Genomic DNA, 115,343 nt, shown 5'->3' with positions numbered 1-115,343 from the left:
CCGCAGGTGTTCCGGAAGCTCGAGAGGCGTCTGCTGGGTGTTGAAGCGGGAATCCTCGGGAACCGCCGCTCCTTTCTCGCGGAAGAAGTCCTTGATCGCCGCCTGCCAGCTGATCTTGGACTTGATGATCTGCAGGCCCAGGGCGCGAAGGTTGAGGAACCCGTCCAGCAGGTCCGAAACCATGAGGCCTTCCTGCACCGCCGCGGCGCCGATGATGGAATGCAGAACGAAGACGTCGAAGACCCGCGCATCCTGGCGGCTGATGATGCGCTCCAGGGACGTGATCGGTTCCTCGCCGCGGATGACGTGCCCCATAACGCCGTGATGCCTGACGAGGAGCACCGTCATTTGCTCCACCTGCGGATCGAGCCGGTACTCCTTGAGAATGTCCGTCCGCTCCAGGACCAGGGCGCCCTGCGCGGCGTGCGTCCAAAGAGGTCCGCCCGGAACGCTTGCATACTGGTCGAGTTTTCCGATTTCCTGGAAGAGCAGCGCCATGGTGAGCGCCTGGTAGACGGCGGGTTTTTCCCGGATGCGGTCGATGTAGAATTCGAGGGTTTCCATCTGAGCGTGGGTCGCGCCGATCCCCTCCTCGGCCAGAGGGCCGAATTCCTGTTTGGCCAACTGGTAAAAGGTGTTCCGATCCTGGTACGTGTTCCGATCCTTGATCGCCAGAGCCTGGAACTTCTCGAGGCAACGCATGACGTAAGCGCCCAGAGACCGGGCCGTACGGGTCGGCCATGACTCCACCAGGTTTCCCAGAGCCTGGAATTCGGGCAGGACGAAGCGCAGGATTTCCGGGCAGTGCTGGGCCAGAACGCTGATCGAATCGAAGATCTCCTCCGGGATGAAGATCTGGCTTTGCATGATCCTCTTCAACCGATCCTCGACGGCGACGATCTCCCGGTTCCTTCCCTCGAGGCCCCCGGGCCGCTCATTCACTTCGCACTGCAGGTAGCACCCCTCGCGCTCCAGGTACTGGTGGAAACTCTCCAGCTCCGAAAACCGACGTTCCATTTCTCTCAGATTGCGCAGGGAAACCCCTCGCAGTTTTCGGGATTCGAAATGCGCGAGCAGAGTCTCCAGTTGCTGAATGTTTTCATCCACGTCCACGAAACTGACGTCGACGACCCGCGTGTCCCGGTGGCTCATGATCCGGATGCCGCTGTCAAAAACGAACGCCGGCCGCCCCTCCGCAAGGGCCCCCTTGATTTCGTCGAAAAACCTCGGCTGCAGCCGCTCGATGGGAATGCGCAGCAGGGACTCCCGGATCTTGCGGACCCGGGGCTCGTGCCGGTCCCTCGGAACGCCGGCCAGCATCGGGTTGAAGTTGACCACGCGCCGCTCCGAAGAGTTGACCGCAATCCAGAGCAGGATGAACCCGGCTCGCGTCCCCAGCGTCCTGAAGAGGTGCCCGGTTCCGTGAAATTCCGTTTCGAGGAACTGCCGGAAGAAATACGACTGCCCGAGAATACCGTCCCCCATGAATTCCTGCTTGAACTGTTCCGCGATGCGGGCGAGCTGAAAGGTCTCTTCCATCTTGAACAGTTGATCGGGTTCGTAGTCGCAGATGACTTCCTTCTGAAAAGTTCCCTTGCGCAGGCAATCCTGCCAGTCATCGAGAAAGTCGAAGAGGTTGAATATCTTCATCATTTCCCGGACGGCCTGGTTCTGAACCCCCCCCAGGGCGCTGATGCGCAAATCGTGCAGCCTGTCCCAGTCCAGGCTGCGGTCGGTGGCGACGTTGATGGCGTCGTCATAGAGGCGGTAGAGCTCCTTGGCCTGCTCGCCCGTGAAGGCATCCCCCAGGGCCGCGATGATTTCGGCCATGCTCATCAGGCGGCAGATCCGCAGGAGTTCCAGGCTCTCCTGGTGATTTCCGGCCCGTGCGCGGTCCGTTATGGGTTTCAGAGTTCTCGCGGGATGCTTTCCAAACACGATGCGGCCCATGGAAGTGTATCCCACGACGATCAGCAGCAGTTCTCTCAGTTGCGCGGGTGAGAATCCGTGCAGGGAAAGCTTTGGAATGTTTTCGAGAATCGGCGTCGAGAAGCCTTCGATGCCGTCCGGATTGAGGATGTTGCGGATTCTTTCGAGCCTGGAGACCTGCGAGAGCAGTTTCACCACGGGTGCAAAACGTTCGTTCTGGCCGCGAAAGGGATTGCACAGCCGCGTGCGCTCCAGTTCCGACAGCCGCAGAAACTTGTGATCGCGAATCTGCGCGACGATGTTGAGCACGTCCAGGACATATCGAAAGGTCTTGCGGTATTCGGCGACCAGGGGCAGGCTGCAACCCATCATGCCCGATGCCTTGATTTCTTCTTCCAGCGCGGCGAGCGTGACCGCCGGACGCTTGGGCTTGCCGACGAACACGAAGAGACTCTCGGGCATCTCCGTGTCGATTTCCAGCCGTTCCTGCCAATACCGATGATGACTGCCGGGCGATTTGCGCTGCAGGTATTGCACGGAGAAATAGGGCTCAAAAATCCATTTCCAGTGTTTCTCCGGAGACTTCATGTAGGTCTGGGGCAAGTGGAGATTCAGGTTCGGCAGCCGGTTGATCTCGGCCACGCTCAGTTCCTCGGGCTTGCGGTGATCGAGCAGCTTCTTGAGGTGCGGTTCGAAAAAGGCGAACCGGTTGAGGTAATAATGCAGGTCCGAGACATGAACCGTCATTTCAGTTTCCGCAGATTCCGCCTCGTACCTCGCTCGCGTCTTGAACGTGTGCGCGAAGAGGAGAAACAACTTCAGCTCCTCCTCGGACTTGAACCGCACCTTGCAGTCCCGGTCCTCTTCCGGCGAAGAAGAATGCGCAAGGACGTGGATTTTCCCGTTCTTTTCGAGCAGGTCGAATATTTTTCCCGCAAGGTACATGGCATAATCGCACAGGCGTCTCCGGGTCATGGATTTCTTGGATGCCTTGGGAAACGGCTGCTCGAGCAGGTATTCGAACGGATCCTTGGGGAGGAGGATGATATCGAGCGGCAGGCGCCACGAGCGCAGCCGTTCGAGGGAATCGAAGAGAAATATCCGGTGGCTGGACAGCCGGGCCGTCAGTTCATGGACGATCAGGTCGTGACGCGAGGTGAGAATGCCGATATCCAGGCGATCCGTGCGCGTCTCAAAAATGTGCTGGATGATCAGTTCCTCGATTTCATCCGCCTTGGTCTTGATCTCCTGCAGGGAGTGAGCCACCAGGTTGATGGGAATGAGGAAGTACCGCTTGCCCGTGGCGCTGAACCGAATGAGGAGCCCCAGTTTCCGGTAGATGGCATTGAGACGCCCGGCGTTGTCGCCGAGCACCTGGATGTCCTGCAAATCCAGGCTTTCCAGAAACTCCGTATCCTCATCGTTCAGAACGCTCTGCTCGATGAGCCCCAATCCGTAAGCGTTGCCCCCGAAGCGGCTCGGCAGGAAGCTGGGATGATCCTCCGAAGCGAAGGTCCCCATGGGCACGTCCCGAACATCGATTCCGTGCTTGAAATAATCCTCCGAGTTGATCAGTCGGAAGAACGTGTCTTGACGATCAAAGTGTCCGGACTGCCAGGAAAACCTCTTGTCGGTCATGGCCCTTCCCGTCGAAGGTGCTCGCGCTCTCGCGGACGCAGGTTCGGCCCCCCCGTTCGACACATATTCTTATTCCGCACGGCACCTTACCCATAACACTTTCGCATTCTTTGAGCAACACGGCAAACACGACACACGGCAAACACGCACGGCCGGCATGCGGTCGCCGTGCCCGGAGCCATCTCCTGCGGGAACCGAAGGGTTTTTGGGATCGGACGCTATTTACACGCCCGCAAACCACGTTAATATTTATGTTGTCGATCACGGCGGCGGGCGGCGAAGGAACGAACGCACGACGAGGGACCTCGGAAGCCGCGGAGAAAACCCTTGCAGTGCGAACGACAACTGGTACCATTGCCGGCAAGCTTTTTCGGGCGGGCTGACGAAAGAGTCGGGCGAATCGCCTTCCGTCGTTCCCGTGAACGACCGTGAAGCCGGATTCCGCGGCGATGGGCATTTGCGCGGGAAACGGGAATCCTTGGTCAATTTCCGGAAGCCGGCTTGGACTGGCGTGACGACTGTTTTTTCACGGGAACGACCTTGAGGCCGGGGGCCAGGGCAAAGCCGGAAGGCCGTCATCCCCGGACGGACTCAAAGATTGCGAAATCATGAAATTCTCGGCCAACAAATCGGCAAGATTCCTGCTTCTTGCGGCGGTTTTCTTTTTCGATTTCTTGAATGCGTTTGTCCTCGCATCCGCGTATACCCGCGGTGAGCTCAATACGATGGACGTCTACGAGAGGGTTTCGCCTTCCGTCGTGAACATCACGACTCAAACCTGCGATCCGGAATCCTATTTCTGCGTCGTGCCGCCGTCAACGGGTTCGGGATCGGGGATCATCATCGGGGCGGACGGCACGATCGTCACGAGTTATCACCTGATTTCCCGGGCCCGCGACATCGAGGTGACCCTGGCCGATGGACGCCGCCTTCCGGGAAAGGTGATCGGCTCGGCCCCCGACGACGACCTGGCCGTCCTGCGCATCGAACCGGGAGCGCAACCCTTGACGGAAATCGTATGGGGGGATTCCCGATCCCTGAAAGTCGGTGAAAAGGCGCTGGCCATCGGGAATCCCTTCGGATTGGGACAGACGCTGACCGTTGGCGTGGTGAGCATGGTCGATCGCAGCATCAAAACGGACGCCGCGGTGCTCAGGAACGTGATTCAGGTCAGCGCCTCCATCAATCCCGGCAACAGCGGCGGGGCGCTGGTGAACTCCTCCGGCGAGCTGATCGGCATGAACACGGCCATCCTGAGCCCGACCGGCGGCAGCGTGGGAATAGGGTTCGCCGTTCCCGTGCACCGCATCCGGGAAATGACACCCGGCATGCTTTACAATTACGAAAAATGGCTGAGCTGGGCGGCGCTCGCCGTCCTGCTTTTCCTGGTCGCGCGCAGATTGGCGAATGCCTAGAAGAGGAACTCCGTGCATTCCGTCGGGAAGAATCCGCGCGGCGGCGGCCTATCCCGCGTGCCTTTGTGAACATGCCGTCGGCCCGGGAGATTCGCATGCTTCATGGTGAGCCGTCGGCTCATCGAGATTTGTGAAAAGTGTAGGTTTGACCCCAAAAAAGAAGAGGAGGTGGGGCATGCGCGCCCTTGTCAAGAACCCGGTTCTCATACTCATCGTTACCCTGTCCTGGTTCGCCGTGGGCACCGGCATCTGCCGTGCGATGACCGAGGATGAGGCGAACAACATCCAATTGTACGAACAACTCGCTCCGGGGGTCGTGAACATCACGAGCACCGTTCTCGAACGCGACTTCTTCTTCAATGTGGCGCCTCGGGAAGGCAGCGGGTCGGGCGTCGTGATCGACGGCAAGGGGTACATTCTGACCAACAACCATGTCATCGCGGATGCGGAAAAGCTCGAAGTGACGCTGGCCAACGGCAGGAAGTACACCGCCAGGCTTGTCGGCACCGATCCGGACACGGATGTCGCCGTCGTGAAGATCGAGGCGCCCAAGGAACACCTGGTCGTGGTTCCCATGGGCTCCTCGGACAACCTCAGAGTCGGGCAAAAGGTCCTTGCCATCGGAAATCCGTTCGGTCTGGGACAAACGCTCACCTCGGGCATCATCAGTTCGCTGGGTCGGAGCTTGCGCGCCGGTGACGGCAGTCTCATGGAAGACGTCATTCAGACCGACGCCTCGATCAATCCCGGCAATTCCGGCGGGCCCCTCATCGATTCCTCCGGCAGGATGATCGGGATCAATACGGCCATTTTCAGTCCCACGGGGGCCAGTATCGGGATCGGATTCGCGATTCCCATCGATACGGTCAAGGGCGTTCTCAAGGATCTGATCGAGCGGGGCTATTACGCCTATCCGTTCCTGGGGGCCACCCTGATGACGCTGACCGCGGATTCCGCAAAGGCCTTGAAGCTGCCCGTCGAAGCGGGGGCCATGCTGGTCGACCTGGCGACCGGAGGGCCGGCTCAAAAGGCCGGACTTCGAGGAGGTTCGACACGCGCCCAGATCGGCAACAACATCCTGATCGTCGGCGGCGACATCATCGTGAAGGTGGATGGACAGCCGGTGACCGATGCGAATCAATTCCTCCGGTATATCCGCAAGCTCCGTCCGGGGGATCGCATCAAGCTCGAGGTGGTTCACTGGAAGGGCGGTCGCGACACCGTGACGGTCACGCTCGGGGAGCGTTCGAGCCGGAGCCGGCGCTCCAAAAGCTGATCCGGCCGATGGTCCGGATCGATGCCTCATGGAACCGGGCAGAATGCAGCCCGCGTGGGAACGGGGGCGTTGCCAGTCATCCCGGCGCAGAGCGATCGTGTGCGCCCGGGTCCGGGAATCGAGCACGAGGCGCCCTGCCCCTTCAAGGTTCGCGGGGAAGGGCTGTTCCGTATCGCCGGGTTTGATTCAACACGCAGGGGGAGTATCTCAATGGCGGCAAGTTCAACTCATGGTAAGAGTCACCGTCCGAAACCGCTGGTCTTCGTGGTGATGGACGGCATCGGATATCGCGAAAACCAGCTCGGCAATGCGGTTGCGCAGGCATACACCCCGAATCTGGACTGGCTGCTCCAAAACTGCCCGTATACCCTGCTCAAGGCTCACGGCACCGCCGTGGGACTGCCCTCCGACTCGGACATGGGCAACTCCGAGGTAGGGCACAACGCCATCGGGGCCGGGAGGCTCTTTCCTCAAGGGGCGAAGCTGGTCAATGAAGCCATCGCTTCGGGGCGGATTTTCCAGGGCAAAGGTTGGCGCCGCCTGGTGGATTTCGCCCAAGCGCACCGCGGCACGTTCCATTTCATCGGGCTCTTCTCCGACGGCAACGTGCACAGCCACCTCGACCATCTCAGAGCCATGCTGCTGCACCTGGCATTCGAGGAAAAGATGCCGCGGGTCAGGGTCCACATCCTGCTGGACGGCCGCGATGTCGGGGAGACCTCCGCTCTCGAATACGTCCTTCCGTTCGAGAAGTTCCTGCGGGACATCAACACGCGGGCAAACGCGGATTACCGCATTGCCGGCGGAGGCGGGCGGATGAAGATCACCATGGACCGCTATGAAGCCGACTGGGACATGGTGCTCCTGGGCTGGAAGACACACGTGGCCGGCGAGGGCCGCGCCTTTGCCTCCGCCGAAGAGGCCATCCTGACCTACCGCCGGGAAAATCCCGGGGTCATCGACCAGGATCTGCCTCCTTTCGTCATCGCCGACGAAAGCGGACCGGTCGGGAGAATTCAGGACGGCGATTCCGTTGTTTATTTCAACTTCAGAGGGGACCGCGCCATTGAGATCACGCGGGCCTTCGAGGAGAAGGACTTCAAGGTCTTCGAGCGCGACCCGAACCCGCATGTGTTCTACGCCGGGATGATGGAATACGATACCGAGCTGCACATTCCCAGGAACTACCTGGTGGAACCGCCCCGCATCGAGCACACCATGAACGAATACCTGTGCGCCCGCGGGCTCCGCCTGATGGCGATCAGCGAAACCCAGAAATTCGGCCACGTGACCTATTTCTGGAACGGCAACCGTTCCGGCAAGATCGACGAGCGCCTGGAACAATACGTCGAGATCCGCTCGGATAAAGTCCCGTTCCAGGAACGGCCCTGGATGAAGGCGGCGGAAATCACCGACCGTGTGCTCAGGGGCATCCGGTCGCATCGCTACGACATGATTCGCCTCAATTTCCCAAACGGGGACATGGTGGGGCACACGGGGGTCTTTCAGTCCGCGCGCATCGCGGTCGAGGCCGTGGACTTGAGCCTGGGCCGCATCATGGCCGCCGCCAGAGAGGCCGGAGGCATCCTGGTGGTCACCGCGGATCACGGGAACGCGGAGGAAATGTACGAGACGGACAAGGCCGGAAACGTAAAACGCGGGCCGAACGGGGAACCCCGGGCGAAGACGGCCCACACGCTCAACCCCGTGTGGTTCATCGTCTACGACACGTCCGGGACAAGGACGGTCCGCTTCAACCCCGCAATCGAAAAACCGGGGCTCACCAATATCGCGGCGACTTGTTTCCAACTGTTGAACCTGGCGCCGCCGGAAATGTACGATCCGCCCCTTCTGGAGAACTGAATCCGAGGTGCGTTCAAAATGACGCAGCACCTGCCCATCGGAAGGTGACGCGGGAGGAAAAACCCCGCCCCTTGTATGTTTGCTGCGACGGCAGGGGCAAGGGTATTGGGACCGTGGGCTGCGCTGTCTCAGCGGATGAGGAATCGCGGCTTGAGTTGTCAAGGGACTTGAATGATACTGAATTCAACGGCGATGCGGAGGAGAAGCCGCCCGCCCGCTTACATGAAGTCACTTTCAGGAGGATTGTGAGAAGATGGACCGAGTCGACGTCGTCATCGTGGGCGCAGGCCCCGGGGGGCTTGCCGCCGCCATCAGGGCCGGTGAGCTTGGGTTGAGCTTTGTGGTTCTGGAAAAGGGATCGCGTGTTCTTCAGGGCATCCTCGACACCTACCCTCGAGGCAAGAAAGTCTACCCCACCGTTCCCAAAGGTGAAGAACAACCTTTCGGAATTACGGAGCTCCAGCCTGCGAACGAGCCGGTCGAGGACTACTTCGCACGGGTCGAAACCTGCGTGAAGGAGCGCGGCTTGCAGATCCAATATGGTCACGAGTTCCAAGGTTTTGTTCGTGAGAAGGGTGGATTTGCCGTGGATGCGGGCAAAACCCGGTACAGCGCTTCGGCGGTGATCCTGGCCTTCGGCAGCAACATTCCCATCGATCTCGGCGTTTACGGAGAAGCCAAGATGGTGGCCCGGAACCTGGGAAACCCGGAGGAGCATATCGGCGCGCCGACGCTGGTGCTGGGCGGCGGCAACGCCGCCGCCGACGTCGTTTCCACGCTGTCCAAGACCAAGCGGGATGTCGGTGATTCGACACCCGTCTACTGGGGCCACCGCCGCGAGCATTTCAAGGTGGACAAGGATGTCGCGCGCGATCTCGGTGAAGAGATCCTCCTGGGCGGCAACATCAAGATCCTGCAGGGAACCGTCCCGCGCATCGGCGAGGTGGACGAGGAAGGGGTCGAACGCCTCATCATTCAGACCCAAAGCATTACTCTCCCGCACGGCGTCGAAATGCAGCAGGGCATGAGCTTTCCCATGAAACATGTCATCGCCTGCATCGGCACCCAGGGCCCCTCGATCATTTTCGACCGTCTCGGCTTGCAGCAGATCACCTGCACCGAAGGGGTCTGCAAGATCGGCAGGGAAGGCGCAAAGCTCGTCATGCTCAATTCCTGCTTCCAGACGAGCGTGAAGGGAGTCTACGCCATCGGCGGTGCCATCAGTCCGGCTTATCTCCTCGTCGAGGAGGAGGGCGCTCTGCGTGAGAAAAAGCACTCGAATCTCATCTTCAAGGCGGTTCAGGATGGAGTGCATGCGGCGGAAGACATCGCGGGGCGACTGAGCAGGGCCTAGCCGTGCGGCAGGATCGACGCGGCGTCGGGGATTCCCGTGAGACGGCGTTCCCGGGTCGGCTTGAGCGGGATTGAGGAGCATGCCCTGAAAAACATCCCAACCGCGGACCGCATCCTGTCGGATGCCGGTCCCGCGGCAAACAGGCCGCCGCCGATCCTCGATGCGGCGGACCTTTACGGCGTTCGCCGCCAAGGAGTCGCGAGCTTATGGACGAGCACAAGCCCAGAGTTCTTCTGACCGGCGCGACGGGATTCGTCGGCGGTCGGCTGCTGCCCAACCTTGTTTCCAACGGCTTTCAGGTCCGATGCCTGGTGCGGTCGGCCTCCGGGTTCGCCGGATCGTTGCCGCCGGAAATCAAAGCGGAGCCGGTGGAGGGCGATCTCCTGAAACCCGGGACCTGGGAAGCCTCCCTGGATGGAATGGACGTCGCCTTCTACCTGGTCCACTCCATGGGAGGACGAAACTTCTCGGAGATCAAGTCTTTCGCCGAACGGGATCAAAAGGCGGCGACACATTTTCTGAAGGCCGCGGAAGCCGCCGGGCTCTCCCGCATCATCTACCTCGGAGGTCTCGGCGAACTGGGGGATTCCCTCTCCGAACATCTTGCCAGCAGGCAGGAGGTGGGCCGGATACTCCAGTCGGGTAAAGTCCGCACGACGATTCTTAGGGCGGCGAACATCATCGGCGCCGGAGGCGCTCCGTTTGAGATGCTGCGCTACATGGTGGAGCGCGTTCCGGTGATGATCTGCCCGCGATGGGTCGATACGCCGTGCCAGCCCATCGCCATCTCCAATGTCGTCGATTATCTCGCGGGCTGCCTGCAGCAGGAGGACACCGCCGGGCTGAGTTTCGATATCGGAGGCCCCGACATCATTTCCTACCGCGAGCTGATGCTGATTTACGCGCGCGTGCGGGGGCTTCGCCGGCTTGTCGTGACGGTTCCGGTGCTTACACCGCGCCTTTCGGCATACTGGATCAATCTGATGACGCCCGTTCCGGCCGGGGTGATCATGCCGCTGGTGGAGGGGCTAAGGAATACGGTCGTCTGCAGGGAGAACCGGATCAGGGATCTGGTGCCGGCGCGGCTCGTCTCCATGGAAGAGGCCGTCTGCACGGCGCTGGCCGAAACCGAAAAGGGGCCGGGCAGGCTCCCGTCCACTCAATCGTGTTTCAGGCGGCTGTAGGATTCCATGAACACCCCAAGCACCGTTAAGACGCCTGAGCGGCCTCATGCTTCCGATCGGCTCAACGTCAAAGCAAGCACGGAAAGCAGTGGTTTTCAGTGTTGCGGGGGCATGAAAATTTTTACTGTCAAAGTTGTGAATGCTCATCGAATGAACGGGGTTTGCAGGAGACCGTAATGGGGTCACGCAACTGTTGCAGGATGCTTTTTCTTACACTGTTTTTCGCAGGCATTTTTCTTTCCGGAAGCGTTGCCATGGCCATAGAAGAAGCCATGTACAAGGTTTTGGAAAAAGGCAAGAATTTTGAACTCAGGCAGTATGAGCCTCACGTGGTGGCTGAAACGATCGTCGAAGGGAACTTCTCGGAAGTCGGCAACGAGGGGTTCCGGCGCCTTTTTGGCTACATTTCCGGCAAGAACCGCAGCAGGAGGTCCATTTCGATGACGGCCCCCGTATCTCAGGAGGCCGAGTCCGAAAGAATCCCAATGACGGCTCCGGTGAATCAGGAAGTCGAGGGGAACAAGTGGCGGATCACTTTCCTGATGCCTTCAGGATACGCGCTGGAGACCCTGCCCGCACCCATCGACCCGAGGGTGAGCTTGAGGGAAGTGCCGGGGCGGCTGATGGCGGCGATCAAATATTCGGGTACCTGGAGCAGAGAGCGCTATGAGGCGAAGAAGGCTCTCCTGGAAAAAGCGATTCGGAAGCGCGGGCTCAAACCGGTCGGGGAACCCATCTTTGCGCGATACAACGCTCCGTTCACTCCCTGGCTTTTGCGCCGCAATGAGGTGGTGATACCGGTTGACATGCCCAAATAGACGGAAGCGCTGCACCCGACCGGTCTGAAGGGGCTCTTTCGAGCATGATCGGGAGGGCGGACTGAGGATGTGGAGCGTTGATAACAGTGGCCGCACACCCGACCCGGTGAAATCAACCAACCGCAGTTCAGTTTCTGGCGGACAACCGGTATGGAGCACGAACTAACAACTTCCATCAGCCTAGGTCTGAGCATTGCGGACGCATTCGGATTCTTTGCCGATCCGTCAAACCTGGAGAGGATCACTCCCCCGGAGCTTCATTTTCGCATTGTCACGCCACGGCCCATAACCATGACCGTGGGAACCCTCATCGACTATCGACTCCGCCTGTTCGGGGTCCCCTTCGGATGGCGGACCAGGATCTCCGCCTGGGACCCCCCACGCCGTTTCACCGACGAACAGCTTCGCGGGCCCTACCGGGTCTGGCGGCACGATCATTTGTTCCACGAGGCAAACGGAACGACGACCGTCACCGACGCGGTTCGCTACGCCCTGCCCCTGTGGCCGGTGGGGGAAATCGTCCATCCCCTCGTTCTCGCGCAACTGAGGCGCATCTTCCGGTTCAGGCACGAAGCCGTCGCCCGGTTCCTCACCCACGGGCTCCAATGAGCTCGAAAGGGCTCACCACGCCCCCCGGTTCTCGGGTCGGATGTGACAAGCAATATAATTATAATAATTGAATCGGAACGCTTGCCAATCAAAGTCCAGGTGATTAAAAACTTTCGCACAGAGAAAGTTTTCCTTTCCTGCTTCGCGCGCGAAACTCGGCGTCAATCAACCCCAACCATAAAGAACGACAAAAAGGAGGATAGCCATGGCAGACGTTTCAACCCCCAAGGGAAGAACGCAGTTTGTCTGGGTGAAGGACAAGGCCGGCAATGAGTTCGTGTGTCCCATCGATGCGCTGAAAGATGCCAAAGAGGCCTCGCCGGAAGAGTTGAAAAACTGTGTCGATGATGCCAAGAGCCCTCAGCCTTACGCGGGAGGGTAGCTCCACCGGCAACGACATGGGCGGACTCCGAGAGGAAGCTCGTCCATCGAGAGAATCGAAGAATACCTGGCGTTATTGCTGAGCTTGCAGTGTCCGGCTGACTGCCGGACACTGCAAAGTTCAGCCGACAGGCGAATTCACCCGCTCACTGCAACACCGCAAAGAAACTCCTCTTCCGCCAAGTCACCGCAAGAATACCACTGTGTCCGGTCCTCGGGCCGGCATTTCCGGCATGAAAGCCACTAGTCTTGCTCCAGGCGCTTCCCCGCCTCTTCGGCGAGCTCGACCAGGGTAGCGATTTTTCCTTTCGGCTTGTCGTTGAGGTATTCCTCCCACTGCCGGGGCGAGAGTCTCGCCTTGAGGCAGGCTTCCACGGGAAAATAAGGCTGCCAGCAGATCACGATTCGCCGGCAGGGAAGGTCCCCTCCCTCTTTCAGGCAATAGACCAGGGGCACTTCCCCGCCCAGCCGCGGGCATCTGAGGCGCAGTCTTTCCAGTATTCCGTCTGTTCCCACCGTCGATCTTCTCCTCGCGGCCAATGGGGTTCGGAAGGGAGACGCGGGGCCGGCGGTCGTGGAGGCGGCCGGCCCGGGAGCCCTACGGTTTTGGATATCCTTCGATGGATTTCAGGGCTTCCCGGATCTCCTCGTCGGTCAACGCGTGCTGGGTGAGCTTCCCGGAGAGGAAAGCGTCATAGGCCGGAAGATCGATGATCCCGTGGCCGCTCCAGTTGAAGAGGATGACCTTCTCCTTGCCTTCCTGCCGGGCGAGCTCCGCTTCACGGACCACCGCCGCGATGACGTGGTTGGTTTCGGGAGCGGGAATGAACCCCTCGGACTGGGCCCATTTCAGGCCGGCGGTGAAGGTTTCGATCTGGTCGTAGGCCTGGGCCTGGACGATTCCTTCCTTGACCAGGTGGCTGACGATCGGGGCCATGCCGTGGTACCGGAGCCCGCCGGCGTGGATGGAGGCCGGTATGAAGCCGTGCCCCAGGGTATACATGGGCAGGAGCGGCGTCGTCATGGCGGTGTCGCCGAAATCGTAGGCGAACGGTCCGCGCGTCAGGGTCGGGCAGGACGCGGGCTCCGCGGCGATGATGGAAACCTCCCTGCCATGAATCTTGTCCCGAACGAAGGGCAGGGACAGTCCGGCGAAGTTGCTTCCTCCTCCCGCACAGCCCATCACCACGTCGGGGTATTCGCCGATCTTTTCGAACTGTCGGTGGGCTTCCAGGCCGATGATGGTCTGGTGCAGCAGCACGTGATTCAAAACGCTTCCCAGGGAGTACCGGGCGTTTTCGTCCCCGACGGCGTCCTCGATGGCTTCGCTGATGGCGATGCCCAGGCTCCCCGGCGACTCGGGATCGTCGGACAGGATTCTCCTCCCCGCACGCGTGAAGTCGCTGGGGCTTGGAATGCACTCGGCCCCCCACGTGGACATCATCATGCGCCGGTACGGTTTCTGGTCGTAGCTGATCCTGACCATGAAGACCCTGCATTGCAGGCCGAACATCCGGCACGCCATGCTGAGGGCACTGCCCCACTGCCCGGCCCCGGTCTCGGTGGAAATCCGCCGGATGCCGAACACCTTGTTGTAGTAAGCTTGCGGAATGGCCGTGTTGGGTTTGTGGGAGCCGGGCGCGCTCACCCCTTCGTTCTTGTAGTAGATCTTCACCGGAGCGTCGAGCAGCTTCTCGAAATTGCGGGCACGACAGAGCGGAGTGGGTCGCCACAGGAGATACTTTTCCAGGACCGCTTCGGGAATATCGATCCAACTTTGGGTGGAAACCTCCTGCTCGATCAGGTTCATGGGAAAGACAGCGGCCAGGTCCTGCGGTTCCACCGGTTTTCCCGTTCCCGGATGCAGCGGCGGATGCATCGGAGTCGGCATATCGGGGAGTATGTTGTACCATTGCCTGGGGATTTCGTTGTCGGCCAGAATCACCTTCACCTGTTCCATTTTTCTTTTCCTCCCTGACGAGTCGATGTGCTGCAAACGGTCCGTGATCTTCTGCAGCGCCGGTTTCCCGGCGCATGGGGACGGTCTTGCGGTCCGGACGGGCTTCCACGGAACTCGGACGTTTCCGGGAAGAGAAACACCCCGCCGCTTGCGGTGCGGCCGCTGTCGAGGCGAACGAACGTACGGGAGATGGAGAGCTGGGGAAGAGCACCGGACTTGTCGTCAATCGGCGGCCAACCGCCTCGGGCCGGTATCGCGACTCCCGACCTGTTTCGGCTTATACCCGATCTTTGGGTATTTTGTCCGAATTTTTCGAGGCAGCCGGAATAATCTTTCGGCGCGGTCCACGGTCGTCATGCGGCAATCCTCCTGCCGGTCCCGCTCATTTCACCCGTGTTCCGAGGACATAGACCCGTTCCGCGTGGCGAAGGGAGCCCGGAAGGGCGTCGGGAGGGCCGGGAACGACGAGGAAGGTGGCGGCGCGGCCGGCCTTGACCTCTCCGACGACGGATTCGATACCGAGCAGGCGCGCGCCGTTCAATGCGGCGCACCGAATCGCGTCTTGAATGGAAAAGCCCGCTTCCATGAAGAGCTTCAGTTCCTCGGCAAGGGCTTTCCCATGATGAATCCCCGGGCCTCCGGCATCGGTTCCGGAAGCCACCGGGACGCCCAGTTCGCGGGCGCGGCGCAACTGCTCCAGTTGATGGTCGAGATTTCTCCGGGAGATTTCGGCCTCCCGGCTCCCGGAAAGCGCCTGCTCGGCAAAGGCCTTCATGGTGAATGCCGTCGGCACCCAGAACGTCTGCCGGTCGGCCATCCTTTCCAGGTTCTCGAACCCCATGAAGAATCCGTGCTCGATGGAATCGCAGCCAGCCTCGACGGCCAGCCGCACGGGGATTTTCCCATTGGCATGGACCATCGTCTTCAATCCTCCCCTGCGCGCGGCCGCCACAGCTCCGGCAAGCTCCTCGCGCCCGAACTGAGGAGGGGTCTCCCGGCCGAATTCGTGCAAGCTGTTCAAACCGGAATTGACGAGCTTGACGTGATCCGCCGCCTCGCGCCTCGTCGTAATACACTCCGCGAGGCTGACTCCCTCCCTGGGCGCTCTCCCGATGAGCTTCCCGTAACGGCCCGGGGAGTGCCATGCCGTGCCCGGGCTTTTGAGCGCCACGGGCAAGTCCGGACACGGCAGGTGCTCGATTCTGTAACGAAGGCTGTGCGCCGCCCCGTCTCCGCCATCCCTCACCGCCACAATGCCGCAGGCCAGGTGTGCGAGAAGCCGCTCCCGGATCAGCGGCACGGCCTCGTGGTATGGCAGGCAGAGCTGGCGGTTGCGTATCCGCGCGTCGTCCGTGCCGGACATGGCCAGATGCACATGGCAGTCCACCAGGCCCGGCAGGACGGTGCAGCGTGAGAGATCCGCGCCCGACGGTTCCCGTGGACCGGGCTCGCCGCGGCACGCCGACGTGACGGACACAATCGTCGCGTTTTCCACGCAGACCAGCATGTCCCTTTTCGGGGGGCTTCCGGTGCCGTCGATGAGCCACCCCGCGGTCAGTCGCAGGAGTTTTTCCATGACAAGCCAATCGTTAGGAGGTGAAAGGATCAGCGTCTGTCCAGCACTTTGCGAACGATCCTTGCCAGGTCGTCGATCACCAGAGGTTTCATGACAAACTGCCGGATGCCCGCGGCCTTTGCGACATCCTCGTTCAGCCGTTCACTGAAGCCCGTGCAGATGATGATCGGCATGTCGGGCCTGATGCGCAGGCATTCCCTGGCCAGGTCGATGCCGGTGAGGTTCGGCATGGTGTGGTCGGTGATGATGAGGTCGAACTGGTCCGGCCGCTCGAGAAAGTCCTCGAGAGCATCCGTGCTGCTGGTATGGGAGCTCACCGTGTAGCCGAGGTGGGTGAGCATTTTGTCAGCCACTCTGGCCAACTCCACCTCGTCGTCCACGAAAAGGATTCGCTCCCTGCCGGAAGGGGATTTGCCGGCGGGCCGTTCAGTCACGGACTGGCGGCGCTCGGTCCTGGGAAGGAACACATGGAAAGCGCTGCCCTTTCCGAGCTCGCTCTCCACGGCGATCACTCCCCCCAGGTTCTTGACGATGCCGTGGACCACGGCAAGTCCGAGGCCGGTTCCCTCCCCCTGGTCCTTGGTGGTGAAATAGGGGTCGAAGATGCGTTCCATAATGGATGCGTCCATCCCTTGTCCCGTGTCTCTCACGGTCAATCTCAAATAGGGTCCGGGGGTGACTCCCCCGCACTGGGCAACGGCACTCTCATCGAGCTCGGTGTCCTCCATGGTTACGGAGAGCACGCCTCCTTTTTCCCGCATGGCATGATGTGCGTTGGTGCAAAGATTCATGACAATCTGGTGGATTTGAGACGGATCCGCGATGACCACCCCCGTGTTCGAAATATTGCGACTGATCTCGATGGTGCTGGGCAGGGACGACCGGAGAAGCCGCAGGGCTTCCTTGACAATAAGGCTCGCCTGCACGGGCCTCAGCTCGTATTCGCTGTGACGGCTGAAAGCGAGGATCTGCCTCACCAGCTCCTTTGCGCGATGCCCTGCCTTCAGGACTTCCGCAAGGCTTTTCTCGGCGATGTCGCGGTTGTCGATCTTGAGCATGCCCATTTCCGTGTAGCCCAGGATGATTCCGAGGATGTTGTTGAAGTCGTGGGCGATCCCTCCGGCCAGAGTGCCTATCGCCTCCATTTTTTGGGCCTGCCTCAGTTGCCGCTCCAGGCCGACTTCCTGTGTCACGTCGCGCTGCACGGCGACGTGGTTGGTGATTTTGCCCGAAGCGTCCCGCACCGGGGAAATGGTTGCCTCGACCTCGAAGAGCGAGCCGTTCTTCTTCCTGTTGATAAAGCGCCCGGCCCAGGTCTCACCTCGCGCAAGGGTGTGATCAACCTGTTGGTAGAAATCCTTGCTGTGTTTGCCGCTGGCAAGGATGCGGACGTTCCGGTGGAGCGCTTCCCCCTTTTCATACCCGGTGATTCTCTCGAAAGCCGGGTTGACGTACTGAATCGTCCCCTCATGATCCGTGATGAAGATCACTTCCGCGGCCTGTTCCACCGCGGAAGCCAGGCGAACGCGCTCCTCCTCCGTCTTTTTCCTGCCGGTAATGTCTTCGATAATCCCCATGCCCCCTATGATTCTGCCCGTGTCATCGCGGACCGGCGCCCCCGACAGATTGACATCGATCACCGTTCCGTCCTTCCTCTTACGGCGCGTCTCCAATGCTGTGTAGGCCTGCCCCTGCAACAAGGCGGTGAAGTAAGTGTTGAATTCGGCTTCGATCTCCGGAGTGAGAGTGGGCAGAGGCTTGTCGACGATCTCCTCCCGGCTCCATCCGAATATCCGCTCGGAGGCCGGGTTCCAAAGTTTTACCGTTCCATCCGGAGCGGTGATGTTGATGCCCAGGGGCGATGATTCGATCAGGGCGTTGAGCAACTGATTGGTTCCCCGCAACGTCTTTTCTGTCTGTTCCCGCCTGTTTTCTTCCCGGATGATCGCCCATGCCTTCGCCATGGAATAGGCGTAGATCAGGCTGGCGGCCATCAGTATGACAACCATGAGAAGCCAGCGGTTCCGGAAACCTTTCATGAGGGCCAGAACCTCGTCCTCGGGCGTGGACACCACAATCGACCAGAAGGTGTTCGCCATATGCACCGGAAGGAATACCGCGTGTCTTGTGATGACTTCGGTTCTGCCGTTCTCGACGATCTCGTCGCTGTACGTGGTCACGCCCTCTTCACCCTTGAGCATCTTCTCGACCATGGAAATGACGGAAGGAAAACGGGAGGAAGCCTCGAAAACCGAACTGCCCGTGCGTCCCGCCACCGGCGAATAAAGCTCGGTCCCGTTTCGGCTGATGATCCACGCATGCCCGTTCGCGCCAATCTGGATGGGGGCCAGGTATTCCTTGGTGAGCTTCTCGTACGGGATAAAGATTCCGATACTGCCCCGAAATTCTCCCTTGTGACGGATCGGAACGTGCAGGGCCATCGCCCGGACCCCCTGCACGGCTGTAAACACATCGCTCAACGTCACCTGCCGGGTGAGCATCAGGTCCCTGATATGCACCTGGTCGGAGAGATCCGCACCGATCACGCCTTCCGTGTAAGGCATCGTGTACATTATCCGGCCGTCGGCATCCACGCGGGTGATCGCGGACATGCTCTCGCTGTGCTCATAATAAAGAAGTGCCAGGATTTGTCTGCCCTCTTCATCCAGGTTGATGATGTGCTCTGATTTCGAAAGGAACGCCAGCATATTCAGCTTGCTTTCGAAATAGTCTTCGATCCCTCTTGCCGCCTGTCGGGCATGGGTCATCTGCTGAGCATTCAGCTGATCGATGGTTTTCGTCTCGACTTCGCTATAGGCGGAGTAGAGCACATACCCGGTCAACCCAACCAGAATCACAAACACGATGAAGCGACCGATGATTTTCATGTCACTGTCCAGGACTGTATTCAAGAATGGTTCGTTTCTTGGAATATGCTTGCAACGAATAATTGGAGTAAATCTGAAAACGCATAAATTTTCAAGATGTTTTGAATGCAGAAACAAAGGGGCGAATCAGGTCGCCACTTCGGCGAAAACCTGCGCGGTTGTCGGGCGGAACGACATTACCGTTGTGCCCACCTCGAGTTAGCTGCGCTTCATTCGGTTTGCCGCCCGCAAATCATTTTGGGAAACATGTAACCAGTTAGGGGCGCTGTATAAGTCAGTGACCCGCAAACAATGTTTATATACTTGTTTTTGCTTGATAAACATCATGGTCGAGCCTATCATCGATTTTGACGATAACCGCATGATCAGCGCAGACGCTCTCTCCCGGCTGTTTCGGGAGAGAGTGGGAGCGGAGGCTCAATGACTCAAAAGGACAAGACCAGAGCGGCAACTTTGTCGGTATTGTCGAATACGGCCCTGACGGTGTTGAAGCTGGTTGTGGGGATCATGACGCAATCGGTGGGCGTCATTGCGGAAGCGGTGCATTCGGGTCTCGATCTTCTCGCCGCCGTCATCGCCTGGTTTTCGGTCAGGGCATCCGGGAAGCCGGCGGACGACAGGCATCGTTACGGGCACGGCCAAATCGAGAGCGTTTCGGGCGTGGTCGAGGCTCTGCTGATCTTTGCAGCCGCGGGCTGCATCATCTTTGAAGCCTTGGAGAAACTGTGGAGCGATCATGTGGAAATCGAAACCCCGGGGCTGGGGGCCGCGGTCATGGCCGTTTCGGCCATCGTCAACTATTTCGTGTCCCGACACTTGTACGATGTGGCCGAAGCGACCGACTCCCTGGCTCTGAAGGCCGACGCGCTCCACCTGAGAACGGATGTCTTCACCTCCGTGGGCGTGTTTGCGGGGTTGGTCGCGATCGAAATCACCGGCATGAACATACTGGATCCTTTGGCGGCGCTGCTGGTGGCCGTGCTCATTTTGAAGGCGGCCTATGACCTGGTCGGGAACGCCGTCCTGAACATACTCGAGGTGCGGTTGCCGGATCACGAGGAAGAAATCATAATGGCCGCCCTGGACGAAAACTCCAACAGGTTCGTGGAATTCCACAAGCTCAGAACGCGCAAGTCCGGCAGCACCCGGCACATTGACATGCACCTGGTGGTATCGCGGATGACGTCGGTGGAGGAAGGGCACCGGTTGAGCCACTTGGTCGCCGGGAGCATCCGGGAAAGGCTGCCCAACTGCGAGGTGCTGGTACACATTGAACCGTGTGGGAGCCGGTGTGAAGAGTGTCGGGCAGACTGTCCGACGGCGAGCGTGTCGCCTTGGCGGTGAGCTTGTTTTCCCGGCCGGACCGTTCCGGGAATGGGCTTTCTTGAGAATGCCCCCGCCGACGGAGCGGGATGCTATGCGGAGCCCTGCGCCGTTCTCCGGATATCCCATTCCGTTCCCGTCCCGGCCGCCGATCCGAATCCGCTGTCCCGCAGGGGGTTTCATGCCGTCCGCCGAGGCATTAGGGAGTGGAGCGACAGGTTGGAAGAGAGGGGGTGTGACCGCCTCGGGGAATTCTTGATCGAATAAGCACAAGCAGTTGATTTCTTTATTCGAGTGGTGTAAAAAGAACAACCTGTTCAATCGTCTCTGGCCGGAACTCCCGCTCGGAATATATCTCAGTGAAGGCTTTACCCCGTCCGTTCCATGTCCATTCGGCCTCCGAGAGTATCCTGAACGACAGCACGAGTGCCCTTGCCGGCGTGCCGCAGGGCAGTGGAAGCGAGGTGAATCCAATGACCGGGACCCGCTTGTGGAGTCTGAGGAATCTTCTGATCGTCGGCCTTCTGTGCGGTGCCGTCGGAGTCTTCGTCATGCTGGGTCCCCCCGGTCTGCTGGCCAAGTCCGAAACCCCTTTGTTCTGCGCTTCATGCCATGTGATGGAAACGGAGTTTGAAGCCTGGTTCCGGGAGGGGGCGCATCGGACGATCCGGTGTGTCGACTGTCACCTTCCTCACCAGAACGTTGCCACTCACTACGTCTGGAAATCCATAGACGGGATGAAGGACGTGGTGTTTTTCTATTCCGGCACAGTTCCCGAGATAATCAGCCTTTCGCCCCGCGGCCAAAAGGTCCTGCAGGCCAATTGTGTTCGGTGTCACGAGTCGATTGTCTCGAACATCGACAACGAGCGTCAGTGCTGGAGTTGTCACCGACGATTGTCGCACATCCGGAGCGGCGCCATCGAGACACGGTGATCGCCCCGGGGCGCCGGGAGTGACTTGGATTGCATGGGAGAACCGTCATGTTGCCAAAGAGAAACGGAATCGTCACCGGGCGCGGTCTTCCGACCGTTTTCTTCCTCCTGATTCTTGCGGGCGCCGCCCTTATGCCTCTCGGGTGCCAGCCCACCAAGCCCGAGCCGGTCAAGACCGTCGTCATCCCTGACGGGACCATCGACCCGGAGTTATGGGGCAAGGCCTACCCCGACGAATACCATTTGTGGAAGAAAACCGAGGAGCCGGAGCCGCCGGGCAAGAGCAAATACAAGAGGGGATTCGATGCAGACCGGCCCACCTACGACAAGCTGGCCGAATATCCGTACATGGCGCTCCTTTTCGCCGGGTGGGGTTTCGGGGTGGAGTACAACGAACCCCGGGGGCACGCCATGATGCTCCGGGATCAGCTCGAAGTCGATGCCACGCGCGTCAAGGCCGGCGGTGTGTGCCTGTCCTGCAAGACGCCCTATGCCCCGGGGCTCGAGAAGGAATTGGGGCCGGACTACTACAAGCTTCCCTTCAAGGACGTTCTCGCCAGGATTCCCGAAAAAGACCGGAATCTGGGCGTGGCCTGCATCGATTGCCACGACAACAAGGACATGTCGCTCAAAATCTCCAGGGGTTTCACCCTCGTGCAGGCTTTGAAATCCATGGGGACCGAGCCGGAGAAGCTATCCCGCCAGGAATTGCGGTCGGTGGTGTGCGCCCAGTGCCACGTCACTTACAGCATTCCCAAGGACAAGGACATGAATTCCGTGGGGTTGTTCTTCCCCTGGCAGAACAGCAAATGGGGCAGGATTACGATCGAAGACATCATCAAGAAGCTCCGGAGCGATGACTCCCTGAAAGAGTGGAAGCAGACGGTGACCGGGTTCAAGCTCTCCTTCATCCGGCACCCGGAATTCGAGCTGTTCTCGAACGACAGCGTTCACTGGAAGGCGGCGGCTTCGTGCGCCGACTGTCACATGCCCTACACCCGGTCCGGCGTCTTCAAGATTTCGGATCACCGTGTCATGAGTCCCCTCAAGAACGACCTGCGCGCGTGCGCCCAGTGCCACGCTCAGGGGGCGGAATGGCTCAAGCAGCGCGTCATTGCCATTCAGGACCGGACCGTGTCTCTGATGCTGCGTTCGGGTTACGCCACCGCCACGGCGGCCAAGCTGTTCGAAGCCGTTCATAAGCTCAGGGAACAGGGAAAACCGATCGACCAGGATCTCTACGACAAGGCAAAGGGCTTTTACGAAGAAGCTTTTTACCGAAGCGTGTTTATAGGCGCTGAGAATTCGGTGGGATTTCACAATCCGCCGGAGGCCATGCGCGTCCTCGGCGACTCCATCGCCTTCGCGGTGAAGTCCGAGGGATTCCTCAGGCAGATCCTGACCAAGGCGGGAGCCGAGCCGCCTGCGAAAGTGCCGCTGGAAATGGCAAAATACCTGGATGACCGCGGCACCAAGAAGCTCAAGAGTGATCCGTCCATCGAAATCAAGGATCCGATGAACCTGCAGGATATGTTCTAGCCTCCGCCTGTCCGGCGGGAGGGCGTGCGGCGGCTCCCTGCAGTTTCGTGAAGTTTGTCCCGCGCCGTTTTCAATGCAGTTTCTCATGATGCCCGCCTCACCTTCGGCGCATCGAGAATCGGAGTGTTCAAGGTGACTTGGAACGAGACGCGACGTCATTGTAAAAACATGAAATTTTTCAATGTTCACTTGACCGGAATCCGCCGGATCATGTAAAGTACTGGACATTCCCTGAAACAGAGTTGCGGCGAGATGATCCCGGCCCCTCCAGGGAGGGGGGCAAAGCACGAAATCCGGGGTGGGATCGGGGTTTCGGATGCGGGGGAGGTTTAGAAAATTAGCTCGGGCACAAAGAATCACGTTTGGCTGAAGCTTACGATGCTGCTGCTGATCGTCGGCGGTCTTTCCGTTCTGTTTTGCAGAACCGACCTGTTCAAGTTTTTCGTCAGCAGGCAGAGCATGGCGAGCTTTTTGGATTCGCTGGGTTCCTGGGGCTTCCTCGGGTTCATCTCCCTGCAGGCCCTTCAGGTTGTCGTGGCTCCCATTCCCGGGGAAGTGACGGGACTGCTGGGAGGATATCTGTACGGTCCCCTGGTGGGAATAGTCCTTTCCACCGTGGGGTTGACCGTCGGCTCGTTCACCGCTTTCGCCCTGTCACGAGCCCTGGGCCGGCCCTTTGCGGAAAAGTTCGTGCCCAGGCCCGCAATCAATCGTTTCGATTACCTGCTCAAGCATCGAGGGCTTTTCCTGGTTTTTCTGCTCTTCCTCATCCCGGGAATTCCCAAGGACTACCTGTGCTACATCCTGGGGCTGGGGCAGATCACGACGACGGAGTTCCTCTTCGTGGGTACGATCGGCCGGTTTTTCGGGACGATCCTGCTGTCCCTTGGAGGCAACTTTCTGCGGCTCGAGCAGTATTCGCGTTTTTCAATCCTGGTGGCGGCGGCCCTTTTGGCGATACTTGCCGCGATGCTGTGCAAGGATAAGCTCGAACGCCTGTTTGCGCTTCTGCATGCCAAAGCCATGCACGCCAAAGCCATTCAGGCGAAAGCCATGCAAGCCAAGGCTCCGCAAGTCCACGGCGCCAACAAGTAACCGAACGCGTCGCGCAACGGCCCCGTTCCGTATAACCCGCGGTCCTCACCGATCCATTTCACACGAACCGGTGTTCCAGATTCATGATGTCCCTGTAAGGGATGACTCCCTGGATTCTCTCGTTTTCGTCCACGACGGGGAGAGCCCGGAAGTTGTACCTGGAGAAAAGCTCCGCCGCCTCGTGCAGGGTATCTCCCGGACTGAGGGTGATGACCTCGGTGGTCATGATATCCTCCAGCTTGTCGTCCATGCTCGCCTGGAGCAGTTCCTGTATGTCCATGACTCCGAGCAGGGTATTCTGCTCGTTGACGATGTAGAGGTACATGATCACGTCCTTGTCCATCGAGCTGTGGCGATACTGCCGGATGGCCTGCCCCACGGTAGTGGTGGGCAGAAACTTCAGAAAACGCGAAGTGGCGAGATTCAGGATCGTTTCATAGTGCTTGCTCAAAAGCGACTCGATCTTCGCGGCTTTTTCCGTGTCCATCAGCTTGAGTATCTCGTCCGCATCGGCCGACGGCAGAATGGCCAGCACGTCGGCTCCCTGGGCCGGCGTCATTTCATCGATCAGTTCGGCCACGCGCCCCTTTTCCAGGGAGGAAATCAGAGTCCGCTGCACACGGGGCTCGATTTCCTCCAGGGTGTCCGAAGCCTGTTCCGTGTCGAGTTCCTGGAAAATGGCCAGGCGCCGGCTCTCATCGAGCTCCTCGAGGATGTCGGCGAGGTCGACGGGGTGTATTTCGGGCAGCTTCTCCTGAAGAATGTTGAGCTTGACGTTCCCTTTGAAACTGCCGATGTTTTCCGGCAGCGGCTGCACGTAGGACCAGGAAAGCGTTTCTTTCTTGAATATCTCGGCAAGGCTGTAAATCAGCCTGGCCAGCCATCTGAGGTGCATTCGTTTGAGCAGCCCATACTTGCTGAAGTCCACATCGGTCACGTAGAGTTTCTTGTTCCGCAGGACGAGCTTGACATCGTAAACGACGTCGATCTCCCGGTCGTCCATGTCGATGACTTTCTTGTCCAGGATGTGGTCTCTCAGGAGAACCTGGGATTCATGGGGTTCACCTTCGTAATGCTCGATGCTCTCAAGATCGACCAGGATCTCCCTGGGGGCGAGCTGTACCACGTCCGCCCAGGGGATCAGCAGGGATTTGTGGCCGAACGGCCTGGCCACGACGAAGTGGGTGACCTCGGGGAGCTTTTCATGTTCCCAGATGGCAATGTCCTCGAGCTTCCCGATCTTGTGGCCGTGGCAGACAACCTTCGACTTGATGAGGTCGCTCAGAAAGAAGACCGATTCCGTGGAATCCCGGTTCCTGGCATTGGTGGTGTTCATTGTCGGACCCCGTGTCAAAGGATGGTGATGAATTTGTAGACAAACAGACAGACCAGCACCACGAGGTAGATCCTCAGCGCGAACAAAGCGATCCTGACCGCCCCGGACATTTCGATACTGGGGGTCTCATACTTCCGGTTGATCTCGCGTATGGTTTCGGCCGCGTCCGATAGGTAGTGCTTCAGCATGACTCACCTGCCGTCCCGTTCAGTTGAACGCATCCGGGAAGAGAATGGTCACTCCGTAAAGGGTGGACAAAATGATGATGCCCACGGAGATGGTCGTGCAGATCAGGTTCTGCCAGAGGGTGTTCGTGTATTCCCCCATGGTTTTCTTGTCGTTGAGGAGCAGGATGAGAAAGACGAGCGCCGCGGGCAGCAGCGTGACGGCGACCACCTGCACGAAAAGCGTGATGAGCACCAGGGGCGCTTTGGGGATGAGGACCACCAGTCCCGCGGAAAACAGGGTGATGAAGTAGTTCCCGTAAAACCACGGCGCTTCCTTGATCTTGTAGTTGAGCGAATGGGCCCAGCCGAATACTTCGCCGAAAGCCCAGGAACTGGCCAGTGAAATGCAAATAGCCCCGAGGAGGCCGGCGTCGAACAGGCCGATGGCCATGAAGGCCCCGACGTACTCATTGGTTTTCATGAGCATTACCGAAGCCTGGGCGGCACTCTCGATCTCGACGCCCCGCAGCACGGTGCCGGTGACGATGATGATGAAAACGGCCACCACCACCGTGAGCACCGCGCCGAACAGGGTGTCCGTCCGTCCCCACGGGATGTCCTTTTCTTTCATGCCCTTGTCCACCACGGCGCTCTGCTGGAAGTAGATCATCCAGGGCGCGATGGTCGTGCCGATGTTGGCCATCAGGTAGAAAAACAGCTCGTTGCCGAAGCCGCCGGGCAGGTTCGGGATGATGCCCGTGTGAATGATCTCCGACACCGACGGCTTCACGATGAAAGCACCGGGAATATAGATGAGATTGATGGCGCAGAAGAACAGGGAGATCTTCTCCCAGGTCCAGTAGCGGCCATGAATGACCATGATGGACATGAGCGAGCAAACGGCCAGCACGGTAAGGTAGGGGGGAACGCCGAAAATTTCGAGTGCGGCGGTCATCCCGATGAACTCGGTGACGAGCGTGAGCCAGTTGAGCAGGATCAGGTCGAGCAGCGAAAACCATCCCCAGAAAGACCCGAATCCCATGAATACGGCTTCGGCATGCCCCCGCTTGGTCACCACGCCGAGGCGCATGGTCATCTCCTGGACATAATAAGCGATCGGAACCAGGATAAGGAGAAACCAGATCAATCCATAGCCGTATTTCGCTCCCGTAGCCGCATAAGTGGTGATCCCTCCGGCATCGTTATCGGCCACCATGACCACGATCCCCGGGCCCGATATGATGAGAAACAGGCGCACCGCTTTCCAAATCCGGCGGTACTCGTAATACAGCTTCGAGAGACTCACCATCGTTCACCTCTTCGGCACTCCCGGCCGATCCGCGGGCGCGGGCAGCAATCCCCGACACTCCGACGACGACGGGCCGGCGGGCGCACGGCAAGCCGCGCTTCAATCGGGCACGCAGCCCCGGATTCCGCCGGACCCGGCCTCCGATCCACCCGACCGGTCGTGATCCCGCATCGACCGTTCTCGACGCGGGACGAAACGGCACGCAAATACGATCTTTCGCCGGAGTGGACTGCTGTCAAAGATTCGTGAGGGAAAGTTACGGTGAAATGCCGTCAGATTCCCTGCTTCGCCTCATCGCCGCCCGTTGTGCGGGAAGGCGGCCAAAGCAGGAAAGAGGATCGCTTCAGCGGACCTGTCGCGCGGGCGGCCGTTTGTCTTCTTTCGAGCTGCAACTGTGACCTTCCAAAGGTCGATAACCTCCTGGTCGTAAGGGGCCCCGGAGCAGACAAAAAAAGCCATGGGAAATCCCACGGCCTCAACATGCCGACTCTTCATTTCCCCACTCGTAGACTTTCGGCAGTGCACAACGTAGGTTTTCGAAGAACCAGCTACCTCGGGTAAAGCCTTATGCCGACCATACCTTGTCTACCCATTGGCGTCTTTCGACATTTCTGGGCAGCAGCCTGTGTTTGTGCAAACGCCTCATGCTAACGAGGAATTTTCCTTTTCATGCACCAATCAACAGGCGTTGTCAACGATATTTGCGGACGGTCTCCCGCTCGTCCCGCAAACCGCCGCCCGACGGCGAAAACCCGATGTCCCGTTCGCCAATCCCATACTCTTTTCCGCGCCTTTCCAGCGGCCCGGAGCGGTTTTACACTTCCCAGACGCCGGTCGGTCATGTATTGAATACCCTGTCGAAAGGCTCCGTTTGATCCTCCCCCTGGCCCGATTCCCACGCAAGGGAATCCGGTCGGCTTCCCCGACGCTGCCGTACCGGGGGCGTGGCAAGCAAGCCGTTGAATGTTCAACCCTTCTTTTTCACGGTGTGTCTCCTCCGGATACACCGGACAGGAATGAGGCGCGGACGAGCTTATGGACGAGATCGGAAGAAGGCTTCACATCACCCGTTTGCAGTCGGGCGGACTGATCACCAATTACTACTGCAGCTCCAGGTGCGCGCATTGTCTCTACGCTTGCAGTCCGCACTGGGAGAAGCGTTACATCAATGACGAGACGGCGCGCATGAATCTGAAAAAGATCGTGAGCCTGGGATGCCGGGAAATCCACGTGGGAGGAGGGGAACCCCTGCTCGACCCGCGAGGCCTGGCCGCCGTGCTGCGCATAGCCGCCGAGGAAGGCGTCTATGTCGAATACGTGGAAACCAATTCGTCCTGGTACAGGGATCACGAATCCGCGGTCGAAATCCTCACCGAACTGAAAAAGAACGGCCTGTCGACCCTACTCGTTTCCATCAGTCCCTTCCACAACGAGCACATTCCTTTCGCCAGGGTGAAAGGGACTATCGAGGCGTGCAGGAGCGCGGGGGTATCGGCTTTCCCGTGGACCGCGGATTTCTATCGGGAGATCGACGCGCTGGACGACAGGATTCCGCATTCGATCGATGAGTACGCGCGCAGGTTCGGCGCCGACTACCTGAAGATGATTCCCTCGCGCTACTGGATACACATGGGGGGGCGCGCCCTGAAGACTTTCGAGGACATTCTCGGCAAGAGAGAAGTGGGCTACCTGCTTTCCAGGAACCCCCGGGGTTGCTCGGAGCTCCACGATACCAGCCATTTCCACCTTGACCTGTTCGGGAACTATATCCCCGGGCTTTGCTCGGGCCTTGCGATTCACAGGGATGATCTGGGAACCGAGCTTTCCCCGGAAGATTACCCGATCCTCACCACCCTCTATGCTTCGGGCATCAGGGGTCTGCTCGAGATTGCGGAGAAGCGTTACGGTTTCAGCCCCGGCCCGGGTTACCTGTCCAAGTGCCACCTGTGCCTCGAGATCAGGCGATGCCTGGTGACGGGGAAACACATCGAAAGCAGAGAGCTCCAGCCCGAGGGTTTCTATTTCAACCTGGATTGACACAGGACCGACGGACGGGAGCAGGCCCCGCAACGCGACATCAGTACATCCGCTTGCGGAACAACGCGGCGGCGAGTGTCAAGGCCGCAACGCCGATCACCGCCATTGGCCAGAACTGGTCCAGGAGCAGGCCGAAAGGGGTCCCCTCGATGAATACGCTTCGGAGAATCACCATGAAATAGCGCATGGGATTGAGCAGGGTGAGCACCTGCACGGGGGGCGACATGTTGGCGATGGGGGTGGCGAAACCCGAGAGGATGATGGCCGGCACCAGGAACATGAAGGCGCCGAGCAACCCCTGCTGCTGGGTCACGGCCAGGGAGGAGATCAGGAGCCCCATCCCGACCGCCGAGAGCAGGAAGAACGAGATACCGGTATAGAGCGTGAGGAGGCTGCCTCGCAACGGTATTTGAAACCACAACACCGCCGCGACAATGATCAGCGTGGCTTCGAAGGTGCCGATGATCATCCCGGGAAGCGCTTTCCCGACAAGGATTTCAAAGGGACGCAACGGCGTCACGAGAAGCTGGTCGAAGGTGCCCTGTTCGCGTTCGCGCGCCACGGAAAGGGCGGTGACCAGGAGAGTGACCACCAGTGTGAGCGTTCCGACGATGCCGGGGGCGATGAACCAGAGGCTGTCGAAATTCGGATTGAACCAGGCGCGCACGTCGAGTGTGGCCGGGAATCCCTGCAGGCCCCTGCGTTCCGCCCACCGGGTGTTGAACGATCCCACGATAGCCCTGGCGTAGGAAAGGGCGATGGATGCGGTATTGGAGTTGCGGCCGTCGATGAGCACCTGCACCGATGCGGGCCGGCCGGCCAGCAGGTCTTCGGTGAACCGTTGTCCGATGCGCAGGACCAGGAGCACATCCTTCCCGTCGATCAGGGGAGCGATTTCCGAATCGCGGGCGATCTCCGCCGCCTGCCGGAAAGTGGGTGAGTCGCGGAAGCCGGCAATGAGCTCCCGTGCCGCTTCTCCGGTGTCTTCGTTGTACACGGCAAACGGGACTTCCTTCAGGTCGTAGGTCGCGGCATAGCTGAAGACGAAAAGCTGGATGAGCGGCGGGATGATGATCACGACCCTGCTTTTCCTGTCTTTGAGCAGGGCCAGGAATTCCTTGATCGTCAGGGCATGGATTCTTTTCCACATGCCGGTCTCCTATTCGAGTCGCTTGCGGGATCTGCGCCGGGTCAGCCCCAGGAAAAAGGCGGCCATCACGAGCAGGGCAAACGCGTTCGGCAGGATCACCGACCACACGTTGCCTGCGAGAAAGAGGGTTTGGAGAATGGCCACGAAATATCTCGCGGCGAAAAGCCTGGTGATGGTCCGGACGACCGGCGGCATGCTGCCGATATCGAAGATGAAGCCGGAGAGCAGGAAGGCCGGCAGAAACGTGCCGATGATGGCGGCCTGGCTTGCCACGAACTGACTCTTGGCCACGGTCGAAATCAACAACCCCATGCCGAGCATGGCGAGGAGGAACAGGGAAGACGTGACGAACAGCACCCAGATCGAGCCGCGCAGAGGGACGTCGAACAGGAATACCGCCATGGCCACCGAGAGAATCATTCCGCCCATGCCGAGCAGGAAATAGGGGATGAGCTTGCCGAGCAGTATTTCACCCATGGAAACCGGGCTGATCAGGAGCGCTTCCATGGTTCCCCGTTCCCATTCGCGCGAAATCACCAGCGCGGTCAGCAAGGCCCCGATCAGGGCCATGATCACGGCGACCAGCCCCGGCACCAGGAAGTTCTGGCTCCGAATCTCGGGATTGAACCACACCCGGTGTTCGACCTGAACGGGCATGGGCAGGACCGTCCCGGTTTCGACGGCCCGGCGTTCCAGCCAGCCTCCCCAGGCGCCTTCCACGTAGCCTGCAATGAGCCTTGCCGTGTTGGCGTCCATACCGTTGACGATCACCTGGATCGATGCTCCGCCCGGCTGCCGCAGCCGTTTCGAAAAATCTTCGCGCAGATGAACGATTCCGTCCACCCGGTGGGACATGAGCTCGCGCACGGCTTCGTGCATGCCGAACATCGGGACCGGCTTGAAGTAGGGCGATCCGAAAAAGGAACCGGTCAGCGCTGAGGTGTCCGCGTTCGGTTGTTCCACCACGAGGGCGATGGGAACGTCCCGGGCGTCCAGGGACACCCCATAGCCGAATATGAACAACAGCACCAGAGGCATCAGGAAGGCGATACCGATACTGCTCGGGTCACGCACGATCTGGAGGAACTCCTTGCGGATCAACCCTCGAAGGCGCATGCTTTTGCCGCCGCGCGGCGACCGGTCCGGGAATGTGTCCGTATCGACCGCATTCATGCCGCGCCTCCGTCCCGGTCTTTGCTTTCTATGAGGCTGATGAAGGCATCTTCCATGCTGGGCGTGGGGCGATCCGCGGAGCGAGCTTTTTCCCTGATTTCCCGAGGGGTTCCGAGGGCCAGAATTTCACCGGCCGCCATGATCGCCAGCCGGTCGCAGTATTCCGCCTCTTCCATGAAATGTGTGGTCACCAGCACGGTGACTCCCGATTCGGCAAACAGGTTGATGCGGTGCCAGAATTCGCGGCGGGCGAGCGGGTCGACGCCGGAAGTCGGTTCATCCAGGAAAAGGATCTCGGGTGCGTGCATGACGGCGCAGGCCATCGCCAGGCGCTGTTTGTAGCCGAGCGGCAGATCGGCACTGACGGTGTCCGCCACGCGTCCCAGTTCGAACTGCTCGAGTGCCTCCCCGATCCGCTCGGTCCTCACGGTTCCCGAAAGGCCGTAGACGCTGCTGAAAAACTGCAAATTCTGCAGCACGCTCAAGCTGCCGTAAAGGGAGAACTTCTGCGACATGTACCCGATCCGGGAACGGGCGTTGGCGGCGGCGCGGCGCAAGTCGAGCCCGGCGACGCGCAGGCTTCCCCCGCTTGCCGGAAGCAGGCCGCAAAGCATCCGGAACGTGGTGGACTTCCCTGCGCCGTTGGCCCCGAGCAACCCGAAGACTTCTCCCCGATTCACGTCGAAGCTCACGTTCCTGACCGCGTAGAAATCGCCGAAGCGGCGTTCGATGTTGCGCACCTCGATGACGGAATCCGTGGGCTGCGATTGCGGTTCAACGACGGGTGCCGTCGAACCTTGACGCCTGCCGGTCTCTTCCTCGGAACGCCGTGTGCGGAGCATGGCGATGAAGCTGTCCTCGAATCGGGACGGAACCGGCTGCAGCGAGACTTCGTGGAGGCCGGGGAGGATTCTCCCGATGTCCGGAAAGGTCTGCGAGTCCATGACCAGCCGCACGTTTTCCTCCTGGATCACGGCGTCCACCACTCCCGAACCCGCGGCCAGCTTTGCCTGCACGCTCCGTTTGCGCGCCCCGGGAGCGCTCACTTGGTAAGCGTGCCCGCTGAGCTTCGCGCTGAATTCCTTCGGGGGGGCCTGCCCCAGCACACGCCCTTCGTGCAGCACGATCACCTCGTTGCACCTTTCGGCCTCATCCAGGTAGGCCGTGCTCAAAAGGACGCTCATGCCCTCTTCCTTCACCAGCCGGTGCACGATGGACCACAGCTCGCGCCGGGAAACCGGGTCCACGCCCACCGTCGGTTCGTCGAGCAGGAGCAGCCGCGGGGGGCGCACGAGAGTACAGGCAAGGCCCAGTTTCTGTTTCATGCCGCCCGAGAGCGCTCCCGCAAGCCTTCCGGTAAAGGATGCAAGCCCAGTCATGCGCATCAGTTCCCGGTAGCGCTCGGGTCGTTCCTGGTGCGTCACGCCCTGAAGATCGGCATACAGGTCGAGGTTTTCCTGGACGCTGAGATCCTCGTAGAGTCCGAAACGCTGAGGCATGTATCCGATGGCGGCCTGGACCGCCAACGGTTCCGCGGCGGCGTCCAGGCCCAGGACCCGGATCGTGCCCCGGTCCGCCAGGAGCAAGCCGGCGGCAAGCCGCATCAGGGTCGTCTTGCCCGCGCCGTCGGGCCCGATGAGGCCCGTGATAAGGCCGCTCCGCATCGCGACCGTCACGCCGTCCAGGGCCGTGATCGTCCGGCGGCCCGAGCGAAAGTGCTTGGTGACGTCCTTGACTTCGAGGACGGTGAGCGGTGAGGTCATGCCCGCACTCTGTCGAGCCTCTCCTGTGGGCATCAGGGTTCCTTGCAGGGATCCTCGGGGACGGATTTTTCCGGGGTCGAGGCGCGGTTCAAAGGGACCGTGACGGTGGCGGGCATTCCCAGCCGAAGCTCGTCCTGCGGGTTGCAGACGAAGACGCGCACCTGGTACACCAGACTGGTCCGTATTTCCAGGGTCTCCACGGTCTTGGGGGTGAACTGGGCCGTGGGCGAGATGAAACCGATCCATCCGCGGTAACGCTTGCCCGGGTAACTGTCCGTGGTCACCTCGGCAATCATGCCGGGCCGGAGCTTGCCGAGGTCCGATTCGGAAGCGTAGGCCCGGACCCACAGAGGTTCCGTCAGGGCGAGGGTGTAAACCGGTTTTTGGGGCGTGACCATATCGCCGGGTTCCAGGATTCGGTTCTGGATGATGCCGTCCGCCGGAGCGTACAGAGAGGCGTCGGCAAGCTGCTTCAAGGCCAGGGCGTATTCCGCTTCGAGCGCCTGCAACGTTGCCTTGGCGGATTCGACGTCCTCGATGCGCGGCCCTTCCAGGGCAAGCGCCAGTGTTTCCTGAGCCGACTTGTGTTGCGCCTGTGCCGTTTCCGCGTTGTACCTGGCCGTTTCCGCTTCTTCCCTGGAAACTGCGTTCCTTTCCGCAAGCGGTGCGCGGCGCCCGGCGAAATTCGTGGCGTTGGCGGCCTGAGCCTGGGCGGCGGCGACGTCGGCACGGGCTTTTCGGACCTCTTCCGGCCGGCTGCCGGCGATCAGCCTCGACACCGTCTGCCGTTGAGATTCCAACTGCCCCCTGGAACGATCCACGGCATATTGGAGCCGCTCGGTCTCCAGAGTGGCCAGGAGTTGGCCGGGCTTGACCCGATCCCCTTCCCTGACGAGCATCGAAGCGATCCGCTGGCTGTTGTTGAAAGCAAGCTCCACTTGCCGTATTTCCACATTTCCATAGAGCACGAGTGCGTCAACCGAAGTCTTTCCCCGGTAAGTGTGCCACAGCCATACACCCGCTCCGGCTGCCGTCACGATCAGAATCAGAAGCAATACCCGGCGAACGGCTTTTCTCATGTGCGCTTCCTGACGTCCCTGAATATGAGGGTTTTCAACACGCGGGTAAAACCGGCCCGCACCGTTTCTCCAGAGTGGGTTCCAACGCGGGCGTGCGGGCCGAAAGGTGGCGGGAAGGGATCGGGAATCCCGTCGCGCGGGTCGCGCCGTTTTCCCGCCCGCCTCGGCCTCGTCGGGGCCGTGCCCCTGAAGGCCGCGCCGGCGCAGAGCATCGCCACGGGGAAAATAAGGCGAATATTAGATTCATCTCGCGCGAAGCACAAGAGTCTTGTGAGGAGAAGACCCGGCTACGGAGTGGTCGGTCCTGGCGCCGTTCATGCCGTGCCTTCTCCCGTAACATCGCATGCCGGTGCGAATCGCCTCGTGCCGATGCAATAACTGTTGGCAAAAGGCGATTCTCCTCTATAATAATAGCTGGGCCAGAAGAACGATACTTCCAAGCGCGGGCAGATTTCCCCACCATCCGATCCGGCATATCCTCTTGGCTGGCGTTCATGAGATATATATTACGCCATCGGTGGATTTTGCCCTCTCGGGCGCGCACTCTGTTCTGCGAGAGGTCGTAAAGGCAATATCGCACGTTACAATCCGACCAGGACACGAGCGGACGATGCAGAATCAAAAGCCCAGAGCCCCGCTCTCGACAAGTCGGGACAGGCTTGGCGAATTCCTCGATTCGCCGGAAGAGAGGATGGAGCTGCTGGTCCGGATCATGGACGCTCTTCCCGTTTCCATCACGTATGTGAATCCCCGTCAATGCTACGTATTCTCTAACAAGACCTGTGAAAAATGGTTCGGACGTTGCCTCGACGACATCCGGGGCAGGCACGTCAGTGATGTGCTGGGGCCGGAGCTCTACGAGGAGGCCCGGTTCGGCGTGGAATCCGCGCTCGCCGGGAAAGCGGTGTCCTACGAGCGTTCCGTGCCGTTCAGGGACGGTGCCCTGCAGAGAATCGCGACGAGCTTCATACCTCACAAAGACGCCCGAGGCGAGCTCAGGGGATTCTTCACCCTCGAGGTCGACGTCACTTACCTCAACGAATGCAAGCAAACCGAGGAAAAACTCCAGACATCCCATCAGCAGCTGCTGGACATCATCGAATTCCTCCCGGACGCAACATTCGTGATCGATCGGGAAAGACGCGTCATCGCCTGGAACCGCGCCATCGAAACGATGACGGGCCTGCGTAAGTCGGAGATCCTGGGCAGAGGGGACTTCGCCTACGCCGTTCCTTTTTACGGTCGGCCGCGGCCGATATTGATCGACCTGGTCATGAACGACCGGATCGATCTGGAGGAATGCTACGATTTCATCGAGCGGAAAGGAAACACGGTTTTCGGTGAAGTGCTGGTACCCAACGCCTATGAAGGAAAGGGCGCTTACTTGTGGGGCACTGCTTCTCCGCTGTTTGACGTCAAGGGCGACATCATCGGTGCCATCCAATCGATTCGCGACATCACCGATCGGAAGAGGGCCCGGGATGCGCTGCTCGAGTCCGAACGGCAGCTTCGGAACCTGTCCGCTCAACTGTTACGTGCGCACGAGGAGGAACGGAAGCGAATCGCCAGGGAGTTGCACGACAGCACGGGACAATCCCTTGCGGCCCTCAAATTCTACGTGGACAACGCCCTGAACATGAAAGAGCGGGGCAAACCCGATGAGATGGCCAACTGCCTCGACCGCATGGTCCCTCTGATTCGGAACGCCATCGAAGAAGCACGGCGGATCTATATGGGGCTCAGGCCTTCCATCCTGGACGATCTCGGGATCATCGCCACCATTCAGTGGTATTGCCGGGAAGTACAGAAGACGTGTCCGAAGACGAACATCCTGGAACGGATCGACGTTCAGGAAGACAAGATCCCTGAAGACATCAAGATCGTCATTTTCAGACTGGTTCAAGAATCGCTCAACAACATCATCAAGTACGGCAAGGCAGAAAGGGTGACGATCTCCCTGGTGAGTACCTCATCCGCCATAGAACTGATCGTTCAGGACAACGGCGTGGGTTTCGATCTCGATGCGTACCTGCACACGGAAAACCGAAATCGGGGGTTGGGGCTTGCCGGGATGCGGGAGCGGATGGAGCTTTCCGGGGGGACGTTTTCGATTCAATCGATCATCGGCGAAGGAACGACGATCCGGGCCGTCTGGCCCGTCTCCGTTCGAGAATGCGACGCTCGGCCGTGTCGGGCTTCGTCTTACGAACCGCCATGAGCCGGGGGCCTGCAAAGAACGATGAAAACGTGCCGAGCCCGGGCGGCTCTTCCAGTAAAGCCAAAGGAATCTGAACCGTGCGGCGCGGGTCGCTCCTGCGGGGCGAGCGCCGATCTGCGGAAGAATCGCTAGTGGAGCTTCCCGTGGCCGACCGATCCGCCGCGCGGGAGAGTGGTCGCGAAGGCCGGACGACAAAGGCTTTCGTCATTGCCGCGGCCTTGCTCGCGCTGTTCCTGGGGGCGCTGGATGCCCTGATCATGAGCGCCGCCATGCCCACCATCGTGGCCGATCTCGGCGGATTGCCCCTTTATGGCTGGGTCTTTTCGTCCTATCTGCTCACGCGCGCGATCAGCCTGCCCATTTTCGGAAAACTGAGCGATCTATTCGACCGCAGGAGGCTTTACCTCATCGCCATCGCCATCTTCCTGGCCAGTTCGATGCTGGGAGGAGCGGCTCAGAGCATGCTGCAGCTCATCATCTGCCGGGCGATCCAGGGGGTCGGGGCGGGAGGGACCTTTGCGCTGGCCTACATCGTGGTGGCGGATCTGTCTCCGGTGGAAAAGCGCGCCAAGTGGATGGGGTTCATCAGCTTCGTCTGGGGGATTGCCAGTATCCTGGGGCCGGCCCTGGGCGGGTTCATCGTCGCCTGCATGTCGTGGCGCTGGATATTCTTCCTCAACGTGCCCATCGGAGCGGTGGCGCTTCTCGGTATCTTCCTGTTCATGCGCGACGCCCGGGAGGCGAGAACGCAAGCCGACATCGATTATGCTGGCGCGATGACGCTGGTCCTGTCGGTCCTTGCCCTGCTCCTCGCATTCATGCTTGGAGGCCGAACGTATTCCTGGCTTTCCGTGGAGATCCTGGCGTTGCTCGCCGTGGCGGTCGGGGGGGCGATCGGCTTCTGCATCGCGGAGAAAGCCGCGTCCGATCCGATCCTCAGGCTTTCCTTTTTTGGCAACAGCGGCTTCAGCATGGCCAATGCATCGGCGTTCTTCAGCAGTTTCGCCATCTTTTCCCTCTCATCCTACAGTCCGCTGTTCATTCAGGGCGGGATGGGCAAGTCCCCGGCACAACTCGGCCTCGCCATGGTCCCACTGTCGCTGGCATGGTCTCTGGGGGCAATCGTGTGTGGGCAGTTGGTCGGCCCCAAAACTGAAAAACCTTTCGCCCTGGCCGGGTCCTTTTTCCTGGTGGCGGGTTCGCTCCTGACTCTGAGCTTCTCGCCCTCCACCTCGCTTGCCTTCTGTTCATTCACGCTGGCGCTGGCCGGTTTCGGAATGGGAATCGTGTCGGTCAGCACCCTGCTCATCGTGCAGAACAGCCTCGGAGCTTCAAACCTGGGCGTCTCCACCTCTTCTCAGCAGTTTGCGAGGACTCTGGGGGGCACCATCGGGGTTGGGTTGTCGGGAAGCCTGGTCGCCGCCCAGCTGGGAAAGGCGCTCGATCCCCTGATCCATTCCGCGCCTGGGGACGGGCTTCCCGTATCCGTTTTCAAGCACTTGTCCGCAAACATCGAAAGTCTCCTCCAGCCGGAAATCCAGGCCGCGCTTTCTCCCCATCTCCAGAAAACCCTGCAGGCGGCCGTTGCGTCGGGCGTGGAAGTCGTTTTCTGGGCCGTGCTGATCACGGCTGTAATCAGCCTGGTTTTCTGCTGCCTCTTGCCGGCTCCCGGCAAATGAGCCGCTCCCGCCGTTTCCATCGGTTTTCGTCGAATCCTCGACCCGACCGGAACGTCCCGGATTGCCTCCAAGCCCCGAAGAACTCGCCTATGCCCCTGCCACGGCGTCAAGAGCTTCCTGGAGCCTGGTGATGTCCTCGTGGCGCAGGGAAGTCTGGAATACCTTCCCGCCGAATTCATTCAATTCCTGCAGCACCTTGTCGAGATTGTCCCTGACGAGCACGCAAAGGGCCGATGTCCCGGGTTTCAAATGCTTGGCCAGTTCCTGCATGAAGTCTTCATCCACCCCGGCGTGGGACAGGGAACCGGACACCGCGCCGACCATGGTGCCCGCGGCAAGACCGAACACGGCGAAAACGGGGTTGAGCATCAAAACGCCCAGAAGACTTCCCAGAAAGCCGCCCGTCACGGCCCCGCCCAGCGTGAGGTGGGTCACGTGGTGGAGTTTCACTTTTCCCGACAAGGTCCTCACCAATACGACGGCATCCTCGAGATCCACGACGCGTTCGCTCCCTTTCTTGAGCAAACTCAGCCGGACCTCCTCCCCTTTATATCGATCGTCGAACACGCTCACCACCAGTACACTCATGACATTCCTCCTTCTGGCTGGAATGCGCTTCAAGAATGCGTTGCGCTCCAATCCGGCCCGGCACCTGTTGCGGTATTACCGGCAGCGGAGGGGGGACCCGAGAGGTCCGATCCTCCTTTTTCCTCGCGCCGGCATCCGCGCTCCGAGCTGAAACACATGCAGAACCGGGCGACCGGGGAGAGGCCGAATCGCGGCATCGTCCTGGAGGTGTTGTGAGCAGGCATGTCGAGAAAATGAACGGGAATCCGCACTGACGACGATCAAGCCCCGTCCCTGATACAGATAGTAAGACAGGATGAGACGAAATGCCACTCCGGGAAATCGGCGCGATTCCCGGCGCGGACGCCGTCGGTGTTCGCTTTTCTTTTCTCCGAAAAGAGCTATATATTGTCGATTCTCCTTTGACGGCCTCGAGCGCCTTATACCCGATTGCGCTCAAGACGACAAAACCGAGCGGGAAGGCATGGAGCCCGGCCCCGGAATTGCGCGGGCCAGCCCTTGTCCCCGCTCTGTTCATCTTCCGCGGGTCCCTCGTTCCGCGATCTTGAACGCGAGTCGGCATCCGGCGGAGCAGAATCGGCGCGCTCAAGAAAGCCGGATTCGCCTGAGAGGAGAAAGCGGTGATTGTGCGGGGCGTGCGGGCCCGCCCGGCCATGGCGCGGCGACTCGTATCCCGGACGGGGAACGGGAGGAATGTCGACGGACATGAAGGGACCAACGTCAAAAAAGACGTCTCTTCGACGCGTCGAGTTCCCCGGCCGGAGAAAGGTTACAGCGGGATTCACGGCATGCAAGTCAATGCTTTGCACCACATCAGGCTGCTTCTGCGAGCGTTCCGCTACCGCAACTATCGTCTCTTCTTCTTCGGTCAGGGCATTTCTCTCATCGGCACCTGGGTGCAGCACGTGGCCATGAGCTGGCTGGTGTACCGGCTGACCGGATCCGCGCTGCTGCTCGGTACGGTGGCATTTGCAGCCCAGATCCCGTCTTTCCTGCTGTCGCCCTTGGCGGGGGTTGCGGCGGATAGATGGAACCGGCGCAGACTGCTCATCGCCACACAGAGCTTCTCCATGCTCCAGGCGTCGATCCTGGCGGTACTGGTCGTGACCGGGGCCGTCGCCACCTGGCATCTCATCGCCTTGAGCGCGTTCATCGGCGTAATCAATGCCTTCGATATTCCGATACGACAATCCTTCGTGGTCGAGATGGTCGAGAAGAAGGAGGACCTCGGGAATGCCATTGCTTTGAACTCCGCCATGTTCAACAGCGCGCGCTTCATCGGTCCATCCGTGGCGGGGGTCCTGATTTCGGCTCTGGGGGAGGGGATTTGTTTCACGCTGAACGCCGCGAGCTACGTGGCGGTGATCATCGCCCTGGCGGCGATACGAGTGGAACCGCGGAAGCTTCCAGATCACGGGAAGGCCGTCTGGCAGGATCTCGTGGAAGGCGTCGCCTACGTATTCGCCTTCAAGCCCATCCTGGCCATCCTGGCCCTGCTCGGAGTCTTCAGCATAGCGGGTTCGCCCTACTTGGTGCTCATGCCCGTCTACGCCAAGGACATCCTGCACGGCGGGGCCGATACCTTCGGGTTCCTGGTATCAGCGGCCGGTATCGGGGCGATCGCTGCAACGATCTTCCTTGCGGCGCGAAAAAGCGTCCTCGGCCTGGGAAGAATGATTCCTTTGTCCACGATCGGCTTTGGTTTCGCCATCGCCGCTTTCGCGATATCGCCGGGTTTCACCCTCTCGCTGGTCTTCCTGTTTGTGGCCGGGTTTGGAATGATGATCCAGATCGCGTCGAGCAATACGATCGTCCAGACCATTGTCGATGAGGACAAGCGGGGGCGCGTGATGAGTCTATTTACCATGTCCTTCCTGGGCATGATGCCGTTTGGCAGCCTGCTCGCGGGGGCTCTGGCGGCAAGGATCGGCGTGCGGATCACGCTGCTGCTGGGCGCCGCCTGCTGCGTTTTGGGCGCCTCCGTTTTTGCCGTGAACCTTCGCCGGCTGCGGGAAATGGTCCGTCCCGTCTATGTTCGAATGGGAATCATTCCTCCAGCGGGTATGGAGCTCGCGGCCCCGGCCGGGAAAACCGCGGCCGGAAAGGACGGGTGACGGCGGGTTCGGAGGTCATGCAAGTGGTGGGGAGCATGGGCCGGCTCGCCGGCCACGCCTCAGCGATCGACGGCCTTGTTCAGCCTTATGTCGTAGATCGGCTGGAAGTTGAGCTCGCCGGTCAGCGCGTCCTCGGGCCTCAACAGCAGTTCGCCCTCGCTTTCCACGAAGCGCAGCTCGGCGTTCACGGGGAATCCATTTCGAGCGGCCTCTTCAAGCCCGGTTTCGGCCGGGCCTGACCGAGGCTCGAGTTTGCTCTTGTGGAGCTGCTTTTGCTGCTCCATCCACTGCGCGGAACCGGCCTGGGACCGATCGACAAAAACGAAGTAGGTCAGTTTTCCGGGGCAATCCACCTCCAGGTAAAGAGAATACTCCACGGGACCCGCCTGCGGGTCGTGGCTCTCCATCCGTTTCTTCTCGTCCTTCCCGATCAGCCAGGTGGTGGGGCAGGAACGCGATTTGGCAAAGTCCCCGATCTTTCCGAAAATGAATCCCGGATCGACTTCATCCGCAACGAAGTTGGCGTCAAGAAAAGCGTCCGGTGGAGTGAATTCCACAAGCTCGTTCTTGAGTCTCTGCTTCATGGCCCGATCGCCGGCCGCCAGGCTCGGCCCGGCTGACGCCGACAGCATCGCGGTGATCCACAGCAGTACAAAAAGCTTTCGCATAATCGCTCCTGCAATGTTCCGGTTCGCGCTCGATTTGTCCCGACACCGGCAAGCGCCACGGGGCGGGTCAACCTCCGGATCGACAGCCGGGGAACGCTTGCGGATGAAGGGATGAGGGCCTTGCCCGAGGCTGCGCGTCGGATCATTTCTCCTTGAGGTTCCAGACGATGTCCCGGGAGGCCTCATCCTCACGCAGCAAACTCTCGCAGCGGGCGGCGTAGACCCGGGCGACAGGGTCGTCCGAAAGCATCCGGAAAGCCTCCAGCGCAGCGCTCAGACCCCCGGCGTAGTAAAGGGCGAGGGCGGAAGCGAACGCGTTCAGCCCATCGTTTTCCGCGGTCGATGCAAATCCGATCACTTCATACACACGAACCGGATTTTTCCTCCCGACCACGCGCAACAAGCCGATTTCACGGCCGAGGAGCTCTCCGCCGACTTGAGTCCAGGTGTCCTCGGAAACCATGGTGTAGGTGCCGAACACCTTGTTGGCTCCTTCCAGCCTCGAAGCGAGGTTGGCGGCATCCCCCAGCACCGTGTAATCGAAACGTTTTCCGGAGCCCATGTTTCCGACCACCACGGACCCCGTGTTGATGCCGATGCGCTGGTAGAGCAGCTCTCCGGTCTTGCGTCGGAATTCCTCCCGGCGTTCGTCCAGCCTGTGCTGGCAGCGGATTGCCGCCCGGCAGGCCCTGAGGGCGTGGTCGGGCTGGTCGACGGGGGCGTTCCAGAAAGCGATGACGGCATCCCCTTCGTATTTGTCCAGGGTGCCTTCCTCCTCCAGGATGATGTCGGTCATGTCGGAGAGGTATTCGTTGAGCAGGCTGGTGAGGGCAGGGGGATCGAGCCGTTCGGAGATGGAGGAGAAACCCTGCAGATCGGAAAAGAATATGGACAGTTCGCGACGTTCCCCTCCCAGTACCAGTCTGGAGGGGTCCGCCAGGATTTTCTCGACCACAGCGGGACTCAGATAATACTTGAATGCCTTTTTGATGAAAGCCCTGCGTTTCCATTCGTGGGCGTAATTGATGGAGATGCCCAGGGCAAGGGACAGGGCCACCGCCGACTCATGAACGACAATGGGCCACCAGTACCCCAGCCCGTAAGCGAGAAAGCCCGCGGCAACCGGAAGCGGCAGGACGGCCGCGGCCGCCATGGTGCTGTGGCGGGCCGTCTTGCCGCTCACCACCAGGAGGGAACCCAGCATGGACAAAAAGAGAGTGCTCAGGATGCAGAACCAGGCCGGGGCTTCCGAAAGGAAGTCGTCGGAAAGCAAGTTGTCCAGAACGGTGGCATGGAGCTCCACGCCGGGGGAGACTCTGCTGATGGGCGTGGGGCGCAGGTCGAGCAGCGCGGGAGCGCTGGCCCCCAGAAAGACGGTGCAGTCCCTTAAGACACCGGGATCCCGGATGATCGGCTCCCCTCCTTCCCGCAACCGCAGCTCCGATTCGATGACCGCCGCGGCGCTGAACGACCGGTACGTGCCCACGGGGCCCCTGAACCGCAGGATGGCCCTGCCGCGGGTATCGATGGGGATACATCGTTCGCCGATCCGGCAGCAACCGTCCCGAACCGTGATTTCCTCCAAGGGCAAGGTGCCGGAGCTGTGAAGTGCCTCGTCTGCCGGCTGCGGACGCACGGTGACAGGCCCGGAGGACGGCGTCGGTGCGGCCGTTTGCCCTCCAACGGTCGTCGGCGCAGGCGATACGGGGGGGCAGAGGCCCTGCCCGGCAAGGTAGGCGGCCAAGCTCAGGGAAGGGACCGCAAGGCCGTCGAAGAAGTGGAAAAGATGGCAGCGGCGAAAAACCCCGTCGGCATCCGGCTCCTGGATCACGTTTCCCAGGACCGCGGAACCGGAGCACACCTCGGGAACCGGAAAGGATGCCTTCGGCATGACGGCGCCGCGACTTGGAGCCGAAGCGAGCCACTCAGCCAGGTTGGATATTCTGATGGGGCACCTTCGAGGGATCTCCGGGGGCCAGGCATCCGCTTCCCCCACCTGCCTCCCGACGGAGAAGGGCATCACGAAAGCAGGGGCGCGATCGATGGCGGCGGCCAGCGCCCGATCGTCGTCGACACCGAAGAAAGAGGATTCGCTGAAGATCATGTCGAAAACGACCGCCTTGGCGCCGCCCCTGTTACAGAAGTCGATGACGGTCGTATAGACTTCGCGCGGCCAGGGCCAGGGCCAGCCTTTTTCCTTCTTGCCCCAGGCGAGGCTGTTCTGGTCCAGCAGGATCAGCTTGATCTTCTCCGTCTGTGCGGACGGCGCGGCAAAGAAATCGACGCGCCAGCTCCACGTGGCGAATTCCCACAGGTCGAAGAATCCGACTGCCCAGAACAGCAGCGCAACCATCGCTGCGCCCGCGCCGGCGAGACCACCCTCGATCAGTTTGCGGCCCATGTGCTCAACTGTGACGATAACGGCTTGCCGTTCAACTCCGCCGAATTGGCGATATCTCCCTCGTTTCCGGCATGGAATCGCCTGGAACCCCCCCTAGCCGGCCGGATTTCCCATCCGGCGGATACCGGGCGCAGCAGGCTCTGCCGCCGGGGGCCGATTCGACCCGGACGCCAAGGCTACACTTTGCTCATGAAGAGGTCGAAACGCTTCTTTCTCTCCGGAGGCGGTGCGGTCCGGGACGATGTTCCGGCCCTGGCCCCGATGGCCTGGACCCGGTCTTTGGGATCGGGATGCGTCTTGGCAAAACCCGGACCGCTTCGCACCATGCGTTTGTCCATCTCCTGGAGCATGGAGCTCAATGCGCCGGGATCGTATCCGATCCGGATCAGGATTGCGACGGCTTCCTGGTCCGCCTCCCGTTCGAGTTCCCTGGAATACCCGCTGTTGGTCAAAGTCGCCGTGACATCGCTCACCGATCCCTCAAAGGCTTCCGTCAGCTGGGCCACCTGGCTCCCCCCGAAATTCTTGGCGCCTTCGGCGGCCAGAACGGTGAACGCGGTCGTCAGCCGACTCGTCCTGATGGCCCGCAGCCCGTGCCGACCCTTGATGTGACCGATCTCGTGAGCGAGCACGGCCGCCACCTGGTCTTCATCCCGGCACAGGCGCAGCATCCCGCGGGTGACCAGGATCAAGCCGCCCGGGGCCGCGAACGCGTTGATTTCCTCCGAATCCAGGATCAAAAAGTGATAGCCGCCGAATGTTTCCGGGCGGTCCGACGCCTGGGCGAGCGATTGTCCGAGCACGTTGAGGTACCGGTTGGCTTCCTCGTCGGGATAGGGGCGATAGCTCTGCAGGATGGTCGCCGCCACGGCGCGCCCGATGTAGTATTCCTGTTCCGGGGTAATGTCCTGGAACGTTTTCCCGATCGCCTTGGCGCCGCGCACGATGGAATCGGCCTGGCCCGAATTGACTACGCCTCCCGGGATGCGGAGGACGTCGCCCAGGCTCGCGGCGCGACAGTCGCGGATCGAAAGCGACAACGCCAGGCAGAGCGTGGCCAGGACAAACACAGGGACCGAGAACCTTGAACACAGCCTCATTTCACACCTCCCGCCTGGGGCTTCACCCCGCCGTCCCTGAGAAAAGCGACCGTTTCTTCGGGGGAGATTCTCATGAGTTCCATCCTGTCCACCCATGCGAAATCCACGGACCGGTGCGCGGTCCGATACCTGCTTTCCACATCGGCATTGAATCCTTTGCCGGCGAGAGCGACTTCGTCGCTCGATGCGCCCAGTTCGGGATTCTTCCCCCCGGCGCCGAGCGACATTTTCTTTTTGGTCAGGGCGGACTGGTGTATCCAACCCTTCTTTCCGCCCGGAGCATTGACTTCCATCCAGTCTCCCTGCTGCCGGAGCACTTCGACCGGATCGCAGTAAGCCACCTCCGCCACCGGGCCGGCGAGGAACGAAGGGGAGGATCTGAGCTGGCCGTTCTTGACCTGCACGCTCATCACCTCCAGGGCTGCACCGGCCGTTGCGGCTACAAATAGGACAACGATGATCATCGGAAGCATCCTGGACTTGCTCATGCACCCTCCTGAGTTCGCAAAGCGTTCGACTTTCAAGAATCCCCGTCACGAATCGAGTCAGCATAGATGACTCCGGGCGATATGGCAAATAAAAGGTCGGCAATGAGCGGTCCGTCGGCCGCACGGAATTCACGGCAGGAACGTTCGAGGAAGAAACGGCACGACCGCGCCGCGGCCCCGGCCGTCAAGGCCGAGGGAAGGCGGGGGCCTCTGGGGGGAGCGCGGAATGCTTTGCACGGATGGGTCCGGATCAGGCATTCCCCCCGTCCAGAACCCGGCGGATGAGCCTGGCAACGTTTTTCGTGTTGAGCGGCTTCATGACGAACTGCCGAATACCCGCTTGTTTCACTTCTTCTTCGGTGATCATCTCCGTGTAGCCGGTGCAAAGGATGACGGGGATTTCGGGCCGCACGGAGAGGGCGGCGCGGGCCAGTTCCACCCCGGTCAGGCGAGGCATGGTGAGGTCGGTGATGATGAGGTCGAATTCATCCGCCCGGTTCTTGAAAATATCGAAGGCCTTGATGCTGTCGCTGGTGGCGGTCACTGTGTAACCGAGGGCCGTCAACATCGTTCTGGCCAGTTCCACCAGGACGCGTTCGTCATCAACGAAGAGGATTCGTTCGCTGCCCGTGGGAACGGCCTCCACCGGTTCCACGGCCGCTTCCACGCCCTCCACCAGTGCGGGAAGCCAGACGCTGAACACCGAACCGGCGCCGGGTTCGCTGGATACCGTAACCGTTCCTCCGCACTCCTTGACGATCCCGTAGACCACCGAAAGGCCCAGGCCGGTTCCCTCACCCGGCCTCTTGGTGGTGAAGAAAGGGTCGAAGATCCGGTGCAGGATTGCATGGTCGATACCGGTGCCCGTGTCGCTGATGGTCAGCTTCAAATAGGGACCGGAAGGCAGGTCCGCAGGGAAAGCCGTCGAGCCCGGACGGACGTCGATGTTTTCGAGATCGACTTGGAGCACGCCGCCTTTTTCGCGCATGGCATGAGCGGCGTTCGTGCAAAGGTTGATCAGGACCTGGTGTATCTGTGTCGGGTCGGCAAGGACGGCGTGGGTTCCCGGGGCGATTTTCTGGCGGATCTTGATGGTTGAGGACAGCGTGGCGCGGAGAAACTTCAGAGCCTCCTTGACGATCGATCTCACGTCCACCGGCCGGATATCCCTCTCCGCCTTGCGACTGAAGGCCAGGATCTGGCCGACAAGGTTCCGGGCGCGGTCGCAGGCTTTCAGAACCTGGTCCAGGTAACGGCGCGGGTCCGGGTGCTCCACCGTCTGCCGGGTCATTTCCGTATATCCGATGATGGCGGCCAGGATATTGTTGAAGTCGTGGGCGATGCCGCCCGCGAGAGTGCCGATGGCTTCGATCTTCTGAGCCTGGAGAAGACGGGATTCGAGGACCTTGCGGTCCGTGATGTCCTGGGCGGTGCCCTCCATGTAGATCAGTCGCCCGCCGCGATCGCGCACGCCGCGAAGGCTGATCTTGATCCACGCGAGGCTCCGGTCTTTTCGTTGCACCTGGATTTCGAAGTCCTGGACGATACCCCTTTCCAAGGTGAGCTGAAGGAGCTCCAGGCGACGTTCAGGATCGACATATACCTGCCGGGACAGGTCCGTCACGCTCCGGATGGTCTCCTCGGGCGAACCGTAACCCAAAATACGGGCGAGCGACGGATTCACGCTGAGGAATCGGCCTTCGGGCGTGGTCTGGAAGATTCCCTCCAGGGCATTTTCAAAAATGGACCGGTACTTTTCCTCCGCCCGGGCGAGCGCCTCCTCCATTCGCTTGCGTTCGGTGATGTCCCGCAACGACTCGATGGCGCCGACAATGTTCCCCTTGGAGTCGCGCAGGACGCTTGCCGTTCCGATCAGGTACGCCCCCCTTCCCCGGAGTGTCGGAGTGTGCTCTTCCGCCTCGAAAACCGTTCCCCCTTTTCCGATTTTCGAGTAGGCCGCCCCCTCTTGTCCCAACGGGTGGAGAACGAGGTCGATGAGGATCGGTCGCCGCTTGCCGTAGAAGGGCAGGGCGTATTCATAATCGCCCCTGCCCAGCATGTCCGCCGCGTTGACTCCGGTCATCTCCTCGATGGCCCTGTTCCAGGCGATCACCCTGCCTTCCCGGTCAATGACGAACGTGGCGTTGGGAAGAAAATCGATAATGTCGGCCAGTTGCCGCCGGGATTCCCTGAGTGCCTCTTCGGCCTGCTTGTATTCAGTGATGTCGCGGATGGATTCGATCACCCCCACGCGGTTTCCGTGGGCGTCGAACAACGGGGCCGCCTTGGCCATGACGTAAGCTCCCTTGCCGCCGTAAACGCAGGGAAGAAAGGTCTCGGCGTAAACGACGTTCCCCGCTCTCTTGACATAGTGATATTTCGATTCGAGCTCGTCGTCGCCGACGTCGATAAGGTCCGGCAGGTGCGGTCGCGGTCCGCCGTAAAGTGGAACCATGCAGGCATTGTCCCCCTTGCCGATCATGTCCTGCTTGCTGGCCCCGGTCATTGTTTCAATGGCGCGATTCCAGGCAATGACCCGTTTACCGTTGTCGAGAACCAGCGTGGCGTCGGGAAGAAATTCTATGATGTCATAAAGTTGCTGGTTCGCGGAAATCAGTGCGTCTTCCGCTTTCTGACGCTCGGTGACGTCCAGTCCGGTGGCCAGGAGGAAGGTGTTTTTCCCGATGACGATCTTCTTGCCGGAAAAGTAGAAATGCCGCACTTCATTCTGCCCGGTGATGATCCGGGCGGTCGTATCCGCGTACCCGCGCTCGAAAACGTTCCGGATCGCGCCGGCGATGAGGTGACGATCCTCGGCGAGGACGGGGATGAGAGCGTCCAGGCCGTCCATTTGTTCGTCCGAAGTTCCGATGGTTTCCCTGACGACCCTGTTCCATCGAACGAAACGCCCTTCGGTATCGAGGACGAAAAACATGCCCGGCAGGACGTCGATGAGGGTGTCGGAGAACTCCTTTTCCTGTTGCAGGGCCAATTCCGCCAGTTTCCGTTCGGTAATGTCCTGCACGCTTTGAACGGCCCCCACGATGGCGCCGCGGGAATCCCTGACCGGGCCCGCGGTGACGTGCAGCCACTTTCCACCGGTTCCGAGGTTTGGCAGAAAAGGAGTCGCCTCGAACGCTCCCGCGACCAGGTCGGACTTCCTCGCCGCATGGCCGTACCTTTTTGAAAACTCCTTCAGATCCTCGTCGAGCAGCAGATCCGCCATGCAAGGCCTTTCGCCGTCATAGAAGGCAGACCAGTGCCGGTTGGTGCCGATCATATCCTCGCTTCCGATCCCGCTGAACTTTTCGAGCGCCGCGTTCCAGTACAACACGCGGTGGTCCTTCCCGATCACGAAGGTGGGATTGGGAGATGCCTGAATGATCCGGTGGAGCATTCGCTCGCTCTTCTCAGTGGCTTCAATGGCCTGCTTGTATGCGGTGATGTCCCGGATGATGGCCTGGACCAGGGTCTGTGCGCCCAGTTCGAGACGGTCCACGCTCGCATACATATCCAACCGCGTGCCGTCGCCGCGGAGGAACCGCAACTCGAAGGCCTCCGGCGCGCCGGAGGCGAGGACGGCCCGGATCCGCTCACGGAGCAACTGCCGGGAATCGCCTCCGCCCGGCAGGCCGCAAGGTGAAAGGTTCTCCATTGCACTGTCGAAATCCATTCCTTCGCGAATTCCGAGCAATGCGCGGGCGCTTTCATTGGCGTCGACGAATTTCCAGTCCTGAATGATGCATATTGCCGCCCGGGCGCTTTCAAAGAGCGTCCTGTACTTGACTTCGCTCACACGCAGGGCCTGTTCGGCGACCTTGCGCTTCTTCTCCTCTTCAACGATCAGGAAGGCGCGGGTGAGATAGTAGAGCCAGATCCCGGCCCCGACGAGCAGGACTCCCACGACATAGGACCAGGTGTTCCTGAACTCGTCTATGATGCCGAGGACTTCATTCTCGGGCGTGGCGACGACAACGGACCAGAAAGTGCCGCCCATGCGTAAGGGCTGGAAGACGGCGTGCTTGTTGGACACCGTGGTGAGCTCTCCGCGAATGTGATCGAAGCTGTACGTCGTTACTCCCGATTGACCCTCCGTCATGGCTTTCGCCATGGTGATGATGGCGGGAAAATCCCTGCAATTTTCAAATACCGACTTGCCGACATGACCGGGAACGGGACAATAGAGCTCGACTCCATTCCGATCGATCGCCCAGGCGTAGCCGTCCTTTCCGATCTTGATCCCCCCCAGGTATCGCTCCGCCAGCTTGTCCAAGCGGATCAGAACGATCAGCGTACCCGTGTAAGTATCGTCTTCCAGCACGGGCACTCGGATCGGAATACCCGACCACCCATCCTCGGTAAAGAGCGGATCGCTCACCACCGGTTCCCGCCCCGCGGGGGCTCCGTCGGGGATGTTCCGGCGCGCGAGATCCTCCGCCCTCGATTCTTCCGGGAAGCAATAAACAACCCGGCCCTGCGCATCCGTTCGCAGAATGACCTCGATGTCGCCTTCGCTCATCCGGTGAAACATCCGCAGCAGGTCTTTTCCCTGATCGTTCCAATGGATGACGTCCTTCATCTCGGACAGCGTCTTGAGATGGTGCCGGCAGTCGTTGAAATAGCTCTCCAGACCCAGGGCCGCCTCTTTTGCAAGCATCCGTTGAAGATCGTTGAGCTGATCGATGGTCTTATTATTTACTGCCACATAGGCCGCATGAAGAAGGAAGGCGCAGACAACAACCAAAACCAGAGGAATGACCAGCAGCTTCAGGTACCGCATCCCGTCGTTCTCCCAAACATCTCGCCCGGGAACGCAATGCGCCCCGGGCAGAGAAACCGGGCTCTCTTTTGGGAACCGGCCGATTCAGCCCGACCGATCGGCATGTACCCGCGGACAATGCCGGCCAATGCATCGCAAACGTCACGGCACTTCGGATCGCGTTGCATCCGGGGCAATCAATCGGCCCCGCAGGCGCACCGACGGAAGACTGAAAACTCAAGTTACCCAAGGGTCATTTATTGAGGAAGGAACGAATTATTCGTAGATATAATATACCCCTTTGGCGGCCATGTCATGGAAATTCTCCAACCGCGCCGGGCGGTCGCTCCTCATGGAAAAGGAGAACGTAACGGCGACCGGCGCCCGGGGAGGCCGGGACGCGGGAAGTGACTGCTCAAGCTGCCGGATTACCGAAGAATAACGTTCCAGGGTTCAGGTCCTTGAAAGGCGGGAACGGGTGAAAGGGGCGGTGCGGGATGCCGCGGCGGCCCGGATCGGGACCCGCGAGCGGAGCCGGGGATGGGCTCGGATCGTCGCCGCGGGGAAAGCTCGGCCCTTTGAAGAGAAGATCCGGCGTATCATCGGACGGTTGGACCTGATTGTTTTCAGACGGCATGGAACCGGGTACGCGAGGGATTGCTCGCCGGGCGCGCAGCCGGAATCTTAGCACAATCTTCCCACTGCGGTTTCGACTTCCTTGAGAATCGTCCCGCTTCTCATGAGACGAGCCATGGCGTGGATGTCCTCGGACAATACCCGGTCTTTTTCGAGGTGCGGAACGGTTCGGCGGATGCATTCGTAGGCGGCGAGGGTCCCCGAGCCCGGCTTGACGTTGGTGAAGAGGTCGAGGGCCTGCGCTCCGCAGAGCAGTTCCACGGCGATCACGAACTCGGCATTCGTCAGCGCCTCGCGGCATTTGCGGGCCGCAATGGGACTCATCGACACGTGGTCCTCCTTGTTCGCCGAGGTCGGAATGGAATCCACCGTGGCCGGGTGCGCGAGCACTTTGTTTTCCGACACGAGCGCCGCCGCCGTGTACTGGGCCAGCATGAATCCCGAGTTCAATCCTCCTTCGCTCACCAGGAAGGCCGGAAGGCCGCTCAACTGAGGGTTTACGAGCCGTTCGATGCGCCTCTCGGAAATGCCGGCCAGCTCCGCCACGGCCATGCACAGAAAGTCGAGGGCCAGACCCACGGGCTGACCGTGAAAGTTACCCCCCAGGAGGAATTCCTCCGTGTCCGGAAAGATCAGGGGATTGTCCGTGGAAGCATTCATTTCGGTCACTACCACCCGTGCCGCATAGTCGATGGCGTCCCTGCTCGCGCCGTGAACCTGTGGTGAGCACCGGAGCGTGTAGGCGTCCTGGACTCGGTTGCAGTCCTTGTGGGAAGATATGATTTCGCTGTTCGACGTTATTCTGCGCAGGTTGTCCGCCGCTGCAATCTGACCGGGGTGAGGCCGGACTTCGTGGATTCTCGGGTCGAACTCGGTTCTGCTCCCCAGGAGGACCTCAAGGCTCATGGCTGCCGCGATATCGGCCAGTTTGGCGAGGCGCGCGGCATCATAGACCGCCAGGGCGCCGATGGCCGTGGTCATCTGCGTGCCGTTCACCAGGGCAAGGCCTTCCCCGGCTTCCAGCCGAAGCGGCGCTATGCCGCATCGGCGCAGGGCTTGCGCTCCCCGCATTCGGTTTCCTTCGTGGAAGGCTTCCCCGCGCCCGATGAGCACGAGAGCGAGGTGCGCCAGCGGGGCCAGGTCGCCGCTCGCGCCCACCGATCCCTTTTCCGGAATGACCGGGTGGATTCCGCGGTTGAGCATATCCGCCAGCCTCCGGACGGTTTCGAGCCGGATGCCCGATTGGCCCCTGGCAAGCGCTTTGACCCGGAGCGCCATGATCGCGCGCACGGTTTCCTCGTCCAGCGGACGGCCGACGCCCGCCGCATGACTCATGAGGATGTTCTCCTGCAAAATCCTGGTCTCCGCCGGTGGGATCGTGACGTTGCTCAGGGCTCCGAAGCCCGTCGTCACGCCGTAGATGATTCTCCCCTCCTCGATCCATCGCCGCACCAGGCCGTGGGACCGTACGATGCGCTCCTCGGACTCTCCGCTCAGGCGGACCCGGACGCCGCCCCGGGCGATGGCCTCGAGGTCTTCCAGGGTCATTCCGTCCACGCCGAGCACAATCTCCCTCATGCATGGTCCTCCGGACGAATCGGGATGCTCACGGGTGGTCGCCGGTGATGCCTTCCCATTGGCGCATCGGGTTGGCCTGTTTGTAAACCTCCACCACGGGCGACACCCCGATGTGATAGGCCAGAATGGCGGGGCTCTTGCCGTCGAGAAGCAAAAAGTCCGCGCTCTTGCCCACCTCCAGGCTCCCGACCCGTCCGCCCTGTCCGATCGCATAGGCGCCGTTGAGCGTCGCGGCAACGAGCGCTTCCTGCATCGAGAGGCCCATGCCCAGAACCGCCAGGCCATACACGAACGGCATGGATTCGGTGTAGGCGGTGCCGGGATTGCAGTCCGTGGCGACGGCGACGGGCAAGCCGAGCTCCACCATGCGACGGGCCGGAGCGTAGCGTCTGCGCAAGCTGTAGGCCGTCGCGGGCAGGAGTATCCCGACGACTCCGGCTTCCGCCATGGCACGGAGGTTCGTCTCGCTCGTCCGCAAGAGGTGCTCCGCGGACGTTGCCCGGAGTTCCGCCGCAAGGGCGGAGCCCCCTAGATCGTGGACCTCATCCGTATGGATCTTGAGCTCGAGACCGACGCCGCGAGCGGCCTCCAGGACCCTGCGGCTCTGAGCCACGCTGAACACGCCCGCCTCGCAGAAGACGTCGCAGAAGACGGCCCCCGAGTGCCGTGCAACGGCCGGGAGCATTTCATGGACCACCAGGTCCACGTATCCGTCGGGGTGCGCCACGTGCTCTTCGGGTATGGCATGGGCTCCCAGAAAGGTGGGAACCACGTCAAGCGGAGTTTCCCGCCCGATCCTTTCGATGACCCGCAGCATCCGCAGTTCCGATTCGGTGTCCAGGCCGTAACCGCTCTTGATTTCGAGGGTAGTGGTCCCGAGACCGAGAGCCGTCATGACATGCTTGCGGGTAAAGGCGAACAGCTCGTCCTCGGTGGCTGCCCGCGCGGCTCGAACGGAGGACAGAATCCCTCCGCCGCGCCCGAGGATTTCGAGGTACTCCATTCCTTCGATCCGCAGCAGGAATTCTTCTTCCCGGGTTTTCGCAAAACACATGTGAGTGTGCGGGTCGACGAAGCCCGGAATGACGCAGTATCCCCGGCAGTCGATCTCTTCGTCCACCTGGCCCGCGGAGATCCCCGCCAGCACTTCGCGCTCGTCGCCGACGGCTTCGATCACGCCGTCCTTGGCGTAAATGGCTCCCCGGGGAATATGGATCACATCGCCCTGGTGTTTCCCGGCGAGCGGAACTCCCCGGTCGGTGGGAGTGAAAATACGCCCGTTCCTGAACAGCTTGCGACTCATGTTCATCCCCCTTTCAGAAGGTCCTTGCCGCTTTCGCGCGGAGCCGTTCCCAATCGGGATAGCCGCCCCGCGCGGATCCCGTATGAAAGAGCGGAACCGGTCGATTTCCGGGCCGTGACCGAACCCGGTCATGTGAACCTGTTGATCATGGGAATCCGGATCGCGCGCTCCCTCGCCACCTCCACGGCGCGCCCGTAGGCCGCATCCGCGTGCCGGATGATCCCCATGGCCGGGTCGTTGCGAAGGACGGTCGCGGCGCGCAGCCCGGCTTCGTCCGTTCCGTCGACGACGGTCACCTGTCCGGCATGGAGCGCATACCCGATGCCCACACCGCCGCCGTCGTGGTAAGCGACCCAGCTCGCTCCCGAAGCCACGTTGACCAGGGCGTTCAGAACAGCCCAGTCGGCGACGATATCGGAACCGTCCCGCATGCCTTCCGTCTCGCGGTTTGGCGATGCCACCGAACCGCAGTCGAGATGATCCCTGCCGATCACCACCGGAGCTTTCACTCTGCCCCGGCGCACCAGGTCGTTGAAGATCAATCCGGCCTTCTCCCGCTCCCCGTAGCCGAGCCAGCAGATCCGGGCCGGGAGCCCCATGTGGGAGACTTTTTCCTCGGCCATGGTTAGCCAGCGGACCATGCGCTCCTTGTACGGAAAAGCCTCCATGAGGGCGCGGTCGGTCACCGCGATGTCTTCCGGATCTCCCGACAGGGCGACCCACCGGAAAGGTCCCTCTCCTTCGCAGAAGAGCGGGCGGATGTAGGCCGGCACGAACCCGGGATAGTCGAAGGCATTTTCCACACCCCTCTTGAGCGCCTGGGCGCGCAGGTTGTTTCCGTAGTCGAAAGCCACGGCGCCGCGTGCTTTCATGTCCAGGACGGCACGGCAATGCACGGCCATGGAATCCAGGGCCATCTCCACATAGCGGCCGGGATCCGAAGAGCGCAAAACCGCCGCCTGTTCGCATGAAACCCCGGCGGGCACATATCCGTTCAGTTCGTCGTGAGCGCTCGTCTGGTCCGTGACGACGTCCGGTATGAAGCCCATCCGGACCATCTCGGGAAGCACTTCCGCCGTGTTCCCCAACAGCCCGACGGACAGCGGCCGCTTCTGCTCCGCGGCCGTCCCGGCCATCCGGATCGCCTCGCCGATGTCCTCCGTCATGGCGTCCAGGTAACGGGTGCGCAGGCGGCGTTCGATTCGTGCGCGATCCACCTCGACACAGACCAGCACTCCTTCGTTGAGGGTGACCGCGAGCGGCTGCGCTCCGCCCATTCCTCCCAGACCCCCGCTCACCACGATTCGCCCGGCGAGATTCCCTCCCCAATGCTGACGGGCCAGAGACGCCAGCGTCTCGTAAGTGCCCTGGAGGATTCCCTGCGTCCCGATGTAGATCCACGACCCCGCGGTCATCTGCCCGTACATCGTCAATCCCTTGCGCTCCAGCTCGTGGAAATGCTCCCAGTCGGCCCAGCGGGGCACGAGGTTGGAGTTGGCGATCAGGACCCGGGGCGACCACGGATGGGTTTTGAGGATTCCCACCGGCTTTCCCGACTGCACCAGCAGGGTTTCGTCGTCTTCCAGCTCGAGGAGCGACCGCACGATGGCGTCGAAACACTCCCAGTTCCTGGCGGCCCGTCCCGTTCCGCCATACACGACGAGATCGTCCGGCCGTTCTCCGCATTCGGGGTCGAGGTTATTGCACAGCATCCTGAGTGCCGCTTCCTGGCGCCATCCTTTGCAGTGAAGTTCGACGCCCCGTGGGGCCCTTACCGGACGGGCCTTTCCGCAGCCGATTTGAAGTTCTTCCAGCAGGCGTTCCCGGGGAGATTTCGTCATGGGCGGCACTCCTGGTCGTTGGTTCCAAGAAAGAGCTCGCTATGCGCGGACGCGCGGGAATGAATCCTGCTCCGACCCGCTATCGCCACGCCTGGATGTCGAGGGAACTTTGCCCGCCCGCAACGGACACACGGCGTTCGTGAAACCTACCCGAGTCCGCCGTCCTGCGCATGCCGTCCTTGCCTCCGGGCGGTCGGTACGGGCATGCATTTCACGAGCGGTCTTGCATATTCCAATATATAATACTTGAAACGGCCGATGACATGGGCGAGTGCCGTGGATCGGTCCAAAATCCGGATCCGCGCGGGGATCCGGTGCGCGGGATGAGCTTGTGGACGGGAATCCCGGGCACGGTCCGGGAATCGGCAATATCATTCCGATGCCGGTCGAACAGGGGGGGAGTCATGAAGGAAGTCCTCGAATGGCTCGAGGCAAGACAGGGCGAAATGCTATCCTTGATCGAGCTTCTCGTCAATATCGACAGCGGTTCCTACTGCAAGGAAGGCATCGATCGCTGCGGTGCGATCGTTGCGCGGGAACTGGAGGCGCTCGGTTTCGAAACGTCGGTCGTTCCGGAGGCGGACCGGGGCAACCACCTGCGCGCGCAACGTCCCGGAAAAGGGGAAGGGGAATTGTTTCTTTCCGCGCACCTGGACACCGTTTTTCCCGCAGGCACCGCCGGCGCGCGCCCTTTTCGGGTGGAGGGGGGGCTGGCATACGGTCCGGGAGTGGGCGACATCAAGGGCGGTATCGTGCAAATGCTGTTTGCCCTGAAGGCGTTGCGCGAGTTGGGCCGAAGCACTCCTCCGACCACCGTGTTCCTGACCGGTGACGAGGAAATCGGAAGCATCCGGGGGCGGCCGCACATCGAAGACATTGCGCGCCGCTCCTCGTGGGTCCTGGTCATGGAGCCGGCTTCGGAACCCGGGTCCGTCGCGGTTCGTCGCTGGGGCCTCGGGGCGTTCCGCCTCACCATTCGCGGTCGGGCGGCCCACGTGCTCAAACCCGATTCCGACGGAGTCAACGCCTGCCGGGAGCTTGCCCTGAAAATCCTTGCCCTGGAGTCGTTGAGCGACTTTGCCCGGGGAGTGAAGGTGTCCGTGAATCTGGTGTCCGGCGGGCGGTCCAGGCAGGTGACCGCGGCGGAGGCCGTGGCCGATATCGATGTACGCGTTCGAGATTCCTCCCGAATGGAAGAGATTGAAGCCATGGTGAGGAAAGTTGCGTCCACTCCCATTCTCCCGGGTATTGTCCTTCAAGTCGAGGGAAAGCTGACCCGACCGCCCCTCGAACCCAACCCGAACACCCTGAAGCTGCTGCGCCTGGCGGCGGAGACGGCCGAACGGATCGGCATGGTGTTGAAACCCATCGAGGAATACGGGGGATCGGACGGATGCTTTACCGCGGCGCTCGGAGTCGCCACTCTCGATGGTCTGGGACCGCGAACCTTCGACATGTGCGGTGACGGGGAACGGATCGAGATCGTCGGCATCGTGCCGCGAACGGCACTGCTCGCGGGCATCGTTGCCCGGCTGTGCGAGGACCCTTGATCCGCCGTTGAGTCCTCGGCGAAAAGAACGTGCGCGCGACGGCGCGGAGAGCGGTCCGGCGCTCGAATCCTTTTGACAAGTGACGCGCGGCTCTGGTAAGTTTATAATTATTTGAAAGGCAAGGGGATCTTCCCTTACCTCCGAATGGTCTTACGGTTATCGCCTCTCCCTGGACGGGGGAGGTATTCCATCCGAGCTTTCCTTTTCCGCACCACCTTGCCGAGCATGGTTCATTGCCGACCCGTCTCCGATTTTCTTTAACTTTTCTCCTGGAGGAAAATCGAATTTGCACGGCGCCGGCACCGGGTTGTCCGACAAACCGAATTGCAGGATGGGGGGACAAGACCCGGGCGACTCGTCACTGAGCGAGTTCCCCGCAATTCTTGATCTCCCGGGGAGGTGTGGCCATGAAACCGACACATGATGATGTCATGATGGAAAAAAGGTTGCCGCGAGTGGGACAGACCGTCCGGAGCAAACGCTACGGCACCCTGTGGCGCGTCATGGAGAAACGGGAGGTATGGCAGAACACGGAGGACGATCCTGAAGAGGGCGACCCCCGCATGATTCCCGCCATCTACCTGACCTACTGGAAGGTGCAGCCCGGAGTATTGCCCGGAGTGGGCAAGATGATGGGGCACATGTATACCCTGCACGACACGACGTTTGAGACGAACTGGGTCATTGTCGAGGGGGACTGAGCCGCGTTGCGGGAGCCGGATTCACCAGGTCGACGCGATTCCTTTCACGCAGCCGGCATTTGAAGTGAGCCGGGTGCCGGTCATGTCTTCGACGGTCCGGACGGCGCTGGAATCCGGGCGGAAGGTGAGGCCGTAGCACGGCACTGAAGCGGCGATGCGTTCGCAATACTGGAGTACGCGGGCGACGGTTTCGGCTTCCCAGGGGGGATAGAACGAGCGGGAAAAGAGCTCCGCCGCCGCCTCGAACCGGGAGAGCGGCTCGAGGACCGGTTCGGCGCCCTGGCGCAGAAAAAAAATCGCGGCAAGGGGCCGCCCGCCGGGGGAGGCGTACTTTCCCAGCCCGTGCCAGGGCGTCCCACAGGCCCGGAAAGTCCCGTCCATTTCCTGGATGAGGCTCCGGTCGTCGCTCAGAATGACGGCGCTTCGACGATGCCGCCGCCAGAGGCGGGCCATCGTCGTCTTCCCGGCTCCGGACCGGCCGCAGAAGAGCAAGGCTTTACCGCCCGTCGCCACCGCGCAGGCATGGATGAACAGCTTCCCGGCCCTCGCCGCATGGTGCTGGAAGATCAGTTCGTCGAGCGGGTACATGAGGGCGTAGCCGCGTTTGTTGTCCCAGGGCGAGGGCGGCAGGTGAAGGGTCCCCTCCCGGCGCTCGGAGTCCACGGCCAGGACACGGCCGAACTCCTCCGCGCCGTCGGGGGTTCGGAACGAATAGAGGAGACCGCCGTTCCGGCCGTATACCTTCCAGAGCCCACCCGAATCGAACAGCAGATCGGTTTTCGACGGGATTTGGGGCAGGCGTCGTGAAACCCCGATCCGGATGTCGCCGCCCCGTTGCGCGGAGAAAAGGGGAAAAACGCCGCGCAGAAGCAGGGACGGCAAAGCCTGCCGAGAACGGACGCGGAGTGTGATGCCTCCCACCTTGAGACGAACGATCATGACGTCGGGTTCCTTCGATTTCCCCCGGGGGCTTCCGGAGGAGGAAACGCGGGCGGTTAAGCCGGGCGATTCAGGCAGCAGGCCGCATCGGCGCGGTGGCCGGGGAAATCGCCCAACAGCGCATGGACGCGGCGGTGGGTGATCTCGCAAAACCTGGCGACCGGCCGCTCCGGGTCCCCGTGTTCCAACTGGCCCGCCCCGGGGCAACTCGCGCACATCGGCAGCAGAGAGCACGTGCGGCAAGGCGAAGGCTTGCTTCGGCAACGATCCCGGAGCGCGGGGAGGAAGCCGTTCCATCCCTCTGCGAAGGTTCCCGTTCGAAGGTCGAAGGACGGTTGCCGCGCAAGCTGGCAGAGCTGCAGGCCGCCGTAAGGGTCGACGTTGAACGACACCGCGCCCGCACCGCACAGGAACAGCCGGTCCTCGCAGGCCCCTGCGCCGGATGCCGCAAGTCTCGATGCCGATTCCCTCTGGCGCCGCAGCAGGGACGGGACTTCCAGGTCGGCCGCCACCACCCTCTCGGGGGGAAGCTGAAGCTCCTCGATGGGAATCTCCAGTCCGTCCACCCGAGGGTTCAGGAGGGCGTCATGCCGGAATCCGATGCCCAGGTTCCGGGCGAATGCCCTCATCTCCGCGAGCTCGTGCTCGTTCCACTTCGTCAGCATGGTCTTCAGGCCCAGGCGCGCACCGCAGCCCTGGAGCAGCATGATTCCCCGCATGCACCGGTCGAAGGAACCGGGCACCCGAGTGATGCGTTCGTACGTGGCGGCCGTCATCCCGTACAGAGTGATCTCCACGCGAGCGGGCAGCATGGCGCCGAAGAGCCGCGCGATTCTCTCGGTCACCAGGGTCCCGTTGGTGAAAACCGTGACGCGAAAACCCTTGCGGACGGCATAGGCGTAGAGTTGAGGAAAATCCCGCCGGATGAGGACTTCCCCACCCGTCAGCAGCAGATCGAGACAACCCCGATCAGCGACTTCGTCGAGAAGCGACAGCAGGCGGTTGAGTCCCATTTCGCGGGCGCGGGTCTTTCCGGAGTGGAAAGGCTCGCTGATGTAACAATGGACGCAATTCAGGTTGCAGCGGAACGTGGTTTCAATGGTGCCGTGCAGGGGAATTCGGCGCTCTTTCGCCCCCAGTTCCGCCGCAAAATCCCGGAAGCTCAGCTCTGGGACAGCGGGTACGGACATCCTAGCTCCCCGCCTCCCGGTTGACCAGTACTCCCCCGTTGTCGCACAGAGGGCCGGTGCTCTTGCACCCCGTGGAGGCCAACTCATCCGGCGTGAGATCGATTCTTCGAATGAGGGGAGCCTCGTAGGGCTCCTTCGTCACATGTTTCTTGTCTTCCATATCTTCCATAAATCGATCCGTGATGCACCGTCCTATCGCCGCAATCCGGGCGTCGCCGTGCGGCCGACACCCGGGCACGGGCTACCGGTTCAAACGCAGAGCGGGGTCTCCCAGCAGGTTCCAGCCGTCCACAACGGGGCGCGTGAAACCGCCCGCCCGGATCGCCCTGGCCTTGGCCTGCCGGATCGCCTGGCCGAGGGTCAGTCCCCTCTTCAAGCCGGCATAAACGTTGGTGGACAGCATCCGCTGCAGCTCGGGCGGGGTTATTCCCGCGGGGCCCAGCGCCGCCACCGCCCCGCCGTCGGGGGCCAGGAGCAGGGCTTCGTTGACGGTCAGGCCCAGGTGATACTGATACCACTGGCTCTGGCAGGCCCAGGTGAAAAGGACCGTTCCGACGCCGCTGCCCGCCTGTGCGGCCGCGTCGGTTGCCGTCAGCAACCCGTCGTCGCTCCAGATTTCAAAACCTCCGTGGCCGAAATAATGCGTGGCCTCGGCCCCGGTTCGCAGGCTCTGCAGAAGAACAGCCCGTGCCGCCGCCGGGCCTTCGGCGATATCGGCCCACTTGATTGCGGTCTCCGGAGGCAGGGTCCCGGCGACCTGTTCCGCCCACTGCCTGAAGTCCGGGTCGTCGTCTCCCGGATTGTCCACGGCGAAAAGGTGCTTCCCTTTGCCCGCTGCCAGGAGCGCGTCCTGCCCGACGATCTTGTCGGCCATCGACTCCATCTGCTCCACCGTGGAGACGGGAAGCCGCCCGATGGCAAGGTCCGGAACACCGTCGTCGTTAAGATCCGCGTACCGGTTTTCCGAGGGGACTCTGCCGAAAATCTCGTCCATTCCGTTGAGGGACGGAATGAATGAAACCAGCCCCCTGCCCAGGTGGTCTTTCGGGTCGAAGGTGTCGTCGCCGACCAGGAGCACGTAGCGCAGCGCCCCGCCGGAATGGACTCTCGCGCAGCGCAGAAATCTGCGCAGCGCGTTGGGCTCCGGCACGCCCGCGCTGTAACGGTTGTAGAGCACTTCCACGTCCACGATCGCCGGGTTGTACCCTTCATTGCGCTTCTGTTCGGCGATGCGCCGGGCCCCGTCGGTGAACAGGCCGTGCGTGACGATGCAGTAGTCCACGCCGTTCAACGGCGGCAGGGCGCAGGCGAAGGGAGTGATCCGGTCCGCGGACACCTCGGCGGTGACCGGCTGGAGCGGGACGCCGACGTCCACGACATCGAGAAAGACGAGGCCCGCCTCATCGGGGTTGTCCGAGGTTGCCGTGTACTGGACGCTCAGTTGGTTGCCGCTCCCGAGCACGGTGCCCGCCGGGACTTGCCCCAGGATCATCCCCGGGGTCCGCCCGGCGATGGTGGTTTCGCCCACCGGCAGGCCGTTAAGCGCGGCGCGCACGGTATGGTTATGAGTGGTGAACCCGGAAAAGCCGATCCGCACCGATACCGGATCCGTTCCCGCGGAAACGGGACGGGGAAGATCGAAGGACCAGGTGCGGGATGCCGTCGGGGCCGCAACGAAATCCCAAACCCAGGGATCGGCGCCGGGCGCCGCGAAGGGAGCGTAGAACCGGTCGCGCTCGATGCGCACCATGCCGGGTTCGAGCGCAAAACCCGAACGGGTCAGCCCGACTTTGGGCGTGGCGAACGGGTTCCATGCCCAGGAGAGCAGGACCGCGTTGCGGTCGGTGTAGTCGCTTGAGAGCGTATCGGCGCTGAACTGCAGCGCGTCTCCCCCGTTCGTTCCGGGAACGATGCTGAACGGGACGGCAACCCCGAGGCTCGTGAGGCGCAGGAGCTCCGGGTGGCTCGCCAAGGCGGGGGGCATCCCCAGGGAGACGAGGTCCGCCACGGGCACGCGCACAATCCCGGGCGAGGAGACCTCGATCTTGACGGCCACGGGAGCGGCGTCCGACGAACCGGGCACACTCGAGGGAATCGCCGCCGTGCGCGAAGGCGATTCCCGGTGCCCGCCGCGCCTTGCCGTTTGTTTTGCGGCCGCCTTCAGCGCCGCGTTCCCGGCCACGCGCACTTCGGTGTTCAGAAATTCCTCGGCCAGGGTTTCATCGCATACCGGAAAGGGACCCATCATGCGGTGGGCGCCCCGCGTGTCGATCTCTTCGATCAGGATGTACGGCGCGGCGACCGGCCGGGTCGGGACCCGGTAAATCACCGGCTCCAACGTGGTCAGGGGCAGCGACGGGGTAGCCTCCCAGCTCAGCAGCCGCCGGTCTTCCCTGCCCGACGGATCGGAGGTTTCCCAGACGTGGAAGGCGATGGAGCCCTGCTGGGATTCGGTGGCGAATTCGACCAGGCCGGACCGGTCGACGCGGATGCCGCGAATGGTCGCGCGGCTCGCGCTGCTGTTACACGACTGTATTCCGGGGACCTGATTGATCGTGACGGCGGTCTGAACCGTGCCCGCGCTGCCCGCGGTCGCGCCGAAAGCGTCCGCGGCGGTGGTGGTGGTGCCGTTGACGCCGCCGGAGACACTGGAAGATGCGGGCGCGCCGGACAGGAGGATGACCCCGCCTCCGCCTCCGCCTCCCGGTCCGTGGCGGGCTCCGGGAGTGCCTCCGGGAGCCTCGGTCGGCCAGGCGTCCGCGCCTCCTCCTCCCCTGGCTTCCACGGTGAGCCCGGAAAGGTTCCCGTCGCGCGTCACGACGACGATGCTTCCGCCGGCGCCTCCTCCTCCTCCCCCGTCGTTCTCCGGGGTGATGTTGGCGATGTCGCGGCCTCTGCCGTTTGCCGTGATCGTGCCCGTTCCGCTCACGGCGGTGGCGCGGATGATGACGATGCCGCCTCCGGGGCCGCCGGAGCTCTGGAATCCAGACGAGTTGTTGCGGGATCCCGCTCCACCGCCGCCGCCCATGGCGATTCGAGCGTTCGTCCCCACCGCGTACGGAAACACGGCGCCGGGATGCCCGCCGACAGCCAGGTTGCTGTCCCAGGAATTTCCTCCGTAACCTCCCTGGCCGCCGTTTCCGCCGCCGCCGCCCCCGCTGTTTTCATCGTTGGTCGACGGGTTGCCGTCCGTTCCTCCTCCCGCCGCGTTGCCGGGACCGCCCCTGGCCTGGCTTCCGTTTGGGTACCCGTCAACGGTGGTGTTTGTGACGGCGGAACCGTCGAAGACGTACTGCGGGGTTCCGGCGATGCCCTCGCCCTTGGAACCATGGCACGTATCGGTAACGACTCTGCGATAGTCGGTATTTCTGCCGCTGCTGTCGCCCGTCAATGCACGCCCGCCGCCCCCCCGGAATCCCATCCCGTCGAGGCTGACCGTCCCGCCCAGCGTGAGCGTTCCGGTGATGTCCAGCGCCAGCACGCCCCCGTTGTTGCCGTTCCAGGGGGAAACCGTGAGCGAGCCGCTCAAGGTCGCCGTCTTGTATCGCGGGACGACGATCACCTGGAATCGCCTTTGGGGAGGGCCCGCGGCCAGGTAGTACGCGTGGAGCAGCCCGTTGCCCGTCCCCGCCCCGGTGATGTTGACGTAGCCGTTGGCGTCGGGCGCGCCCTGCGCCAGGACGTATTCGAAATAGCCGGATGAGCGGAGGTCGGTTTGTCCGTTGGCGATAGCGCCTGTCCCGCCGTCGCCGTAGCGGTTGTTGTTGGACGAATTGATGGTGGCGTCCTGCATCTGGATCACGAGCAGCATGGTGCCCGAGGCGATGGAGGCTCCCGCCCCGCGGATGGTCGAAACATCCACCCGGATTTGCGTGGCGCCGGCGGAAGCGGACTGATAGCCCTGGTAATAGGTATTCACGACGCCCGTCAGGGTTCCCCCGTCGGGAAAGTCGGAGCAGAGCTGAGCGCGGCAGTCGACCGGCAACAGAAGCAGCACAACGAGCAGCAGGGCCGCTCCAACCATGGATGACCGAAGCCGATCCATTCTGTCTCCTCCTTCGCGGGCAGCTGCATCGACGCTGCCGGCTTCGCCCCGGCGTTTCCAACCGGATATCCGCCGCCGGGCCGGGTTCAAAGGACCTTGTCCTGTCTTGCCTCGCTTCCCTCGCACCGGGTCACGACCCGCACCGATTCAAGCTGCGCAAGAAAGAACCGGTAATCGTTCGCGGCCCGGACATCATCCACTTCGAAACACTCGGTGAGTCCCCGGACGATCTCCTCGCCCCGGGTGCACCCGTCCAGCCGTTCCCAGACAAAAGCCCCGACGCGGTTCAGGTGGTAGATCGAATCGAGATCCGCCGCGCTGCGCACGACCCGGACCAGGATGTATTCCCCCGCTATGTCGCGCCCCACGACGTCCTCGGCGCGGCCGAACCGATCCGCAAGTGAAATACCCACAGTTCCCATCAGGGCATCCTTCTCGTTCTCCGTCTTGCCCGCGCCGCCTTGAGGAAACCCGCCAGCGCCAACCATGCGAGCCCCCACGGTCCTCTCCGCCAGTCGGGAAGAGCCGTGCCTTCCACCGCCGCCAGGGTGCCCAGGACTCCGCCCGGCCGGATCTCCGGATCCCAGGAATAGCCCCGGTCTCCGCGCGTTCGCCAACGGCGGTCTTTGAAGGCAAAGGGCGGCCCGACGTACAGGCGGTGAAGCCTCAGTCCCCCCGCGTGACGCACGAGGACGACGTCGCCCGCCTTCGGAGGACACATTCGTGCTTCCCGCAGCACGACGGTCGTTCCGGGAACGATGGCCGGGGCCATGCACCGGCCTTTCACCTTCAGGCGAACCTGCGCGTATTCCCGCAGGCACTCCCGGACGATGGCCGTGCCCACATCCGCGGGCGCAGACCAGGCATCCACTTTCGGAACGTGTCCATCCCCGTCGAGCATGGTTCTCGATGCAGCGATGCGCTTTCCCCGCAACCGACCGCCTCCCGAATAAACCGGTGACCCGCCCGCTCGCATCCCACGGACCGCGGCTGCGCGCGTCCGGATGGTTTTCGAAAACCATCCGGACACGCCGGCACCACGGCGCACGAGTGCGCCTTTCCCGCAATCTCCGGGCCTTTATTCTTCCATTCTTTTTTTATGATTGATGCGCCCTAGCGCTGGATAATTCTTAGCAAAATCGAAAATAGCACGCCCTGTTTCAGACGGTCAACCATAGAATCGGCACAATAGGGCAAGACACTGAAATTTAATATTATTAAGGGACAATAGAAAGATTTCGAAAAAAGGACGTATCGCAATCGGGGAATCGACGCGTAGAGGCGGGGACGACCCGCCTCCACGCCATTCGAAAAACATGCGGTAAATCAGAAGGCGACGGAGACCCCGGCGCCCACCAGGGCTTCGTTCCTGTTCTTGTCCAGTGTCCAGGGGACGACGATCAGCGCGTCCAGCGCGCGTGTCCTGCCGTCTCCATCCAGGCTGAACGCCTGGTATCCCGCCTGGATGAACGGCTCGACGGTGCAGCCCTGAAACTGCATGCCGGCGCCGAATGCTCCCATGATTCCCCAGGTGCTCCCCTCCAGGGAACCGCCGCCGGACAGGAGCGTGACCCCGAAGAGCGACGGCGCGCCCAGGGAGAAAGCGTATTCCTCGCTCACGCGGCCCCCGAAGGCGGTGATCCCGCCTCGCAACCGGGAGGAACCCAGTTTCCGCTCGGCCGCCACCTTGAGTTTCACCAGGTGTTGGGTGGTCCGAGGGAACGGATCGTCGCTCAAACCGATGACGACGGGGTCGTCGAAGACCACGATGCCGGGCATCGCGGCAATATTCAACCGCTCCCGCGCCCGTATGAAGTTGTAATAGAGGCCGGAGGCGACCTCCAGGTCTCTCGAGACCTGCACGTCGATGCCGCCGCCCGCTTCGATGTCCAGGTTCGTTTCCTTGTGGCCGTATTCCCATCCCATTGAATGCGTCGCGATGGAGGGGCCGATGCGGATCGCGAAATCGCCGGTGCCGCGACCGTCCCTTGTCTTGTCCCGGTAGTTCACCCTCAGGCTGAACGGCAGCGACACCGTATCGGAGCAAGGATATCTCACCCAGATGTCCCCTCCCGCCTGCCAGCCGCTCACATCTCCCTTGAGCCGGAAGGCGTTTTCCAGCGCAAGGGCGCCGGCGGAAACGACGCCGGCGTGGTCCAGGGTGTTGTCGCCGCCGAAAACGGGGCCGCCGTGAACGTCCATTCCGACCCGGGCGGGCCCCAGGCGACCTTCCATGCCGCCCTTGAAAAGAACTTCCCAGCTGGTGGAATCGAACGGCTTCATGAAAGGATAGAGCTCGCCGAGGAAATCGTTTTGCAGAGCCACCCCGATGTCCAGGACGGCGTCGTTCACGGTGAGGCCGGAAAGGACGTTGCGATATCGGTTTTCTTCGCGTCGATGCGCCACCTGGATTTCACCGCCGATGCTCAGCTCGCCTCCAACGGCCTGGCCATAGACGACCCGGAGGTTGAAATCATCGGTGCCGGCCTCCATGTCGAATGCCGAGGACGCGGCCAGGCGGTTGCCCGTCCCCGGGAATCCGGCGAAAAGCCCCTGTTTTCCATCAAAATCGCCGGTCTGCCCCCTGTAATCGAAAAAGACCCCCAACCGGCCGGCTCCCGCGGGAAAAGCCGCCCCCACGAGCGTGCCGTAGTCCCACGAGCTCCCGGACGCCGACCAATCTCCTGCAAGGTGGAAACCTGTCAGCTCGGTCCCGGACACCCGGATCGGCCCGCTCTGCCGGGCACTCCAGTTCAAATCCCTCACATCGCGGAGGAGGAACCGGGCATCCCCGTAGTACCTTACGCCCCGGTCTTCGGCGATCCTGGACGGCAAGACGAGGAAATCCGATTCGTCGTCGACCAGCCCATAAGGATCTCCCATGCCGCCCATTCGCCCCTGCCAGGCAAATCCCGGGCCGGCCAGGACCGGCACCAAACCGGCCACGAGCAGTATCAAGCAGACCTTCCTCATGAATCTTTCCTCCCTCCAGTTCGCGATCGGATGCATCCCCCCGGCAATCCGTGGAATCCGCAACGAAGGCCGTCACCATGGACCAGGAAGAAGACACGGCCGGATATTCCGATAAGCCTTCGTTCCCGTGCGTCGAACCTTCGGTTTCGAACGCTCGCGCGCGCGCAAGCCCCGGGGAACGCGACGTCATCCCCCGTGCTCTTGTCGCACGAAAGGATCACCATTGTGAACGTTTTGCGGTATCAGAGCAATCCCCGGTCTTTGAGGATGCGCCGTATCATGACTTCCGGGCGCTGCAGGTAAACGGTCGTCGAGCTGCTCAGCACGTGTCCCAGGATGTCCTGCACCACGGTCAGCGGGACCCCGGCCCGCAGCATTTCAATCGCCCTGGTGTGCCTGAGGATGTGAGGATGCGAGAGGGGCCGGGGTATCCGGGCCTCCTCGGCGCGGCGGTAGAATTCCCGGCGGAAATTTCCCTGATCGAGCGCGAAAACTCTGCCCTGCATCGCGGGGAATTCGTTCAGGTAATCGAGCACCGCGGCGACGACGTCGGGCGGCAGGGGAACGGCGCGCAACACCTGTCTCATGGCGGCGGGCATCCGCACCGCGATCCTGACTTCGCATCCCTCATAATCTATATCGGAGGCGTCGTCGACCCTCAGGATCTCGCCCAGCCGCGCCCCGGTGTATCGCAGCAGCAGAAACGCCAGCCTGTAACGCCCGCGGACCCTGCGGATATAGCTGCTCGCCGCGGCATCGTGCCAGATCGCGAAAGCCTCCATGAGCCGGTCGAGCTGAACGTCGTCGAGGTGCCTGACGCCTGCCCCGGCCTCCGGATCGATACCCGGTTCCTGTTCCGTGATAATGATCTTGGCCATCGCGTTACACTCCATGCTTGCGCCCGACACGGCGCTTTTTCCGAATACCCTGTTCATATTTTTAGACATTTTCAAGCGGAAAATCAATTACACGAAAATTATGTTGTGCGTGTATTGACAGGTCCCCGCCGTGCGCTTAATTTCATGCCGAAACGTGACTCCAGCGTATAACTCGACACATCAACAGGAAAGGAGGTAGCGGACAATGGCTGTTATCCGTTATCCGGGATTGTCGTACTTTTCCAACCCCTTTGAGGAGTTGGCGCGCATGCAGCGGCAAATGGACCGCCTGTTCGGCTCTCTGATGAGCGGGACTTCCGGCGCAACCGGCTCGGGCGTGTTCCCCGCGCTCAATATCGACGAGGACGCCGACAATTTCTACGCCCGCGCCGAACTGCCCGGCATCAAGCCGGAAGACATCGAAATCTCCGTGGTCGGGAACACCTTGACCCTGAGTGGGGAACGCAAGGCCGACGGCGTCGAGAACGTCAGCTATCACCGGCGCGAGCGGATGCCGGGATGCTTTCGCAAGGCGGTCACGCTCCCTCACGAGATCAATGGTGAGGCGGTGCGCGCGGAATTCGCGAACGGGGTCTTGAGGCTGGTTCTTCCCAAGGCCGAGCACGCGAAGCCCCGGAAGATCGCTGTAAAATCCGAATGATCGGAACGGTTCCCGCAGCCTGTGGCGGAAGCCGCGAACAAATGGATCGGGAGGTGTTTCATGGCAGACAAGGATTTGCAATTGCAGGAAAAAAAGGAATTACGAACCGGTTCCGAGAGTACCCGGAATGTTCCGGTGTTCGTCCCGGCGGTGGACATATACGAATCGGCCGACGCGATCACCCTGTTGGCCGATATCCCGGGTGTGCCCATCGAGAACGTGGACATAGACCTGAATCACGACCAGCTCACGATCAAGGCCTCGGCCATGGTCGAAGACGGAAAGGGTACCGTTGTCCTCGACGAATACCAGGTCGGGGATTATTACCGGCAGTTTACCCTCTCCAATGTCATCGACCGCTCGAAGATCGAAGCGTCCATGAAGGACGGTGTGCTGAAGCTCGTGCTGCCCAAGGCGGAAGCCGCGAAACCGCGCAAGATCGCGGTCAATGCCGCGCCCGTCGCCTGAGTCGATGTAACGGGAGGTTGGGACTCGCCCCGGGGCTGGGTCCCAACCGGCAGCCCCGGCCGGCCGGAAGGCGGAAGGGGGCGATGAAATTCCATGCCGTCGCGCGCGACAACATGTGTATTGATTGAGCGTGAATGCCGGAAAAGTTGGAATTCCGATGAGGGGAGCCTGTCCGAAGCGAATCTGAACGAACGGTAATCACGCCGATGTTAATGTTGAGCCCGAGTGCTTCAAATCGCGTCTTTTGTTCGGGCATCGACCTGCCGATTAACACCGAAGGAGGATGATGCCATGGAGAAACGGGATTATTACGCAACACTGGACATCGGTCGTTCGGAGAGCCAGAGCGGGATCCGCGACGCGTATCGGAGGCTGGCCAAGCGCTTTCACCCCGATCACGCGGGGGCGGCGGCGACGCGGGCCTTTCAGGAGATCAGCGAGGCCTACGCCGTGCTGTCGGATCCCGAGGCACGGCGGGCTTACACGGAAGAGCTGGCCAGGCGGGAAGCCGCTCCCAGGGTGGAAATCCGGATGGCGGGAACGACGAACGTGACCGGGCCGCAGGTCTCGCCGGTCGTATCCGGCGGCTCGAAGGAAGCGCTGGTCCCCGCCGAAGGCCTGGCGGGCGAAGGGCCGTTCGGAAGCACGTTCAGGACGTTCATCGATGAATTCTTCCAACCGTTCCCCTACGGGATAGGCGTCCGCGAGGCGCTCGAACTGGAGGTGTACCTGTCCCGAGAGGAAGCGGAAAGGGGAGGGGTGCTGCCGGTTCCCGTCCACCCGCAATGCCCCATGTGCAAAGGGGTGAGAAGGCCCGGGATGCCGGAATGCTCGTATTGCCTGGGAGTCGGGGAAATGGACGAAGCGACCATTGCGCTCTGGATTCCGCCCGGGGTGCGGCATCGCACGGTCATGGAAATTCCCCTGGGAACAAATCCCCGTTCGACGCTGCTGGTTCATATTCTCATCAAGTAGCCCGCGCACCGCTTTCGCCCGGGCGTTCACGCGGCAGGGCCGCCTCCGGCAAGGGGCGCCTTGGCATGTCCCACCGCTTTGCGGTATCTCGCCGGCTTCGACCTTCCGGCCGGAACCCGACGCAAGGCGCGAAATTCAGTGCAGGCAACCGCGTTCCACCAAATTTCCCTCGAAGAGATCAAACGCGTCGGCTGACGTCGTTCATGCCGGCTACCCATCACTGAAACGGCGTGCGCATGGCGCGAAACCGATTTTGACCAATCTTCGCCGAGTGCAAGACCCCTTCCCCGGGCGCCCAGCCAATGACCACAAGTCGATGTTCATCCGCAAGGGAGTGTGCCCGGCGGCTGTTGGGATGTGCCGGTCGAATGTGGGGATGTGCCGGTCGGATGGCAGGGATGCGCCGGTCGGATGGCAGGGATGCGCCGGTCGAATCCAGGGGGGGCTTTATGCCCGCCCGCGATATGATCGCCTGGAACGCAATCGCCCATTGCGCCTCCTTCACCCACCAGGCTTGAAAACAGGTTTCCGGGGAGGGCTTTCCACCTCCCGCCAACACAGCCACCTCGAACGCAAACTCGTTTGACGGGAAAGCGGTATATCCACGCGTGCCGTGATGGGAGCTTTTCTTTCCCCGTGCAAGGAATCGCCCTCAAATGATATGCAAATGATATACATGTGAAGAATATCCATTATTTTATTTGTCAATTTGTCTCCACCGATCGAACACTGTCCACACCGTTTTGGAGTCCGGCTTTACAGGGTAAGATAGGAATGATTGAAGGTGCATAATAATATTCCATGGATCATCCATATCCAGCGCGCCCTTCAGTGACATTATTTGTCGGAAAATCGACAAAAATTGTCACTATTTCCAGATAGTTAAGGTTTCATTTATTAACGTCCGCCAAATTAACGAGAATTTATGTTCCGCCGATTCCGACTGACGGCAGGCGCATGAGCCGCATTTCCGGGGTGGAAAACTTAACTGCTCGAATTGGCACTGAATTTGCTGCTTTTTTTCTCTCGCCCGATCTTGACCGTTTTCCTCTCGCGGCCGCCAAATTTGGGCAAGCCCGTCTTTACCGACACATACGGCGTATCGGATCAATCGACGCTCGAACAGGAACTCAAGCAGCAGGAGGAGTCATGTTCAAAAAACTCTTTTGCCTGGTCGTTTTTCTTTCCCTGGCGTTGGTTTTGCCCGTTCAACCCGGGTCTGCGTGCGATCCCCCCGTTTTCGGACCGGAGCGGTTCGAGCGGGGTTCGGGGCCGCCGGTGACGGTCACCAGGGGATTCGCCGGTTCCGAGACCGGAGCGGAATTCGAGGTGTGGATCCGCAACGGTGAGCTCTACGGGCGGCACCGGGTGACGAGCGGCACCATATACCTGAACGGGAAGAAGATCGTGAGCTCCGGTGAGCTGAAGGCTCACGTCCCGCTCATCCGGCGCCGCGTGTCGCTCAATGCCTCCAATGAAATTGGGGTGCGGCTCGAGGGTAAGCCCGGGAGTTTCCTTACAGTGACCATCGTGGACCATCGCCACCCGAGCGTGAGCCTTTCGGCTTCGCCGCAGACCATTGCTCCGGGGGGATCGTCGACCTTGACGTGGAGCTCGACCGACGCGACAATCTGCGTGATCGACCACGGGGTGGGGTGGGTTGCGCCCACCGGTTCACGGAAGGTCCGGCCCCGGCGGACCACCACTTACACGATATACGCCTACGGCCACCACGAGGTCGTCAGCGCGAAGACGACCGTGACGGTCGGGGGGGCGGGTCCCGCGGTCGGGGATGACGTCGCCTCGACGCCGGAGGGGACTCCGGTGACGGTCAACGTGCTGGCAAACGACACGGGGAGCGGCCTGGTCCTTGCCGGCGTCACCCAGGGCGCCCACGGGGCGGTCTCGGCCAACGCGGACGGGACGGCGACCTACACGCCGGAGCCCGGATTCACCGGAACGGACCAGTTCACCTACACGGTGCAAGACGACCATGGGGCCACGGCGACAGGCACGGTCACCATCACGGTCACCTCGGCAAACGATGCGCCGGTGGCGAACGCGCAGACGTTGAGCACGAACGAGGACACGGCGGTTTCGATCACCTTGACGGGAACGGACGCGGACGGCGATGCGCTGAGCTTCACGGTGACAAGCTCGCCCGCGCACGGGACGCTCAGCGGCACGGCGCCGAATCTGACCTACACGCCGGCTGCCGGGTATCACGGCTCCGATGCTTTTGAATTCAAGGTGAACGACGGGAAGGTGGACTCCGCGGCGGCAACGGTTTCGATCACGGTCACCTCGGCAAACGATGCGCCGGTGGCGAACGCGCAGACGTTGAGCACGAACGAGGACACGGCGGTTTCGATCACCTTGACGGGAACGGACGCGGACGGCTTTGCGTTCAAGGTGAACGACGGGAAGGCGGACTCCGCGGCGGCAACGGTTTCGATCACGGTCACCTCGGCAAACGATGCGCCGGTGGCGAACGCGCAGACGTTGAGCACGAACGAGGACACGGCGGTCTCGATCACCTTGACGGGAACGGACGCGGACGGGGATACCCTGAGCTTCACGGTGACGGCCCCGCCCGCTCACGGGACGCTCAGCGGCACGGCGCCGAGCCTGACCTACACGCCCGCGGCGAACTACAACGGCGCGGACGGCTTTGCGTTCAAGGTGAACGACGGGAAGGCGGACTCCGCGGCGGCAACGGTTTCGATCACGGTCACCTCGGCAAACGATGCGCCGGTGGCGAACGCGCAGACGTTGAGCACGAACGAGGACACGGCGCTTTCGATCACCTTGACGGGAACGGACGCGGACGGGGATACCCTGAGCTTCACGGTGACGACCTCGCCCGCTCACGGGACGCTCAGCGGCACGGCGCCGAACCTGACCTACACGCCGGCGGCCGGGTATCACGGCCCCGATGCTTTTGAATTCAAGGTGAATGACGGTAAAGCGGACTCCGCGGCGGCAGCGGTTTCGATCACGGTGAACGCGGTGAACCATCCTCCCGCGGCCGCTGACGACTCGGCGAGCACTGAGGCGGGGAAAGCCGTCGACATCGCGGTTCTCGCCAACGATACGGACCCCGACGGAGACACCCTGCTGGTATCGGGCTTCACGCAGGGGGCCAACGGGAGCGTGTCCGGCGGCGCGAACGGCGTCCTCGTCTATTCGCCCAACGCCGGGTTCAGCGGTGAGGACGGTTTCACGTACACCGTCGACGACGGCAAGGGGGGGAGCGCATCGGCCGCCGTCAAGGTTACGGTGAACGCTCTTGCCGCGCTGTCTCTCACGATTGTTTCTCCTTCGGAGGGCGCCTTTATCGAAAGCGCGGCGGTGATGGTGCGAGGCACCGTTGCCAATGCGACGGGAGCCGAGACCGGGGTCACCGTCAACGGAGTGACGGCGGAGGTCTACGGCAATGAGTTCGTCGCCAATCACGTGGTGCTGGTCGAGGGTGAAAACACCCTGACCGCCAAGGCCGCGGATACGGGCGGCAATGCGCTGGAGGCGTCGGTCGTCGTGAACGCGGATCCGAGTGCGGATACCATCAGGATCGCGGCCAACGTCGAATCGGGCATTCCTTCCCTCGAGGTGACGCTTGGGGTGCGCGGTTCCTTCAGCTTCAGCCAGTCGACGATCGGTTGCGCGGGGCCGGCGGAACCCGAATATCTCGAGACCGGGGCCAAGGAATACAAGGTGCGGTTGAGCGTGGAGGGGATCTATTATTTCACGGTGGAGGCGGTGGACAATCTGAACAACGTCCGCGCGGACACGGCGGCCATCGTGGTATTGAACCGGAACAACCTGGACGCCCTGCTCCAGGCCAAATGGGATGGAATGAAGGCCGCTCTGATCGCGGGGAATTCCCCGGGCGCCCTGGCGTATTTTGCGGCAAGTTCCAGGGAACGCTACGGTGAGGTCTTCGAGCACCTGGCGGCGGGCTTGCCCTCCATCGCCTCGGGGATGCGGGAAATCGAGTTGATCTATGCGAAGGGCGGAACGGCCAAGTACAGGATCAAGCGCGAGGAACAGGTGCAGGGGCAGGTCTACGACATCACCTACTACGTTTATTTCCTGAGGGATGCCGCCGGCATATGGGGCATAGACCGATTTTGAGTCACGACGGTTGCATGGAGGCACATGAGCGATGTTGAAACGTTACCTGCCCGCGGTGGCTGCGGTGATCCTGGTGTTGATCCTGATCGTTTGGCACCTGAGATGGACGATCACGGGCCAGGTCGTCGACGCCGAAACCGGAGAGCCCATAGAGAACGCCGTGGTGAACATAAAATGGTTGGAGCCGGGGCCGGGGCCGCCGGGGATGCGGGCTACGGTGACGACTGAAGAGGCGGAAGACGTCTCGGATGCCAAGGGCCGTTTCAAGTTGCCCAAGTATTCCTCTCTTCTCGCTACCCGGAGATTCAGGATGGCTATCTATAAAAAAGGGTATATCTGCTGGAGCAGCGTGCGTATCTTCCCCAAAGAGTATATTTGGACTGGCAAAGAATGGACCTTTCCTACAATGAAAAAGAGGACTGGCTTCACGCTTGATGATGGTATGATAATTCGGATGGAACCATTTAAGGAACAGTACTCAAGAGAAATGCATGCCTTGTTTACTACAAGTATTGGTGCACCGATGAGAACAGGTCTTTTCTCTGATGCTATTGCAGAGGAAACGAAGTTATCTGGCGAAATAGCCAGAAAAAATTGGGAGAAGTAGTATGAGAAGACTACTTTATTTGATTTCTATATTGATTTTATGGTTGCTTATGTTTGATTACTCTAGTGTTATCGCTTTTGACAATGAAACAACTCATCAAGAATTAACCAAGAAATCTCTGGAAATTGTTGGCAATAACCTTGATTCATTCTTCAAGAATAAACTGATCCTGCCGCAGGGTTTGGATACTCCCTTGCACGGACGGCCGACGCTAGACTGGCTGACGTTCGGGGCTGATCGGGAAGATGTTCCCATGTGCCGGCGTTCGAATCATTTTCACAATCCCCGCAACGACCTGTCCTGGACGGAATCGGGGATGAGCGACGAACCCTTGTATGTGAGCCTGTATTGTGCCGGCACCTCCGTCACTTCCGCCGTCGTATATGCGACGGCCTATCGGGAGCCCGCACCGGGTGGGGAAAAAACGACGGGGGGGACCAACGAGCGCGATTGGGACCACGCCAGGGAATTCTACTACATGTCGCTCACCGGCAGGGACTTTCAAGGCAGGCCGGAGTTCCACGGCGAGCCCGGCATCCCGGAAGCCCTCGGTCTGAACGGCGATGAAAAGAGGCACTACTACATGGCGATGAGCGCGTGGTCCCTGGGGCAGGTCCTTCATCTTCTGCAGGATATGGCTGTGCCTTCCCACGTCCGGAACGACTTCAGGGCTCACCTGGAACGGAACGGCATGCCTGGTTCGGAGGGGTATCAATCGTCGGAATGGAATTGGGAGCGATTCGAGGACTACGTCGAGATGAACGGTGTGCCTGCCGAAGCGGCTACTGGCGGGGATTTGAGCGAAAAGTCCGTGACCCGGTTCTGGGACACCAACAACTACGACGGCACGAACCCGGGCATCTCGCTGAACGCTCAAGCGGTGGGATTGGCCGAATACACCAACATCAATTTTGTGAGCCTAAATACGATGCTTGCTGAGGACTACCTCAGTGACGAAGATTCTTCAAACGACGTCCACTATCAGCCTTACCCGAGAAAGTCGAGCACGAACCTTCAGTATTACCTGGACGGCGGGTTGTGGCCGAAGGAGGTCATCGGGGAGGACAACAAGCCGGACATCTCCTTCTACGTGGCAAAAACAGGGGATGGAGAAACAATAGTCCACTTCATCAAACCGTCGTACATGACAAAATATATTTCCGAGCTGGATCATCAAGCGTCTTCCCTGCTTGTCAGGACCCTCCTGTTGGATGAGGAATGCCTGAAGGAGTACGCATCCAAGCTGCTTCCACGCGCCGTGGGTTATTCGGCGGCCCTGCTGAACTATTTCTTCCGGGGGCAGTTGGAGATCACGGCTCCACCCGAGTTCGTCTATTCCATCATCGACGGCCTCAATGCGGCTCAGGGTTTCCGCTTCATCAAGGCGAGGGTGCGCAACGCAACGACCGGCGAGGAGGCGACCAACGATGCGGGACAGCCCGGGCAACTGGTGGCGGTCGCCCAGTACAGGCTCAGGACGAACTACCAGGCGGACCTGTCCGCCGATCCGCCGACGATGGATTCAAGGGATGAGTACTATTCCTACTCGGTGTCCGCTCCCCTGCAGGTGGAATCCCTCACCTCGGGCTCGCCCGGGCTTGAATGCACGTTCGATTTCACCGCGAACCCCATTCCCCCCGGCATCACCGACCTCTATCTGAAGGTGGTTTACAAGGGGAAACTGGGCGCGGAGCAGGACGCGGTTGCCGTGGGGATGAAGGATTTGTGCGAACCGCAGCACCTCACCTACTGGAACAGCACGGACTACTTCCTGCTCAACGGCGAGCTCAGAAAGGCCGAGGAGATCGAAAACGACCCGGACGTGGAGGATTATGATTTCTTCCGGCCGGTTTCGATCAGCGAGGAGCTTGGCTTTTCGGGCAGCGCTCCCGGTGCCGGCACGCCGATGGTGGTGAGCGTCCAGGATATGCCGCCGGCGCGATACTTTCGCGTCATTTTGCTCACCGATGTCCCCGCCGGCTACTACATGAGAGACCACCTCGTCTCCAAGCCCTATCCTCTGGTGTGGCCCTACCCGGATGACTTTACCGTGGACAATGCGCTCTGGACCTACGGGATGCCCTCCGCGGTCTACCAGGAGTCGGCCGGGCAGCCGTGGAATCCCACCCCGGTTTACCAGTACCGGGGGATCATCCAGCACCAGATGAGCTACTTCATCCGTTACTATCCGTACTTCATCTACAATGCGGACCAGTTCCCCGCACTGCCGGAAAACGGAAAGGACCCGTATCCCGTCACCATCAATTTCCCCTGATGGGGCGCTGAAGGCGTAATGTTCTCAGGCGGATCATCCTCCGGCCCGATCGGGCCGGAGGATGCCGGGGTCAAACCTACACTTTTCACTTTTCGGCATGAACCCGGGGCTTACCGTAAAGCGTGAAAATCGTCCCGTACCGGTTTGCATGCCTGCGCCGTTTTGCGGGCGTGATCGCGGGCACGATAAAGCCGCGCTCACCGCGCATCGTTCCGACGCAAACGGGATTCCAGGGCGATCGGATGTGTCACACAGCCTGTTCTCACGATCATTTTCTGGCAGGAGCGAATCCGGAAAGATGGGCGGGGCCCCTCTCGCGGCCGCCAAATTTGGGCAAGCCCGTCTTTACCGACACATACGGCGTATCGGATCAATCGACGCTCGAACAGGAACTCAAGCAGCAGGAGGAGTCATGTTCAAAAAACTCTTTTGCCTGGTCGTTTTTCTTTCCCTGGCGTTGGTTTTGCCCGTTCAACCCGGGTCTGCGTGCGATCCCCCCGTTTTCGGACCGGAGCGGTTCGAGCGGGGTTCGGGGCCGCCGATGACGGTCACCAGGGGATTCGCCGGTTCCGAGACCGGAGCGGAATTCGAGGTGTGGATCCGCAACGGTGAGCTCTACGGGCGGCACCGGGTGACGAGCGGCACCATATACCTGAACGGGAAGAAGATCGTGAGCTCCGGTGAGCTGAAGGCTCACGTCCCGCTCATCCGGCGCCGCGTGTCGCTCAATGCCTCCAATGAAATTGCGGTGCGGCTCGAGGGTAAGCCCGGGAGTTTCCTTACCGTGACCATCGTGGACCATCGCCACCCGAGCGTGAGCCTTTCGGCTTCGCCGCAGACCATTGCTCCGGGGGGATCGTCGACCTTGACGTGGAGCTCGACCGACGCGACAATCTGCGTGATCGACCACGGGGTGGGGTGGGTTGCGCCCACCGGTTCACGGAAGGTCCGGCCCCGGCGGACCACCACTTACACGATATACGCCTACGGCCACCACGAGGTCGTCAGCGCGAAGACGACCGTGACGGTCGGGGGGGCGGGTCCCGCGGTCGGGGATGACGTCGCCTCGACGCCGGAGGGGACTCCGGTGACGGTCAACGTGCTGGCAAACGACACGGGGAGCGGCCTGGTCCTTGCCGGCGTCACCCAGGGCGCCCACGGGGCGGTCTCGGCCAACGCGGACGGGACGGCGACCTACACGCCGGAGCCCGGATTCACCGGAACGGACCAGTTCACCTACACGGTGCAAGACGACCATGGGGCCACGGCGACAGGCACGGTCACCATCACGGTCACCTCGGCAAACGATGCGCCGGTGGCGAACGCGCAGACGTTGAGCACGAACGAGGACACGGCGGTTTCGATCACCTTGACGGGAACGGACGCGGACGGAGATGCGCTGACCTATGCGGTGACGGCCCCGCCCGCTCACGGGACGCTCAGCGGCACGGCGCCGAATCTGACCTACACGCCCGCGGCCGGGTATCACGGCCCCGATGCTTTTGAATTCAAGGTGAATGACGGTAAAGCGGACTCCGCGGCGGCAACGGTTTCGATCACGGTTAACGCGGTGAACCATCCTCCCGCGGCCGCCGACGACTCGGCGAGCACTGAGGCGGGGAAAGCCGTCGACATCGCGGTTCTCGCCAACGACACGGACCCCGACGGAGACGCCCCGCAGATATCGGGCTTCACGCAGGGGGCCAACGGGAGCGTATCCGGCGGCGCGAACGGCGTCCTCGTCTATTCGCCCAACGCCGGGTTCAGCGGTGAGGACGGTTTCACGTACACCGTCGACGACGGCAACGGGGGGAGCGCATCGGCAACCGTGACGGTGGCCGTCAGGGCACTCGCCGGGATATCCCTGGAGATCACCTCGCCGTTGGACGGGGATTTTGTCGTGAAGCACTCGACCCTTGTCATTGGGACGGTAGTCAACTCTGCGGGAAACGAAACGGGAGTGGTTGTAAACGGGGTCCCCGCGGTCGTCATCGGCACTCAGTTCGTGGCAAACCGGGTTCGCCTCCAAAACGGCACAAACACGTTGACCGCCGTGGCCACTGACACGCAGGGCAACACCGCAACCACGTCGATCGCGGTCAATTCGGACACGACCGGAGGATACCTGGAACTCTCGACGGTGATTCATTCCGGCATCTCCCCCTTTGAGACTAGCCTGCGCATCGGGGGAACCTTTCCTTGTTCGGATGCCGTGTTGACTTACACTGGTCCAGGAGAGGCGGAGTTTTTACAGAGCACGCAGCCGGAGGATCGCGTGGTGCGGCTGGTCGCCGAAGGGCTTTACCTGTTCACCGCCGAGGCGGCCGACGACCAGGGGACGATGCACACGGATACGGTTGCACTGGTGGTATTCAATCGGGACGATCTGGATGCCCTGTTCAAATCCAAATGGAATGCAATGAAGGGAAAACTGTCCGCGGGTGCCATAGAGGACGCCCTGGGATATTTCCGGGAAAGATCCAAGGAACGCTATCGTACGATATTTACTGCCCTGGCCGCCGGACTTCCCGGTATTGTTTCAGGGATGCAGGAGATTGAGATGATCCTGTGCAGGGAAAGCACCGCGGAATACCGGATTCCGAGGGTGCATATGGTGGACGGAGAGGCCGTGACCATCACCTACTCGATCTTTTTCAGGGTTGATGAGGACGGGCTCTGGAAAATAGATAGATTCTAGCTGCGAACGCTCCCCCCGGTATATGCCGGGGGAAGCCCACGAAAGCGACCATGCCGATTCGGCGACACACAGTCCGTCCGGCATGGCACGGGGATCGTCCAATGAGCAGGAAGTCGATGAAATGGATAGGTGGAATCATCCTGGTCTGGTTCGTATCGGCCGCGGTCGGTCCCTGTACCATAACCCACAAATTCGGCCCGTATTTCGGGAAGGTGGTGGATGAGACCGGCCAGCCGATTGAAGGGGCTCTCGTACTGAAAGCATTCTATACGATCAGACTAGGCGGCCTGACGCACAATTTTGTCGAAGCTCTTGAGACCGTGACGGACCGAAACGGCGAATTCCATCTCGCACCCTACAGAGCATGGGTCTTCCGATTCCCAGACCAGTGGGACCCGATAGAGAGTATAAGCATATTTAAACCTGGGTATCGGGTTTATTCAATGCGGTATATCCGTTCTAACGAATACTTAACAATTGAAATACCAAGATTGAGAACACGTGAAGATCAGATAAAAAATCTGCGCGAGATGATATATCCGAATATTCCTCGTGAAAAACTGAAAAACTTCCTTGAATTTGAAAAAAAAGCACGAAGAGAGATTGGCCTGACTCAATGAGTATTTAAGGAGGTCATAGAGATGAAACATTATCTCAGATCGTTTTTTCTTATGGTTGTTGTATTTTTCGCATACGGTTATGAATCCGCAAATGCTTATGATGAGAGCTATGTTCACCGCCATTTGAATGCCAAGGCGGTAGAAACTTCAAACCTGGATGCATATATGAGGGGGCAGCTTGGGTTCGGAGAAGGGATTGAGACGAAATTTCAGGGTTTGTCACTGGTTTTTCTGGTCGAAGAGGGAGGTACCCGAGAAGATGATTTTCCTTGTTATTTCTATCACTTCCATGATCCATTGAAGCCGTGGGATGAGGCAGGCCTGAAAAACGGTATTCTCGGAGAATCATCCGTAATCTGGGCCCAAAAGGGCTACGATGTGGACCGGACCTGGCAGGATGCAAGACGATTGTATTCCCAGGCGCTCACGAGCGGTAACGAGGCTGAATGGGCACTGATGTTCACTTCGCTCGGGAGGTTGATGCATTTGGTCGCCGATCTTGCGGTACCCGCTCACGTTCGGGATGATGCGCATCCTCGTCCCGAAGCATATGAAACATGGGCCAAATATCAGGATGTCAAGGGGTTGCTGAACTTCGAATCCCTTTCAGTTTCGACTGATATATTCAGCCATGCCGTGCAGAACGGCATGATACCCATAACCGCCTTATGGGACCAGGATTTCTACGACGGCACAAACCCTTCGGAAGACATCCATGGCTTGGCGGAGTACACCAATGCCTATTTCTTCAGCAGCGACACCATATTCGAGACCTCTGAATACCCTCATCCCAACATCGAAGACACAAACTATTTCAGTCTCGATTGGAAAAACCCGGAGACGGTTGTCCGAGAGGACGGAAACGTCGACCGGAAGGTCTATCTGCGTAACATCCGGGCGGCGGTACCTCATCGCCTCGCTGTGGCAGGCTATTTCACAGAGGATTGCTCGGCAGGTACCCCCTGCTGGCAATACCCCTTTGTATTGGACGGCGAGGTTTATAAGGACTACGCATCCAAGCTGCTTCCTCGCGCCGTGGGGTATTCGGCGGCCCTGCTGAACTATTTCTTCCGGGGGCAGTTGGAGATCACGGCTCCACCCGAGTTCGTCTATTCCATCATCGACGGCCTCGATGCGGCTCAGGGTTTTCGCTTCATCAAGGCGAGGGTGCGCAACGCAACGGCCGGCGAGGAGGCGACCAACGATGCGGGACAGCCCGGGCAACTGGTGGCGGTCGCCCAGTACAGGCTCAGGACGAACTACCAGGCGGACCTGTCCGCCGATCCGCCGACGATGGATTCAAGGGATGAGTACTATTCCTACTCGGTGTCCGCTCCCCTGCAGGTGGAATCCCTCACCTCGGCCTCGCCCGGGCTCGAATGCACGTTCGATTTCACCGCAAACCCCATTCCTCCCGGTATCACGGACCTCTATCTGAAGGTGGTTTACAAAGGGAAACTGGGCGCGGAGCAGGACGCGGTTGCCGTGGGGATGAAGGATTTGTGCGAACCGCAGCACCTCTCCTACTGGAACAGCACGGATTACTTCCTGCTCAACGGCGAGCTCAGAAAGGCCGAGGAGATCGAAAACGACCCGAACGTGGAGGATTATGATTTCTTCCGGCCGGTTTCGATCAGCGAGGAGCTCGGCTTTTCGGGCAGCGCTCCCGGTGCCGGCACGCCGATGGTGGTGAGCGTCCAGGATATGCCGCCGGCGCGATACTTTCGCGTCATTTTGCTCACCGACGTCCCCGGCGGGTACTATGTGAGAGACCACCTCGTCTCCAAGCCCTATCCTCCGGGGTGGCCCTACCCGGATGACTTTACCGTGGACAATGGGCTCTGGACCTACGATATGCCCTCCGTGGTCTACCAGGAACTGGACGGTCCCCTGTGGAAAGACACCCCGGTCTACCAGTACCGGGGGATCATCCAGCACCAGATGAGCTATTTCATTCGCTACTATCCTTACTACATCTACAATGCGGACCAGTTCCCCGCACCGCCGGAAAATGCGGAAGGCCCGTATCCCGTCACCATCAATTTCCCCTGATGGGGCGCTGAAGGCGTAATGTTCTCAGGCGGATCATCCTCCGGCCCGGCCGGGCCGGAGGATGCCGGGGTCAAACCTACACTTTTCACTTTTCGGCATGAACCCGGGGCTTACCGTAAAGCGTGAAAATCGTCCCGTACCGGTTTGCATGCCTGCGCCGTTTTGCGGGCGTGATCGCGGGCACGATAAAGCCGCGCTCACCGCGCATCGTTCCGACGCAAACGGGATTCCAGGGCGATCGGATGTGTCACACAGCCTGTTCTCACGATCATTTTCTGGCAGGAGCGAATCCGGAAAGATGGGCGGGGCCCCTCTCGCGGCCGCCAAATTTGGGCAAGCCCGTCTTTACCGACACATACGGCGTATCGGATCAATCGACGCTCGAACAGGAACTCAAGCAGCAGGAGGAGTCATGTTCAAAAAACTCTTTTGCCTGGTCGTTTTTCTTTCCCTGGCGTTGGTTTTGCCCGTTCAACCCGGGTCTGCGTGCGATCCCCCCGTTTTCGGACCGGAGCGGTTCGAGCGGGGTTCGGGGCCGCCGATGACGGTCACCAGGGGATTCGCCGGTTCCGAGACCGGAGCAGAATTCGAGGTGTGGATCCGCAACGGTGAGCTCTACGGGCGGCACCGGGTGACGAGCGGCACCATATACCTGAACGGGAAGAAGATCGTGAGCTCCGGTGAGCTGAAGGCTCACGTCCCGCTCATCCGGCGCCGCGTGTCGCTCAATGCCTCCAATGAAATTGGGGTGCGGCTCGAGGGCAAGCCCGGGAGTTTCCTTACAGTGACCATCGTGGACCATCGCCACCCGAGCGTGAGCCTTTCGGCTTCGCCGCAGACCATTGCTCCGGGGGGATCGTCGACCTTGACGTGGAGCTCGACCGACGCGACAATCTGCGTGATCGACCACGGGGTGGGGTGGGTTGCGCCCACCGGTTCACGGAAGGTCCGGCCCCGGCGGACCACCACTTACACGATATACGCCTACGGCCACCACGAGGTCGTCAGCGCGGAGACGACCGTGACGGTCGGGGGGTCGGGTCCCGCGGCCGGGGATGACGTCGCCTCGACGCCGGAGGGGACTCCGGTGACGGTCAACGTGCTGGCAAACGACACGGGGAGCGGCCTGGTCCTTGCCGGCGTCACCCAGGGCGCCCACGGGGCGGTCTCGGCCAACGCGGACGGGACGGCGACCTACACGCCGGAGCCCGGATTCACCGGAACGGACCAGTTCACCTACACGGTGCAAGACGACCATGGGGCCACGGCGACAGGCACGGTCACCATCACGGTCACCTCGGCAAACGATGCGCCGGTGGCGAACGCCCAGACGTTGAGCACGAACGAGGACACGGCGGTTTCGATCACCTTGACGGGAACGGACGCGGACGGGGATACCCTGAGCTTCACGGTGACGGCCCCGCCCGCTCACGGGACGCTCAGCGGCACGGCGCCGAACCTGACCTACACGCCGGCGGCGAACTACAGCGGATCGGACGGCTTTGCGTTCAAGGTGAACGACGGTAAAGCGGACTCCGCGGCGGCAGCGGTTTCGATCACGGTCACCTCGGCAAACGATGCGCCGGTGGCGAACGCGCAGACGTTGAGCACGAACGAGGACACGGCGGTCTCGATCACCTTGACGGGAACGGACGCGGACGGGGATACCCTGAGCTTCACGGTGACGACCTCGCCCGCTCACGGGACGCTCAGCGGCACGGCGCCGAACCTGACCTACACGCCGGCGGCCGGGTATCACGGCCCCGATGCTTTTGAATTCAAGGTGAATGACGGTAAAGCGGACTCCGCGGCGGCAGCGGTTTCGATCACGGTGAACGCGGTGAACCATCCTCCCGCGGCCGCTGACGACTCGGCGAGCACTGAGGCGGGGAAAGCCGTCGACATCGCGGTTCTCGCCAACGATACGGACCCCGACGGAAACACCCTGCTGGTATCGGGCTTCACGCAGGGGGCCAACGGGAGCGTGTCCGGCGGCGCGAACGGCGTCCTCGTCTATTCGCCCAACGCCGGGTTCAGCGGTGAGGACGGTTTCACGTACACCGTCGACGACGGCAACGGGGGGAGCGCATCGGCCGCCGTCAAGGTCACGGTGAACGCTCTTGCCGCCCTGTCTCTCACGATTGTTTCTCCTTCGGAGGGCGCCTTCATCGAAGGCGCAGCGGTGATGGTGCGAGGCACCGTTTCCAATGCGACGGGCGCCGAGACCGGGGTCACCGTCAACGGAGTGACGGCGGAGGTCTACGGCAATGAGTTCGTCGCCAATCACGTGGTGCTGGTCGAAGGTGAAAACACCCTGACCGCCAGGGCCGCGGATACGGACGGCAATGCGCTGGAGGCATCGGTTGTCGTGAACGCGGATCCGAGTGCGGATACCATCAGGATCGCGGCCAACGTCGAATCGGGCATTCCTTCCCTCGAGGTGACGCTTGGGGTGCGCGGTTCCTTCAGCTTCAGCCAGTCGACGATCGGTTGCGCGGGGCCGGCGGAACCCGAATATCTCGAGACCGGGGCCAAGGAATACAAGGTGCGGTTGAGCGTGGAGGGGATCTATTATTTCACGGTGGAGGCGGTGGACAATCTGAACAACGTCCGCGCGGACACGGCGGCCATCGTGGTATTGAACCGGAACAACCTGGACGCCCTGCTCCAGGCCAAATGGGATGGAATGAAGGCCGCTCTGATCGCGGGGAATTCCCCGGGCGCCCTGGCGTATTTTGCGGCAAGTTCCAGGGAACGCTACGGTGAGGTCTTCGAGCACCTGGCGGCGGGCTTGCCCTCCATCGCCTCGGGGATGCGGGAAATCGAGTTGATCTATGCGAAGGGCGGAACGGCCAAGTACAGGATCAAGCGCGAGGAACAGGTGCAGGGGCAGGTCTACGACATCACCTACTACGTTTATTTCCTGAGGGATGCCGCCGGCATATGGGGCATAGACCGATTTTGAGTCACGACGGTTGCATGGAGGCACATGAGCGATGTTGAAACGTTACCTGCCCGCGGTGGCTGCGGTGATCCTGGTGCTGGTCCTGATCTCCTGGCCCATGAGATGGATGGTTGCGGGCCAGGTCGTGGACGCCGAAACCGGAGAGCCCATCGAGAATGCCGTGGCGACCATCTTATGGATGGAGCCGGGACCGGGGCCTCCGGGCCTGGCGGGTACGGTGACGACTGAAGAAGCTGAAGACGTCTCGGATGTCCGGGGCCGTTTCAAGTTGCCCATATATGCATCGCTCCTGGCTGTTCAGGAATACAGAATGGTCGTTTACAAAAAGGGGTATGTCTGCTGGAGCAGCGTGCGTATCTTCCCGAAAGAGTATATTTGGACGGGCAACGAACGGATCTTTCCTACAATGAAAAAGCGTACTGATTTCACACCAAGGGATGGTATGATAATACGATTGGAACCGTTAAGAGAGCAGAACTCGAGAGAATTGCATGCCGTTTTCACTGCTAATATTGGAGCTCCAATGAGAACACCAATTTTCACTGCTGCTATCAAGGGAGAATGGGAGTTGGCTGCCGAATGGGCCAGGAAAAACAGGGAGAAGTAGTATGAGAAGACTACTTTATTTAATCTCTATTCTTTTTTTGTTCGGTTATACCAGTGTTGAAGCGTTTGACAATCGGGAGACTCATCCCGCGTTGACTGACTCTGCTGTTCGACAAGTAAGAGCCAGCCTTGATTCACACTTCAAGGACAAACTAATCTTGCCGCAGGGTTTGGATACTCCCTTGCACGGTCGGCCGACGCTAGACTGGCTGACATTCGGGGCTGATCGGGAGGATGTTCCCATATGCCGGGCTTCCAATCATTTTCACAATCCCCGCAACGATCTGTCCTGGACGGAATCGGGGATGAGCGACGAACCCTGGTATGTGAGCCTGTATTGTGTCGACATCCCCGTCACTTCCGCCGTCGCGTACGCCACGGCCTATCGCGAGCCCGCTCCGGGTGGAGTAAAGGTGACGGGGGGGACCAACGAGCGCGATTGGGACCACGCCAGGGAATTCTATTACATGTCGCTCACCGGCAGGGACTTTCAAGGCAGGTCGGAGTTCCACGGCGAGCCCGGCATCCCGGAAGCCCTCGGTCTGAACGGCGATGAAAAGAGACACTACTACATGGCGATGAGCGCGTGGTCCCTGGGGCAGGTCCTCCATCTTCTGCAGGATATGGCCGTGCCCTCCCACGTCCGGAACGACTTCAAAGCTCACCTGGACTGGAAGGGGATAACTTTGTCGACATGGTATCGGCCAAAGGAATGGGTCTATGAGCGATTCGAGGACTACGTCAAGGTGAACGGTGTGGCCGGCACTGCTTCCGGCGGGGACTTGAGCGAAAAGTCCGTGACCCGGTTCTGGGACACCAACAACTACGACGGCACGAACCCGGGCATCTCGCTGAACGCTCAAGCGGTGGGATTGGCCGAATACACCAACATCAATTTCGTGAGCGGAAATACGATACTTGCGGAGGACTACCTCAGTGACGAAGATTCTTCAAACGACGTGCACTATCAGCCTTACCCGAGAAAGTCGAGCACGAACCTTCAGTATTACCTGGACGGTGTGCTGCAACCGCAGATGGTCGTCGGGGAGGACAACAAACCGGACACGTCTTTCTATATAGCAAAAACAGGGGATGGAGAAGCGATAGCCCACTTCCTCAAGCCGTCGTACTTGACGATATATTTTTCCGAGTTGGATCCTCTGGAATCTGCCGTATCCGTCAGGACCCTCCTGCTGGATGAGGAATGCCTGAAGGAGTACGCATCCAAGCTACTTCCTCGCGCCGTGGGGTATTCGGCGGCCCTGCTGAACTATTTCTTCCGGGGGCAGTTGGAGATCACGGCTCCACCCGAGTTCGTCTATTCCATCATCGACGGCCTCAATGCGGCTCAGGGTTTTCGCTTCATCAAGGCGAGGGTGCGCAACGCAACGGCCGGCGAGGAGGCGACCAACGATGCGGGACAGCCCGGGCAACTGGTGGCGATCGCCCAGTACAGGCTCAGGACGAACTACCAGGCGGACCTGTCCGCCGATCCGCCGACGATGGATTCAAGGGATGAATACTACTCCTACTCGGTGTCCGCTCCCCTGCAGGTGGAATCCCTCACCTCGGGCTCGCCCGGGCTTGAATGCACGTTCGATTTCACCGCAAACCCCATTCCTCCCGGTATCACGGACCTCTATCTGAAGGTGGTTTACAAAGGGAAACTGGGCGCGGAGCAGGACGCGGTTGCCGTGGGGATGAAGGATTTGTGCGAACCGCAGCACCTCTCCTACTGGAACAGCACGGATTACTTCCTGCTCAACGGCGAGCTCAGAAAGGCCGAGGAGATCGAAAACGACCCGAACGTGGAGGATTATGATTTCTTCCGGCCGGTTTCGATCAGCGAGGAGCTCGGCTTTTCGGGCAGCGCTCCCGGTGCCGGCACGCCGATGGTGGTGAGCGTCCAGGATATGCCGCCGGCGCGATACTTTCGCGTCATTTTGCTCACCGACGTCCCCGGCGGGTACTATGTGAGAGACCACCTCGTCTCCAAGCCCTATCCTCCGGGGTGGCCCTACCCGGATGACTTTACCGTGGACAATGGGCTCTGGACCTACGATATGCCCTCCGTGGTCTACCAGGAACTGGACGGTCCCCTGTGGAAAGACACCCCGGTCTACCAGTACCGGGGGATCATCCAGCACCAGATGAGCTATTTCATTCGCTACTATCCTTACTACATCTACAATGCGGACCAGTTCCCCGCACCGCCGGAAAATGCGGAAGGCCCGTATCCCGTCACCATCAATTTCCCCTGATGGGGCGCTGAGGGCGTAATGTTCTCAGGCGGATCATCCTCCGGCCCGGCCGGGCCGGAGGATGCCGGGGTCAAACCTACACTTTTCACTTTTCGGCATGAACCCGGGGCTTACCGTAAAGCGTGAAAATCGTCCCGTACCGGTTTGCATGCCTGCGCATCTTTGCGGGCGTGATCGCAGGCACGATAAAGCCGCGTGCGCCCTGCCGGCTCTTGCCGCGCTGTCTCTCACGATTGTTTCTCCTTCAGAGGGCGCGTTCATCGAAGGTCTACGACATCACCTACCCCGCATTATTCACGAGGCTTGGCGAGAAAGCCGTTGAATGTGACCATCATGAGTGACGGAGACGGATTTTTCGGTGGTCCGTGCTGTTGAGAGGCACTGGAATCGGTCCCGAATCCTGTGTTTCGGTTTTCGCCTCATATTTTTGTGCCCGACAGCCCGATATTGGGCGCACCTGTAGTGTTGACATCGGTTTTCATGGTGATCAGGCTTCGGTACGGGAGGCCGTGCCTTCAGCATCGGAGCGGCATTTGCCGAATATTTTGCAGTGCGGTGGCAAAGAGGCGTTGATAGGGATAGGCGCGCGGCATGGTAAAGAGGATGCGCCGCACGCTCTGGACCACCCGTGCGCCGACTTTGAGCAGTTTGAGCTTGAGGGTGTCGACTGTGGCGGCAGCCAGTTCCGTTCCGGCAAGGCTCCGGCGCAGGTGCCAAAACAGAACGAAGGCGAAGGTGTGCAGCAGCAGCCGAAACTGGTTGGCCTGGAACCGGGTGCAGCTCAGCCGATCGGCTTTGAGATGAACCTTGAGCTCCTTGATCCGGTTCTCGGCATCGCCCCGGCCGGTGTAGATGCCGTCATAAATCCCTGCGGCGGATTCAAGGATGTTGGTCACCACAAAGCGGGTGTTGAGGCCCCGGGAGAGTCGCTCGACCTTGGCAATAACCCGACGTGATCGTTGCCAGGATCCGGCTCGATGGTAAAAGCTGCCAAAGAGTCTTTGCTTCGCTCCGGTTTTGGCGAACTGCCTCTCGGCTTTGATCACCAGGTTGGCGGCACGTTTGCGAAGACGGTCATTGGTGATCAGGCCGATCGTGTATTTGACCTTCTCGCGCTCAAGGAGCCTGTAGATGGCCGGTACGGCAAAGCCTGCATCGGCGCGCACCAGAATAGTGGCGCCCGGATAGGCATGTTTGAGGCGGCGGATGATGCGCTTCAAGATTGCCGCCGCTCCTTTGGACGCGTGTGCGTTGCCCGCGCGCAGCACCGCGGCTACCGGAAAACCGGTGAGCCCGTCAAAGATCAGCAGCGGATGCAGCATGTACTGATCGTAGTAGCCGTGGAAGAAGGAGAGTTGCTGCAAGCCGTGAACGGGATCATCCGTTGCGTCCATATCGAGCACGATTACCTTGCGCGGAGCCGGGTGTGCGGCCACATAGGCGTCAATCAGGGCGTCGCTCAGGCGGCGAAGCTCACAGTTCCCTACACGGTTTTCGAAACGTGAGAGCGTCGGTTGGGAAGCCAGTGCCGGATCGGTTTCGGGCAACCTGCCAACGGCGGTTTTGAGCCCCGGATCAAAGCGCAGGGATTGATGATCGTTGCCGTCTTCGTAGCCCATCGCAATGGCGAAAAGGCGTTGGCGCAAGAGTTCCTCCTGGCCATGGTGCACTTTGGCCTGATCGCGACGGTCGGAAAGTGCCCGGCTCATGGAGGAAGAAAGATCCGTTGCGCGATCGATTTCCCGCAGCAGCAATGAGCCGCCGTCCGAGGTCATTGGGCCGGCCGAAAACTCGGCCACAACAGAGCGCGAATCAAGGTTTGCAAAAGAGAGTTGTTTATGACAGACTGTATTCAACGGACATTCCTTTTGTTTCGTGTTTTCTCTTGTCAAGTCAACACGTTACAGGATGTCCGTTTCTTTTTCAAGCACTATTTATGAATTTTCCGGGCTACTACGTTTATTTCCTGAGGGATGCCGCGAGCATATGGGACATAGACCGATTTTGAGTCACGACGGTTGCATGGAGGCACATGAGCGATGTTGAAACGTTACCTGCCCGCGGTGGCCGCGGTGATCCTGGTGCTGATGCTGATCTCCTGGCCCATGAGATGGATGGTCACGGGCCAGGTCGTCGACGCCGAAACCGGGGAGCCCATCGAGAACGCCGTGGCGAACATAAAATGGTTGGAGTCCGGACCCGGGCCGCCGGGCCTGGCGGGTACGGTGACGACTGAAGAAGCGGAAGACGTCTCGGATGCCCGAGGTCGTTTCAAGTTGCCCATATATGCATCGCTCCTGGGTGTCCATGAATTCAGAATGACTGTCTATAAGAAAGGTTATATCTGCTGGAGTACCACGCACATTTTCCCCAAAGACTATATATGGTCCGGCAACGAACAGATATTTTTTTCAATGAAAAGGAGGACCGATTTCCTTCCTAAGGACGGAATGATAATCCGGATGGAACCATTGAAAGAATACCATTCAAAAGAAATGCATGCCGTATTCACCTCTAGGATGGGGGCTCCTATACACACACGGCTCTTCAATGATGCCATCAAGGAGGAGCGGAAGTTGGCTGCCGAATGGGCTATGAAAAACAGGAACAAGTAACGGAAAAACACCCCCGGCCCCGCTCCTTCTCATCCTTCGTTGTGATTCGCGCAGGGTGGACGGGAGGTTCGGCCGGATCGTGGGCACGAGGGCCCCGCGCCCCTTCCCCCGGCCAGGCCCCATGCAGGGAAGCGCTACCCTTCCCGCAGCTTGTCGATTTCCTGCTGGTAGGCTTCCATCAAATCCTGCAATCGAAGGAGTCCCGCAAGACCGGCCTGCCCGTCCACGATGGGGATCTGACCGTAGCCGGTCTGGAGAAACAGGAGCATCGCATCGTAGAGATTGTCCTCGGGCTCGACCGAGACGGGCCGGGAAGCCAATTCGCCCACGACCAGCAAGTCCTGCACGTGCTGCTCGAAGATCACCTCCCTGAGGTCGCGGACGGCCAATATGCCGCACAGGCCCCACTTGTCGTCGACCACGGGGAAAAAGGATTCCCTGGTCCTGGTGAGCAATCTCCTCAACTGGCCGAAGGTCATGTCCTCGGGAAGCACGGTCACGGGGACGTCCCGTCTGAACACGTCCTTCACCCGCATGGTCTGGAGGATGTTGATGACCGTGTCCGAACGGTGAGCCGGAGAATGGAACTTGTTGAGCACCTGCTTTTCATAGAGGCTCCACCGCTGGGAGAGAAGAATGGCGACGACCGAGGTGAACATGAGGGGAACCACCAGCCCGTAGCCGCCCGTCATCTCGCACACCATGAGCAGGGCACCGATGGGCGCCTTGGCGACGCCGGCGAAAAACGCGCCCATGCCCACCAGGGCGAAACCTCCGGGCTGGGTCACCAGCGTGGGGAACCACTCGTGCGAGAGCTGTCCCACGGCTCCCCCCAGCATTGCGCCGATGAAAAGGGATGGACCGAAGACCCCTCCGCTTCCACCGGAGGAGATCGTAAAAGACGTCGCCACGATCTTCAGTGCCGCGAGGAGCAACAGGAGGCCGGCGGAGACTTCTCCCTTGAGTGCCTGCTGGATCGTGCCGTATCCTCCGCTCAGCACCTGCGGGGCGAAGAGCCCGAGCAGGCCCACCAGCAGCCCTCCCAGGGCGGGCACGAAAACGCGCTTGAGCGGGAGACGGCGAAAGAGGTGGTCCCGGAGCCCGTAAAAGATCTTCACGTAGGCGTACCCGAAAGGAACGCAGATCAGGGCGAGTATCCCGTAGAAAAGCAGCTCCACCGGGTTTGAAAACGGCAAAGCCGTGGTTTCGAAGATCGGCTCGTGCCCGAAGATGGCCGTGAAGATGGCGTAGCCGGTCACCGACGAGATGATGCACAGGACGATCCCCTCCGCCTCGAAATCCTCCCGGTACAAAACCTCTATGGCCGTCAACGCTCCGCCGAGAGGAGCCCGGAATATGGCGCCAAGGCCGGCCGCGCAGCCCGCGAGGAGCATCAGGCGCCGCTCCCGCGCGGTCAAATGGAACGCTCGTCCCAGACAAGAACCGATGCCCGCGCCGATCTGGGCGATGGGACCTTCCCGGCCCGCGCTTCCGCCGGTGGACAGGGTGATCACGGAGGCGATGCCTTTAACGAAGGGAACCCGGGTCCTGATGTGTCCGCTCTTATTGTGAAATGCGTCGATGAATGCGTCCATCCCGTGCCCTTCGGCTTCGGGAGCCCACGTGTAGACGATGAGGCCGGAGAGGAGCCCGCCGAAGGCGGGGAGCAGGAACAGTACCCAGCGGCGCAAAGGGGTATCGGCGACGAGATCGACGAGGTGTTCGCCCGCGGGTTTCGCCACGGCATACCCGGCAAGATATTCGAGGCAGAAGAAGGAAGTCCACTCCAGCAGGGCGAATACCGCGCAGGCCATCAACCCGGAAAGGATTCCGATCGCGACGCTGTAGAATCCCCAGCGGACGGTCCGGTGCCTCTGCATCCCGTCCAGGATGCGCACCCATGCCATGTGATACCGTCCGCTCACCTGCCGTTTACGTGGGGCTCCGGCAGGAGACATGTCCGTCGAATCCATTTCGGAAGCGCCCCTCCAATATCGATTTCCGCCGCACTGAAGCAAAAGGGGCTCCGGAGACCGCCTTCCGTCCCCATTTCACAAACCGTCGGCCGAGCTGCTGGAGCCGGTCGAAGGCGGCTCCTCCCGGGACGGTTCAAGCCCTCTTCTCAATCGCGTCCATGTGTGCGGGTATGATCTTATACCACCATGTGGGAAGGGGAGTGTACGAAAAAGGGCGGCCCGCTCCAACGCGGGAAAGGCGGCGCCGCTTAGGTGCCGTTGATGAGAAGAGCCGCGGGGAAGTGCTCGAAAACCTCCCCCACCGGCAGGAACCTCTCCCTGGCCAGGATCTGCCCGGAGATCGCGTCCTCCCATGGCTCGCGGCAAAGAGGGGGGAGAACCAGGGTGGTGTCTTTCCAGACGGCCTTTCCGAGGGGGAGGTCTCCTTCCTTGACCAGGTCGACCAGGAAACGGGGCGCCACGGCAATGGACCACGTCTCCCCGTGGCGCCTCGCAAAGGCGATCACGCTCCCCCTGTGCTTTCCCTTCACCTTGAGAGGGACGTATGTTCCCTCGTCGAAGAGCCCGGCCTTCCGCCGCCTCGCTCCAAGCGCCCTGTGGATCGCAAACAGCTTCACGCGCCCATCCTCCTTTGCGGCGAGCAGATCGGCCATGAGGGACAGGATGTCTTCATCGGCGCGAGCGATGATGTCGTTCAGGAGGGCTTCTCTTTGCGCGAAATCCACGGGACGCCGGTTGTCGGGATCCACGAGATTCAGGTCCCAGAGCTCCGTTCCCTGGTAGAAATCGGGCACTCCGGGGGAGGCGGTCTTGAGCAGCACCTGGGAGAGGGAATTCCAGACGCCGAAGAAAGCGATCTTTTTCTGAAACGGCAGGAACTCCCTGAGGAAGCGGTTCTCCGCGTCCAACCGCAGAACGGCCTCGATAAAGGAAGTGACGGCACTTTCGTAATCGGGGTCGGGCAGCAGCCAGCTGGTATGGGTCTTGGCCTCCCGGACCGCCTTGACGGCGTAAGCCTTCATTCTGTCCACGAAGTCTTCGTATGCGTCGGCGCGGGGGGAAGCCATCGTCTCCTTCCTCCGGCTCGCCAAGTCGCTCAGCAGTGCGTCGACTCCGAAGGGGAAGGCCCCGAGTATGGTCTGGTAGAGGGCGTACTCGACGTTCGGGTCCGGAACGCGCTTGCCGTCCACAACGGTCTTGAACCCGGCGTTGAGCTTGGACCATACCCGCAGCCGTCTTTCCCATTCGCCGGGGACCTCGGAGAGGACGTTGATTCTCGCCCGGACATCCTCGCCCCTCTTGGTGTCGTGAGTCGATGTGGTCGACATGGAATGCGGATGGGATGCCCGCCGCCTCTGGTTGAATTCATGGAAAACCCGGGCATGAATACCGAACCTGTCGGGACTGCCGCCCACCTCGTTGAGGGACAGGAGCCTGTTGTACACGTAAAGCGCGGTGTCTTCGAATCCCTTGGCCATCAGAGGGGCGGTGAGCTGCTGAAAGCGCATGATGGCGTTGAGCCACTCGGACCGGTCTTCCTCCGGGAGCCCGTCAACGAATTCAGGATCGTGCAGTTGATCGAGAAAATGGAATTCGTGCACGAGATCGGGGTCTTCTTCCCTGGCCCGTTCCAGGGTCGACCGGATGAATTCGCGATCTTCGGGACGAAACGAATTTCCGTTGAAGTACGTGCGGTAGACGGGGAAACGCGCCAGCACCTGGACAACCGCCCTCCTGATGCCGAGCATCGTCAGATCGCTTCCCCGCATGTACCGGTCCGAAATTTTCTTGATGATGTGCGCCAGGTTTTCCACGTCTCCGGCCATGCGCCTTTCCGCGATGAGCTTCTTCTGCTCGAAAACGATCCCGTCGAATGAAAGCGGCCCGCCGGCGAACCTGGAGTAGATCCTGTCGAACACCTTCGCATTTCTCGAATCACAGAAGAGCCCGTTGACGATATTGAGAAAATCGTAGCCCGTCGTCCCCGCCACCGGCCAGAACTCAGGGATGGATTCCCCGAATGCGAGGATCTTCTCCACGACGGTGTAAACGCCCCCCGTGCTTTCATGGAGCTTTGTCAAATACCGCGAAGGATCGAAAAGCCCGTCGATGTGATCGATGCGCAGACCCGAAACACTTCCTTCTTCGATGAGTTCCAGGAGCAGCGAATGAACGTAGTCGAAGCCCTTCGGATTCTCCATTCTCAGCGATATCAACTCGTTGATGTTGAAGAACCTCCGGTAGTTGATTTCCTCGGCGGCGACCTTCCAATGGGCGAGCCGGTAGTGCTGATCGCCGAGAAGCCGCTCCATGAATCGGACGCTCTCCTCTCGCGCGGGCCGGTCGTTGAGCACCCGGATGGTTTCATCCATGAACGACCGGATTTCGGGATTCCGGTTGCAGAGCTCCCACAGCATGATCTTGATGAATCTGATCTGGTCGTAACGCTCGTCGGAGATCGCTCCCGAGGGGAGTGTCCTGAGAACGTAGAGGATTCCGAGAATCCCGTGGAGCTTGATGAAATCGGGCTCATCGGGCGGCAGCTTCCCCCGCAGGGAACCCAGCCGATAGGTGAGGAGGTCGGCGTAGGATTCGATTCGCAAGGGGAATCGCATGTCGTAGTACCTGACGGCAAAACCTCTTTCATCGAAGACGAGCTGTATTTCCCCTTTTTCGAGGCACTCGCCGTAGAACGATCCGAGGAAAGGCGCGAGCACTCTTCCCCGGATCCCTTCGTACGGATGATCCCATTCGACGTCGAAGAAATCGAAGTATCTCGAGTTGGGACCGTTTTCACCGACATCCACCAGGAACCGGTTTTGAGCGCTGTAGGCCATGTGGTTCGGGACCATGTCCTGGAGCCAGCTCATGCCGTGTCGCCTGATTTCGTCCATCAGGGACTCAAACCCTTCCCGGCCTCCCAGTTCCGGGTTGATCTCGCTGAAGTCGACCACGTCGTAGCCGTGCGTGCTGCCTCTCCTCGCCTTGAAAATGGGTGAGGCGTAGATGCAGGAAATTCCCATGCGCCGCAGGAACGGGACGACTTCCTTCAGGTGCTGAAAAGTGAAGGCGGGACCGAACTGGATCCGGTACGTCGCGGTCGGGACGGGTTTCATGGCATCACCACGTTCAGGTGGCGTCCGAGCTGATCGAAGGAACGGACCCATTCCTCGGCGGACTCGCCTCGACCCCCCGCCTCGTTCTTCATCCTCCCGTGGGTTGACTCACCCAGGGAGTAGTAAAGGTTCTGAGCCCCCCAGAGGTCCAACGGCACGGCCGCCGCCTGCAACAGGCCGAGGACGCGGGCGATTTCTTCCATGCGTTCCTTTTCCTCGGGATTTTCCAGGAGTCTTTCCATGGCGCCGGTGATCCACGCGCCCGCATTGAAGCCGAGCTTTTCACGGTCCAGATCGAGCCCCCAGCGTTGAGCGACGGAGAGGAGAGACTCCAGTCTCGCGTGGTCCATCGCTTCCGTTTCAAAGAGCCGCGCGAGGTCGAGGTTGACGATCCTCTCGGCGGCCGCCAGGATGAACTTGGGAAGAGGCACCTGCAGGCCCTGAAGGAAGTTCATCACGGCGTGCGTGTTCTCGAATATCCGGCGATAGGACGCTTCGATGTCGCTGTAGGTCAGGGCCAGGATCTGGTCGATGACTTTTCTTTGTTCATCCCTGAACAGGTGCCAAAGGGAGAAGTTGTTCGTGCCGAAGTGCTTGTCCATGAGCCGGATCACTTCGGGAACGTCGGCCCTGTCGAAGGCCGACCGAATCTCGCTTTCCATGAGGGTGTAAGCATCGTCGCCCCGAAACACCCTCCCGCCGCCGCTGATGTTGTGGTCGCCGAGGTGCAGGACCGCGTAACTGACGGTCTCTTCACTCCAGATGATGTTCGAACGGACCACCGCCCTCCCTATGGCAAGCCTCAGTCTGCCGGCTTCCATGGTCTCATGGCATTCTCGTCGAATCGTGTAGGAATAGATCGGGGTTTCATCGGGGTAGTCTTCAAAAAGCGTGGAGACGGCGTAATGGACTCCGACCCGGAGCAGATCCAGCCGCGCGGGCCTGACGAACATTTCGTAGACCCTGGCTCCGTTCCCGAAGAGATTGCTGGGCGCCGCCTCCAGCCGTCCCGCAAAGTCCTCTTCCACGGGGGTGCCGGTCAGAAGCTCCACGAATTGAGCGACTCGCGCCGCATACTGCAAGACCTGAACGCTCTCGACTCCCGAGATCTCGTCAAAGAACCAGCCGCAGCTGGTGTACATCAGCATGGCATTGTGCTGCATCTCGAGGAGCTGCAGAACCTGGACCTTCTCGTATCGGTCGAGCGCGCGCACCGTGTGGTTGGCGAGGAATCGTTCCACATTCTCCGGAGAACGGTCCAGGACCACCTCGATGTACCGGTTTCTGGCTTCCCAGGGAGACCGCAGGAACTGAGAACCGACCTCCTCGAAGGCCAGGGCGGCCTCGTCTCTCAACCGGTCCATCGAATGTCGCAGAGGGCCTCTCCACGACTGGGTCCACCCGCCGTGCATGCCGGTATGACAGCCACAGTTCTCGCGCCAGCGCTCTATTCCGTGTATGCAGCTCCATGACGAGTTGTCGTAGATTTCAACCTCATGGGTCGGAGGATTCTTTTCCAGGAACTCTCCATAGTTGGTCAGCTGCGCGTGCTCCCCGGATTCGACGAAATGAAGACAGTAGGCCAACGCCATGTCGCCGTGTCGCTGGTGGTGACCGAAGGTTTCTCCGTCGACGGCCGCGTGCACCAACTGGGGCCGGTCCCTGGCGTCATCGAATGCGCTTATGAGTCTTTCGGCAAGCGACTGGCCGTTGCTCAGCAACCCCGAAAAAGCGATTTCCCGGGAAATGGGGCCGTCATAGAAGAACAGGCTGATGGACCTGCCCGACGGCAACCGGCACAGGTAGACCGTGGTCGGATCGATTCGGGCGTCTTCCACGTTTTCCCAATCCGCTTCCGGGAGGAGCCTGCGAACATTTGCAGCCTGCCTGGGCGCGAGGACGGTGAAGCGGATTCCCAGTTCGGCCAGAACTTCCAGGGATCGCGTGTCGACGGCGCACTCCGGGAGCCACATTCCTTCCGGGTCTCGTCCGAATCGTCTCCTGAAATCCTCGATTCCCCAAGTGACTTGAGTGTACTTGTCCCGCTCGTTGGCCAGGGGCATGATCATGTGGTTGTAGACCTGGGCCAGGGCCGAACCGTGCCCCGAAAACCTCGACCGGCTCAGTCGATCCGCTTCGACGATGGCCTCGTGAGTTTCCGGCCGGTGTCGTTCCATCCAGGAGAGGAGCGTCGGCCCGAAATTGAAGCTGATCTTCGAGTAGTTGTTGACGATCCGGATGATCCGCTGCTCATGGTCGAGGATCCGTGAGGCGGCGTTCGGGGCGTAGCACTGGGCCGCGATCTTCTCGTTCCAGTCATGAAAGGGGTAAGCCGAGTCCTGGAGCTCCACCTCGCCGAGCCAGGGGTTTTCACGAGGAGGCTGATAGAAATGGCCATGGATACACACGTAGCGGGTCACGGCTGAAGTTCTCCCATGTAAACGGTCACGCTCCTTCGCATCAACTCGACGGGGCGGCCGGAAACGAGCTCCTCGGGAAGACGGCTTCCCCCTCCTCCCCACCGTTCTTCCGAGGAGTCCAGGAGCTTTTTCCACGCGCCTTCCGGCGCGGGCGCGCCAATGGGGAAGCATATGTCCCGCGGGTTGAAATTGAAGATGCACAGGGTTCGGCTGCCGGTCGTGTTCTCCCGGCGTTCCATCACGATCGCCTTTTCCTCTTCTCTGCCCTGCACCCTCAGGTGTTCCTTGCTCAAATGGGAAAGAGCGGGAATGGTCCGCCGCAGGGTGATCAGCCTCTTCGTGAATTCCAGCAGGGTCTTGTGCCGGCCCTGCTCCCGCAGTTCCCACCGCACTTTCGACCGCAGGAACGTGTCCCGATCGACGGGGTCGGGCACCGTCCCCTTCCAATGAAACGATGCGAATTCTTCTTCTCGGCCGTCACGAACCGCCTTCACGAGGTCCGGGTCGGAATGATCCACAAAATACAGGAACGGCGCCGGATCTCCGTATTCCTCTCCCATGAACAGGAGAGGGATGAAAGGAGACAGGAGAACGACCGCGATGCTCAGCTTCAGGCTTTCGAAATCCACGAGCTGCGACAGCCGTTCGCCAAGCAGCCGGTTTCCCACCTGGTCGTGGTTCTGGGCGAAGACGACGAACTGGTCTGCCCGGCGCTCCCCGGCGGAGTTGCCGTGGCGTCGTTTTCTGAAGGTGGAGTAGTCTCCCGAGTAGACGAACCCGTCCCGGAGAGATCGGACGAGGTGGCGCACCCGGCCGAAGTCGGCATAGTAGCCGGTGGTTTCCCCCGTGAGCAGGGTGTGGAGGCTGTGATGGAAATCGTCACACCACTGGGCGTCGAGACCATGGCCCCCGGCCTCGCGGGGCGCGATCAACCTCGCGTCGTTCAAGTCGCTCTCCGCGATGAGGACATGCGTCTTCCCGGTTCGGCGGGAATACTCCCCGACCGTTTCGGCCAGTTCCTGAAGAAACGGCCGGGCACTCATGTCCACGAGGGCGTGGACGGCGTCCAGGCGCAGCCCGTCGAGGTGGTACGCCGAAAGCCAGAACAGGACGTTTTGAATGAAGAAGTTCCTCACTTCATCGCTATAGGCGTCGTCGAGGTTGATCGCCTGCCCCCAGGGAGTCTTGTACTTGTCGGTGAAGTAGGGACCGAAATCCCGCAAGTAGTTGCCCTCCGGACCCAGGTGGTTGTAGACCACGTCCAGGATCACGGCCATGCCTCGTTCGTGGCAGGCATTCACCAGACGTTTCAGCGACCGGGGGCCCCCGTAGGAAGACTGAACGGCAAAAGGGTAAACTCCGTCGTAGCCCCAGTTCCTGTCCCCCGGGAACTGGGAGACGGGCATGATCTCCAGGGTGTTGATCCCCATTTCGCGTAAGGCGTCCAGCCTGGGGATGACGGCGTCCAGGGAACCCTCGGGGGTGAATGTTCCGGGATGGAATTCGTAGAGGATCATTCGCGAAGGTTCAATGCCTCGCCAGTCATCGTCCTGCCAGGAAAAATCGCCGTGATCCACGATTTGCGAGGGACCGTGGACTCCCTGCGGCTGGGAGTGGGAGGCGGGGTCCGGCCTCTCCACGCGTCCATCCAGCCTGTAGGTGTAGAGAGCGCCCGGAAGGATGTTTTCGAGGGCCACGCGCCAGTAGCCCCTGTCTTCCCCGCGCAGAGGAATGAACGCCTCCTCCGAACCGTGAAGCTTCAGTTCCACTCTCTTCCTTCCCGGGGCCCAGACGGCAAAGACGCATCTCCCGTCCGCCCCGTAATTCGCTCCAATCTGCATGCGGTTCTTCGTCCGATTCAGCGGGTCAGGAAAGCTCGATCCTTTCCTTGGTTTCATGCGTGACGGCCACCATGAGGGTAAGGTATTCGCGAAGGTGTCTCGTGAGGAGGAAATTCTCCAGGACGAACTGTCTGGCCTTCCGGCCCATTTCGTCCATCTTGCCCCGGTGTTTGAGCAGGTAGCGTATCCGGTTGGCCGCACCTTCAGGCGTATTGACGAGAAAGCCCGTATGGTGGTTGATCACCTGCAGCCGGATCCCTCCAGTGTCGCCTCCGATCACGGGCTTTCCTTTCCACATGGCCTCGGTGACGGTGAGACCGAAACCCTCCCGGGTGGATTTCTGGAGCACGATGTCCGCCAGGCGTTGCAGAGCATTGATGGTTCGATGGGCGTCGGGAGGCAGGAGCAGGACGCGAACGTCCGGGTCGCCGTCGGCGGCATCCATCACCTCCCTGTGCATCCTCTCCCCTTCCGGATCGTCGGATGCTCCGCCGCCTGCCAGGACCAGTTGAAAAGGCGTATAGTTCTTGGCCAGCCGGCACGCTTGAATGGCTCCCACCGGGTCCTTGAACCGGTCGAACCTGGAGACCTGAACGATAACGGGCATGTCCGCGTTCAGGCCGAACTTCTCCCGAACGGCCTCGATTTCATGGGCGGGCAAGTCCACGTTCTTTTCGCTCAGCGGATCGATGCTCGGGGGAATCAGGTAGGTGGGATGCGGCAGCGGCTGCGCAAACTGGGACAATGACCAGACGCTGGCGTCGTAGCCCACCACGAAATCGCGCAGATACTTCCAGACGGGCCTGTACGGGCGGCTCACGTCAATATGACAGCGCCAGATCCATTTCCCTTTTCGATCGGGGCAGAATTTCAGAAAGGGCGCCGGCTGAGGATCGTGGATGAAGACAAAGTCGGCGGCCTCGAGCCGTTCACGCAGTTCCTCCGCGTTCTGCCGGTTCGTCTCTTCGTAGACTCTCAGAAGGGATTCGGGAATCGGCACCCGAGTGCCCTGCAGCGCGTTGTGAAAACTCTTGGTGCATTCATAGAATGCCTGCTCTCCCTTGATGACCTCCCAGTCGACCTCCAGGCCCAATTGTGCCTGCAAAGGGACCAGCCAATGCAGGATCTCGGCAACGCCTCCCCCTTCCCGCGTCGAGTTCACATGGATCACCCTGGCCCCTTTCAGGACACGCGCAAGCTGGTGAATCTGATCGATCACATCCTCGCCGACAATGCGGCTGTATTCCTCCAAAGACCTCATTTCACCTTCCTCTGTAGACATAACGGTTCATGCATCCGGCTATCTCGTCGCGCAGCTCGGTCAACGTGCTGAAGTAAGGATCGATGGCCGCCAGGCGCTGGACCATGGGCGCGTGCTCGTCTCCGAACCCCAGGAGCCATTCGCTGAAGTCGTCGCGCCTGCCGGTGGTCCGGCGCCGCGCATCGATGAAGTGATAGAAAATGCTGCTTCTCGAGAAGCGCTGGATGTGCAGGGCCAGGCCTTCGATATTGTGAATGCGGATATTCGTGTCGAAGACGATGATTTGAGAGCGCATGAAATAGAACTGGCGATCGTGCCTGGCCCACGGAATGTGCTCGGTCTCCTCCAGCCTTTCCTCGATGACGTCGATGAGCTCCCGGCGCAGACCTTCCAGGTCCGCGTATTCGCTGGGATCGACAAGGGCGAGTCGCTCGGCCAGACGGGCGTCATGAAGCCCGCGCCATGCCCATGCGGCAAAATCGTTCTGATATTCGGGATCATCGAAACTTGCACGAAGCAATCCACCCCAGAAATGATAGTAAATGCATCCCTGGTGTGTGGTCATGAGCCGGTCTCTCAGTTCCTGGAGATTCTGCGTTCTTTCCCCGGTGGCAATGGTTATGAGAGCGCAGTCTTTAACGGCAAAAGGTTCTCCCATGTTTCCTCCGTCATTCTCAAAGCCTGTATCCACGGCAGCGGGCAAGCCCGGCAATCGGGAAGGAATCATCCGGCAGGCAGCGAGTCTTCTGTGTGCACCATGAGCTCATCCCGCGAAAACGATCGGACCGGAAAGGAAGGGTGAAGCCCATCCCGCGCCTCCCCGCATCCGCAAATTCGACCAAAAGAGGACATCCGCCGCGCGCGCGGCGCAAACCCCGAGAAGGGGGGCGCATCGCGGGACGGCTTGCCGCAAATCAAACATGTGTATAAGTTAGAGTCTTTTCGGCAAAGAATCAAGCCTGTTCGGCCCGCGCGGTTTCGGGCCGGGAGTGCGGCGGATGAAGTCTCGGGAGTGCGGGGCACAGCGGGAAAATGAAAAAACTCGTGAGCGGGACTTGATTTTTTCCCGCGGATAGATACATTTGTGGAGTATTGGCACTCGGCGCCGTCGAGTGCTAACCCTTGGCCCCGGCCGGACCGCCGGGACCGGCTCTCGTCCCGAAACCGCCTTGCACCTCCGGTGCCGAGTCAATCCAAGAGGAGAACAGTCGAATGAAGGTCAGACCATTGCATGATCGCATCATCATCAGACGTGTCGAGGAAGAGGAAACAACGGCGGGTGGAATCATCATTCCGGATACCGCCAGGGAAAAGCCTCAACAGGGGAAAGTCGTGGCGGCGGGCAAGGGCCGGCTGCTCGAAAATGGGATCCTCACTCCGCTTGCGGTCAAGGAGGGGGATCTCGTTCTGTTCAACAAGTACTCCGGGACGGACGTGAAGATCGAGGGCGAGGACCTTCTGATCATGCACGAAGACGACGTCCTGGGGATCATCGAATAGCACTCCCGCAAACGGTTGGAAGGAGGATCAACGGTATGGCTGTCAAGGAAATCAAGTACTACGCCGAGGCCAGGGAAAAGATCATGGCCGGAGTCGACACTCTGGCCGATGCGGTGAAAGTCACCCTGGGACCTCGAGGTCGAAACGTCGTTCTGGAGAAATCGTGGGGGCCCCCCACCGTGACAAAGGACGGAGTGACGGTCGCCAAGGAAATCGACCTCGAAGACAAATTCGAGAACATGGGCGCGCAGATGGTCAAGGAGGTCGCCAGCAAGACTTCCGATGTGGCGGGTGACGGCACGACCACCGCCACCATTCTGGCCCAGGCCATATACAGGGCGGGTTCGAAGCTGGTCAGCGCGGGTCACAATCCCATGGCGCTCAAGAGAGGCATCGAATTGGCGGTTGCGGCGGCGGTCCGGGAGCTCAGGAACATGAGCAAGCCCACGAAGGACCAGAAAGAAATCGCCCAGGTGGGGACCATCAGCGCGAACAATGATGTCGCCATCGGCGACATCATCGCCGAAGCCATGAACAAGGTCGGCAAGGAAGGCGTGATCACCGTGGAAGAAGCCAAGAGCATGGAGACCACCCTGGAAGTGGTGGAAGGCATGCAGTTCGACCGCGGTTACGTGTCTCCGTACTTCGTCACGGACCCCGAACGCATGGAGGTCGTGCTCGAGGATCCGTATATACTGATCAATGAAAAGAAGATCAGCAACATGAAAGACCTTTTGCCCGTGCTCGAACAGATCGCGAAGATGGGCGCCCCGCTGCTCATCGTTGCCGAAGACGTCGAGGGCGAAGCGTTGGCCACCCTGGTCGTGAACAAGCTGCGGGGCACGCTCAAGGTCAGCGCCGTGAAGGCTCCGGGATTCGGGGACCGACGCAAGGCCATGCTCGAAGACCTTGCGGTTCTCACCGGCGGCAAGGTCGTCTCCGAGGACATCGGCGTGAAGCTCGAAAACGTGTCGTTGCAGGATCTCGGTCGAGCCAAGACCGTCCGGATCGACAAGGACAATACGACGATCGTGGACGGCGCGGGTGCCCGGAGCGCCATCGAGGCCCGCGTGAAGCAGATTCGGGCACAGATCGATGAAACCACCTCCGATTACGACCGAGAGAAATTGCAGGAACGGCTGGCCAAGATCGTCGGCGGGGTCGCCGTGGTGCGCGTGGGTGCGGCCACCGAGACCGAAATGAAGGAGAAGAAGGCGCGCGTGGAGGATGCCCTGAACGCTACGCGGGCCGCCGTGGAGGAAGGCATCGTGCCGGGTGGCGGCGTGGCTCTGCTGCGCTGCCTGCCGGCGCTGGAAAAGTTGGACCTGCACGGAGAGGATGCGTTCGGCGTCAAGATCGTCATGCGCGCTCTCGAAGAACCGGTTCGACAGATTGCGAACAACGCGGGCCATGAAGGGTCCGTGGTGGTCCAGCAGGTGAAGCAGGGCACCGGGTCGCATGGTTTCAACGCGGATACAGAGGTCTACGAAGACCTTAGCGCCGCGGGGGTCATCGATCCGACCAAGGTGGTGCGCTTCGCTTTGCAGAACGCGGCCAGCGTGGCTTCCTTGCTGCTCACCACGGAAGCCATGATCGCCGAAAAGCCGAAGAAGCAGAAACCTGCTCCGGCCATGCCGGGCGCCGGAATGGAAGACATGTATTAGCGGGCGGCGGGCCGTTCGGCCCGCGGCGGCCTGTCGTTAAAACCCGTGGGGCCGGGCGAAATCTCGGACCTCGGGCGGGACGGTGGTTTGCAGTTTCCAAATCAGGCTGAATTGTACGAGTGGTGTGACGACCTGGGCGGGGAATTCCGTGTAGAGGGGGCAGGCTCCTTCCACAGGAATTCCCCGCCTTACCTCATGGCGACGGAACATCCGTGGTGGCATTTGGCCGGGCGAAGCCCGCACGGCGAGGCGGCGGTTTGCATTGCGGGGTCCGGCGACGTCCCCCTGTTCCTGCTCCAGGCAGGGGCGGAACCCGTGGTGGCGGTCGACGTGTCGAGGTCCGCCTGTTTCCTGAACGAATTGAAACGGGCTGCGCTGCGGCGTCTTCCGTACGAGGATTACGTCGTCTTTTTTCTGAGCGGATTGCCGCGAGCGTCGGGTTTTCTCCATGCGCGCCGTCTTCCGCAAAGGATGCCCGCGGTCGAGCGCGCGGCGCTCTACGACGGGCTGCGGCAGGACTTGAGCGCACCGGCCCGCGTGTTTTGGGACGACCGGTGCCGGTCGACCGCTCCGTCCGAATCATCCCCATTCCAGGGGTTCCTGCATACGCTCGATCTGTTCACCCTCGAAGAAATCCCCTGCCTTTCCGACCCGTCGCACTACACGGCGTGGAGTGCCGGCGCAAGGGATTACCCGATCCTGAATCTGCCCATGGACCTGGCATTGCGGCGCCTCGACATGCTCTTTAACATGGTCTATGTGTCGAATGTGCCGGAATACATGAAGATGCATTTCCTGGCGGAAGAAAACCCGGAAGGTTACCGGACCTGGCTGGAAAGCTTCCTGCGTGTGGTTCTGAAGAGACTTGCCCCTGGAGGAAGGTTTTGTTCGTATTTCTTTCAGTCCGGCGATGCTCCTTCCCTGACGGCGGATCTCGCGGACTTCGCCCTGCTGGAGGATTGCGGCATGCGTCTCGATGTGCGCCGTATCGAATACGCGTCGGCCGCGCTGGGGTCACGTTTCCGGAATGTCCTGGCCGTGTGGGAAAAAACCCGGTGGGACTGAGGCCACGTAAGGCCGACCGGGGGGGAACGTTTGCCGGACCGCTGTCGGATGGCGAGGAGAGATACCGTTGCGCTCCACCGGTGCTGCACGGGGCGCGGGGGGGGGCGGACGGGCGATCATTTCCCCGCGGTTGGACGTAATGCATCGCCTGCGTAATTCATGGTGCCTCTGTCAATGTTGTGTTAGCATACAAGACCCGTGTTTACCGGAAGAACGGGGAGCCGGCCGGCAAGCCCGGATGGTTCCAAAGAATCTGGAAGGCAGGCGGGGACCTTGGTTTTGATCGAGGAAGGGAGAGACCCATGAGACAATTCGGCATGAACGCAAAAATTCTGATCGTGGTCGTGTGCGCGGCGTTCCTTAGCGCTTGTGCAAGCGGTCCCACATATTACGGTTCCACTCCGGCGGCAGTGCAGACGCCCCCTGAACCCGAGCTTTTCTTCAACAATATCGGGCCGGACGACAGGCGCTTCACCTTCCATGTCGAGGACCGGACCCCTTTCGGTCTGTTCGACCTTCCCCAGGCGCGTAACACTTTGTACAGCAAGGGCTACGATGAGGTGAGGAGGCAAAACCGCGCCGATTTCACGGTCAGTGTCTCCTTTACCCCCGGAGTGCAGGACGATCCTCAACGCAGGGCCGGCAACGTGGTGGGAGGCGCGCTGGCGGGTGCGGCTCTGGGGGCGATCATCGGCGGCGCGACCGGGTCGGCGGGCACCGGAGCGGCCATCGGGGCGGCGAGCGGAGGAACGCTGGGTCTTGTAGCCCCGGCATCCAGCCCGCTGGTGCGGATCGACCTCAATGTCTACGGCTTCAACAGCCGTCTGTCGGAAACCACCGGCGCAACGGTGGATATTTCCCGCATTCCGCCTCACGAGGTCCCCGGTTTTATCGACGCCGAAGTCTCCCGCATGCTGCAGAATCTGCCGCCGAGGTAGTCGGCTGCGCCCCGTTGCCGGGCACGGATGCGGGCGACGCAAATCTGCGGAAGGTGTCCCGGTGGCAATGACGATGACGCCGGCAAGCTGCACGGGCCCGAAAAAGAAGAAAGCCAGGGGCGGGGAGACCTGGCTTTCCAAAGGTATAGGGCGTAACGAAGAACGTAGGTTGGGGTATAGGTTGGTTATCTGGGATGGAAGAATACCAGTTTCAAATTGTATTGGAATCCGGTGCATCATGTATTTTTATGGAGGAAATACTGTATTCGACGCCCGGTGCCTGTAGGTAATCATGTACATATACGGAGTTTTCGAGCGGTGGACGGCCCCGGGCCTTTCCCGGTGCCCGGGGCGTTGAGCCCTGGAAGACCTTACGCTTATTGGAGGATGCCTTGACGGTACGTGCACTCGCAGCGTCGCTTCTCATGGTCGCCGTCCTTGCGGGATGCGCCACGGCGCCCGTGAAAAATCCCGAAGCCGAAACCGTGGTCGCCGATGCAAATACGGCCCTGGACACACTCAACGCTCAAATCGCGCAGTTTTACATTGACCTGCAGAAGCTGATCGAGGAGATCAAATACCTGCAGAACCAGCCGGGGTGGGCCGACCTGGAGCAGATAATCGCGGGGACCCCTTCCATAAAAAACCTGGAAAACGAGTATGAGAAAGAGCCGGAAACAATGGCCATGCTCGAAACCTGGAGCCGGAAATGGAATGATTCCTGGAAGCCGCTCCTCTACGAATACGCGCGGCTGGCGGACCAATGCACCATCCTCGAGGCCAGGCGACTGGCTTTGCGCGAACGCCTCTTCGTCGTCCAGTCGAAATTCATCGCGGCAACCCTGAAGACGTCTTCCAGCAGCTATGATGAGGCGGCATCACTCTATTCGGTCGTGGACATACTGGCGCGATCCGAAACGGAGCTCAATTCCTTCACCACCAACGAGATCGGTCTCTACGATCCCCGGCTGCACAACTGATTGGGTGCGCGAGCGGCCGCGCGGCGCCGTGACTGCGGCGGGCAAGAGCCGCCTCCCGCTCGCCCCGGAATTTCCTTCCGCGGTTCACGGATAAGCGGACTGCCCGAGCCGTGGCGGGAACCTTTACCGCACAGCGTCCGATGGGAAAACATGCCTGAATTTTGTCTTCAGAGAGTGTATGATCCTGCCGACCTTTGAATAGGGTGGAAGAGCTCCGTCAGGTGAGGCGGGGAGCAGCCATGGACGTTCCGCCCGGCCTTTCCCGCGCGAGGATGGCCATGCAGGTCCGGGCAGGGCTCGGCTCCGCCTTTCATCACAACCCTGAAGCATGTCGGTTCGCATGACGACGTCCTCCGGGCATTTTTCATTTTGGGGATATTGCAAAGCTCCGATCCGTCCTTATTAGTGTATCACTGGAGTTACCTGATGACTGGCCACAGGGATTTCGAAGATCTGAGACGGTTCAAACGATTCCGCATGACGGGCACTGCGCGGGCCGCCTTTTTTGCGACCGCCCGGGAATTCTTGAAGCTGGGCGAGATTCTCGACATCAGCCTGGGAGGGCTCGCCATGCGCTATGTCGGTTTCGGGGAACAACCGGACGGCCCGATTGAAGTCGAGCTGTTCGGTTCCTCGGGCGAGGTGGTGCGGCTCGGCAGATTCCCTTGCAGGATTGTCTACGATTTTGAGCTGGCCGATGAATCGTGGGGAATCCTGAAGGTGCGCAGGTGCGGTATCCAATTCAGAGAGCTTTCGAAACAGCAACTGGCCCAGATTCAGACCTTCATCGATTCCTTCGGGATTCGTGAAGAATCGACTCCCCCGGATGATGCGGATTTTGCCGGGTCCGGCTCCTAGGCAACGGGGGGCCGGGCTCACGTTCAACTGCGCGAGCAGAGCTTCAAACAGATCAGGGAGGTGATGCAATGACCGAACGACCAGGTGCCGTGACGATGAAAGGCGCCCCCCTCACCTTGGTGGGCAAGGAAATCAAGCCGGGCGACAGAGCGCCCGATTTTGAAGTTCTGGACAATGGCCTGGCCCCTGTGCGGCTTGGAGCTTACCAGGGCAAAGTGATCGTCCTCTCTTCGGTGCCTTCTCTCGATACCCCCGTTTGCGATATGGAAACCCGCAGATTCAACTCCGAAGCAGCCAAGCTCGGCGACGAGGTGGTCGTGCTCACGGTGAGCATGGATCTGCCTTTTGCACAGAAGCGCTGGTGTGGCGCGGCCGGGGTGGAACAGGTCACAACCCTCTCGGACCACAAGGACGCCTCATTCGGACTGGCCTACGGCGTATTGATCAAGGAACTGCGTCTGCTTGCCAGGAGCGTCTTCGTGATCGATCGCCAGGGTGTCGTCCGCTATGTCCAGCTGGTAAAGGAAATTACCCACGAACCCGACTATGATGATGTTCTTCAGGCCATCGCCAAAGCCAGGTGATTCCTGCACACGGTTCATCCCGCACAAAGCGAAGAAAAGCTCCGATCCGTTTTGCCAATCCGTCGAAAAGAATGCAGTTGAGGGGGGGCCATGGCCCTCCCGTCGTCCGTGGTTTTACGGTCGTAAGGAGCAACGAGGCCCGCGGCCGGTTGAAAAAACGCGGTGATCACGGAAGTCCATCCCCGACGATGAACTCTGCCTCCGTTCGCGGGGGTGCGCCGGGCGGTCTGGATAATTATTATTTATTAAAAAGAGCTATCGAATATGGGCGGGGTTTGGAACCCGGAAGAACGGAGGGAGCTTACAGTTTGAGCCAAAGGAGTACGTGATATGGAACGTTCTGCCGATAACGATTGCAGCTTTGACGGACTCAAATATGTACACGGAGAGAAACACTGCGTGTCCGATCGGTGCATGATCTGCCGTGGCGGGCGGTGGGATGAGGAAAGCGGGATTGCCGTCCTCTGACCGGTCGCGCGAACGAACCCGGGAGGAGGTGGAGGACTGCGGGGGCAATCCCGGAGAACCTGCCGCCTTCTTCCGGCATGACGCGCGGGGGGCGATCAACGGGTGATGAAGCGACCGACCAGCATCGCCGCCAGGACCAGCAACAGCCAGTACAGAAACACGAATCGGCTTCTCAATCCGGACCTGATGTTTCCTTCCCATATACAACCGGAGCTCAGACATCTGTACCGGTTGAGGGGTACCAGGAAACTGACGAGCTTGTCGATCGTCCTGCGGCGCACGCGCTGGAGCCGCGTGCCGCATTGCGGACAGAAAGGCATTTGTCTTCTCCCGGTGCTTGTCGATTTGTTCGAGTGATTTTATAAGAGAGCGCCATACTACCGCAGTCCGCCCGAAAGATCTAAAAGTTTATGATATGAGCGATCCTGATTTTGCCGTGCCCGGGACCAATAGTGTTCGAACAGGAACCTTCCGCTCGGTGCATAATATTCCTGTCTAATTGTTTATTGACAATTTCTTCTAGTGATGTATTTTTATTGGCCAAATAGAAAAAGAAGGTGTGTTCCTGCTTTCCAGGCAGGAGGAAGGTCACGAAAAGACGGGGGATAAGCAAGGATGAACAGGACTTTCAAGGCAACGATCGGGATCCTGGTTTTTCTGTTGCTCGGCGGTTGCGCTCATACCTCGCGCACTGCAAGTTTTCCTGCCAACATGTACCACAAGATACTCGTGCTGCTCAACATCGACAATCAGGCTTCGGAAGATGGAGAGTTGGCGGTGGGAGTATGCCTCCTCGACCCGGCTGCAAATATTCCCCATCAGTCCTCCCCGGCGGCGATCGACCCCGCCAAGGCTCCCGTGGTTCAGATCACCGAAGCCACGCATGATTTTGGCGTGATCAGCGGGGACGGAGATTTGGTCCATCGCTTCAAGATCAGGAATGTCGGCAACGACATGCTCAAAATCAAGAACGTCTCTCCCGGGTGAGGACTCATGGTCGCCCAGTTTGACCGGGCAATCCCTCCCGGCGGTGAGGGTACGATCACTCTGAAGTTGAATCCCAAGAGCTGCAATGGCGAGATGAAAAAGACAACCCTGGTGACGTGCAACGATCCCGGCAAGCCGTATTTCATTCTGGTGCTGCAGGGTCGTTCCAGCGCCTAGGCGCACTGCACGCCGGCTCTCGCAGCGATCATGACGAGTGCTGGTGCACGAGGCCCGGCCTGATCGTGGGCACGGAGGAACCGTGCCCACCCTACGGATCCTCTCGGTCCCCGGAGGCTATCCCCACCCGGGTCGCCTCCCGACGGGCAGGTGTTGTGTCATCTTGAACGCGCCTCGGTATAAGGTGTTTTTTCCCGGGGTTGCACAAATCCCGAAGGAATCCGCGGCCACTTTGTGAAGTTTTTCTTGCGAATCCCTCCGGCCGTGCCTATAATGCCCCCCACGGTATTGCCCTTGTGTTCGTTCAGACCCGTGTATATCTATCTGACCTTAGAATTTCTGGAGTTGATTATGACCGAAGTCAAGGCAACCAATATCACCTGGCATTCCAGCCAGGTGACGCGCAACGAACGTGAGGCGCTGCTCAATCAGAGAGGCTGTACGATCTGGCTGACGGGGCTTCCATCCTCGGGCAAGAGCACGACGGCGTTTGCCCTTGAGTACGAACTCATCCAACGCGGCTACATGACGTATGTCCTGGACGGGGATAACATCCGGCACGGCTTGAACAAGAACTTGGGTTTTTCCGCTCAGGACCGCGAAGAGAACATCAGGCGTATCGGAGAAGTGGCGAAGCTTTTTGCGGACAGCGGAATCATCGTCGTCACCAGCTTCATATCCCCGTACCAAAGAGAGCGTGATCTCGCCCGTAAAATCCACGAGGAGGCGGGACTGGGATTTTTCGAAATCCACGTGAGCACGCCGGTCGTGGTATGCGAAGAGCGGGACCCGAAATCGCTTTACAAGAAGGCCCGCCGCGGCGAGCTCAAGGGGTTTACCGGCGTGGACGACCCATATGAGGCGCCCCCGAATCCGGAGCTGATCGTGGACGCTTCGAACAACTCCCCGGAAGATCTCGTAACGCAGATTCTTCCCCTGCTGGAAGAGAAGCAATACATCGGGGCCGGTTTCAAGGCCTACCGGCAGCAGTTTTCAGCGGCTCGAAAGACGGTGATTCAACGCGGCACGGCATGATGGCGGATGCCGACAGGCTCGGTTGCCGTCGACTCTCGAGAACGATCGGATGTGTTCCATGGGCCCGGCGTCCGTTCTTCAAGGACGGATGCCGGGTTTTCCCCGGTGGCCGCGGTTCGTGGTCCGTTCGTGAGGCGCGTTCGGCGCCTCTGTGATGATCTTGCGCATCAACCTCCGAAATGCGCGTTTTTCTCGCGCCGATGATTCCCCTGCGTGGTACGGTCGGTGCCGTGTTTCCCGATACGCAACCCATCACGGGCGTGAGCCTGGGAGGTGTGGGTTTGTCGCGGGGCCATTCCTGTATTTTCCGCTCGTCCATGTCCGAGCAGCGCCCTGACCCGCGGTGCGATGGTGCAAACGCAACCGGGTGCCGGAGGTTTTCCCTTCGGTGAGGCGGGTAGCCCTAAACAACGTTGCGCTTTCCCCGCTTTTGGATAAGATATCCTCCAGCAATGCCGACCATGTGCTCCGTTCCGGGCTGTTTGTGTGAATCGATGAAATGCAGCGTTGAGACCGAGGTGCGTTCAAGATGACACAACGCCTGCCCGTCGGTGGGTTGACGCGGGCGGGATAAACCCCGCCTTTACGGCGCGATGTGCCCGGCAGACGTACAAGGGGGAGGGTTTTATGCCCTCCCGCCCAATGCGCTCATCTTGAAAGCAAAATGGCATGAGATGAAAAACGCGGGGAAGTTTTGCATGCGCAGCCGGATGTCCGCAAAAGGGATGAAATCATGACGAATGAAACGGTGAGCATTCCAGTCAGAGGGCACGGCGAGGTATCGGGGGTATTGAGCGTTCCCGACCCGTTCACGTCCGGCAAAGGGATCGTGATCGCCCATGGCGCGAACAACGACATGAACCAGCCGATGATCGTTTTCCTGGCGCATCGATTTGCCGAAGCCGGATTCCTGACGCTGCGGTTCAATTTCTTATACAGTGAGAAGGGCAGCAAAACCGTGGACAGCCGGGAAGTGCTCTGTGCCGCTTTCGAAGGGGCCTGCGACAGTCTCGGCGCAAGGCGGGAGGGCCGTCCGAGGAAAATCTACGCGGCGGGGAAGTCACTGGGCGCGCGAATCGCCGCCATGCTGGCGGCCGAAGGACGGCTTCAGGCGGAAAAGCTCGTCTTCCTGGGGTTCCCGCTTCACGCTCCGGGCAAGAAAGATCGGCTTCGCGACACCACGCTCTACGACATTCGGGTCCCCATGCTCTTTTTTGCCGGGAGCAGTGACCCGTTTTGCGATTTGGGGATCCTGAAGGACATTCTGCCGCGCCTGTGCGTGGAATGGGATCTGGAAATCATCCCGGGGGGAGACCATTCCTTCAAGGTTCCGGTGAAGGCCGGGGTGAGCCAATTGGCGATCTACGACCAGATCGCCGGCAGGACCATCGAATGGCTCAACAAATGATGTGCCGAAGCGCATGAAAAAAGCCCCGGTTCAAACCCGGGGCTTTTTTCATGCCAAGCGGGTGACGCACGATCGCAGCTTCTTCAAGGGAGGGACAGGGGCTGCCCCCCCTCTCTTCGCGCCTCCCGCTCGAAAGGGTTCTAGCAGCTCAACTGCTGGAAGAAATCGTTGCCCTTGTCGTCCACAAGGATGAACGCCGGGAAATCCTCGACCTCGATTTTCCAGATGGCTTCCATCCCCAGCTCGGGATACTCGAGCACTTCGACCTTCTTGATGTTTTCCTGAGCGAGGAGTGCCGCGGGGCCGCCGATGGAGCCAAGGTAGAAACCGCCGTGCTTCTTGCATGCGTCGGTCACCGCCTGGCTGCGGTTGCCTTTGGCGATCATGATCATGGAACCGCCGTGGCTCTGGAAAAGGTCCACGTAGGAATCCATGCGGCCCGCCGTGGTCGGCCCGAAGGACCCGGAAGCCATGCCCTTGGGAGTCTTGGCCGGTCCCGCGTAGTAGATGGCATGGTCTTTCACGTACTGGGGAAGCCCTTCTCCCTTGTCGATCCGTTCTTTCAGCTTGGCGTGAGCGATGTCGCGCCCGACGATGATCGTTCCGGTAAGGGACAGCTGGGTGGTGACCGGGTATTTGCTCAGGTCGGCGAGGATCTCCTTCATCGGCCGGTTCAAATTGATTTTCACAACGCCGTGATCGTGCTTCCCGCGATACTTCTCGGGGATGAAACGACCCGGATTGGCTTCCATCTGCTCCACCCAGATACCGTCCTTGTTGATCTTGGCCTTGATGTTGCGGTCCGCCGAACAGGAAACGCCCATGGCCAGGGGACATGACGCCCCGTGCCGCGGCAGCCGGACGACGCGCACGTCCAGGACAAAGTGCTTGCCGCCGAACTGAGCGCCAAGGCCCGTCTTGTAGGCCGCCTTCAGGAGCTTGTCCTCCATTTCCAGGTCGCGAAACGCCTGGCCGCCCTTGTTGCCGGTGGTCGGCAGAGCATCCAGGTACCCGGTGGACGCGAGCTTCACCGTCTTGAGGCAACCTTCGGCGGAGGTGCCGCCGACCACGAACGCCAGGTGGTAGGGCGGGCACGCCGCGGTACCGAGAGATTTCATCTTCTCGACGAGAAACTTCTCCAGGCTGGTCGGATTCAACAGGGCCTTGGTTTCCTGGTACAGGTAATTCTTGTTGGCGGAACCGCCGCCCTTGGCGACGAACAGGAACTTGTATTCCATGCCGTCGGTGGCGTACAGGTCGATCTGTGCGGGCATGTTCGTCCCGGAATTGACTTCTTCATACATGGTCAAAGGAAGCGTCTGCGAGTAACGCAGGTTCTCCTCGGTATAAGTCTTGAAGACTCCTCGGGACAGGTAATCTTCGTCCTTTGCGCCGGTCCAGACCTGCTGGCCCTTCTTGCCGACGATGGTTGCAGTGCCCGTGTCCTGGCAGAGCGGCAGAACTCCCTTGGCGGCGACTTCGGCATTGCGCAGCAGGGCGACGGCAACACCGCGGTCGTTCGCGGAAGATTCCGGGTCGCTCAGGATAGCGGCAACCTTCTCCAGGTGCGCCGGCCGCAGCATGAAGGAGACATCCCGCATCGCCGTGTTGGCCAGCAGCGCCAAAGCTTCCGGATCGATCTTCAGGATTTCCTTGCCGTCAAAATTGCCGACCGAAACATGGTCTTTCGTCACCAAGCGGTATTTGGTCTCATCTTTTCCGAGGGGGAACGGATCCTGGTAAACAAATTCTGCCATTTTTCACTCCTTTGTTACGATTTCGGATTCAGTCCAGCGCGCGGTGTAAACGGGAGCCAAAGCTCTATATTATTATAAAAAAATCTTTTGTCGAGTGCTGTTTGGCCCGGATGGCCGCAAAATGCGATAATGCCCAAATCCGCGCGACATTTCTGTTCTTTCCTTCACACGGCGAACCCTCGAGAAACCAGGTCCGGAGTCGGAAGCCCCGTTTCCTCAGTCCCGCGAACCGCCGCAAATCCGAAGCTCGCAAAGAACTATGGAAATGGGCTGGGCCGGGGCCTCTTCCCGCACAGCATGAAGAGCGTCATCGTCCTTCCCGCGGGAGTGGAAATCCGGGAAAACACCCCGAGTCTCCGCCTCTTCGCCGAAGCGGCGGATGCCTTCTCTCACAAGGCCGGGACCCGGCTCTTTTGCAGCTTCCCGGCCCCCCGGCATAACATCCGGGGTGTCTTGTCCGGCACATTGCCGAATCCGACCACCGCGGCAGTTCCGGCGGCATTGATCCAGGGGATGGTTCTTTGTCTTGACGAACACTCGTCCAAGGCTGGTAGAATCATCCCGCCCGTGGGGTCGAAAGCCGCGGACGGGCCAACACGGTTCGGAACCGGTTTCCGAGCGGCACGGGAGTGGGCCGGTGCCCGCATCATGTTGGATTCCGCTCTTTACCGGGGACTTTTTCGCGGCGCGATCCCGATCCGAACCACCCAGGGAGTCTTTTCAGGAGCAAGCCGATGAAGCTGGTTTACAGGGGAAGTCTGCAACGTACCATGATCATCTACTTTGTGCTGATCGGATTCGCCTCGTCCCTGGTCGGCATCGAGTTCATCCTCGACACCCACAGCCAGGAACTGCGGGATGTGCTCCTGCAGAACTTCGAACGGCTCTCCCGGAATGAAATCCAGGTCGACGAAGCTTTCCAGCCC

Annotated in this window: 81 protein-coding genes and 1 riboswitch (2 of these 82 only partly in view); of the genes, 43 read left to right on the top strand and 38 right to left on the bottom strand. The window is 60.6% G+C overall.

All coding sequences use genetic code 11. The features are described from left to right. On the bottom strand, positions 1–3,567 hold the 5' portion of the coding sequence (locus SFUM_RS12485) for a hypothetical protein (protein ID WP_011699262.1). It extends 1,143 nt beyond the left edge of the window; only the first 3,567 of its 4,710 coding nucleotides appear in the window; its start codon is at positions 3,565–3,567; the stop codon falls past the left edge of the window. A gap of 608 nt (positions 3,568–4,175) precedes the next feature. Here SFUM_RS12485 and SFUM_RS12475 point away from each other — a divergent pair. From SFUM_RS12475 to SFUM_RS23355, 8 genes are all read left to right on the top strand, one after another. Further along, positions 4,176–4,982, top strand: coding sequence for a S1C family serine protease (locus tag SFUM_RS12475; RefSeq protein ID WP_011699261.1), 807 nt, complete (start codon positions 4,176–4,178; stop codon positions 4,980–4,982). Positions 4,983–5,157: 175 nt separating this feature from the next. Further along, on the top strand, positions 5,158–6,258 hold the full coding sequence (locus tag SFUM_RS12470; protein ID WP_011699260.1) for a S1C family serine protease: 1,101 nt from the start codon (positions 5,158–5,160) through the stop codon (positions 6,256–6,258). Positions 6,259–6,468: 210 nt separating this feature from the next. Beyond that, on the top strand, positions 6,469–8,121 hold the full coding sequence (gene gpmI / locus SFUM_RS12465; RefSeq protein ID WP_011699259.1) for a 2,3-bisphosphoglycerate-independent phosphoglycerate mutase: 1,653 nt from the start codon (positions 6,469–6,471) through the stop codon (positions 8,119–8,121). Between the two features lie 253 nt (positions 8,122–8,374). Continuing rightward, entirely contained in the window at positions 8,375–9,475 is a 1,101-nt protein-coding gene (locus SFUM_RS12460; protein ID WP_011699258.1) for an NAD(P)-binding domain-containing protein, read from the top strand. A gap of 206 nt (positions 9,476–9,681) precedes the next feature. Beyond that, positions 9,682–10,659 (top strand): NAD(P)H-binding protein, encoded by a 978-nt coding sequence (locus tag SFUM_RS12455; RefSeq protein WP_011699257.1) that lies wholly within the window; start codon positions 9,682–9,684, stop codon positions 10,657–10,659. A gap of 176 nt (positions 10,660–10,835) precedes the next feature. Further along, a complete protein-coding gene (locus SFUM_RS12450; RefSeq protein ID WP_011699256.1) occupies positions 10,836–11,477 on the top strand; it encodes an SOUL family heme-binding protein in 642 nt (213 codons plus the stop codon). Positions 11,478–11,627: 150 nt separating this feature from the next. Then, positions 11,628–12,086 carry an SRPBCC family protein gene (locus SFUM_RS12445; protein WP_011699255.1) on the top strand — a complete coding sequence of 153 codons (459 nt, stop codon included), beginning with the start codon at positions 11,628–11,630 and terminating at the stop codon, positions 12,084–12,086. A gap of 205 nt (positions 12,087–12,291) precedes the next feature. Then, on the top strand, positions 12,292–12,468 hold the full coding sequence (locus tag SFUM_RS23355) for a hypothetical protein (protein ID WP_167321346.1): 177 nt from the start codon (positions 12,292–12,294) through the stop codon (positions 12,466–12,468). Positions 12,469–12,710: 242 nt separating this feature from the next. Here SFUM_RS23355 and SFUM_RS12440 read toward each other — a convergent pair whose 3' ends face one another. The 4 genes from SFUM_RS12440 to SFUM_RS21820 form a co-directional block, all read right to left on the bottom strand. Then, a complete protein-coding gene (locus SFUM_RS12440; protein ID WP_011699254.1) occupies positions 12,711–12,983 on the bottom strand; it encodes a hypothetical protein in 273 nt (90 codons plus the stop codon). 82 nt (positions 12,984–13,065) lie between these two features. Then, positions 13,066–14,427: a TrpB-like pyridoxal phosphate-dependent enzyme gene (locus SFUM_RS12435; RefSeq protein ID WP_011699253.1), complete on the bottom strand. Its 1,362-nt coding sequence runs from the start codon at positions 14,425–14,427 to the stop codon at positions 13,066–13,068. Positions 14,428–14,809: 382 nt separating this feature from the next. Then, the gene (locus SFUM_RS21825) at positions 14,810–16,003 is read right to left on the bottom strand and encodes an amidohydrolase family protein (protein WP_011699251.1); all 1,194 of its coding nucleotides are present in this window, start codon (positions 16,001–16,003) and stop codon (positions 14,810–14,812) included. Between the two features lie 29 nt (positions 16,004–16,032). After that, positions 16,033–18,891: a hybrid sensor histidine kinase/response regulator gene (locus SFUM_RS21820; RefSeq protein ID WP_049766368.1), complete on the bottom strand. Its 2,859-nt coding sequence runs from the start codon at positions 18,889–18,891 to the stop codon at positions 16,033–16,035. Between the two features lie 420 nt (positions 18,892–19,311). Here SFUM_RS21820 and SFUM_RS12420 point away from each other — a divergent pair, with 420 nt between their 5' ends. From SFUM_RS12420 to SFUM_RS12400, 4 genes are all read left to right on the top strand, one after another. Beyond that, positions 19,312–20,235, top strand: a complete 924-nt coding sequence (locus SFUM_RS12420) for a cation diffusion facilitator family transporter (RefSeq protein ID WP_011699249.1) — start codon at positions 19,312–19,314, stop codon at positions 20,233–20,235. A gap of 452 nt (positions 20,236–20,687) precedes the next feature. Then, positions 20,688–21,149, top strand: coding sequence for a cytochrome c nitrite reductase small subunit (nrfH, locus tag SFUM_RS12410; RefSeq protein ID WP_011699248.1), 462 nt, complete (start codon positions 20,688–20,690; stop codon positions 21,147–21,149). 131 nt (positions 21,150–21,280) lie between these two features. Beyond that, positions 21,281–22,687, top strand: coding sequence for an ammonia-forming cytochrome c nitrite reductase subunit c552 (locus SFUM_RS12405; RefSeq protein WP_150109651.1), 1,407 nt, complete (start codon positions 21,281–21,283; stop codon positions 22,685–22,687). Positions 22,688–23,065: 378 nt separating this feature from the next. Further along, positions 23,066–23,782 (top strand): TVP38/TMEM64 family protein, encoded by a 717-nt coding sequence (locus SFUM_RS12400; protein ID WP_011699246.1) that lies wholly within the window; start codon positions 23,066–23,068, stop codon positions 23,780–23,782. 58 nt (positions 23,783–23,840) lie between these two features. On the opposite strand, the gene SFUM_RS12395 is transcribed toward SFUM_RS12400, so the two are convergent. From SFUM_RS12395 to SFUM_RS12390, 3 genes are read right to left on the bottom strand one after another with little or no spacing between them, the layout of a single operon-like run. Further along, a complete protein-coding gene (locus tag SFUM_RS12395; protein ID WP_011699245.1) occupies positions 23,841–25,118 on the bottom strand; it encodes a magnesium transporter MgtE N-terminal domain-containing protein in 1,278 nt (425 codons plus the stop codon). Positions 25,119–25,132: 14 nt separating this feature from the next. Continuing rightward, on the bottom strand, positions 25,133–25,306 hold the full coding sequence (locus SFUM_RS23145; RefSeq protein WP_153307212.1) for a hypothetical protein: 174 nt from the start codon (positions 25,304–25,306) through the stop codon (positions 25,133–25,135). Positions 25,307–25,325: 19 nt separating this feature from the next. Continuing rightward, positions 25,326–26,594: an NRAMP family divalent metal transporter gene (locus SFUM_RS12390; RefSeq protein WP_041440447.1), complete on the bottom strand. Its 1,269-nt coding sequence runs from the start codon at positions 26,592–26,594 to the stop codon at positions 25,326–25,328. Between the two features lie 491 nt (positions 26,595–27,085). Further along, positions 27,086–27,256, bottom strand: a riboswitch (M-box (ykoK) riboswitch). Positions 27,257–27,629: 373 nt separating this feature from the next. Between SFUM_RS12390 and SFUM_RS12380 the strand changes: the two genes are divergently transcribed. Next, on the top strand, positions 27,630–28,631 hold the full coding sequence (locus tag SFUM_RS12380) for a radical SAM protein (RefSeq protein WP_011699243.1): 1,002 nt from the start codon (positions 27,630–27,632) through the stop codon (positions 28,629–28,631). A 40-nt stretch (positions 28,632–28,671) separates the two neighbouring features. Here the strand turns inward: SFUM_RS12380 and SFUM_RS12375 are convergent, their stop codons facing one another. Genes SFUM_RS12375 through SFUM_RS12360 form a run of 4 tightly spaced genes read right to left on the bottom strand, consistent with a single transcriptional unit; the run spans position 28,672 to position 33,796 of the window. Beyond that, positions 28,672–29,781, bottom strand: coding sequence for an ABC transporter permease (locus tag SFUM_RS12375; RefSeq protein WP_011699242.1), 1,110 nt, complete (start codon positions 29,779–29,781; stop codon positions 28,672–28,674). A 9-nt stretch (positions 29,782–29,790) separates the two neighbouring features. Further along, complete coding sequence (locus SFUM_RS12370; RefSeq protein ID WP_011699241.1) at positions 29,791–30,954, bottom strand: ABC transporter permease; 1,164 nt, start codon at positions 30,952–30,954, stop codon at positions 29,791–29,793. Further along, a complete protein-coding gene (locus SFUM_RS12365) occupies positions 30,951–32,750 on the bottom strand; it encodes an ATP-binding cassette domain-containing protein (RefSeq protein WP_011699240.1) in 1,800 nt (599 codons plus the stop codon). Before SFUM_RS12365 ends, SFUM_RS12370 begins: the two co-directional genes overlap by 4 nt. Continuing rightward, the gene (locus SFUM_RS12360) at positions 32,750–33,796 is read right to left on the bottom strand and encodes an HlyD family secretion protein (protein ID WP_011699239.1); all 1,047 of its coding nucleotides are present in this window, start codon (positions 33,794–33,796) and stop codon (positions 32,750–32,752) included. Before SFUM_RS12360 ends, SFUM_RS12365 begins: the two co-directional genes overlap by 1 nt. 610 nt (positions 33,797–34,406) lie before the next feature. Between SFUM_RS12360 and SFUM_RS12355 the strand changes: the two genes are divergently transcribed. Together SFUM_RS12355 and SFUM_RS12350 are read left to right on the top strand one after the other, a co-directional pair. Beyond that, positions 34,407–36,014, top strand: coding sequence for a PAS domain-containing sensor histidine kinase (locus tag SFUM_RS12355; RefSeq protein ID WP_011699237.1), 1,608 nt, complete (start codon positions 34,407–34,409; stop codon positions 36,012–36,014). Positions 36,015–36,157: 143 nt separating this feature from the next. Continuing rightward, positions 36,158–37,693 (top strand): MDR family MFS transporter, encoded by a 1,536-nt coding sequence (locus SFUM_RS12350; protein ID WP_011699236.1) that lies wholly within the window; start codon positions 36,158–36,160, stop codon positions 37,691–37,693. Between the two features lie 87 nt (positions 37,694–37,780). Here SFUM_RS12350 and SFUM_RS12345 read toward each other — a convergent pair whose 3' ends face one another. Beyond that, on the bottom strand, positions 37,781–38,281 hold the full coding sequence (locus tag SFUM_RS12345; RefSeq protein ID WP_011699235.1) for a DUF1269 domain-containing protein: 501 nt from the start codon (positions 38,279–38,281) through the stop codon (positions 37,781–37,783). Between the two features lie 788 nt (positions 38,282–39,069). On the opposite strand from SFUM_RS12345, the gene SFUM_RS12335 reads away from it, so the two are divergent. Next, positions 39,070–40,395: an MFS transporter gene (locus SFUM_RS12335; protein ID WP_011699233.1), complete on the top strand. Its 1,326-nt coding sequence runs from the start codon at positions 39,070–39,072 to the stop codon at positions 40,393–40,395. 59 nt (positions 40,396–40,454) lie between these two features. Here SFUM_RS12335 and SFUM_RS12330 read toward each other — a convergent pair whose 3' ends face one another. The 8 genes from SFUM_RS12330 to hutU all read right to left on the bottom strand — a co-directional run bounded on the left by SFUM_RS12330 (position 40,455) and on the right by hutU (position 55,169). Then, positions 40,455–41,063 carry a hypothetical protein gene (locus tag SFUM_RS12330; RefSeq protein ID WP_011699232.1) on the bottom strand — a complete coding sequence of 203 codons (609 nt, stop codon included), beginning with the start codon at positions 41,061–41,063 and terminating at the stop codon, positions 40,455–40,457. A 142-nt stretch (positions 41,064–41,205) separates the two neighbouring features. Beyond that, complete coding sequence (locus tag SFUM_RS21815; protein WP_011699231.1) at positions 41,206–43,464, bottom strand: CHASE2 domain-containing protein; 2,259 nt, start codon at positions 43,462–43,464, stop codon at positions 41,206–41,208. A gap of 176 nt (positions 43,465–43,640) precedes the next feature. Next, on the bottom strand, positions 43,641–44,564 hold the full coding sequence (locus tag SFUM_RS12320) for a M48 family metalloprotease (RefSeq protein ID WP_011699230.1): 924 nt from the start codon (positions 44,562–44,564) through the stop codon (positions 43,641–43,643). Continuing rightward, positions 44,561–45,052, bottom strand: a complete 492-nt coding sequence (locus SFUM_RS12315) for an SH3 domain-containing protein (protein WP_011699229.1) — start codon at positions 45,050–45,052, stop codon at positions 44,561–44,563. Before SFUM_RS12315 ends, SFUM_RS12320 begins: the two co-directional genes overlap by 4 nt. Before the next feature lie 250 nt (positions 45,053–45,302). Next, positions 45,303–49,832 (bottom strand): PAS domain S-box protein, encoded by a 4,530-nt coding sequence (locus SFUM_RS21810; protein ID WP_011699228.1) that lies wholly within the window; start codon positions 49,830–49,832, stop codon positions 45,303–45,305. A gap of 663 nt (positions 49,833–50,495) precedes the next feature. Then, complete coding sequence (gene hutH, locus SFUM_RS12300; RefSeq protein WP_011699227.1) at positions 50,496–52,025, bottom strand: histidine ammonia-lyase; 1,530 nt, start codon at positions 52,023–52,025, stop codon at positions 50,496–50,498. A gap of 28 nt (positions 52,026–52,053) precedes the next feature. Continuing rightward, entirely contained in the window at positions 52,054–53,328 is a 1,275-nt protein-coding gene (gene hutI / locus SFUM_RS12295; protein WP_011699226.1) for an imidazolonepropionase, read from the bottom strand. 128 nt (positions 53,329–53,456) lie between these two features. After that, positions 53,457–55,169: a urocanate hydratase gene (gene hutU / locus SFUM_RS12290; protein ID WP_011699225.1), complete on the bottom strand. Its 1,713-nt coding sequence runs from the start codon at positions 55,167–55,169 to the stop codon at positions 53,457–53,459. Between the two features lie 404 nt (positions 55,170–55,573). On the opposite strand from hutU, the gene SFUM_RS12285 reads away from it, so the two are divergent. After that, the gene (locus SFUM_RS12285) at positions 55,574–56,719 is read left to right on the top strand and encodes a M20 family metallopeptidase (protein ID WP_167321345.1); all 1,146 of its coding nucleotides are present in this window, start codon (positions 55,574–55,576) and stop codon (positions 56,717–56,719) included. Between the two features lie 407 nt (positions 56,720–57,126). Beyond that, positions 57,127–57,420, top strand: a complete 294-nt coding sequence (locus SFUM_RS12280) for a hypothetical protein (protein ID WP_011699223.1) — start codon at positions 57,127–57,129, stop codon at positions 57,418–57,420. A gap of 21 nt (positions 57,421–57,441) precedes the next feature. On the opposite strand, the gene SFUM_RS12275 is transcribed toward SFUM_RS12280, so the two are convergent. From SFUM_RS12275 to SFUM_RS12245, 8 genes are all read right to left on the bottom strand, one after another. Further along, positions 57,442–58,359 carry an HPr kinase gene (locus tag SFUM_RS12275; RefSeq protein WP_011699222.1) on the bottom strand — a complete coding sequence of 306 codons (918 nt, stop codon included), beginning with the start codon at positions 58,357–58,359 and terminating at the stop codon, positions 57,442–57,444. A gap of 56 nt (positions 58,360–58,415) precedes the next feature. Continuing rightward, on the bottom strand, positions 58,416–59,549 hold the full coding sequence (locus SFUM_RS21805; protein WP_011699221.1) for a radical SAM protein: 1,134 nt from the start codon (positions 59,547–59,549) through the stop codon (positions 58,416–58,418). A 1-nt stretch (position 59,550) separates the two neighbouring features. Beyond that, positions 59,551–59,718, bottom strand: coding sequence for a hypothetical protein (locus tag SFUM_RS23350; protein WP_167321344.1), 168 nt, complete (start codon positions 59,716–59,718; stop codon positions 59,551–59,553). Positions 59,719–59,790: 72 nt separating this feature from the next. Further along, positions 59,791–63,594: a C25 family cysteine peptidase gene (locus tag SFUM_RS21800; RefSeq protein WP_011699220.1), complete on the bottom strand. Its 3,804-nt coding sequence runs from the start codon at positions 63,592–63,594 to the stop codon at positions 59,791–59,793. An 86-nt stretch (positions 63,595–63,680) separates the two neighbouring features. Further along, positions 63,681–64,016: a PqqD family protein gene (locus tag SFUM_RS23345; protein ID WP_011699219.1), complete on the bottom strand. Its 336-nt coding sequence runs from the start codon at positions 64,014–64,016 to the stop codon at positions 63,681–63,683. Further along, positions 64,016–64,528: a S24 family peptidase gene (locus SFUM_RS23340; protein ID WP_011699218.1), complete on the bottom strand. Its 513-nt coding sequence runs from the start codon at positions 64,526–64,528 to the stop codon at positions 64,016–64,018. The genes SFUM_RS23345 and SFUM_RS23340 overlap by 1 nt, the downstream gene beginning before the upstream one ends. Before the next feature lie 392 nt (positions 64,529–64,920). Beyond that, on the bottom strand, positions 64,921–66,567 hold the full coding sequence (locus SFUM_RS12250) for a hypothetical protein (RefSeq protein ID WP_011699217.1): 1,647 nt from the start codon (positions 66,565–66,567) through the stop codon (positions 64,921–64,923). Positions 66,568–66,809: 242 nt separating this feature from the next. Continuing rightward, a complete protein-coding gene (locus SFUM_RS12245; RefSeq protein WP_011699216.1) occupies positions 66,810–67,445 on the bottom strand; it encodes a tyrosine-type recombinase/integrase in 636 nt (211 codons plus the stop codon). A gap of 205 nt (positions 67,446–67,650) precedes the next feature. Between SFUM_RS12245 and SFUM_RS12240 the strand changes: the two genes are divergently transcribed. The 12 genes from SFUM_RS12240 (at position 67,651) to SFUM_RS12185 (ending at position 87,767) form a co-directional block, all read left to right on the top strand. After that, positions 67,651–68,106, top strand: coding sequence for an Hsp20/alpha crystallin family protein (locus SFUM_RS12240; RefSeq protein WP_011699215.1), 456 nt, complete (start codon positions 67,651–67,653; stop codon positions 68,104–68,106). A gap of 60 nt (positions 68,107–68,166) precedes the next feature. Next, the gene (locus SFUM_RS12235) at positions 68,167–68,574 is read left to right on the top strand and encodes an Hsp20/alpha crystallin family protein (RefSeq protein ID WP_011699214.1); all 408 of its coding nucleotides are present in this window, start codon (positions 68,167–68,169) and stop codon (positions 68,572–68,574) included. Between the two features lie 291 nt (positions 68,575–68,865). Further along, positions 68,866–69,549 (top strand): J domain-containing protein, encoded by a 684-nt coding sequence (locus SFUM_RS12230; RefSeq protein ID WP_011699213.1) that lies wholly within the window; start codon positions 68,866–68,868, stop codon positions 69,547–69,549. Positions 69,550–70,698: 1,149 nt separating this feature from the next. Beyond that, the gene (locus SFUM_RS21790; RefSeq protein WP_011699211.1) at positions 70,699–73,683 is read left to right on the top strand and encodes an Ig-like domain-containing protein; all 2,985 of its coding nucleotides are present in this window, start codon (positions 70,699–70,701) and stop codon (positions 73,681–73,683) included. A 31-nt stretch (positions 73,684–73,714) separates the two neighbouring features. After that, positions 73,715–74,290, top strand: a complete 576-nt coding sequence (locus SFUM_RS12220) for a carboxypeptidase-like regulatory domain-containing protein (protein ID WP_011699210.1) — start codon at positions 73,715–73,717, stop codon at positions 74,288–74,290. Positions 74,291–74,606: 316 nt separating this feature from the next. Further along, entirely contained in the window at positions 74,607–76,565 is a 1,959-nt protein-coding gene (locus SFUM_RS12215) for a hypothetical protein (protein ID WP_244148058.1), read from the top strand. Between the two features lie 412 nt (positions 76,566–76,977). Beyond that, on the top strand, positions 76,978–79,263 hold the full coding sequence (locus SFUM_RS12210; protein WP_011699208.1) for an Ig-like domain-containing protein: 2,286 nt from the start codon (positions 76,978–76,980) through the stop codon (positions 79,261–79,263). A 101-nt stretch (positions 79,264–79,364) separates the two neighbouring features. After that, positions 79,365–79,883, top strand: a complete 519-nt coding sequence (locus SFUM_RS12205; protein WP_150109506.1) for a carboxypeptidase-like regulatory domain-containing protein — start codon at positions 79,365–79,367, stop codon at positions 79,881–79,883. Between the two features lie 21 nt (positions 79,884–79,904). Continuing rightward, positions 79,905–81,935, top strand: coding sequence for a phospholipase C/P1 nuclease family protein (locus SFUM_RS12200; RefSeq protein ID WP_011699207.1), 2,031 nt, complete (start codon positions 79,905–79,907; stop codon positions 81,933–81,935). Between the two features lie 412 nt (positions 81,936–82,347). Further along, the gene (locus SFUM_RS12195; protein WP_011699206.1) at positions 82,348–84,900 is read left to right on the top strand and encodes an Ig-like domain-containing protein; all 2,553 of its coding nucleotides are present in this window, start codon (positions 82,348–82,350) and stop codon (positions 84,898–84,900) included. Between the two features lie 31 nt (positions 84,901–84,931). Beyond that, a complete protein-coding gene (locus tag SFUM_RS12190; RefSeq protein WP_011699205.1) occupies positions 84,932–85,507 on the top strand; it encodes a peptidase associated/transthyretin-like domain-containing protein in 576 nt (191 codons plus the stop codon). Positions 85,508–85,811: 304 nt separating this feature from the next. Continuing rightward, positions 85,812–87,767 carry a hypothetical protein gene (locus SFUM_RS12185; RefSeq protein WP_041440434.1) on the top strand — a complete coding sequence of 652 codons (1,956 nt, stop codon included), beginning with the start codon at positions 85,812–85,814 and terminating at the stop codon, positions 87,765–87,767. 515 nt (positions 87,768–88,282) lie between these two features. Here the strand turns inward: SFUM_RS12185 and SFUM_RS12180 are convergent. Then, a complete protein-coding gene (locus SFUM_RS12180) occupies positions 88,283–89,659 on the bottom strand; it encodes an IS1380-like element ISSfu1 family transposase (protein WP_100255602.1) in 1,377 nt (458 codons plus the stop codon). 147 nt (positions 89,660–89,806) lie between these two features. Here SFUM_RS12180 and SFUM_RS12175 point away from each other — a divergent pair, with 147 nt between their 5' ends. Further along, complete coding sequence (locus SFUM_RS12175; protein WP_011699203.1) at positions 89,807–90,382, top strand: peptidase associated/transthyretin-like domain-containing protein; 576 nt, start codon at positions 89,807–89,809, stop codon at positions 90,380–90,382. A gap of 134 nt (positions 90,383–90,516) precedes the next feature. On the opposite strand, the gene SFUM_RS12170 is transcribed toward SFUM_RS12175, so the two are convergent. The 6 genes from SFUM_RS12170 to SFUM_RS12145 all read right to left on the bottom strand — a co-directional run bounded on the left by SFUM_RS12170 (position 90,517) and on the right by SFUM_RS12145 (position 101,654). Next, complete coding sequence (locus tag SFUM_RS12170) at positions 90,517–92,355, bottom strand: chloride channel protein (RefSeq protein ID WP_011699202.1); 1,839 nt, start codon at positions 92,353–92,355, stop codon at positions 90,517–90,519. A gap of 251 nt (positions 92,356–92,606) precedes the next feature. Further along, positions 92,607–95,474 carry a malto-oligosyltrehalose synthase gene (treY, locus tag SFUM_RS12165; protein WP_011699201.1) on the bottom strand — a complete coding sequence of 956 codons (2,868 nt, stop codon included), beginning with the start codon at positions 95,472–95,474 and terminating at the stop codon, positions 92,607–92,609. Further along, the gene (locus SFUM_RS12160) at positions 95,471–97,894 is read right to left on the bottom strand and encodes a DUF3536 domain-containing protein (RefSeq protein WP_011699200.1); all 2,424 of its coding nucleotides are present in this window, start codon (positions 97,892–97,894) and stop codon (positions 95,471–95,473) included. Before SFUM_RS12160 ends, treY begins: the two co-directional genes overlap by 4 nt. Next, positions 97,891–99,735, bottom strand: a complete 1,845-nt coding sequence (gene treZ, locus SFUM_RS12155) for a malto-oligosyltrehalose trehalohydrolase (RefSeq protein ID WP_011699199.1) — start codon at positions 99,733–99,735, stop codon at positions 97,891–97,893. Before treZ ends, SFUM_RS12160 begins: the two co-directional genes overlap by 4 nt. A gap of 25 nt (positions 99,736–99,760) precedes the next feature. After that, positions 99,761–100,996, bottom strand: a complete 1,236-nt coding sequence (locus SFUM_RS12150; protein ID WP_011699198.1) for a glycosyltransferase — start codon at positions 100,994–100,996, stop codon at positions 99,761–99,763. 1 nt (position 100,997) lies between these two features. Then, positions 100,998–101,654: a DUF5752 family protein gene (locus tag SFUM_RS12145; RefSeq protein WP_011699197.1), complete on the bottom strand. Its 657-nt coding sequence runs from the start codon at positions 101,652–101,654 to the stop codon at positions 100,998–101,000. A gap of 554 nt (positions 101,655–102,208) precedes the next feature. On the opposite strand from SFUM_RS12145, the gene groES reads away from it, so the two are divergent. The 7 genes from groES to tpx all read left to right on the top strand — a co-directional run bounded on the left by groES (position 102,209) and on the right by tpx (position 108,585). Continuing rightward, positions 102,209–102,496: a co-chaperone GroES gene (gene groES, locus SFUM_RS12140; protein WP_011699196.1), complete on the top strand. Its 288-nt coding sequence runs from the start codon at positions 102,209–102,211 to the stop codon at positions 102,494–102,496. 35 nt (positions 102,497–102,531) lie between these two features. Then, complete coding sequence (groL, locus tag SFUM_RS12135; RefSeq protein WP_011699195.1) at positions 102,532–104,160, top strand: chaperonin GroEL; 1,629 nt, start codon at positions 102,532–102,534, stop codon at positions 104,158–104,160. Between the two features lie 87 nt (positions 104,161–104,247). Next, the gene (locus SFUM_RS12130) at positions 104,248–105,225 is read left to right on the top strand and encodes a DUF3419 family protein (protein ID WP_011699194.1); all 978 of its coding nucleotides are present in this window, start codon (positions 104,248–104,250) and stop codon (positions 105,223–105,225) included. A gap of 302 nt (positions 105,226–105,527) precedes the next feature. Continuing rightward, positions 105,528–106,163: a YMGG-like glycine zipper-containing protein gene (locus tag SFUM_RS12125; protein WP_011699193.1), complete on the top strand. Its 636-nt coding sequence runs from the start codon at positions 105,528–105,530 to the stop codon at positions 106,161–106,163. A gap of 392 nt (positions 106,164–106,555) precedes the next feature. Beyond that, positions 106,556–107,143, top strand: a complete 588-nt coding sequence (locus tag SFUM_RS12120; protein ID WP_011699192.1) for a hypothetical protein — start codon at positions 106,556–106,558, stop codon at positions 107,141–107,143. 426 nt (positions 107,144–107,569) lie between these two features. Continuing rightward, entirely contained in the window at positions 107,570–108,001 is a 432-nt protein-coding gene (locus tag SFUM_RS12115) for a PilZ domain-containing protein (RefSeq protein WP_011699191.1), read from the top strand. A 68-nt stretch (positions 108,002–108,069) separates the two neighbouring features. Further along, on the top strand, positions 108,070–108,585 hold the full coding sequence (gene tpx, locus SFUM_RS12110; protein WP_011699190.1) for a thiol peroxidase: 516 nt from the start codon (positions 108,070–108,072) through the stop codon (positions 108,583–108,585). A 563-nt stretch (positions 108,586–109,148) separates the two neighbouring features. Here the strand turns inward: tpx and SFUM_RS12105 are convergent. Continuing rightward, complete coding sequence (locus SFUM_RS12105) at positions 109,149–109,373, bottom strand: hypothetical protein (RefSeq protein ID WP_041440429.1); 225 nt, start codon at positions 109,371–109,373, stop codon at positions 109,149–109,151. Positions 109,374–109,668: 295 nt separating this feature from the next. Between SFUM_RS12105 and SFUM_RS12100 the strand changes: the two genes are divergently transcribed. From SFUM_RS12100 to SFUM_RS12090, 4 genes are all read left to right on the top strand, one after another. Next, complete coding sequence (locus SFUM_RS12100; RefSeq protein WP_011699189.1) at positions 109,669–110,040, top strand: DUF1573 domain-containing protein; 372 nt, start codon at positions 109,669–109,671, stop codon at positions 110,038–110,040. Between the two features lie 6 nt (positions 110,041–110,046). Further along, positions 110,047–110,217 (top strand): DUF1573 domain-containing protein, encoded by a 171-nt coding sequence (locus SFUM_RS22545; protein WP_083764045.1) that lies wholly within the window; start codon positions 110,047–110,049, stop codon positions 110,215–110,217. A gap of 351 nt (positions 110,218–110,568) precedes the next feature. Then, entirely contained in the window at positions 110,569–111,252 is a 684-nt protein-coding gene (cysC, locus tag SFUM_RS12095; RefSeq protein WP_011699188.1) for an adenylyl-sulfate kinase, read from the top strand. A 733-nt stretch (positions 111,253–111,985) separates the two neighbouring features. Continuing rightward, positions 111,986–112,660: an alpha/beta hydrolase family protein gene (locus SFUM_RS12090; RefSeq protein ID WP_011699187.1), complete on the top strand. Its 675-nt coding sequence runs from the start codon at positions 111,986–111,988 to the stop codon at positions 112,658–112,660. 140 nt (positions 112,661–112,800) lie between these two features. Here SFUM_RS12090 and SFUM_RS12085 read toward each other — a convergent pair whose 3' ends face one another. After that, positions 112,801–114,417, bottom strand: a complete 1,617-nt coding sequence (locus tag SFUM_RS12085) for a fumarate hydratase (RefSeq protein ID WP_011699186.1) — start codon at positions 114,415–114,417, stop codon at positions 112,801–112,803. 734 nt (positions 114,418–115,151) lie between these two features. Here SFUM_RS12085 and SFUM_RS12075 point away from each other — a divergent pair. Further along, positions 115,152–115,343 carry the 5' portion of a HAMP domain-containing protein gene (locus SFUM_RS12075; RefSeq protein ID WP_011699184.1) on the top strand. 426 nt of this gene lie beyond the right edge of the window, so 192 of the gene's 618 nt are visible here — the first part of the coding sequence; it begins with the start codon at positions 115,152–115,154; the stop codon falls past the right edge of the window.

Origin of the sequence: Syntrophobacter fumaroxidans MPOB (genome assembly GCF_000014965.1) — a bacterium.
Lineage (GTDB): Bacteria > Desulfobacterota > Syntrophobacteria > Syntrophobacterales > Syntrophobacteraceae > Syntrophobacter > Syntrophobacter fumaroxidans.
This window is presented reverse-complemented; position numbering and strand designations above follow the sequence as displayed.

Bases quoted from the DNA above. Each gene is read 5' to 3' on its own strand.
- SFUM_RS12365 (WP_011699240.1), bottom strand. From the start codon at position 32,750: ATGCCCACAGGAGAGGCTCGACAGAGTGCGGGCATGACCTCACCGCTC.
- SFUM_RS12455 (WP_011699257.1), top strand. From the start codon at position 9,682: ATGGACGAGCACAAGCCCAGAGTTCTTCTGACCGGCGCGACGGGATTC.
- SFUM_RS21810 (WP_011699228.1), bottom strand. From the start codon at position 49,832: ATGCGGTACCTGAAGCTGCTGGTCATTCCTCTGGTTTTGGTTGTTGTC.
- SFUM_RS12240 (WP_011699215.1), top strand. From the start codon at position 67,651: ATGGCTGTTATCCGTTATCCGGGATTGTCGTACTTTTCCAACCCCTTT.
- SFUM_RS12185 (WP_041440434.1), top strand. From the start codon at position 85,812: ATGAGCGACGAACCCTGGTATGTGAGCCTGTATTGTGTCGACATCCCC.
- SFUM_RS12330 (WP_011699232.1), bottom strand. From the start codon at position 41,063: ATGCGAAAGCTTTTTGTACTGCTGTGGATCACCGCGATGCTGTCGGCG.
- SFUM_RS22545 (WP_083764045.1), top strand. From the start codon at position 110,047: ATGGTCGCCCAGTTTGACCGGGCAATCCCTCCCGGCGGTGAGGGTACG.
- SFUM_RS12090 (WP_011699187.1), top strand. From the start codon at position 111,986: ATGACGAATGAAACGGTGAGCATTCCAGTCAGAGGGCACGGCGAGGTA.
- SFUM_RS12105 (WP_041440429.1), bottom strand. From the start codon at position 109,373: ATGCCTTTCTGTCCGCAATGCGGCACGCGGCTCCAGCGCGTGCGCCGC.
- SFUM_RS12280 (WP_011699223.1), top strand. From the start codon at position 57,127: ATGAAACCGACACATGATGATGTCATGATGGAAAAAAGGTTGCCGCGA.
- SFUM_RS21820 (WP_049766368.1), bottom strand. From the start codon at position 18,891: ATGAAAATCATCGGTCGCTTCATCGTGTTTGTGATTCTGGTTGGGTTG.
- SFUM_RS12435 (WP_011699253.1), bottom strand. From the start codon at position 14,427: ATGGAACAGGTGAAGGTGATTCTGGCCGACAACGAAATCCCCAGGCAA.
- hutI (WP_011699226.1), bottom strand. From the start codon at position 53,328: ATGAGTCGCAAGCTGTTCAGGAACGGGCGTATTTTCACTCCCACCGAC.
- hutH (WP_011699227.1), bottom strand. From the start codon at position 52,025: ATGAGGGAGATTGTGCTCGGCGTGGACGGAATGACCCTGGAAGACCTC.
- SFUM_RS12150 (WP_011699198.1), bottom strand. From the start codon at position 100,996: ATGAGGTCTTTGGAGGAATACAGCCGCATTGTCGGCGAGGATGTGATC.
- SFUM_RS12475 (WP_011699261.1), top strand. From the start codon at position 4,176: ATGAAATTCTCGGCCAACAAATCGGCAAGATTCCTGCTTCTTGCGGCG.
- SFUM_RS12405 (WP_150109651.1), top strand. From the start codon at position 21,281: ATGCCTCTCGGGTGCCAGCCCACCAAGCCCGAGCCGGTCAAGACCGTC.
- SFUM_RS12220 (WP_011699210.1), top strand. From the start codon at position 73,715: ATGTTGAAACGTTACCTGCCCGCGGTGGCTGCGGTGATCCTGGTGTTG.
- SFUM_RS12450 (WP_011699256.1), top strand. From the start codon at position 10,836: ATGGGGTCACGCAACTGTTGCAGGATGCTTTTTCTTACACTGTTTTTC.
- SFUM_RS12200 (WP_011699207.1), top strand. From the start codon at position 79,905: ATGAAACATTATCTCAGATCGTTTTTTCTTATGGTTGTTGTATTTTTC.
- SFUM_RS21815 (WP_011699231.1), bottom strand. From the start codon at position 43,464: ATGGGCCGCAAACTGATCGAGGGTGGTCTCGCCGGCGCGGGCGCAGCG.
- SFUM_RS12445 (WP_011699255.1), top strand. From the start codon at position 11,628: ATGGAGCACGAACTAACAACTTCCATCAGCCTAGGTCTGAGCATTGCG.
- SFUM_RS23345 (WP_011699219.1), bottom strand. From the start codon at position 64,016: ATGGGAACTGTGGGTATTTCACTTGCGGATCGGTTCGGCCGCGCCGAG.
- SFUM_RS23145 (WP_153307212.1), bottom strand. From the start codon at position 25,306: ATGCTGAAGCACTACCTATCGGACGCGGCCGAAACCATACGCGAGATC.
- SFUM_RS12170 (WP_011699202.1), bottom strand. From the start codon at position 92,355: ATGGATTCGACGGACATGTCTCCTGCCGGAGCCCCACGTAAACGGCAG.
- SFUM_RS12320 (WP_011699230.1), bottom strand. From the start codon at position 44,564: ATGAGGCTGTGTTCAAGGTTCTCGGTCCCTGTGTTTGTCCTGGCCACG.
- SFUM_RS12420 (WP_011699249.1), top strand. From the start codon at position 19,312: ATGACTCAAAAGGACAAGACCAGAGCGGCAACTTTGTCGGTATTGTCG.
- SFUM_RS12470 (WP_011699260.1), top strand. From the start codon at position 5,158: ATGCGCGCCCTTGTCAAGAACCCGGTTCTCATACTCATCGTTACCCTG.
- SFUM_RS12390 (WP_041440447.1), bottom strand. From the start codon at position 26,594: ATGGTGAGTCTCTCGAAGCTGTATTACGAGTACCGCCGGATTTGGAAA.
- SFUM_RS12375 (WP_011699242.1), bottom strand. From the start codon at position 29,781: ATGTGGAAAAGAATCCATGCCCTGACGATCAAGGAATTCCTGGCCCTG.
- SFUM_RS12125 (WP_011699193.1), top strand. From the start codon at position 105,528: ATGAGACAATTCGGCATGAACGCAAAAATTCTGATCGTGGTCGTGTGC.
- SFUM_RS12460 (WP_011699258.1), top strand. From the start codon at position 8,375: ATGGACCGAGTCGACGTCGTCATCGTGGGCGCAGGCCCCGGGGGGCTT.
- SFUM_RS12345 (WP_011699235.1), bottom strand. From the start codon at position 38,281: ATGAGTGTACTGGTGGTGAGCGTGTTCGACGATCGATATAAAGGGGAG.
- treY (WP_011699201.1), bottom strand. From the start codon at position 95,474: ATGAAACCCGTCCCGACCGCGACGTACCGGATCCAGTTCGGTCCCGCC.
- SFUM_RS12250 (WP_011699217.1), bottom strand. From the start codon at position 66,567: ATGAGGAAGGTCTGCTTGATACTGCTCGTGGCCGGTTTGGTGCCGGTC.
- hutU (WP_011699225.1), bottom strand. From the start codon at position 55,169: ATGACGAAATCTCCCCGGGAACGCCTGCTGGAAGAACTTCAAATCGGC.
- SFUM_RS12195 (WP_011699206.1), top strand. From the start codon at position 82,348: ATGTTCAAAAAACTCTTTTGCCTGGTCGTTTTTCTTTCCCTGGCGTTG.
- SFUM_RS12145 (WP_011699197.1), bottom strand. From the start codon at position 101,654: ATGGGAGAACCTTTTGCCGTTAAAGACTGCGCTCTCATAACCATTGCC.
- SFUM_RS12085 (WP_011699186.1), bottom strand. From the start codon at position 114,417: ATGGCAGAATTTGTTTACCAGGATCCGTTCCCCCTCGGAAAAGATGAG.
- groES (WP_011699196.1), top strand. From the start codon at position 102,209: ATGAAGGTCAGACCATTGCATGATCGCATCATCATCAGACGTGTCGAG.
- SFUM_RS21800 (WP_011699220.1), bottom strand. From the start codon at position 63,594: ATGGATCGGCTTCGGTCATCCATGGTTGGAGCGGCCCTGCTGCTCGTT.
- cysC (WP_011699188.1), top strand. From the start codon at position 110,569: ATGACCGAAGTCAAGGCAACCAATATCACCTGGCATTCCAGCCAGGTG.
- SFUM_RS12215 (WP_244148058.1), top strand. From the start codon at position 74,607: ATGAGCGACGAACCCTTGTATGTGAGCCTGTATTGTGCCGGCACCTCC.
- nrfH (WP_011699248.1), top strand. From the start codon at position 20,688: ATGACCGGGACCCGCTTGTGGAGTCTGAGGAATCTTCTGATCGTCGGC.
- SFUM_RS12285 (WP_167321345.1), top strand. From the start codon at position 55,574: ATGAAGGAAGTCCTCGAATGGCTCGAGGCAAGACAGGGCGAAATGCTA.
- SFUM_RS12335 (WP_011699233.1), top strand. From the start codon at position 39,070: ATGCAAGTCAATGCTTTGCACCACATCAGGCTGCTTCTGCGAGCGTTC.
- SFUM_RS12190 (WP_011699205.1), top strand. From the start codon at position 84,932: ATGTTGAAACGTTACCTGCCCGCGGTGGCTGCGGTGATCCTGGTGCTG.
- groL (WP_011699195.1), top strand. From the start codon at position 102,532: ATGGCTGTCAAGGAAATCAAGTACTACGCCGAGGCCAGGGAAAAGATC.
- SFUM_RS12400 (WP_011699246.1), top strand. From the start codon at position 23,066: ATGCTGCTGCTGATCGTCGGCGGTCTTTCCGTTCTGTTTTGCAGAACC.
- SFUM_RS12100 (WP_011699189.1), top strand. From the start codon at position 109,669: ATGAACAGGACTTTCAAGGCAACGATCGGGATCCTGGTTTTTCTGTTG.
- SFUM_RS21805 (WP_011699221.1), bottom strand. From the start codon at position 59,549: ATGTCCGTACCCGCTGTCCCAGAGCTGAGCTTCCGGGATTTTGCGGCG.
- gpmI (WP_011699259.1), top strand. From the start codon at position 6,469: ATGGCGGCAAGTTCAACTCATGGTAAGAGTCACCGTCCGAAACCGCTG.
- SFUM_RS12205 (WP_150109506.1), top strand. From the start codon at position 79,365: ATGAGCAGGAAGTCGATGAAATGGATAGGTGGAATCATCCTGGTCTGG.
- SFUM_RS23350 (WP_167321344.1), bottom strand. From the start codon at position 59,718: ATGGAAGATATGGAAGACAAGAAACATGTGACGAAGGAGCCCTACGAG.
- SFUM_RS12360 (WP_011699239.1), bottom strand. From the start codon at position 33,796: ATGAGAAAAGCCGTTCGCCGGGTATTGCTTCTGATTCTGATCGTGACG.
- SFUM_RS12230 (WP_011699213.1), top strand. From the start codon at position 68,866: ATGGAGAAACGGGATTATTACGCAACACTGGACATCGGTCGTTCGGAG.
- SFUM_RS21790 (WP_011699211.1), top strand. From the start codon at position 70,699: ATGTTCAAAAAACTCTTTTGCCTGGTCGTTTTTCTTTCCCTGGCGTTG.
- SFUM_RS12380 (WP_011699243.1), top strand. From the start codon at position 27,630: ATGGACGAGATCGGAAGAAGGCTTCACATCACCCGTTTGCAGTCGGGC.
- SFUM_RS12210 (WP_011699208.1), top strand. From the start codon at position 76,978: ATGTTCAAAAAACTCTTTTGCCTGGTCGTTTTTCTTTCCCTGGCGTTG.
- SFUM_RS12370 (WP_011699241.1), bottom strand. From the start codon at position 30,954: ATGAATGCGGTCGATACGGACACATTCCCGGACCGGTCGCCGCGCGGC.
- SFUM_RS23355 (WP_167321346.1), top strand. From the start codon at position 12,292: ATGGCAGACGTTTCAACCCCCAAGGGAAGAACGCAGTTTGTCTGGGTG.
- SFUM_RS12395 (WP_011699245.1), bottom strand. From the start codon at position 25,118: ATGAACACCACCAATGCCAGGAACCGGGATTCCACGGAATCGGTCTTC.
- SFUM_RS12315 (WP_011699229.1), bottom strand. From the start codon at position 45,052: ATGAGCAAGTCCAGGATGCTTCCGATGATCATCGTTGTCCTATTTGTA.
- SFUM_RS12275 (WP_011699222.1), bottom strand. From the start codon at position 58,359: ATGATCGTTCGTCTCAAGGTGGGAGGCATCACACTCCGCGTCCGTTCT.
- tpx (WP_011699190.1), top strand. From the start codon at position 108,070: ATGACCGAACGACCAGGTGCCGTGACGATGAAAGGCGCCCCCCTCACC.
- SFUM_RS12175 (WP_011699203.1), top strand. From the start codon at position 89,807: ATGTTGAAACGTTACCTGCCCGCGGTGGCCGCGGTGATCCTGGTGCTG.
- SFUM_RS12245 (WP_011699216.1), bottom strand. From the start codon at position 67,445: ATGGCCAAGATCATTATCACGGAACAGGAACCGGGTATCGATCCGGAG.
- SFUM_RS12235 (WP_011699214.1), top strand. From the start codon at position 68,167: ATGGCAGACAAGGATTTGCAATTGCAGGAAAAAAAGGAATTACGAACC.
- SFUM_RS12115 (WP_011699191.1), top strand. From the start codon at position 107,570: ATGACTGGCCACAGGGATTTCGAAGATCTGAGACGGTTCAAACGATTC.
- treZ (WP_011699199.1), bottom strand. From the start codon at position 99,735: ATGCAGATTGGAGCGAATTACGGGGCGGACGGGAGATGCGTCTTTGCC.
- SFUM_RS12355 (WP_011699237.1), top strand. From the start codon at position 34,407: ATGCAGAATCAAAAGCCCAGAGCCCCGCTCTCGACAAGTCGGGACAGG.
- SFUM_RS21825 (WP_011699251.1), bottom strand. From the start codon at position 16,003: ATGGAAAAACTCCTGCGACTGACCGCGGGGTGGCTCATCGACGGCACC.